Below are 109,313 nucleotides of genomic sequence, written 5' to 3'. Positions count from 1 at the left end.
TTCCGAACAGAGAAGTTAAGCCCGCCCGAGCCGATGGTATTGCCGTAACAGGTGGGAGAGTAGGTCGGTGCCTTTTTTTAAACAGAAGCCTTAGAGAAATCTAAGGCTTTTTGCGTTTATAGACTTTGTTCAACATGACAGTCTATATTTATGTTGTCATCCTGACGACAGGAAGGATCTAAACATAGGTTTCATGCTGTGTAGATGTTTCACTTTGTTCAACATGACAGTCTAAACACAAAAAAACCTTATTTGTCATCCTGATCGCAGGAAGGATCTAAACAAAGGTTTCATGCTGTTTAGATGTTTCACTACGTTCAACATGACATCTATACTTATGTTGTCATCCAGACGATAGGAAGAATCTCAAAAGATGTTGATGTTTAGCTTGTTCACTACGTTCAAAATGAGATTCTAAATACAAAAAAAACTTACTTGTCATCCTGATCGCATGAAGGATCTAAACATAGGTTTCATGCTGTATAGCTTTTTTACTGCGTTCAACATGGCATCTATACTTATGTTGTCATCCTGGTCGCAGGAAGGATCTAAACAAAGGTTTCATGCTGTTTAGATGTTTCACTACGTTCAACATGACATCTATACTTATGTTGTCATCCAGACGATAGGAAGAATCTCAAAAGATGTTGATGTTTAGCTTGTTCACTACGTTCAAAATGAGATTCTAAATACAAAAAAAACTTACTTGTCATCCTGATCGCATGAAGGATCTAAACATAGGTTTCATGCTGTATAGCTTTTTTACTGCGTTCAACATGGCATCTATACTTATGTTGTCATCCTGATCGCAGGAAGGATCTAAACTTAGGTTTCATGCTTTTTAGATGTTTCACTACGTTCAACATGACAACATAGGTTTCATGCTATTTAGCTGTTTCACTACGTTCAACATGACAGATAAAGTACACAAAAACTTACTTGTCATCCTGATCGCAGGAAGGATCTAAACATAGGTTTCATGCTATTTAGCTGTTTCACTACGTTCAACATGACAGTCTATACAAATAACCTTACTTGTCATCCTGATCGCAGGAAGAATCTCAAAAGATGTTGTTTTCAGCTGTTTCACTACATTCAACATGATATCTATGCTTATGTTGTCATCCTAATCGCAGGAAGGATCTAAACATAGGTTTCATGCTGTTTAGCTGTTTCACTACGTTCAACATGACAGTCTCTAGAAATATCCTCACTTGTCATCCTGATCGCAGGAAGGATCTAAACATAGGTTTCATGCTGTATAGATGTTTCACTACGATCAACATGACATCTATACTTATATTGTCATCCTAACATTAGGAAGGATCTAATCATAGGTTTCATGCTTTTTAGATGTTTCACTATGTTCATCATGACATGGTAGAGTTACATTGTTATCCTGACGACAGGAAGGATCTCAAAAGATGTTGTTGTTTAGCTGTTTCTGGAGTTGCTACCTTTGTTCAGATATGGCACGAGTATTTGAAGAATCTTTTAAGGTCATGGCAGTTGAGTTATCCTGAGTAAAGGGATCTGTATCTGCATCATCATTAGAATCGGGAATAGATCCAGATAGCAATAACTTACCTCTACACTTTTTACCCAGCTGACACAGCAACTTACTTATTCTTAATACACCCAATACGAACTTCTACTTTTAACCACCCCACCTAATTGAACATCAACAACTTTATTTGCTTCTACCTTTTAGCACTTAAAGATCTTATTTATTTGTGACCAGGTAGTATTGTAACGCTCCTTACTCCTTAACTACACCTAACTTTCCTTAACCCTTCCTAACTTCTGTAACATCTCTAATCCTCTAATTCCTCCTAACCGTATCTCTCACCATTAACCCTAACCATTAACCCTAACCATTTCTACTATAACGATGCTTTCACTACTAGGTGATAAATTTATTGTTATGGTATTGTAGGTTCTATTATTTACATTTTGTATTATTTGTTTAGGCTATAGTTTGTATATTGTGATAAATAAAAGGTGAACTATGAGTATTAATGAGGGATTTTTAATAGAGATCGAAAGAGAGACAGCAAATACTAGGCGTTTAATATCTAGGATTGAAGACAAAGATTTGGATTGGACACCACACGAAAAATCAATGACTGTTGGTCGTTTGGTAGGGCATATTGTAGAATTGCATAATTGGGTCAATAAAGCATTAAGAAGTATGCATTTTGATTTAGCGACCGACTATTTACCTTTTCATCCATTTTCTATTGCTGAGGCATTAGAGGCCTTGGATGGTAATTATGAACTGAACACTGAATTTGTAGATTCTATGACTGATGAAGATTGGCAAAAGGAATGGACTATTCAATTTGGGGATTATGTGATAGGTAATATGCCTAAGATAGCAGCATTACGATTTGTTATATATAATCACTTGATTCACCATAGAGGTCAGTTATCTGTTTATTTAAGGTTATTAGATATTCCTGTTCCAGGTTTATATGGTCCTTCAGCGGATGATAGACAAGGATAGAAGTAATAGAGCCGAGCAATTTAAACGTTACTCGGCTCTCTTCTTGTTATTTTAATATCTCTCTTAATTTTGTTTTAAGCGCCTCTCCGTGTAGGTTTCTAGCAACGATTATGCCGTTAGGATCTACTAATACATTCTGTGGTATGGCTTTGATTCCATAAACTCCTGCTGCGCCATTATTCCAATGTTGTAAATCGGATATGTGTTTCCATGTTAAGTTATCATCTTTAATGGCTTTTTTCCAATTCTCTAGATCCTTGTCAAATGATACGCCCAATATTTCGAAGTTTTTGTCTTTAAATTCGCTATATGCGGCAACCAAGTTTGGGTTTTCTTTACGGCATGGAGGACACCAAGACGCCCAAAAATCTACTAGTACATATTTACCTTTAAGGTCTTGTAGTGAATAGGGATTTCCCTCCACATCAAACTGTGTAATACCTGGTGCAACCTTACCAACAGATGATTTTTCTAAATTTTTTAGGTAATGTTCAAATATTTTTCCTTCTGTTGATTTTTTAACTTTTTTGTCTAATTTTTTGAATAAAACAGACATCTCTTTATAATCGGGGTCATATCCTCCGACACGTTGTATCAGGCGAATTGTTTCTTTCTCATTTAATTTACTATTTATCGTAGTTATGAGTTCTTCTTTTGTTTGAGAGAAGCCTAATATTGGTAAGGCAAACAATAGGATTAATAAGTATTTTTTCATTTTCTTCTATATTTTATTCAAATTTAAAATAATCTATTACTTTAGTATACTTAATTGATAAAAAATGACAAAACCATTTCATGATATGCCTTTTAAATCTAAGTTGCCTAATACACCTGCAAGTATTTTTTCGCGAATGTCTGCTTTAGCCCAGGAGCATCAAGCTATAAACCTTTCACAAGGTTTTCCGGATTTTGATACTGACCCTAAGCTTATTGAAGCTGTAACAAAATACATGAACGAAGGTTTTAATCAATATGCACCAATGCCCGGCCATATCAGTTTGCGTGAACAAATTTCCTTTAAGTATGATAAATTCTATGGCATTAATGTAAATCCCGCTGATGAGATTACTATTACCGCTGGGGGAACTCAGGGATTATTTACTGTGATAAGTGCTGTGGTAGAAAAGGGGGATGAAGTTATCATTTTTGAACCGGCCTATGACTCCTATAAACCTGCTATAGAGCTAATGGGGGCTGTTGTCGTTCCTGTAAGATTGATGGCGCCAGATTTTAAAATAGATTGGGAATATGTGCGTTCTTTAGTAAATAGTAAAACTAAGCTTATCATCATCAATAATCCCAATAATCCTACTGGACGTGTATTTTCTGTCGATGATATCCAGCAGTTGGAGTATATTGTTAGTGCTCATAATATTGTCGTATTGAGTGATGAGGTGTATGAACATATGGTATATGATGTGCATAAACATATTTCTGTTTTATCGTCTGAAATATTGAGGTCACGATCATTTGTTGTTTGTTCTTTTGGAAAATTACTTCATACTACAGGTTGGAAATTGGGCTATGTAATTGCACCAGCTTTTTTTACTATAGAATTCCGTAAAGTGCACCAGTTTAATGTGTTTTCGGTAAATGCACCAATGCAATTAGCTATTGCATCCTATTTGGATGATATAGATTATTACTATTCTCTGCCTAAATTTTTTCAAGAAAAGAAAGATTTCCTCCTACATGCACTGAAAGATTCACGCTTTAATGTTTTACCCACGCAAGGGACATATTTTATGTTATTAGATTATTCTAATATTTCAGAAGAGCAGGAATTGGATTTTGCGGAGCGTCTCACTATTGAACATAAACTAGCTATGATCCCTGTTTCGGCATTTTATACTCATGGTGATAATCAACAACTTCTACGAATATGTTTTGCTAAAAAGTTACAAACATTAACGGCAGCGGTTGATATTCTTAAGTTTATCTAATTACGCAAAGGGTTGTTTTATAATATCTTCAATAGTGAACGCTATTTTTTTGTTTTTTATTTAGAACAACCTTTATTTATTACTAAATTTGCTATTCACGATTATTTTATTTACCTCATAAATGGCAAGATTAAATTTATTAGAGGAAACACGTTTTGAGAAAGTACCTGTAAAAGTATATGCTGATCAAAATGTTGCTTCTATTCAAGTTGCAAATCGTATTGCTTCTATTATCAAAGAAAAACAAGCAAAGGGAGAGAATGCAGTTTTGGGCTTAGCTACTGGTGCGACGCCTATTAAAGTGTATAAAGAATTAGTACGTCTACACAAAGAAGAAGGATTAAGTTTTAAAAACGTAATCACTTTTAATTTGGATGAGTACTACCCTATGCAGCCAACAGCGGATCAAAGTTATGTTACTTTTATGAAAAAGAACTTATTTGATCATATCGATATTCCTCAACAAAATATTAATATTCCTGATGGAACATTAGCTTTGGATAAAGTTCAGGCTTTTTGTGAAGGTTATGAACAAAAGATTTCTGATTTAGGAGGTTTAGATATCCAGATTCTAGGGATTGGTCGTACTGGACATATTGGTTTCAATGAGCCAGGATCAGCGCCAAATTCGGGTACTCGTTTAGTTACTTTAGATGATTTGACACGCCGTGATGCAGCTAAAGATTTTGGGGGTAAAAATAATGTACCTACCAAAGCGATCACCATGGGTGTAGGAACGATCTTCAAAGCGCAAGAAATTATCTTGATGGCATGGGGAGAGAATAAAGCGAGTATCATTAAAAAAGCGGTAGAAGGGGAGATTTCTTCTGATATTCCTGCTACATACTTACAATTGTCTAATCAAGTAGAATTTGTGTTGGACGAGGGTGCTGCATCTTTATTGACTCGTTTTGATTTACCTTGGTTGGCAGAGGATGTGGAATGGACACCAGTATTGACCAAGAAAGCCGTTGTATGGTTGTCATTGAAATTGAATAAAGCAATTTTAAAGTTAACAGACGAAGATTATAACAATAATGGTATGGCTAAGCTAGTGACAGAACAAGGTCCTGCTTATGCTATCAATATCAAAATATTTAACGAATTACAGCATACAATTACTGGTTGGCCAGGCGGTAAGCCAGGGGTAGATGATTCACAACGTCCGGAGCGTGCTGAACCAGCTCGTAAGAATGTTATATTATTCTCTCCACATCCTGATGATGATGTTATCTCAATGGGTGGTACGTTTATTCGTTTAGCAGATCAAGGTCATAATGTACACGTAGCTTACCAGACTTCGGGTAATAATGCGGTATGGGATGATGATGCACGTCGTTTCTTGGAGTTTGCTCAAGATATAACAAAAGAATTAGGTGTTGATGAGTCTAAGATTACATCATTATATGATGAATCTAATGCTTACTTTAAAGTGAAAAAACCTAATCAGATGGATCCTGAGATCATCCGTAAGGTTAAAGCATATATTCGTAAAGGTGAAGCTATTGCGGGTGCGCGTTTAGTAGGTTTACCGGATTCAAATATTCACTTCCAAGATTTACCTTTCTACGATAGAGCTAGAATAGATAAGAATGTTTCTTATGAAGATGATATTCAACAAACAATGGAATTGATTCGTCAAGTGAAACCTCATCAGATTTTTGCGGCAGGTGATTTCTATGATCCAAATGGTACGCATAAGGTTTGTTTCGATATCATTTTAGAAGCTTTATTGCGTTTACGCGCTACAGAAGAGTGGGCCAAAGATTGTTGGTTGTGGTTATATCGTGGCGCTTGGTATGAATACCCTATTCATGAAATTGAAATGGCTGTTCCATTAGCACCACAAGAGGTTAAACGTAAGCGTCTTGCTATCTTTAAACACCAATCGCAAAAAGATTTACCGGTTTGGCCAGGTGATGATCCTCGTGAATTCTGGGTACGTGCTGAAGATCGTACGAGTGATACGGCTTCAGTATACCACAAATTAGGTCTTGCTGAGTATGAAGCGATTGAGGCTTTTGTAAAATGGAAATTTGACTAAACGTCATAATTTATTGATATAAAGGACTTTTGAGAAATCAAAAGTCCTTTTTTTTGTTAGAAATTTCTGCTTGCGTCTTTTTATGTGGCATGTTTATTTTTTTGATGCAATAGCGATTCTATTTTTGGTTAGCATGTAGAATTAGGATAAATAAATACATGAAGGGAAAGATTTTTTACGTTTTGCTTCCTACCATCACTTTAGATCGCTTGATTCCAGTAGATCCTTTTGCAACATTAAATTTCTCTTAGGGTTATTTTATTAGAAAATTAGGCCTATTGGCCACGATGTGTAATATTACGGATGCATTTAGTTATTATGTACATGAAAATTATAGTGTGAACCACATTCCGCCACGCAATTTTATAACTACATTGGGTTATAAGTTCTAAGGAATATGGATGTTTAATACTACACAAGGCTCAATTAGTCGAGACCTGTGTTGTGTTATACTATATTTATCAAATTTTCAACCTCTGCCAGTATTTGCTGTGTTCCTACGGAAGCTAATAAAAAGGTATAACGTAATGAATTAGGAATAAATCCAAAATACTTCTTGAAGGCTGTCGTGAAATGTGTAGAATGCTTGTAGCCTGTTAATCGGGCAACATCCGAAACACGATATTCGCCAGACATGATTAAGCCTTTAGCATAATTCATCTTTTGATCTGTAATGTAATTCATTACTGTTTTTCCAAAATGCTGTTTAAAGTATTTTTTTAGGTATTGCTCATTCGTACCTACTAATTTTGACAATTCGGCTATTGTATAGTTTTTGGCTAGGTCTTTATGAATAAATTCTTTAGCCAGGATTATTTTATCGTAGTGACTTTTGTTTACTATTATTTCTTGTTTATCATTCTCTACAAATAAGCTCTCAATCTGATGTACTATAGCATCTATGAGTAAGGATTGGATGCGTAGTTGATACAACGAATCTGCGTTCTTATGAAGTGTTATTATTTGCTTGCAAATCAATATGATACGGCTGTCGCTCTTTGTTAATAAGCCATTTTTGAAGCGCTGGCTTAGCCCAACAAATTTCTCCTTAAAATCTTCTACTACATGATTAGGTATGTAAATGGCGATCCCTATATTTTGGTCATTTATATTTTTCCATTTCAATTTATCTCCTCGTGTCACCGCATGGATAATATTTTCACCCCTACGAATAATATATGAATATTCATTGAGAACATAGGAATTGATACAGCTATCTATAGTTTCGGGATACAGAATATTCAAAAAACCATCAAATGGACTATCTATGATAGTGGTTTTTACTTGATCTAATATAGTGTATTGGATCGAAAAATTAATGGCTGTTAGCTTATCTGGATATATATCCTCAAGTGTTGTAGCACAATTTTCTGAATATGAAGGTTTATTTTCCGAATGCGTCATCTTGTTATTTAGAATAATTCTACATTTGTGCCACTACTTTAATTTAGACTTGTTCTAAAGAAAGATAAAGATATTATATTATTTTTAGATAATGAAAAAATTCTACCTAACAGTTTATTTACTTTGTTGCACATTGTTATTGTTTGCACAACAAACTTTTTCTATAAAAGGGAAGGTGCATGATGAAAATGGTACAGCCATATCACATGTAACTATAAAAATAGAAGGGACACCTTATACTGTTATAACGGATGAAGATGGTCGTTATAACTTTAGTGCCGTGCCCAAAGGAAAATATACACTATCTGTATCGTCGGTAGAAATTAAACCCAAGAAGCTCGCGATTGATATCAATAAAAACTATCCTGATTTACATATTCATATTGATCCAAAAGGTGATTTGGCATTAGATGAAGTACGTGTAGAGCGTAAAACTGTAAAGAAAGAATTAGAAACATCAGGATTTGCTGTGGCAGTTATAGAAACTAAAGAAGCGTCACTAAGAAACCTAACCACTAATGAATTATTAGACCGTGCTGTTGGTGTACGTGTTCGTCAAAATGGTGGTATTGGTTCTCAAATAGAATATAATCTCAATGGGATGTCGGGTAGCTCTATCGGTATATTCTTGGATGGTACGCCAATAGCTACATTTGGCTCTTCTTTCAATCTGAATAATATTCCGCCAGCTATGATCGAGCGAATAGAGGTCTACAAAGGGGTGTTGCCCTCACATTTGACAGGCGATTATGTCGGTGGTGCAATCAATGTTATTATGAAGAAAGATGCTTCCGCGAATAATTTGACTGCAGCAGTTTCATATGGGTCATTCAATACTTTTCAGACTGATTTAGGCGCTTTTTATAGAGATCAAAAGTCTGGTTTTACATCGCGAATTTCTGGTTTTTATACGTATACGGATAATAGTTACGAGATGTGGGGCAAGTTTGCGATGATTACAGATGAGTATCTTAAATTAAAAAGATATCAACGATTTAAAAGGTTCAATAATACCTATAAATCTGTCGGTGGGCGTTTCGAATTTGGTTTTACAGATGTGAAATGGGCAGATCAATTTTTCTTAGGGTATAATGTATCAGATACCTACCAAGAGATTCCGCATGGCACAACTATGGCACAGCCTTATGTTGGGAGGTTTCAAGAGTTTAATGCCAATGTTTTTACATTAAGTTATAGCAAGCGAAATCTTTTTCTAGACGGTTTGTCCTTGAATGTAAATGCTGTTTATTCGGATAGAAGTACGTACTTACAAGATACTTCTCGCGCTATGTATAATTGGGACGGTAGCCCTCTTGTATATATATTGAACAACAAACCTACCCCATTAATAAAGCCTGTAGGTCAGGGGCAACAAGGTGTGGCAACGATTACCAATGTCGATAGAAAGATTATCAGTGCACGTACGAATATATCTTATACGGTAGCAAATGGTCATCGTGTATCTTTAAACCACAACTTGAATCATACTAAAAGAGTAGATGAAGATCTGTTAAATAGCAATAATTTGTCTAATGCCAATAATCAACGTAATACGACAACCAATATTTTTGGGTTTAATTATGAAGCACAAACTTTCAATAATAAGTTGAAGACAAATTTGTTGGCTAAGTATTCGATCAATCAAAATCATTACAATAATGGTGGTGTTACCAATACGCTTACCAACGCTAATCCTGGCTATGGATTGACTGCTTCGTACAATATCATTCCTAAATTGTTTGTCATAGGATCGACCGAAAATACTTATATATCACCACGTGATGAACAGATATATGGAAGTCCTGAAACCAATATACTAGAAAATTTAGCGCTTTTGCCTGAAAAGAATGTCAATTATAATATAGGATTTAGGTATGCACCATTACAGATCAAGGATCACAAAATAGCCATATATGCAAGCGCTTTCTGGCGCAATGGTTATGATAAAATTGCTCCCCAAGCTGTAGATTCTGTAATCCCTGGGCGTGAGAGCGATGCAAATCTTGAAACAACAAAGTTTATCAATATTGGAAAAACCCAGTCTCGAGGATTTGAGGCAGAGATTACTTATGTATATAAAAACAAACTTAATGCCTTAATCAACTTTTCAAAGTTTAATACCTTGTTCAAACAAGAGCTTGACGAAAATGGTAAAAGACATTATCTATATAATTTGCAACTGCCTAATGAACCGTTCTTTATAATAAATGGATCTGTCCAGTACCGTTTTGATAATTTTATCCAAAAGAAATCTATTTTCAATGTGTACTATAATACGGGATATGTTGCACCATTTAGTACCGTTTGGGTCGATTCGGACAAGTGGTTCGAAACTCCTACTCAGTTTTACCATGACTTGGGGGGTAGTTATCGTACACCGAAAGGTAATATTGTAGTGAGCTTAGATTTAAAGAATTTTTTGAATGCCGAGATGTATGACAATTTTGGAGTACAAAAACCTGGAAGAGGAGTTTATGTAAAACTCAATTATATGTTGAATAATATTAAAAGAAAAAATAAGTGAATTTAAAATAATCTAGCAATGAAAAAACAATTATTAAAATCAGTTTTATGGAGTTCTTTAGTTGTCTTGGGAACAATGACAGCTTGCGAGAAAAATGATACGCCGAATAATGGACCTGAAGAAACAAATAATGGTGCAGATAATGAAAGTAGAAAATATATTACCTTAACGGCGGCATATCCTGATGATGCAACACCTCCAGTAGCAGGTAATGGTGGAACAATGGCCTATGCTTTAACGGAAGATGAAGCCAAAGATCCGACCAAAACTATTGATATCTATAATCAAGGGTATGCTCTGCGCTCTGCACGTACTGCACGGGTACAAGCTTCTGTAAATGGTAACTATGTGTACAATATTCAATATACAGGTACTGAGGGTGGTATTTTTAACAAGTATAAAGTAGACGGTGGCAATAAATTCGGCGATACGGGGCAACAATTAAATACAGCTTCTATTTTGGGCACTTCTCCACGCTGGGTGAAAGCTGCTGAAGGGATAGGCGTAGGGGTAAATATTTCTGGTGCTTCAGCACCAATAGATCCTGTCAAAGCAGAAGCAGGTACACAGACATATGAGTATGAAAGAGGAAAAGCTACGGTTGCTATTATAGATCTTGACGATCCTAAAGTGATCAATTCAACAAATTTTGAATTCCCTTTTTCGGATGAGGAGAAAAAAGCAGGCTATTCTGTTGGTCGTTTAGATGTGCCTGTTCTTAATGCTGCTAAAAATAAATTGTATATCGGCTGTAATATTGCTAAAGTGGATCCTACTAAAGGACCTAAAAAAACTGTTAATTCTGAAACTAATGCCGTTACATGGGCTTGGAATAATGATGCAGCAAATATCAAAGGTACGGTGACTTTAGTATTGGATTATCCTTCATTGGCTAATCCTACAGTTATCTGGTCTTCACAAAGTAAATATGGTAATAATAGTTACCGCACGATGACTCAGTATGTGGGTACTGATGGTCATGTGTATCAATCCACAGGTGCTAACACGACTAGTTACCCACATATTCTGCGTATCAATAAAAATACGAATAGCTATGATAATGACTATATATTTGATCTAGGCAAAGCATTGGGTATTACTACTGGTCGCGTTGGGATAAAAGCATGGACGTATATCAAAGACGGCAAAGCAGTAGCTATATATGACATTGATGGTAAAGGTGGTTATATTGCCCTGCTAGATTTAACAGCAAAAACGGCGACAAAAGTTGCTAATCAATATGAATCGTCATTGAGCTTGAGCCAATACCAAAATATTGTGGTAGCGGGAGATTATGCTTATATACCATTGACACCAAGTGGTTTGGACGGTACACTTTATTTAGTAAATTGGAAAAATGGTACGGTTACAGCGGGGGCGAAATTGAAAAACCAATCTGGTAGCTTCTATATCGGTTCTTATTAATTGTAATAAAATAGATTTCACATAATTATACGCTGCCCCCAAAAAGTTATACGCTTTCTGGGGGCTTTTTTATGCACTGATCTTTCCAAGGTAAATTATCTAACCTAATTGGTGTCATTATTTTTTCCTTAAATATCTTTCCGTTACCCAAATCCTTCCTATCGTACTATATATTATCTTTTTATTAATATTTAAATAGGTATTCCTATTCATTATTCCAATTTCGACGAAGTGGTTCATTCCTTAAAACAACAAATTGTATGTAGGGATATAGTTTTATTTAACCATAGGTAATGGGATTATTTCCGATTCGGTAGCTTTAATTCCCTTATGCGTAATCTTCTTATTTAGAATAATTCTACATTTGGTAAAATAGCTTAACTCAAAATTAATCTTGTATGATTGATTTATCGTTTAATCACATGTAATGAAAAAAAATATCTTAGTAATTTGTTTCTTGTTTATGACTGTTTTTTGTTTTGCTCAAACTTCTTTTTCCATTAAAGGGAGAGTGCATAACAAAGATGGAGAACCAATCTCAGAGGCTACAATAAAAATCGAAGGAACAAATTATACAGCCATCACCGGGGTAGATGGTAACTATAGTTTTAATTCAATTCCCAAAGGTAAATATAGGCTTTTGATATCTTCTTTGGAGATTCAATCTAAAGCGTTAGCTCTGGATGTAAATACTGATTATCCACATTTGAATATTCTTATCAAACCTCAAGGTGATTTGGAATTGGATGAGGTGCATGTAGTACGTAAAACCACTAAAAAACAAATAGAAACATCGGGTTTTGCTGTCGCAGTTATAGAAACGAAAGAAGCCGCTCTACGAAATGTTACGGTGAATGAATTATTAGACCGTGCAGTAGGTGTTCGTGTTCGGCAAAATGGAGGCGTAGGCGCAGCAATAGAGTATAATCTAAATGGTATGTCTGGCAGTACGGTAGGTATATTTTTGGATGGTATACCCATATCAACGTTTGGTACTTCTTTCAACTTGAATACTATTCCCCCTTCTATGATCGAGCGTATTGAGGTTTATAAAGGGGTATTACCTGCTCATCTTACGGGCGATTATGTAGGTGGAGCCATCAATGTTATCATGAAGAAAAATGCTGTCTCTGATCTGGTGACTGCTTCTATTTCTTATGGTTCATTTAATACTTTTCAAGGGGATTTAGGCATCTTTTATAACGATAAAAAATCTGGGTTTACAGCTCGAGTTTCGGGATTTACAACCTACTCGGACAATACTTATGAGATGTGGGGTAAATTTGCGGTCCTTACAGATGAATTTCTGAAGCTCAATAGATATCAGCGTTTCAAAAGGTTTAATAACACCTATAAATCTATCGGTGGCCGTTTTGAATTTGGGTTTACGGATGTAACATGGGCAGATCAATTTTTCTTGGGCTATACTGTCTCTGACAACTACCAAGATATTCCTCATGGCACCACTATGGCACAGCCCTATGTAGGGAGGTTTCAAAAATTTAACGCTAATATATTTAGTTTGAATTATGTGAAAAGCAACTTGTTATTGGACGGTTTATCTTTACATGTAAACGCTGTTTACTCCAATAGAAGTGCTTATTTGCAGGACACTGCACGCGCCATGTACAACTGGGATGGTAAGCCATTAATGTTCATTTTTCAAGGTGAACCACGCGCCAGGATTAAGCCTTTAGGACAGGGACAGCAAGGGCCTGCTACTATTCTGAATGTCGATAGAACAATTATAAATACACGGACAAATCTATCTTATATAGTCACCAATGGACATAAATTGTCTCTAAATCATAATTTAAATCGTACAAAAAGGGTTGATCAGGATTTACTAAATCATGATAACCTGTCTAACGCTAATATCGAGCGCAATACAATGACCAATATTATTGGCTTTAATTATGAAGCGCAAACTTTTGCTAATAAATTGATGACAAATGTATTAGCGAAGTATACCATCAATCAGAGTATGTATACGAATGGTGGTATTAGAAATACGATTACAAATTCTAAGCCTGGTTATGGTTTGACGGCTTCCTATAATGTCATTCCAAAATTATTCCTTATCGGCTCTACCGAGAATTCATATATCTCACCTCAAGATGAGCAAATATATGGAAATCCAGTAACCAATATTTTGGAGAATTTAGACCTCTTGCCTGAGCGAAATATTAATTATAACCTAGGCTTTAGATACGCCCCTATAGTGATCAAAGAACACAAAATCGCATTATATGCGAGTGCCTTTTGGCGTAATGGATATGATAAAATAGCTCCTCAAGCGGTAGATTCTGTAATTGTAGGACGTGAGAATGACGCTAATATAGAAACAACAAAGTTTATCAATATAGGTAGAACACAATCTAGAGGGATTGAAGCTGAGGTAACATATAGTTACAAGAATAGGCTGAATGTATTGCTTAATTTTTCGCGATTTAGTACCCTTTTCAAACAAGAGGTAGACGAAAATGGGAATCGCCACTATTTGTATAATCGCCAATTGCCTAATGAACCATTTTTTACGGTAAACGGTTCGGCGCATTATCGTCTCGATAATATCTTGCAAAAGAAGTCCGTCTTTAATATTTATTACAATATGGGTTATGTGGCACCATTTAGCACAGTATGGGTCGATTCAGACAAATGGTTTGAAACACCTACACAGTTTTTTCATGACTTAGGTGGCAGTTACCGTACACCTAAAGGGAATATAGTTGTTAGCTTGGATTTAAAGAATTTTTTGAATGCGGAGATGTACGACAATTTTGCAGTACAAAAACCTGGAAGAGGAATCTACCTCAAGTTAAACTATATGTTGGATAACATAAAAAAGAAACATTAATTAAATAAATAATATAGCCATGAATAATACAATCATAAAATCAATTTTAATAGGTTCTGCAGTAGCCATTGGTATAATGTATTCTTGTTCAAAAAATGATAATCCAACTATTGTTACAGAGCAAGAAGATGATGGTGCTGATAATCAAGAACGGAGATTTATAACTTTTACTGCAGCAATACCTAATGATGCAACGCCTCCTGTCCCAGGAGATGGAGGGACGCTTGCTTTTGCCCTAACGGAAGAGGAAGCGCGAGATCCTTCAATGACCATAGATATTTTTACGAATGGGTATAGCCTTAGGTCGCAAAGAACGGCCCGTGTTCAAGCTTCTGTAAATGGTAATTATCTGTACAATATTCAATATACAGGTGTAGATGGAGGGGTTTTCAATAAGTATACTGTCAATGGTGGTAATAAATATGAAGACACCGGCCAACAATTAAATACGTTTTCGATTTTGGGAGCATCCCCGCGTTGGGTAAAATCTGTTGAAGGTATAGGTATTGGTGTGAGCATGGCGGGAGCTATGTCGCCAATAGATCCGGATCGTGCAGAGGCTGGGACCCAAACCTATCAGTATGTAAGGGGCACAGCGAGTGTTGCAGTATTAGATCTTAATGATCCTAAATTGATTAATTCTACAGTTTTTGAATTTCCTTTTACTGAAGAGGAAAAAAATGAAGGTTATACTGTTAACCGTATAGATGTACCTGTATTGAATGCCGCAAGAAATAAAGTTTTTATTGGCTGTAATATCACAAAAGTAGATCCTGAAAAACCATTAGTAAGACGGGTGAATGCACAAACAAATGCTGTGTCATGGTCTTGGGTGTCTGACAATGAAAATATTAAAGGATCTGTTACCCTTGTTTTAGATTACCCTTCATTGGCCAATCCAACATTGATATGGTCGACACAGAGTAGGTTTGGGAACAGTAGCTATCGTACGATGACGCAGTATGTAGGGACAGATGGTAATATTTACCAAGCTACTGGCGCTAATATTACGAGTTATCCGCATATTTTGCGTATTGATAGAAATACCGATACCTACGACAATTCTTATTTGTTTGATTTAGCGGCAGCTTTAAATATAACGACAGGGCGTGTAGGTATAAAAGCATGGACTTATATACGAGATGGCCAAGCTGTTGCTATATATGATATTGATGGCAGGGGTGGCTATATAGCGTTATTAGATTTAAATGCTAAAACCGCACGAAGGATTTCCAATCAATATGAAGCTACCTTAGATTTTGTTCAGTATCAAAATATAGGTGTTGTTGGTGACTTTGCTTATATTCCATTAACACCTAGTGGAGTTGATGGTCAGATTTATGTGGTCAATTGGAAAGATGGTTCTGTTGTTTTAGGTGCTAGATTGAAGAATCAATCTGGTAGTTACTATATTGGATCGTATTAATTGGTATATAGTATAACAGACAACAAGAGGGAACCAAGCCGTGGTATCCCTCTTGTTAGTTCTCTATATTTAAGGTAGTTCGTTTAAGGAACTATATAATGCTGTAGACCTGCTTAATTCATAGTAGAAAACCAAAATTATCTTTTTTCCTCCTACTATAATCCATGAAATTGCTAATCGTTCAACGATGTGTTTACCTTATATTAATGTATAAGGAGTTTTGTTCGATGTACCTTATCACTTATTGCCAATCTGGTAGTTTTGATTCCCGCATGCGTAATCTTCTTGTTTATAATAATTCTATATTTGACCAGTAAATTAACTATAGGTTAATTTAAAATTATTTTTTTTCTGTGTATTACAATTTCTTGATTAATCTATGGACTTTATTTATGGGATTTAGTTCCAGGTTTGTGTAGTGTAATAAGAATCATATCATTCATAAAGAGATAAAATTTTATAGGCTAATAGTCAATTCAATTGGAGCGAATCTGTCGTAGAATCTTGCTGTTAGATGAACCTTAGATATGTAAGTATAAAGATGTAATCCTTAAATAAATTATAAATGAATAATAATAAAGTTATGAACAATTTTTTTTTTAGATCCGCCCTCTTCGGGAGCTTCATTGCGCTAGGTATAATGACTGCTTGTACTAGGAGTACAGATCCTACTCCTAGAGCCGAAAAGTTAGAAGATGGCGCAGACAATGAGGATAGAAAATATATTACCCTATCAGCTACTTTTCCAGATGCTCAGGGAGTACCTGGAAATGGAGGTACATTGGTATATGGTTTAACGGAAGCCGAAGCTAGAGATGATACGAAAACAATTGATATCTATAAGGATGGTTATGCTGTACGCTCTGATAGAACGGCCCGTGTGCAGGGGTCTATAAATGGCAATTATTTGTATAATATTCAGTATCGAGGTGTAAATGGTGGCGTCTTTAATAAATTTAAAGTGGAAGGAGCCGGAAATTTTATAGATACAGGTGAAGAAATAAATACAGCTGCTATTTTAGGTCAAACTCCTCGATGGGTTAAATCTGCTGAAGGAATAGGTATTGGCGTCGAAATTCAAGGGTATTCATCTCCTATTGATCCCGAGAAAGCTGAAAATGGAACGCAAGAGTATGTATTTAACAGAGGGAATATTGCTGTCGCTGTATTGGACCTCCACAATCCAAGCTTAATCAATTCTACGGATATTGTATTCCCATTGTCCGAAGAGGATAAGAAGGCTGGCTATACCGTAGATCGTGTAGATGTGCCAGTCTTAAATGAAGCGAAGACCAAAGTATTCATAGGATGTAAATTGATGAAGGTAAATCCTAATAAGCCTCCTGTAAAAATGGTGAATGCCAGAACAGGTGTAGAAGAGTGGGTATGGGAGAATGATGACGCAAATATAAGAGGTACCGTATCCTTAGTACTGGATTATCCTTCACTGGCAAATCCGACGTTGATATGGTCAACACAAAGTAAATTTGGTAATAATAGCTTAAGGACGATGTCTCAATATGTAGGTACTGATAAGCATGTATATCAGTCTACAGGGGTAAATATTATTAGCTATCCTCATATTCTACGTATAGATAGAGCTACAAATACGTATGACAATGATTATTTGTTTGATTTGGCTGTAGCGTTGAATATCACATCTGGGCGTGTAGGTATCAAGGCATGGACGTATATCCAAGATGGCAAAGCTATAGTGATCTATGATATAGATAGCAAAGGTGGATATATTGCGCTAATCGATCTTAATGCCAAGACAGCAACTAAAGTGGCCAATGATTTTGAATCACAATTGGACTTTACGCAATTTCAAAATATTGTCGTAGCAGGTGACAATGCGTTTATTCCGCTAACACCTCCGAGTTTGGATGGGCAATTGTATATCGTTAATTGGAAGACAGGGGCAACACAGAAAGGGGTGAAACTCAAAAATCAGTCCGGTAGTTATTATATTGGATCGTATTAGTTGTAATGAGTATAAAAGAAAAGGCAACTCCAAAGAGTTGCCTTTTCTTTTATACACTATTTTGTCTTTCCTTTTATACTATCAGTAATCATTTCGAGAACTGCAACAGCTATCGCAAAAAATGCAGTATTCCAAAATCCTTCTACTTCAAATTTTGAGCCTAGTATTGAGTCACTTAGCTGTATCATAAGAATGGTAATAATAAAGGATACTAAACCAAATGTCAACCAATTTAAAGGGAAGGTAAATAAACGAAGGATTCCGCCAATAATAGCATTAACGGCACCAATAACTAGTCCTGCAATAATCGCCCACCAAAAGTTCTCTACATGAGCACCTGGGATAACATATGTTGCGATAGTGACAACTAATCCGGTAAGTAACAAAGAAATAATAAATCTCATTATAAAATGTTTGTTTAAGTAGATGTTCAAATTTAATGCCAGCTATACATACCTAATGGTATGTTAAACGATAACTAAATGTTGTTATAACAAATATAATAAATTAAGTAAATATGCTCGCATAGAAAAAAATAGTATCTTGTATAATACGATTTTATAATGAAAGATAATATATGAAAACATTAATGTTCACATTGACAATGGTTATAGCTTCTATATCCTTGTTTGCGCAGTCTGGAGATATAGTTGGTAAATGGACTACCATAGATGATGATACGGGTAAAGCGAAGTCTATTGTAGAAATATATAAAAAAGCAGATGGCAAATATTATGGTAAAATATTTAAATTGTTACAGAAACCAGAGCATGAAACATGCGTAGCTTGTAAGGATGATCGCAAGAATAAGCCGCTAATAGGGCTAGAGATTATTCGTGGCTTGAAGAAGGAGGGTAAAGAGTTTACCGGTGGAACGATCACAGATCCAAAATCTGGGAAGACATATAAATGCACCATTATCCGCGATGGTGATAAATTAAATGTGCGCGGCTACATGGGGTTCTCACTCCTTGGACGCACACAGACCTGGACATTGGATAAGTAATTAATCCAAAATAAATTAAAAAGGGCAGTTTTTATACTGCCTTTTTTAATTTAAAATCAAACAATCGATTTCGTTTAAAGAGTTTCTTTTTTAATCTTATCTTTGATAAATAGAATATTTAGCATGAAATATCGTACGTGTTAAATAGCTTCTTTAAATTTAAAAAAAATCGTATGTATAAAACATTAAAGCCTGTATTAGAGCAAGAACTTGCTGCTATAAAGGAAGCTGGTTTGTATAAGCAAGAGCGTATTATTACTACTCCTCAAGGAGCAGATATAAAAGTAAGTACAGGACAGGAAGTAGTAAATTTCTGTGCTAATAATTACCTAGGATTGTCTTCTCATCCCAAAGTATTAGAGGCTGCCAAAAAGGCTATCGATACTTATGGATATGGGATGTCATCTGTTCGTTTTATCTGTGGTACTCAAGATATTCATAAAGAATTAGAAGCTAAATTGTCGAAGTTCTTAGGAACTGAGGATACTATATTGTATGCTGCAGCATTTGATGCGAATGGTGGTGTATTCGAACCTTTGTTAGGTGCTGAAGATGCGATCATCTCTGATGAATTAAATCACGCCTCTATTATTGATGGGGTCCGTCTGTGTAAAGCGCAGCGTTTCCGTTACAAAAACTGTGATATGGCAGATTTAGAAGCTCAGTTGCAAGCAGCAGCGGGTGCGCGTCACCGTATCATTGTTACAGATGGTGCATTTTCAATGGATGGTTCAGTAGCGCCGCTTGATAAAATCTGTGATTTAGCAGACAAATATGAAGCATTGGTCATGATTGACGAATCTCACTGTACAGGGTTTATTGGGCAAACAGGACGTGGAACACACGAGTTATGTAATGTAATTGATCGTGTAGATATTATTACGGGAACTTTGGGTAAAGCGCTTGGTGGTGCTTCTGGTGGTTTTACATCTGGCCGCAAAGAGATCATTGACATGTTGCGTCAGCGCTCTCGTCCATATTTATTCTCTAATACTTTAGCCCCTGCTATTGCGGGTGCTTCGGTTGCGGTATTGGATATGTTGAGCGAAACAACAGAGTTACGTGACAAATTAGAGTTTAATACTAAATACTTCCGTGAGAAGATGACTGAAGCTGGTTTTGATATCAAACCAGGTTTCCATCCGATTGTACCAGTGATGCTATATGATGCCAAATTAGCCCAAGAATTTGCCGCTAAAATGTTAGATGAAGGTATCTATGTAATTGGATTCTATTATCCTGTTGTACCACAAGGAAAAGCACGTATTCGTACACAAATATCTGCGGGTCATGATATAGCGCATTTGGATAAAGCAATCGCTGCATTTACGAAGGTAGGTAAGGAATTAGGTGTTATAAACTAGTGTTTATAGTATATCTTATAATTTAAAAAGCCTTGAATTTCAAGGCTTTTTTGTGTATTTAAGTGTTTAGAAGGTCTTGGTCTAGTCAAAATATTGTTACCTTTTAATTTTGGAGATGATTAGCTTAATGTACCTTAATAGCGTTTTTTTAGTCTAATACGCGTAGTTAATAATAAATTAATTTGATATTTTGAAAAAAAACACGGAAAAATACAAAATATGAGACACAAAATATATATCTTTGCACCTCTGTTTTTTTATAATACATTATCGCTCAATGCAAAATATTAGAAATATCGCGATTATCGCTCACGTCGATCACGGGAAAACTACATTAGTAGACAAAATCTTACATTTCACAAATCTTTTTAGAGATAATGATGGTACAGGTGATTTAATTCTAGACAATAATGATTTAGAACGTGAACGCGGTATTACAATCGTTGCTAAAAATGTTTCAGTTCAATATAAAGGCGTTAAAATTAACGTTATTGACACTCCTGGTCACGCCGATTTCGGTGGTGAGGTAGAGCGTGTCTTAAAGATGGCTGATGGTGTTGTGTTATTAGTAGATGCGTTTGAAGGGCCAATGCCTCAAACACGTTTTGTAACACAAAAAGCGTTAGCTTTAGGTTTGAAACCTCTTGTTGTGGTTAACAAAGTAGACAAAGAAAACTGTCGTCCTGATGAGGTTTATGAGAATGTATTTGACTTATTCTATAGCTTAGATGCGACAGAAGAGCAATTAGCATTCCCTGTTTTATATGGTTCATCTAAAAATGGATGGATGTCTACAGATTGGAAAGAGCCGAAAGAAGATGTATCTGAATTATTAGATGCTATCATCGATCACTTCCCACCGTCTCCTTTCGTTGAAGGTACTTTACAAATGCAAATTACATCGTTAGATTACTCTACTTTCGTAGGTCGTATTGCTATCGGTCGTGTTGCGCGTGGTACAATCAAAGAAAACCAACCTATTTCATTAATGAAACGTGATGGCAAAATCGTTAAATCACGCGTTAAAGAATTGCACACTTTTGAGGGCTTAGGCCGTCGTCGTGTAGCAGAGGTTGCTTGTGGTGATATCTGTGCGGTTGTTGGTGTTGAAGGTTTTGATATTGGTGATACTATCGCTGATTTCGAGAATCCAGAACAATTAGAGGTTATCAGCATCGATGAGCCTACAATGAACATGTTGTTTACGATTAATAACTCTCCATTCTTCGGTAAAGAAGGTAAATTAGTTACTTCTCGTCACATTCATGATCGTTTACAAAAGGAATTAGAGAAAAACTTAGCATTACGTGTTGTTCCTACAGAATCTCCTGATGCTTGGTTAGTATATGGTCGTGGTATTCTTCACTTGTCTGTATTGATCGAAACAATGCGTCGTGAAGGTTACGAATTACAAGTAGGTCAACCTCAAGTAATCTTGAAAGAAATCGATGGTAAAAAATGTGAGCCTATCGAGGTTTTAGTTGTTGACGTACCTGCTGAAGTATCTGGCAAAGTTATCGAGTTAGTAACGCAACGTAAAGGTGAGTTGTTGATTATGGAAACAAAAGGCGAGATGCAACACTTAGAGTTTGATATCCCTTCTCGTGGTATCATCGGTTTACGTAACAACGTATTGACAGCTACTGCTGGTGAGGCTGTAATGGCACACCGTCTGAAAGGTTACGAGCCGTGGAAAGGTACTATCCCTGGACGTTTGCATGGTGTATTGATCTCTTTAGATAAAGGTACTACTACTGCTTACTCTATCGATAAATTACAAGATCGTGGTAAATTCTTTGTGGATCCAGGAGCTGACATTTATGAAGGTCAAATCTTAGGTGAGCACATCCGTGACAACGATTTAACAATTAACATTGTTAAAGGAAAACAATTGACAAATATGCGTGCTTCTGGTACAGATGACAATACACGTATTGCACCTGCTATTAAATTCTCTTTAGAGGAATGTATGGAGTATATCCAAGCAGATGAGTATATTGAAGTAACTCCTCAATCTATTCGTTTACGTAAGATCTACTTAACAGAAAATGAACGTAAAGTAAATGGTAAAAAATTCCAATAAGAATTTATTATTATAATATAAAAGAAAAGCCTCTCTTAGTACTAAGAGAGGCTTTTCTTTTGTTAAAGAATGAAAATTTATTGTTTAGTTTTATTTGATTCCATATTCTTGTTGCTTTTGTGGAATGCACAATAGCCAAATATATAAGCCGATATGAATAGCGATATTGGTAATGTGATGTAATTCAATGCTATAACCTGCGTGCTTTTATCGTTTGAAATACTCGTATATATACTTATCGTAATGAGAACTATACAAATGATAAATAGTGTTAGGGCTATTTTTTTATTGAATTCAAACATCATATTATACCTAATATCTTTTCTTTCTATTTAGCTTCTGCAGCTCTATATACTTCATTTTCTGCTTTGAATATCTTGAACTGTACATCATAGCCTTCCGGTACGTAAATAACAATAGGCATACGGCCATTATAATCTACAATCTGCGGACTTGCACTAACAAATAAATGACGGCCTTTGGCATCTGGGCATCCCATTAATGTACTTCGTACTTCTCCTTTGGTCGTAAAATCCCAATAGCTATAGCCCCAACCTTGTAAGTCCTTTTGTGTATATGTACCCATTAAGTTGAATGAATTGCAACCATCTACATCCATCCATTTGCCGACATAAAATTCGATTTTCTTGTTTGCGTCATTTTCCGAATAAGGAACTTCTATAATCATTTTTTTATACCCCTTTTGTGCCTCAGGGAATATTTTAGGATCTATTTTACTAATGACCGATTGTGCATTAGAAGAATTTAATCCTATAAACAGGGTAAGGATCAATGTTACCAGCACTCTAAATGTGTTCTTTATCATATAATTAACTTTATGCTATATTGTCCAATATTTATGCCAATAATAGCTAATCCAATTCGCCTTGACGCCAGTCATAAGCCCAAAAGGTTTGATTCGGACTCAAAAATAATTGCATTAATTTTTTCATCGCTGGAAATGCAGTATCGGAATTCATAAATACCGTTAATGTTTCTTTTGTGCTCGGGTAGGTAATAAAAAAGCAACGGAAGCCGGGATTTGATCCGGTGTGCCAATAGGCTGTTCCTTTTTCATTGAGCTGCATGCGCATACCTAGCGCACAAGGAACATATTGATCGTCGCTACTTATGGTCTTTCCTTTCTTGGCCTCCGCACTACGTGTCAACATTAATTGATGGGTAGTTTTTTTTAGGCCTTCCCCCTTCATAATGGCTTTGTTTACAAACCTTAGGTAGTCTTCCGATGTCGTGTATAGTGTATAAGCAGCATTACTCTTGCGGTATGTTCCTAGTTTGCGTGGTTTGTCATAGCTATAGTGACCATATGCGGTATTGTTAGCCAAGGAGTCATTCCATACGATATTACTTTTTGTCATAGCGAGTGGTTTTAATACTTCTTGCTCGATTATTTCCTGAAAACTCTTGCCTGTTATATGCTCCATTGTTTCCTGAAGGAAATAATATCCCTCCCCAGAATACATATAATCTGTGCCTGGTTCAAATTGGAGGGTTAATGGTGTTTTACGCCAAGTATCTGTCGGTACATCACCTTCCCAGTTTAATAAGCCACTGTGGTGGGTAAGCACCATGCGTGCCGTTATTTTATCGCCCCCAGGAGTTTCTTTTAGTCTATCATAAGCATAATAATCCAATAGGGGGGTGTCAAGGTTTATAAGACCTTGATCGATCAATCTAAAGAACGCGTAAGCAGCGACTACTTTAGTTAATGAAGCGGCCTGAAAACGTGTGTCAGAAAGAATAGGTTCATCTTCACCTTGTTTTTTTAGGCCCTGTACATAATTCTTTACCTCTTTTCCTTTGCTGAAGGATATTTGTATGCCCGGTGTACCGGCCAAATGCATTATTTCCTCTATTTGGGTATTTATATCTTGACTTTGCGCTGGGCTTATACATAGCAAGGAAATGAAGAGATATAGTGTGATGTATATTTTCATACTATTGCGTCATTGCTTTAGGTAGGCTACCGTGATCTAACGCGTTATATTTTTTTAATATTTCCAACGTTTCTTTGATCGGTAGTGCTTTGATGGTTTTATTGTTGTGTCCCGTCATATCTTCTGCCGCAAACATAGAGTTTAGGATAGCTTCTTCTGTAGCTTCCCATACGGCCATAAATAAGGGTGATAATTCGTCGTTGTGGATGTCTTCCGTCTGTAAGACTATGGCTCCTTTATTGTTGTAGGGTGTTCTAGTAGCAGGGTGTGTACTAAAGGCAATTGAATAATCACCAGAACCATTGGATGAAAAACCACCCACATTTCCAAAGGCAATATATGATCGCTTGGCAAGTCTTTTCAAGTTGCGACTTGACAAGGGTGCGTCGGTAGCTATTACAATCATACATGAACCATCTGCCTTAGGTGCATTCTTCGGATTCATCATATAGTAGTTTTGTAATTCTCTACCTACTGGCGCGCCATTGATATTCAAGACACCACCAAAATTGGTCTGTACGAGTACGCCAACAGTATATCCTCCTTTTGAAGGCGGTAATACACGGGATGCGGTGCCGATTCCTCCTTTGAACCCAAGACATTCTGTGCCTACTCCGGCGCCGACATTACCTTCTTTGACAGCTCCTATGGATGCAGTTTGGATGGCTTCGAAGACATCTTCTTTTTGGACATGTCTACCACGGATGTCATTAAGGCCACCATCATTGGTTTCACCGATCACGGAGTTTACAGATTTGATATTTTCATTGCCTGGTAGGCTAATCATATAGTCGATCAAGGCATCTGCTACTTTCGGAGCATTGAGTGTATTGGTCAATAATATGGGGGTTTCTATATTTCCTAATTCTTCAATCTGTGAAATACCCATCATTTTACCAAAGCCATTGCCTACATATACTGCGGCTGCTACTTTATCTTGAAATAGATTGCCACTATGTGGAATAATAGCGGTTATACCTGTACGGACATTATTGTCTTTGATGACGGATTTTTGTCCTACTTTTACCCCAGGTACATCAGTGATCCCATTCAGCTTTCCTGTGGGCAAGATACCCGTTACGATATTAAAATCACGTGCACGTCCTCTTCCTGATTGTGAATAGGAGTGGTAACTGATAGACAATAAGGCTATGACAAGTCCTAGGACATTTTTTTTCATACAAAATAAGGTTGATCCAGTTAAAACATACAAAATACTGATACTAACCTAATTTTTATACTAAAAATGAATTTTATTTTTAATCTATTTTTTTGTTTCTCTCGTAGGCTTCCGTCATTTCATCCATTCTACGCTTGATGGCGACATCAGTGCGGTAGGGAATAAGTTGATTGAGTGCATTTTTCTCTATATCAATATCTGAAGCAGATTCAAAATTGTGAACGGTGCGTTTATTGTTTATAGCAATGTCGTAAGGATCTCTTCCGCTCATCAATTTTACTAATACAGGTAAGCACTCAAAAAATATAAATAAACACGCGATAAATAGAACAGCATATTCTGTAGATTGATTTGTCGTGCCATCCGCATTAATATGCAATTTGCTCAACGCAGCATTTCGGTCTGCAAAGCCAGCATTGTTAATAGCACTATCTAAGGACGCGTCAGAAAGGATTTTGACATCCATTAATCCTTCTTTCTCTTTTTTGGTTAAGAGTATATTTTCTTTGCGTATTACTTGTGCTCGTAATGTGTCAAGAAATATTTCTTGTTTTTTAAGGCTTTCTTCCTTCATCTTCGCGTATGGGCCATAGCCCATGACACCTGATGTTTCCGTAGTTTTAGTACCAAATATTTCATGGTTCAATTTTTGACGTTCACTCTTTATAGCACTTTCCAAAGAATCTGATTGTGTCTTTAGGCTCATTAATTGTTTGTATTCTACTTGATATTTATGCTCAAAAGTGCTGTTTAGTGTGTCAATAGTTGCTTGTTGGTTTTTAAGATATTCTACCCGTAGATGTTCGCTGATTTCTTTCTCAAAAATTTTCAATTCTAAAGGTCTAGAAATAACAATACCGATGATTATAGCCAAGATAATTCGCGGCAATGCTTGTAAGAATTGCTTCAATCCAGTTTTGGACTTATCAATACTTAGGACGATGTATCTGTCCATATTGAAAATCGCTAATCCCCAGATGACGCCAAATAATGTGGCATAAATTAGCGCAAATGCACTGCCACTAAATACAAAATACAAAGCATAACCACCTGCTACGGCAGCAAATAGACCGGTGAAAAATATTGTAGCACCAATGCTAAAATATTTATTTTGTTCTTCGGGGTATTTTTTTAGTGTGGCTTTATGGACTCCAGCGCACCACCAAAAGAACTTTTTCAAACTTTTCATTATCCTAATACAGTATGTATGTAAAAACTTGTACAAAAGTAGGTTAGTTTAAGAATGTTATTTGTTATTATTCGGTCAAATTGGGGTTTTGGTCGGTCAAATAGTGTTAAATATCTGTTTAAGGAAAATATTCTTTTGTTAATTAATGACTACCTTTGTTCCTTATAATTTCGGAAACAATAAATTGATAATATGATAAAAAGAAGCTTTTTTCCTTTTTTAGTTGTTGCAGCCATTGTAGTGGGCTGTACTAATGATAAGAAAAATGATTATTCGGATAATCCCTTGTTAGCCAAATACGAAACTCCATTTGAGGTTCCTCCTTTTGATAAAATTAAAGATGAACATTTCAGACCTGCTTTTGAAGAAGCAATACGTGTACACAATTTAGAAATTGATAGTATTGTTAATAATACAGAGGCTCCCACATTTGATAATACTATTGTAGCATTAGAAAATGCGGGTTCTTTATTAAGTAAGGTATCATCTGTATTCTCTAGCTTAAACTCCGCAAATACCAATGATACGATTCAAGCGATAGCCAAAGATTTGGCGCCTCTATTGTCTGGGCATAGAGATAATATTGCGCTTAATGGTAAGCTTTTTGAACGTGTAAAAACAGTATATAATACTAAAGAATCTTTTGGATTAGATGCGGAAGATCAAAAATTATTAGAAGAATCTTATAAAGGATTTGTACGTTCTGGCGCAAATTTGTCAGATACAGATAAAGAAAAATTGAAAAAAATAAATGCTGAATTATCAGTATTAACAACAGCATTTGGACAAAATTTGTTAGCAGAAACAAATTCTTTTGAGCTTGTTGTCGACAAAGAAGAAGATTTGGCGGGCTTGCCAGCGGGGCTAAAAGCTGCTGCTGCAGAAACGGCTAAAGCAAAAGGAAAAGAGGGCAAATGGGTATTTACATTATCGAATCCTTCGGTAATGCCTTTCTTGCAATATGCTGATAATCGTGAGCTACGTAAACAAATATGGGACGGATACCAAATGAGAAGCAATAATGGTAATGCTCAAGATAATAATGAAACATTAATCAAAATAGCTAACCTACGTTTGCAAAGGGCTAATTTATTAGGATATCCTTCGCATGCGGCCTATGTTTTAGAAGAATCCATGGCTGCAAACTCATCTAATGCATATGCTTTATTGAATAAACTGTGGAATCCTGCCTTAAATAAGGCAAAAGTTGAAGCAGCAGATATTCAAAAAGTAATGGCTGACGAAGGTTTTGATTTTGATGTAGCACCTTATGATTGGAGATACTATGCAGAAAAAATTAGATCTACTCGTTTTGCGTTGAATGAAGAAGAATTAAAACCTTATTTCTCCCTTACTGCAGTAAGAGAAGGGGCATTTGCTACAGCAAACAAATTATGGGGTATTACTTTTGTAGCCTTAAATAATGTGCCTACCTACCATCCTGAGGTTGAAGTGTATGAAGTGAAGGATAAAGATGGTTCTCACTTAGGCTTATTATATGCTGACTTCTTTCCACGTGAGTCAAAACGTGGTGGTGCTTGGATGACTTCATTCCGCGATCAGTTTACCAAAGATGGTAAGCGTATCGCTCCTGTTATTTCTATCGTATGTAACTTTACAAAACCTGTAGGAGATCAACCAGCTTTATTGACTTTTGACGAAGCGAGTACATTATTCCATGAGTTTGGTCATGCGTTACATGGTTTATTCTCTAATGTAAAATATCAATCTTTAGCAGGTACATCTGTTTCCCGTGACTTTGTAGAATTACCTTCTCAAATTATGGAAAACTGGGCTAGTGATCCTGAAGTATTGAAATCTTATGCTAAGCATTATAAAACTGGTGAAGCTATTCCTGACTCATTGATTACTAAGATGGAGAATGCGGGTACTTTTGATCAAGGCTTTGCAACCACAGAATATCTTTCTGCTTCGTTATTAGATATGGATTATCATTCTATTACAAAGCCGATCACCGTAGATGCAAAAACGTTCGAAAAGACAGCTATGGATAAAGCAGGTCTTATTGACGCTATTATTCCGCGTTATAAAAGCCCTTATTTCCAACATATATTCTCTAACCCTGTAGGTTATTCAGCAGGTTACTATGCATATATATGGGCCGAAGTATTGGATTCTGATGCTTTTGCAGCATTCAAAGAAAAAGGAATATATGACCCTGCTACCGCAGAATCTTTCCGTAAAAATATTTTAGAAAAGGGAAATACTGAAGATCCGGCTAAATTGTATAAAGCATTTAGAGGTCAAGATCCAGATCCTATTCACCTAATGAAAAAAAGAGGATTGAATTAATTCGCTTAACAATAGTATAAAGCCGCTTTTTAAAAAGAAGCGGCTTTTTTATTGCATATATTTTTGGCCTTATGATTTATTTATTTATATTTGGTCTAAATAAGAATAGATATGTGTCAATCAACTATTTTGAATACTAAAGGAAATACTATAATAAGTTATTGTCCGAGGTGCCAAAACCATTATGTTTGGCAGCGTTCATTTTTATTAACTTTTACCTTACAGCAATTTGAATGTTTTGCCTCAGAAATTCATGTCAAACAATACGATAGGGAATTTGTACGTTTTCCGGATGGCACATTCAGGACCTATTTAGAAACCCCTATGCGGGAGGTTTTACTAACCTTTACCGAGTTAGAGTGGTTCGATTTTAGTAAAGCTATTCAAGAATCTTATTATATGCGTGAGATTTATGAAATCATCAATAAAGATATTAAGTCCTAGTCTCCGACCAATACATATTAAATCATTGATCTAGGCACAAATTCAAAAACTTCATTTCACTCTCTTTAAATTTGTAATCTGAAAATTCCTCTTAGTAACGGCTAAGGGGATTTTCTTTATTAACTATAGCCTAGCATTATATCTTGGTATACCTCCAAAAAAAGCTTCAAGATTTAGAGAATCCGTGAAGCTTTTTTGAGATATTTAAGGCTATGTCTTCGTAATATATAAGAATACTGGGCTAACTATATACCGTTAGAATTGAATTGTAAATCGTATAGATTTTTATAATATCCTTCTAATCGAAGAAGCTCTTGATGGGAGCCTATTTCTTTAAGCTCCCCTTTATCTAATACGATGATTTTGTCTGCCTTTTGGATTGTAGATAGGCGATGTGCTATCACAATAGCAGTTCTACCTTGCATCATATTATCAATAGCAGATTGAATAGTTTGTTCTGTCTCTGTATCAATAGATGACGTTGCCTCATCGAGGATTAAGATCTTCGGATCATGTACCAATGCTCTGATAAAGGAGATCAGCTGACCTTGGCCAGATGATAATGTAGCGCCACGTTCTTGTACCTGATAATCAAATCCGGAGGGTAGATTATTAATGAAAGTGTAAGCACCGATTTGTTTTGACGCATCAATAATTTGATCTAAATTGATAGCTGGATTATTAAGGCTTATATTATTCTTTACGGTATCCGAAAAAAGAAATACATCTTGTAGCACTGTAGCTATATTTTCACGTAGAAATCTCAAATCGTATGCTCTGATATCGATACCATCCAATAGTATTTGGCCCTTTTGGATCTCATAGAATCGACTTAGAATATTTATTATAGAAGATTTGCCGGCGCCGGTAGCACCAACTAATGCTAATGTTTCTCCAGGTTTTACGGTGAAACTAACATCACGTAATACCCATTTCTCTTCGTTATACGCAAACCAGACGTTCTTAAACTCAATAGCACCTTTGATATTATCAGGTTTCAAGGTACCTGTATCAGGTGTAAATTCATCCGTATCTAAAACGTCAAATATACGCTCCGCAGATACCATTCCCATTTGAAGGGTATTGAACTTGTCTATTAACTCCCGGATAGGTCTAAATATAATATTGATATACATCAAAAATGCCACCACTACACCAGGGGATATTACATCTTCGATGATCTGTTTTGATCCATACCAAACTAATAAACCAGTAGAAATAGCGACGAAAATTTCTAAGACAGGAAAGAAAATTGAAAAATACCAATTCGCACGAATATGCGCATTGCGCTGTTCTTTATTGATGACTTCAAATTTCTTAAACTCTTGATCCTCGCGTGAGAAGTACTGAATGATAGCCATTCCCGAAATATGCTCCTGCAGGAATGTATTTAGATTAGCCACCCAAAGTCTTACATCTTGAAATGCCGACTTCATCGCTTCTTTAAAGATATATGTCGCCCATATCATCAAAGGCATGGGTACTAATATAATCAATGTCAGCCTCCAGTCGGTATAGAACATCACCCCAAATATTACGACCAGTTGCAATAGATCGCCTATAATCTGTATTAATCCTTCGGAGAATATATTGGCTATAGTTTCTAAATCCGATATCGTACGCGTGATTAATTTACCGATCGGGGTATTATCAAAATATTTTAACCGTAGGTTGGTAATATGGTTGAATACCTGAATACGGATGTCACGAATGACGGATTGACCCAGTGTATTCGTCATCAACGTATGAAAATAACGTATTATAGTCTGTACGACTAGCAAGAGCAGCATGAGCAACAACATCGTGTTGAGGCCATCATATTTACCAGATAAAATATATCTATCTAGTGTATGTTCTATTAATAGTGGTAGCGCTGGTGCTACTGCCGCCAACAAAAGCGTAAGAATAACAGAGATCCAGAAAATAACGCGGTAAGGGCGCATGTATTTTGCTAAGCGACCTAGTAATTTACTGTCGTATGTATTTCCCGAGATATTATCCTTTGCCAAAATATAAGTTATATATAAGTGTATGCTACTTTTGTTAAATAAAGGCCATGAGCAGGAACTGAAGTGCCCGCTTGTGAGCGACTTTTGCTCGCTAAAACATCATCAATATACGAAATAGGCTTGCCTTTGATACCTACTTCCAACAATGTCCCCACAATAGCGCGTACCATATTACGTAAGAATCTGTTTGCTGTAATATGAAAGACAATACCCTTATCATTTTTTACCCATTTTGCTTCCGTGATCGTACAAATATTCGTAAAAACTTGCGTATTTGATTTACTAAAACATTCAAAATCCTTCGTGCCGATTAATTTTTCTGCCGCTAAGTTCATTTTTTCCATATCTGGAATATCGCGTAGCAACCATGATTTGTTGATCAAGAATGGATCTTTATGAAAATGTATGTGATATTCATACGATCGCTCTGTCGCATCAAATCTAGCGTGTGCTTCTTTATCTACTTCGATCACCCGTTGAACGGAGATGTCAAAAGGTAGCAATGCATTGATCGAGTGAACACAGCGTTCAGGCTGATTTACGAGCTTTTCATGGTTACTGTCAAAATGAACAAATAACTGCTTTGCATGAACGCCTGTATCTGTACGTCCGGCGCCAACGGTTTCTACCGTTTCTCTCAAAAATGTATGTAAGGCTTTATCTAGCTTTTCCTGAACAGCGGTTGCATTGGGCTGTGTCTGCCATCCGTGATATGCACTCCCATCATAGGCTATTTCTAAGAAAAATCGTTTTCTATTTTCCACTTAACAAAGTTAGGAAAAACATTCTTTGATATATGTCATGCTTTTCAAATCTTATCTACAATTTATAGTGCTAAATCGTAGTAAAAGTATGCAAATCAATAGTAGTTAGCTATGAATTTTGATGTTGTTTATATTATATTTGTAATATCATCAATTTAAAAAGTCAATCATGTTACAACGCATTCAGACCATTTGGTTGTTTTTAGCAGCTTTAGTATTGCTAGGATTATTTGTTTTTCCTTATGTCAATTATATTGATTTGGTAGGTTTAGGGAAGAGAATATTGGTAACAGGAGAATACAGCGCTGTTAATAATGAAATAGTAAAAAATGAAGGTTTTATTCTTCAAACTATAGCAACGGTGGTATTAGCACTGATTCCGCTAGGTATTATTTTTCTTTTTAAGAATAGAAAATTACAATTGAAGTTGATCTATTTGGAGATGATCCTGATTTGTTTGTTTGGGCTATGGTTATATTTCTCGGCTTCTAATACATTATCTTTAATCAGCCAAAAGATAGGCGCACAAAGCATTGGTGTAGGTTTCTTTTTATTGCCGATATCTATTATTTTTCTGGCTATGGCTATTGGTGGTATTCGTAATGACGAAAAATTGATTAAATCAGCCGATCGTTTACGCTAGTATATGAAAAAGATCCTAGTATCGATTATGTGCTTGTGGGCTTTTGCTAATGCTTCTTTTGCACAGGTAGATTCAAACCCCTCTCTTGATATTGATGATATTGAAGTCATCGTCAAAGGGATTAATGTAGCTCCAAAAGGAGATTCTGTCACGTTAGAGCTAGTGCTACATTCTTATTTGAAGGACCCTCGTGAGCTGACAATAAATACGTTTGCATCCGGATTAATTAACCCACAAGGGAAAGTGATGTTTTATGAAAGTATGATGATGGGTAAAGTGAAAGTAGTATTCGCAGACCGTCAAAATTATTTGCATTATTTTTTGAAACGTAATGAGCCCGTTTTATATACGATAAAAACTGTTAATTGGAAAAAAGTATGGGGTAAGCCTCAGCAGTTTAGAATGACACTCGAAGATCATGCCGAACCAGGTAAGTTTCTACAAGTAGACATCCCATTATAATATTTAAGCCCTTAATTTTTAGGGCTTTTTTTGTGTGTTTGTGCATTTACTTTGTGTACAAATTGTATCTTTATGAATAGCCGAAGTTGTTTTATGAGAAGAAAAACTGTTGTTATTTTTAAGTTTCTTTTAATGGTCTTGCTCCTGATGGTCACTTTGCTACCTAGCTATGCACAGACGCCTTTGCGCGGGGTCATTGTAGACCATAAGAATAGCAAACCAATACAAGGGGCTACCGTCAAATATTTAGGCAATACGGAAGCTACCTCCTCCGATAAAGATGGTTTATTTCTCCTTCATATTGATTCGGTAGGCCAATTGCTTGAAATTAGCGCCATGGGGTATAAAGTCAAAGTAATACCTATTCTACGTATTGATTCATTATTTTCTGTGCCTTTAGAAAAAGCGAATACGGAGATTGAAACCGTAGAAATAACACAAAAAGTTAAATACAACAAAAGAAATCCTGCTACAGAGATCATTGATCTTGTGATACAGCACAAAAAATATAATAAACTAACGCGCAAGGATAGTCTATTTTATAAGCAATATGAAAAAGTGAAATTTGGCTTAGTAAATCCGCAAGAAGGATTCTCTACCAAGTTAGGGGATATGAGCTTCTTCTTTAAGAATGTCGATACCTCCGTAATTGAGGGACAAAAAACATTATCATTATTCTTGCAGGAGGATATATCCGACAATTATATTAAACAACATCCTGCACGGACAAAAAAAATAGTTGTCGCCGAGAAAAGAACGGAATTTGACCCTAGGTATATCAATAATCATAATATAGAAGCCTATCTAAATTATATTATGCAACCTGTAGATGTCTATGATGAAAGTATTTTTTTTGTTAATAAACTTTTTTTAAGCCCCATTGCCGATAATGCTAAGCTGTATTACAAATACCATATAGCAGATACCATACGCAATGAAAAAGGATTTAATATTAGAATTAAGTTTGAACCATTTAACAAGCAAAATTTGCTATTTACAGGGGAGCTTATTATTTCGATGGATGGTAGGTACGCTGTTGAACGAGCCAATATGTCTGTCGACAAACAGGCTAATCTTTCTTGGGTTACACAGCTTAATATGAATCTATCGTACTTTAAAAATATAGATGGTGTCATGTTGCAGGATTCATCTCATGTTTTGGTACAATTTGGTGGTGGTAAGAAAGATGTGTTATTTGGGGAAAGGATGTCAGTGAATACGGATTATGACTTAAATTACCCTATTTCAAAAGAAATTTTCGAAGGCCAACCTATTGAGAAGAAGTTAAATCCCAATCTTTCTCTCAATCAGATCCGTCCAGTGTTGCTCAATGTAGCGGAGCAAAATACGTATATAAATGTGGATCAAATAAATCAGTTAAAATCCTTCAAAACGCTGGCTGCAATTGGTTATTTGCTCTCTCAGGGATATTATTCATTAGGCAAATTTGAAATCGGTCCTTTAGAATATGTGTATCACCGTAATAATATCGAAGGAAATCGTGTCCGATTAGGTGGACGTACCACTCCTTCATTTTCTGAGAAAGTATACCTACAAGGATATCTAGCTTATGGTTTTGAAGATAAACAGGTGAAATATTCCTTAAAAACTGCTGTTGCTCTGAATGGTAAGTCCGTAGCTACTTTTCCAGCACATTACCTCGAAGGTATGGTGCAGCACGATGTTTTTGACCCCGGCAGAAGTTTAGGATTCTTGAAAGGGGATAGTTTCTTCCGTAGTTTTGGAGGGAATCGTCCTAATAAATGGATGGATACGGATGCTTATAGGCTAGCACATATGATCGAATTTGGAAATCACGTGAGCGTCAATACGAGTTTTACACACCAAAGAAGGACTCCAGTCGGAGATCTAAAATTTGTGTCTTCCGGAGATTCGTCCTTATTGATCAATAATATTAATACCAATGATATTCAGGTTGTATTGCGTTGGGCACCCTTTGAAAAATTCTATTATAGAAATCTTGAACGTACGACTATCCCGGAGAACTATCCTGTATTTAATATCCAATATAATAAAGGAATTAAAGGCTTTTGGGGAGCATCATATAATTATGATGCACTACGATTAGCTGTTAGTAAGCGTTTTTTTATGAATCAAATTGGCTTTGGCGACGCGACAATTACAGCAGGAAAGATATGGGGCGTTTTGCCTTACCCATTATTAGAAATCCCTAATGTTGCCGAAGTGACAGATCGTCATTCTATATCCTACGAAAGGACAAGTTCAATGGAATTTGTAGCCGATCAATTTATAAAATTCGCTTATGACCATAAGTTTAATGGTTTTATTTTAAATAAAATCCCAATTATAAAAAAACTAAAATTGAGAGAATTACTTGGCGTAAGGATGTTTTATGGCAATATTTCAGATTCTAACAATCCGTATTTGAGTGATGATGTCATTTATTTTGATCGCGGTAATGATGGTAATATCATGACCAATTTATTGTCTAATAAACCGTATTGGGAAGGGTATGTTGGTTTACAGAATATTTTCAAAATATTTGAAGTCCAGTATTATAAAAGATTGAATTATGTTTCTTATCCCTCAGCTAGGGAAGATGGCTTTTGGAGAAACTTAAGGATTTCTATTAAATTTGAATTTTAAATCTTTCTAAGTATGCGGAAATATAATACAATACTTGTGGATGTAGATACGAACACAGCACGTATTACCATCAATAGAGCGGATAAAATGAACGCCTTAAATGCAGAAACATTAGCGGAGATATCTGCTATATTCGACGAATTGGAGAATGACCATACTGTAAGAGGGGTAATATTCACTGGTGCGGGATCAAAAGCATTTATCGCCGGAGCGGATATAACTGAATTTCAAGGATTAACAGCAAGTGAAGCTTTTGCTTTAGCTGAAAGGGGGCATCTTCAGGTGATGGATAAAATAGCAAATTTCTCCAAACCCGTTATCGCTGCAGTAAATGGTTTCGCTCTAGGTGGTGGTTTGGAGTTAGCGATGGCTTGTCATATTAGGGTGGCATCTGAAGGTGCGAAACTGGGTCTTCCCGAGGTATCCTTAGGTATTATCCCGGGTTATGGTGGTACACAGCGGTTGACTCAATTAGTTGGACGGGGCAAAGCATTAGAAATGATAATGACAGCAGATATGATTGTTGCTGAGGAAGCCTTGACTTGGGGATTAGTAAATTATGTCGTTCCTGCTGATGAACTCTTAACGAAATGCTACAGCCTATTAGAAAAGATATATACGCGCTCACCGATAGCAATATCATATGCAATAGATGCCGTCAATACCAGCTTGATAAATCCTGAAAATGGCTTTAAGAAAGAAATAGAGCTCTTCGCACAGAGCTTTGATACAGTAGAATCTAAAGAAGGAATTCAGGCCTTTATTGAAAAAAGAAAACCTAATTTTTAACAGGATGCCATGTAAGCCCTAAGGCCTAAAGTTAATGTTGATTATATCAATATATTACTTCATGTATAGCATATTTACGCTGTGATTGATAGTCCTGAATTGCTGAAGTGTTAAATATGGTATATTAGATTATTATTCAACGACATAGCCTAGCATATACTCTTGAAATTGCTCATAGTATACTTGGTATGTATGGATATTTGCTCCTTTATAGAGATCTAAGGTCATGATGCCTTGTGCTTCAAAGTTGAAAGGGCGTATGGTCATGTCATGAAGAAAAGAGACACCTTTTTTGCCTTGTAGTTTATACACTGCTTCTTTGGCACACCAGCAGGCATAAAGCTGATTTATCTCTTGCTCAGCAGATATAAATTTCATTTCCGATGCTTTGAGGAATTTATTCTTTATGCGAAGGACCTTATCTTTGACGATCTCTAAATCCATGCCACATTCGCCTTTTGTGCTCAACATTACCCCAGCATAGTCATAGGAATGGGTAAGGGATATTTTGTAAGGGTAATCAGGCAAATAAGGTTTGCCATTTTCATCCGAAGGACAAGCAATATATTTATTGGTATTCAAAAGATACCGCAATAGGACGCGAGTTGCTAACCAGTGAAGTGTACGCTTCCCTTTACCAAGGGCTTGCAATTTTTTTTGCTCCGCTTCGTTGAGTTGCAACTTGTCGAGTAACTCTGACTCTGACTCTTCAATTTTCCAAATTGCAAATTTTGTCTGTGTATCTAATTCTCTTAGGTATACCAATGCCATACTCAAATGTATGAACTTATAATGTAAAAATAAGGATCCCCAAGACTTAGATTTATAATTAATCAATTAAAGTTGCTTGATTTCAAGCAATAATGTATTTTTGAGCCTTCGTTAGCCGAGCTAACATTATCCATATTAAATATGATATTATCCGATAAAAGAATTTTAGAAGAAATAGATAAAGGAACTATTATTATCGAGCCTTTTGATCTTAATTGCTTAGGTACGAACTCTTATGATGTACATTTAGGGAAATATCTTGCTACCTACAAGGATGATATTTTGGATGCCAAGAAGCATAATCAGATTCAACATTTTGAAATCCCCGAAGAGGGATTTGTGTTGCAACCAGGAACCCTATATTTGGGCGTTACTTTGGAATATACGGAGACACATGCGCATGTTCCATTCTTGGAAGGCAAATCGAGTACTGGTAGATTAGGTATTGATATTCATGCCACTGCGGGCAAAGGTGACGTAGGTTTTTGTAATACTTGGACATTGGAGATTTCTGTATCTCAACCGGTACGTGTTTATCCAGCAATGCCGATTGGTCAGCTTATATATTTTGTCGTTGAAGGTGATATACAGACGCTGTATAATACCAAAGGCAATGCCAAGTACAACAACAAAACAATCCGCCCTGTGGAGAGTATGATGTGGAAGAATTCTTTTTAAAAGGCCTTTATATTCTAGCAAAAAGGGAGCAATTTTTACGTGCTCCCTTTTTGCTAGAATAGTATATTTTTTTATCCTCCAAATTCCATTAAGTAAGATTTCAAAAACTCATCTAGATCACCATCCAATACGGATTGTGTATTTGATGTTTCCGTTCCTGTTCTTAAATCTTTAATCAATTTGTAGGGATGCAATACGTAGTTACGAATTTGTGAACCCCATTCAATTTTCTTTTTTGAGCCCTCTATTGCAGCAGATGCTTCCTCACGCTTGCGCATTTCGATCTCATACAATTGGGATTTCAATAAGCGCATTGCGTTCTCTTTATTTTGCAATTGAGAGCGTGATTCTTGGTTTTTTACGATGATCCCTGAAGGCTTATGATGTAAGCGAACCGCAGTTTCTACTTTGTTTACATTTTGTCCCCCTGCACCGCCAGCTCTAAAAGTATCCCATTCAATTTCGGAATCCTTGATGTCGATTTCTATATTGTCATCTACCAATGGGTATACATATACTGAAGCAAAAGAAGTATGTCGTTTACCGTTACTATCAAATGGAGAGATACGCACCAAACGGTGAACGCCATTTTCGCCTTTTAAATAACCATAGGCAAAGTTGCCCGAGAATTGTAGCGTTACAGATTTAATACCTGCGACATCCCCTTCTTGGTGATCTTGTTCGGTAACTTTGCAACCGTGTTTCTCGCCCCACATGATATACATACGCATCAACATAGCTGCCCAATCACAGGATTCTGTACCGCCAGCACCTGCCGTAATTTGCAAAATAGCATCCAGTTGATCTTCCTCAGCGCTCAGCATATTTTTAAACTCCAGTTCGTCTACATTGGTTAGTGCTATTTGATATTGATCTTCAACATCTTTATCACTAGCATCACCAGATTGGAAAAATTCATACATCACCGATAAGTCTTCAATAGAAGCCTCAACATTGTCGTAATCATCGGTCCAAACTTTAAGGTTTTTGATGTTGTGCAGAATCTTCTCTGCCTCTTTGGGGTAATCCCAAAAATTAGGTAATAACGTTTTTTCTGTTTCTAGCGCAATCTCTTCTTTTTTGACATCAATGTCAAAGATGCCTCCTCAGGGATATAATACGATCCCTCAAGTCTTGAATTTGTTCTTTGGTCATAAGGGCTAAAATAAAGATTAATTATGATATTACTTAAGAATGTCGTCAACTAATATTAGAATTCATCATTTAATAATCTTCTAATTGACTATATTTGAATATAAAAATACATTTACATGTTACCAACTATAGATTTTACAAAGACACAAGCTTATAAGTATTTAGCGGATCATTTTATTGCATTAAATGAGCATACCATCAAAGATATGTTCGCGCAGGATGCCCAGAGATTTGCTAAATTCTCCTTATATTTTAATGATATATTACTTGATTATTCTAAAAATAGAATCAACGAGCAGACCATAGCCCTTTTGATACAATTGGCAAAAGAATGTCAACTTAAAGAGGCTATTGAAGCCATGTTTGCTGCGGAGAAAATCAATGTTACCGAAGGGCGCCAAGTATTGCATACGGCTTTAAGGAATCGGGACAATGTACCAGTTCTAGTCGATGGAAAGGATGTAATGCCGCAGATAAATGCGGTGTTGGCACATATGAAAGAATTTACTAATCGTATCTTATCTGGTGAATGGAAAGGATATACAGGCAAAGAAATTACCGATGTCGTAAATATAGGGATCGGTGGTTCCGACTTAGGTCCTGTTATGATTACGGAAGCATTGAAAGCCTATAAAACAAGGCTCAATTTGCACTTCGTTTCTAATGTCGATGGTACGCATATCGCCGAAACCTTAAAAAAGGTAAATCCGGAAACTACTTTATTCTTGATTGCTTCAAAAACTTTTACAACACAAGAGACCATGGCAAATGCGCAGTCTGCTAAAGATTGGTTTCTACAAGCGGGTGCTTCTCAAGATGATGTAGCCAAGCATTTTGTTGCGTTGAGTACAAATGAAAAAGGCGTTTCTGCTTTCGGTATTGATACCGCTAATATGTTTGAATTTTGGGACTGGGTAGGTGGTCGTTACTCTTTATGGTCAGCGATTGGATTATCCATATCTTTAGGGATTGGTTATGACAATTTTGAAGAGTTATTAACCGGAGCACATGAAGCCGATGTACATTTCAAAAATACGGACTTCGAAGAAAATATCCCAGTCATATTAGCGCTTCTTGGGGTATGGTACAATAATTTCTTTGATGCTGAGAGCCATGCCATATTACCTTACGATCAGTATATGCACCGCTTTGCCGCTTATTTCCAACAGGGAGATATGGAGAGCAATGGTAAATATATAGACCGCAATGGCCAACGTGTAACCTACGAAACAGGCCCTGTCATATGGGGGGAGCCTGGTACGAATGGACAGCACGCTTTTTATCAGCTGATACACCAAGGTACAAAACTAATTCCTTGTGATTTTATTGCGCCAGCAATTTCACACAACCCAATCGGTAATCACCATCAGCTATTGTTGAGCAACTATTTTGCACAAACAGAGGCTTTGATGAACGGCAAATCTGAAGAGGAAGTTGTAGCTGAATTAGTAAGTGCTGGTAAATCAACGGAAGAGATTGAGGCTTTGAAGAATTATAAAGTGTTTGAAGGAAATAGACCCACAAATTCTTTCTTATTGAAGAAAATAACGCCTCGTTCTTTAGGCTCTTTAGTTGCATTTTATGAGCATAAAATATTTGTACAAGGTATAATATGGAATATCTACAGTTTTGATCAATGGGGGGTAGAGTTAGGTAAGCAGCTCGCGAATAAAATACTTCCAGAGTTGAAAGATGAAGACAAAATCGAATCCCATGATAGCTCTACCAATGGTTTAATAAATCAATATAAAGCTTGGCGATAGTATTTTTTGAAATAATAGTATAAAAAAGGCACACAATGTATTTTATTGTGTGCCTTTTTTGATTTTATAAGATTTTTTTCAATTTATTTACTCATTTTTATAAATAAACTAACATTCAATTACGCTATCATTTACCTATAAAGTACAAATTATGAAGTCAATAGTATTAAACCAAATTAAAAGTAGGCGAAAAATAATCTTTACCTTATTTTTAGGTATAGGAACACAATTTACCGTCTATGCACAAGGACCCAATTATACCGGGCGACAAGTAAATAAAAAAATAGACCCTATTGTTCAACAAATAATAGATGAAGCTAGTACCAATTCGCAATTGGAAAATTTAGCCTTTGAGTTGTTGGATGTCGTTGGTCCTCGTTTGGTAGGTACGCCAGGCATGACCAGGGCAAATGACTGGGCGGTAGAGAAATTTCAAAGCTGGGGAATCCCAGCAGAAAAGCAACAGTTTGGTGAATGGAGAGGATGGGAGAGAGGGATCTCTCATATCGATATGGTATCCCCTCGTATCAAAACATTGAATGGTACACAGCTCGCTTGGAGCCCTAGTACTAAAGGGAAGTCTGTGGTAGCTGAGGTTATTCCTTTGGGCGACTTTAAAGATAGTCTTGATTTTAAGGCTTGGCTGCCTTCTGTAAAAGGAAAGTATGTCATGATCTCTATGCCGCAGCCAACAGGACGCCCGGACCACAATTGGGAAAAATACGGTAAAGCCTCATCTATTGAGAAGATGAATAAGGATCGAGATGCGAAGTCGGCAGCTTGGAATAGCCGTATTAGAGCAACAGGGATGTCTGCAAATTCAATACCTTCGGTATTAGAAGATGCCGGAGCTGTAGGAATACTGACGAGCAATTGGTCCAAAGAGTTTGGTGCTAATAAAATTTTTGGTGCACGATCACATAAAGTCCCTACTTTGGATATCTCATTGGAAGATTATGGTGTTCTTTACCGATTGGCAGAGAATGGTATTAAACCTAAGATAGCTGTAGAAACAGCATCTAAAGATTTGGGTAATGTTCCTTCTTTTAATACCATTGCAGAAATTAAAGGAACAGAGTTTCCGGATGAATATGTAATTCTGTCGGCCCATTTGGATTCTTGGGAAGGCGGATCTGGGGCTACAGACAATGGTACAGGTACTATCGCTATGATGGAAGTGGCACGCATATTAAAGAAAATTCTCCCTAATCCCAAGAGAACAATATTAATAGGATTATGGGGTAGTGAAGAACAAGGACTTAATGGGTCGCGTTCTTTTGTATTGGATAATCCCGAAATAGTAGAGAAGACCCAAGCGGTATTCAATCTAGATAACGGAACTGGGCGTGTCGAGAAAATCAATGGATCCGGATTTGTACATGCATATGATTTTATGGGTAGATGGTTAGAGGAGGTTCCCCGTGAAATAACCAAAGATATAAAAACGGAATTTCCGGGTACGCCAGGGACTGGTGGTTCGGATCATGTTTCTTTCGTTGCAGCAGGTGTCCCTGCATTTATGTTGAGCTCCCTTTCTTGGGATTATGGTACGGCGACATGGCATACCAATATTGATACCTATGATAAGCTTGTATTTGATGACTTAAAAGATAATGTCATACTGACTGCTATCATGACCTATAAAGCAGCACAAGAACCACAGTTGGTGAATAGAGAACAACGCGTATTACCCATTAGCGCTGATGGTAAACAAGGGGTATGGCCCGCAATTAGGCAGCCTCGAAGAACAGGAGTAGGATACTAAAAATAGAAAAGGCACGCTATATGGCGTGCCTTTTCTATTATATTTACTTCTTCGATAGTGGAATTAAGTCTGCCATCACATTTAAACTTTCATCGAGGATAAAATCGAATTCAATTTTTGGTTGTGGTTGACCATCTTTCCACAAAGGCATATTGTGTAACTCTAATAATTTGTTGATTCGAGCACGATTCTTTTCTTTGTTTGCGTCTCTTTCTTTTTTTAGCTGTGCTTGATTTAAGCTAATTTGAGGAGCAGCATCTTCCTTATTAAACTCTTTGATATCGTCTAATAAGAATTTATATTGTTCTGAGCCATCCATTCTTTTTAAGTGCTTTTCTTGAAGAATTTTGTTCGTGTCCTTAAGATTTGCTACAAGATTGAATTGTGCGGTATTAATCTGATCCCACGGTAATGCAGATTTCTCTGAACTTTCGCCAAATTTTTCAGCAGAGAACTGTGTAGGGAAAGTGATATCTGCTTCAACACCTTTGTGCTGTGTACTGCTTCCGTTGACACGGTAAAATTTTGCAATAGTAACATTGATTTGGCCAAATTCTGGAGCTCCTTGCGGTGTATCAGCGTCTTTTTTCTCACCCGATGCTTTGATCAATAACTTGTTCGTCGGGCTAATAAAACGTTCCATCTCTATCGCACTTTGAACCGTACCTTTACCATACGTAGTAGATCCCAATACGATTCCACGACCGTAATCTTGGATAGCACCAGCAAATATCTCCGATGCCGAAGCTGAGAATCTATTGATAATAACACCAAATGGTCCATCCCATTTAACGCCAGCCTCTGAATCACGCTCTATATCTACTTTGTTGTTTACTTGGCGTACTTGTACAACGGGCCCTTTGTCAATAAATAAGCCTGTTAATTCAATAGCTTCTTGAAGTGAACCACCACCATTGTTGCGAAGATCTAACAATACACCATCTACGTTTTCAGCTTTCAAGGAATCTAGTATTAAACGTACATCACGTGTTGTACTTTTGTAGTTGGGGTCTCCATTTCTTGCGGCAGCAAAGTCAATATAGAATTTTGGCAAGGTAATAATTCCTATTTTATAGTCTTTGCCATCTTCACCTTTAACAATTTTAACCTTTTTCTGTGCTGACTCTTCTTCAATTACAATCTTCTCCCTTGTCAAGGAAACAATAGTTGGTTGCGCAGATATATCTTGACCCGCAGGTAATATTTTTAAACGTACTTCAGTACCTTTAGAACCTTTTATTTTTGCGACAGCAGCATCTATACGCCAGCCTACGATATCCTCAAATTCTCCTTTGCCTTGAGCGACACCAATAATGCGGTCGTCTATTTTTAAGGTTTTATCTTTAAATGCAGGGCCTCCGGCAATTATTTCTTTGATCGTAACCATCTCATTCTCCATTTGAAGACGTGCACCAATACCTTCCAACGTATTGGACATTCCTTCATTGAATGCTTGCGCAAAAGAAGGGTTGTAATAGGTAGTGTGTGGGTCGATGGCATCCGTATATGAAGTCATGATTAACTGGAAAGCATCGTTGGCATTTGTTTTCTTCGCTTGAGAAATCAAATTGTTGTATCGTTTTTTTAATGTTTCTTTATGCTTTTCGTCTTCATTTTTACCCTCTGCTGTAGCTAATTTTAAGTTTAATAAATCAAATTTAACACGTTTACGCCATTGGTCTTTCAGCTCTTCTTCAGATTTAAACCAATCAAGTTTTTCGCGGTAGCTGACATAGTTTTCATCAATGTCAAAATTATGTGCTGCATCAACTTGTGTTAACGCATATTCCAAACATTCTAAATAACGTTTAGAGTAAAGGTTGAAAATATAAAATGGAGTAGATAAATCTCCTTTTTTTAGATCTTGACTTACCGTAGGGCGAAATTTCTCTATAGCATCAATATCTTCTTGGATCAAATAGTTCTTCCCTTGATCTACGGTCTTCACCAAATTGTTGAATACGATATTCGATAGTGAATCCCCTGCTTGTACTTTTTTGTAACTATAATTCTCTAGAATATTGACAATCTCTTTAGCGATTATTTCATGTTGTAAAGTGGGTGTCAGGTTGAGTGGAGTATCTTCGATTTCTACACGTGGTTTTGATCCGCATGCTACGAAGGATATTAAGGACAAAAAGACTATTAAATTTCTAAACATAAATTGTTTGTATAAAGGCCTATTAAAATTTAAATGTAAAAATAGTTAAAACTTAACTATAGTTTTAGCTAACTGTTGTAAATGTATTGTAAAGTATGTAACTTTTATAGTGTAACCACTAATATAATAATTAAAAATATGCTTTTCTTAGTTTCCAATATGAATTTAGAAAAGTTTCTGCATCGTCGATTTTATTTTGTTTTAAAGCGATTTCTCCAAGCATTTGAGTAGCCGCTATTTCTATGTATTTGTTGCCATTCTCCTGTGCTAACTTTAAAGCTTGTGTAAGTTCCTTTTCTGACATATGAAGATTGTTTTGATAGAATTTAGCATAGCCCAGCATAAATTCTATTTGCGCGTCATATTTTGCTATATTCTTAAGCTTCGCTAATTCCTGTGCTTGGATTAGGAACCACTGAGCTTGTATGTATTTTTTATTTAACGTATATATTTTTCCTAATTTAATCCACGCATTTATTTTGTTATCATAATCTTTTGCTCTATTGAATAGTGGGATTGCTTTGCGGATGATTCTATTCTCTGCATTTGTATATTCTTGAGAATAGGCCTCCAATAGCGCTAATTTTACATGCGAATTAGCTTCATTGGTTAAGGATTTGCTTTTTTTTGCATCGAGGTACAATTCTTCTTCTAATAACTTCGCTTCAGTGTAATTGTTGTTGAAAATCAATATTGATGCTAGATTGGCTTGAAGAACAGCCTTGTCCTCAAATGTACGATCATAGGCGATTAGGTTTAATGCTCTTGTAAGCAATGTCTCTGCTTTTATATACTCTTTTTTTAGGATGTATTCCTTCGCAAAAGCATTCAGTAGTCCTGTCGCTAGCAATGTGTTGTCGGCTTCGATCTGATAGGCTACAGCTTTGTCCCAGTTTTGTAAAGATATGGAGTCCAACAGGATAATATTATCTACAATGCTATAATTACGGGTGTTTTCAAATGAATTAATCAGCTCTTCTTGTAATGCAAAACGATGAATAGAATCTGTAAACAAGGCAATGCTTTTGAAATCGTTGATAATGTCATTTTCTTTCTGTGGAGCAGGGACAAAATAAACTTCTGGACCGATACCATCAAATGTATTATCATATTTCTTTATTATTCCTGAAGCATCTACTAAAGGGTTTACACTTTGTGCATAGCTCGATAGGCATGATAAACATGATGCAAGCAAGCCCAAAAGTGTAGGTAATATATTTAATCTCATATATATTCTATTCATATAACCGTTAATGCAAATATCTAAACTTTTAGATAATTATTATCGTTCGGTGTGGGGTTATTTTTCAATTTAAATAATTTGAAACACCTCTACTAATTGTTTCGACTATTATTGTATAAATTTGTTTAATCATAAATTTAAAGATATGGCTACGCGTATACCATTAGCAGAAAGACTTCGTCCCAAATCACTTGCAACATATGTAGGTCAGCAACATCTAGTAGGTGAAGGATCCATTTTGTATAATGCTATTAAACGTAAAAATATCCCCTCTATGATTTTGTGGGGCCCTCCGGGCGTAGGGAAGACAAGTCTAGCTAATTTAATAGCCAAAGAACTGGGGCGCCCTTTTTTTAGCTTAAGTGCTATTAAATCGGGGGTAAAAGAGGTACGCGAGATTATAGAGAAGGCGGAGCAGCTGATGAATTTTACACAGGAACAGCCTGTTTTGTTTATTGATGAGATACACAGGTTTTCAAAAAGTCAACAAGATTCCTTACTTGGTGCCGTAGAAAAGGGATTGGTCACACTAATAGGTGCTACGACCGAAAACCCTTCCTTTGAAGTGATATCTGCATTATTGAGCAGATGTCAGGTATATGTTTTAGAGAATCTTACTGAAGAAGAGCTTAAGGGGATTATACATCGTGCGATTAAAGAAGATGATTTCCTTAAAAATGACACTATCGTAATCAAAGAATACGATGCGCTGATACGTCTTTCTGGCGGTGATGCCCGCAAACTATTGAATGTATTGGAGCTTGTTGTAGATGCTGCGGTCCCTTATAATAAAGCTATAACAAATGATTTTGTGTTTGCTCAGGTACAGCAAAATATGGCCCGTTATGACAAAACTGGTGAGCAGCATTATGATATTATTTCTGCTTTTATCAAATCAATCCGTGGATCTGATCCTAATGCTGCAGTATATTGGTTGGCACGTATGATTGAAGGAGGCGAAGATCCTTCTTTTATTGCACGTCGTCTCTTGATATTAGCATCTGAAGATATTGGCAATGCAAATCCTAATGCCTTGCTATTGGCAAATAATTGTTTTCAAGCGGTCAATGTAATTGGTTGGCCCGAATCTAGAATTATCCTCGCCCAGACGGTGACCTATATGGCATCGTCAGCAAAGAGTAATGCCGCCTATGAAGCGATTAATCAAGCTCAAGCGCTTGTTAAGAAGACGGGTGACCTTTCGGTGCCTTTACAGCTACGCAATGCGCCTACTAAATTGATGAAGGATCTTGATTATGGTCTTGAATACAAATATGCGCATGCCTATCCAGGTAATTTTGTGGAACAAGAATTTATGCCGCCAGGTATTGAGGGCACTTGCTTGTATAAGCCGGGTAAAAATGCAGCTGAAGATAAATTGAGGCAGGCCTTACAAAGTAAGTGGAAAAATAAATATGGCTATTGATTTATGCACATAGATTTTGTGTGTTATATAAACGAATTATAATTTGTATTTATCGCTCCTACAATGGCGAGAGAATCAAAAATATCGTAACTTTGAATGTATGCATACATTTACAGCAATAGATTTTGAATTAGCTACATCCGAATATACAAGCGTATGCGCTGTAGGTATAGTTAATGTCGTAGAGGGGCAGATCGTAAATGAATTTTATAGCTTGGTCCAACCACCAAACAACAAATTTATGTGGCAAACCACTAGAGTACATGGTATTAAAGCCAAAGATACCATAGAGGCTCCTACATTTGACCAGTTGTTCCCTAAATTAATTCCTCTTTTAGTGGATCAAAAAATGGTGGCACATAACGAGGCTTTTGATAGAGCGGTCTTAAAAAGGACACTGGATTATTATGGCTTAGCCTTTGAAGATTTGCATCTTCCTGAAAAATGGGAATGTACAAGTAAAATTTATCGTACAGCGGGTTTTTCAAAAACCAAGCTGAGTGTATGTTGTAGTTTAATGGGGATAGAGCTAGATCATCATGATGCTCTTTCTGATGCTAGAGGTAGCGCATTATTGTACCTCAAACAAGCTGATATTCCCAAAGTATTAAATGTTTAAATTGAAATAATAAAAATGTCAAAAGTAATTAATGTAGTATTGTCAGGGGGTGTAGGATCTCGTTTGTGGCCATTGTCACGTAAAGCGCGTCCAAAACAATATATTCCACTTTTTGAAGGCAAATCATTATTTGAACTGACGGTTGCTAGAAATCAAAATATAGTCGATAAGACAATTATGGTGGGTAGTGTGAAGAATGTGGACCTTGCAAAAACTTTTTTACCCGAAGCCAATAGTGAAACCATCGTTGAGGCTACACCAAGAAATACTGCTGCGGCGATTGCCTTTGCAGCATTAGCATGTGACCCTGATGATATATTGATCGTGACACCGTCGGATCATTTGATTGAAGGTGAAGCTGAGTATCAAAACACGCTTAAACAAGCCGTAGAATTAGCAAAGGATGATTACCTAGTTACCTTTGGGATTAAACCTAATAAACCTGAAACAGGCTATGGTTATATCGAATATGATGGCAATGATGTTCTTTCTTTTAGGGAAAAACCTAATTTAGAAACGGCTAAAGAATTCTTGAAAAAAGGTAATTTCCTTTGGAACTCAGGGATCTTTTGCTTTAAAGCCTCTGTATATTTAGAGGAATTGTTCCGATTTGAACCGAAAGTATATAGAGCTTCTAAGGAGGTGTCTGAAGATGCTATAAACGGAATTCTCTCTGAAGAATTGTCGTTAAAAATACCATCCAAAAGTATAGATTATGCCGTAATGGAGCGCAGTGAGCGCATCAAGGTATTGCCTTCAAATTTTGTATGGTCAGATATGGGATCCTATGATTCTCTTTATGACTACCTGAAGTTGAAAGGACATAAAGTGGATGTGGCAGGCAATATGGTCATAGGTACTGACAAATCTGTATCTTTTTTAGGGGTCAAAGATACGGTGTTAGTACATACTGATGATGCTATATTGGTTGTGCAAAAAGATTCAGCTCAAGATGTAAAACATCTTTATGAAGAGCTTGATGGTATAAATTCAGAATTGCTATAACCTTAACATAACTAGTTTGAAAGGGACAGTAGACAGAATAGCGGTAATCGGTCAAGGATATGTCGGCTTGCCTTTAGCCCTGGCTTTTGCCAAAAAAAATCCTGTTATAGGGTATGATATAAATGTTGACAGAGTGTCTCAGTTGTTATCGGGTAATGATTCTACACAGGAAGTAGATGCTGAAACGCTTATGTCAGCTTTAGAAGCGGGACAGAATACGCCTTTTAAAGCGGGCCTTAGTTTATCCTCAGATGCACAAAAATTAAAAAACTGTACTGTTTATATCGTTACTGTCCCTACGCCAATAGATGAGTTTAATGCACCAGATTTAAGTTATCTACTGCGTGCTACCAAGACTATTGCTACTGTGATGGGAAAAGGTTCAATAGTTATCTTCGAATCAACGGTTTATCCCGGTTGTACCGAAGAAGACTGTGTACCTGTACTAGAACGCTATTCTGGATTGACATTTAATGTTGATTTTTTTGTCGGCTATTCTCCCGAAAGAATTAACCCTGGCGATAAAGTAAATACCTTAGAAAATGTCATCAAAATTACCTCTGGATCTACGCCTGAAGTTGCTGAACGAATAGATCTTCTTTATAAACAGATTATAACAGCAGGCACTTATTTAGCACCTTCTATTAAAGTAGCTGAAGCAGCAAAAGCTATTGAAAATGCGCAAAGGGATGTTAATATTTCTTTCGTCAATGAGCTCGCTTTAATATTTGATAGAGTCGGAATAGATACTCATGATGTATTGGAAGCAGCGAGTACTAAATATAATTTTCTAAAATTTCAGCCTGGTTTAGTTGGTGGGCATTGTATTTCGGTAGATCCCTATTATCTTGCGCACAAAGCTTCGAAATTGGGATATCATCCAGAAGTGATCTTATCAGGTAGGCGTGTAAATGATAGAATGGCCGAGTTTGTCGCTTCCAAAGTGATAAAACTTATGCTCAAGAAGGATATGGTACTCAAAGATGCTAAAGTTTTGATTCTAGGAGTTACATTTAAGGAAAATTGCCCTGATGTACGAAATTCTAAAGTAGTCGATATTTATGATGAATTAGTAGATTTTGGTACAGCACCTGTTATATATGATCCTTGGGTGAATAACTTTGATGTAATGAAAAAATATCCTCATATTTCTATGCTAGATAATATAGTTGGACAATACGACGCTATTATATTAGCTGTCGCTCATAAGGAATTTATAGCTATGGATATTGGAAGTCTATGTAAAAAAACTTCTGTAATTTTCGATTGTAAAGCTGTTTTAGATAAAAAAATACTCGACGGAAGACTTTAGCTAATAATATTTTTAAAAGGGAGTAATTTGTTGTTATTGCAATAAAAACACGTGCTTTTTTATATTAATAATGTTTCTTTCATTAACTTTATACCATTATTGCCCAATGAAAAACAAAATTTAGATAGTATTGTACTTATCTTAAGAGTAATAGTAATTTATTACTTTGTTTTTATTTAACTAATATATTTAAATATGTCTCAAATGCTTGAAAAGAAAGAAGATTATAATCCAGGACCTCGCGTAGGTATTACATTTTCTACGTTTGACCTTTTGCATGCCGGTCATATTATGATGCTGGCTGAAGCAAAAAGACAGTGTGATTATTTGATTTGTGGCTTGCAGATGGACCCAACATTAGATCGCCCCGAAAAAAATGCACCTACACAAACCGTGGTAGAGCGCTATATTCAATTGAGAGGTTGCCAATATGTAGATGAAATTGTCCCTTACTCTACAGAACAAGATTTGGAAGATATTTTGCGTTCTTTCAAACTAGACGTAAGAATCGTCGGCGATGAATATATGGATAGAGATTTTACTGGACGTAAATACTGTGAACAAAAAGGTATAGAATTATATTTTAATACACGTGATCATCGTTTTTCTAGCTCAGGCTTACGTAAAATCGTGGCGCAAAGAGAAGCCGAAAAAAACGCTAAATAAATTTTTATGCTTAAGACAGTATTAATTACCGGTGGAGCAGGTTTCATAGGTTCTCATGTCGTACGCGAATTTGTTCTAAAATACCCTCAATATCAGATTATTAATCTTGATGCCCTTACTTATGCGGGTAATTTGGAGAATTTGAAAGATATTCAGGATAGCCCAAATTATACCTTTATAAAGGCTGATATTACTGATGCTGTACATATTCGTACTATATTTGAACAATATAAACCCGATGGTGTAATTCATCTGGCTGCCGAATCCCACGTCGACCGTTCCATCTCTAATCCATTGGAGTTTGTAATGACCAATGTTATTGGTACTGTAAATTTACTGAATGCAGCTAAAGAGATATGGGAAACCAATTATGAAGGTAAGCGTTTCCATCATATTTCTACCGATGAGGTGTACGGTACATTAGGGGAGTCTGGGTTATTTACTGAAGACACTTCTTATGACCCACATTCGCCTTATTCTGCCTCTAAGGCTTCGTCTGATCATTTTGTAAGAGCTTATTATGATACCTATGAGTTGCCTATAGTATTGACCAATTGTTCCAATAATTATGGGCCCAATCATTTTCCGGAAAAATTAATCCCTCTTTGTATTCATAATATAATACACAAAAAACCGCTTCCAATTTATGGGGATGGCAAATACACACGTGATTGGCTATATGTAATAGATCATGCTAAAGCTATTGATTTAGTATTTCATAAAGGTAAAGTAGGTGATTCTTATAATGTCGGCGGTTTTAATGAATGGAAAAATATAGACCTTGTAAAAGAGCTCTGTAAGCAAATGGATGAAAAGCTGGGTAGACAATCTGGTGAATCTGCTCAACTAATTACTTTTGTGAAAGATCGTCCTGGACATGACCTACGTTATGCTATCGATGCGACGAAGATCAATAAAGAATTGGGATATGTGCCGTCTGTTACTTTTGAAGAAGGCTTGTCTAAAACTATTGATTGGTTTTTAGAAAATGAAGATTGGCTCAATAATGTCACTTCAGGTGATTATCAGTCGTATTACAAGAAACAATATAGAGATAGTTAAGATTTAGGTAAAGAAGGAGTTAGGAAGAGGTTAAGGAGTTAGGGAGTTAGATAAGGGAGTTAGAGATTTAGGTAAAGAAGGAGTTAGGGAAGAGGTTAAGGAGTTAGGAAGAGGTTAAGGAGTTTGAGAAGGAAGTTAGGAAGTTAGGTAAAGAAGGTGTTAGAGAAGGGAGTAGTTTGTTAAATTGCCTCTCTCCATTTAAATCTAACCATTTTCTCTAATCAATAAAAAACTCTAACCATTTAAAACTCTAATCATTAAAAAACTCTAACTATTTAAAACCCTAAACAATTCGTAATATACTATAAATGAAGATTACAGAAACAAAAATAAAAGGCTGTTATATAGTAGAACCGAATAAATATGGCGATAGCCGCGGTTATTTTTTCGAAAGTTTTAATGCTAATACATTCAATAAACTGATTGGCGATAATATAACTTTTGTCCAAGATAACCAATCGTATTCTACAAAAGGTGTGCTCCGTGGATTACATGCTCAATCTGGTGAATATGCACAGGCAAAGCTCGTTCGTGTATTGGATGGGGAGGTGTTAGATATTGCTGTGGATGTACGACCAGGCTCAGCAACATACGGTGAACATGTCGCGGTGAAGTTGTCTGCAGCGAATAATCTGCAATTGTTTATCCCTCGCGGTTTTCTTCATGGATTTGTTGTCTTGAGTGAGGAAGCGACTTTCTTTTATAAATGTGATAATTATTATAATAAGGATGCCGAGTGTGGGGTAGATCCTTTAGATGCTGAATTGGCTATTGATTGGGAGATGCCTTCGGCACAATTGATACTGTCAGAGAAGGATTTAAATGCTCCCAGTTTTAAAGAGTTATTTTAGCGACGAATAGTTGGGAAGAAGGTTAAGGAATTAGTTAGGGAGTTAGGAAGAGAGTTAGGAAGGGAGTTAGAGAGTTAGGTAAAGGAGGAGTTAGGAAGAGAGTTAGGAAGGGAGTTAGGAAGAGTTAAATTTCCTCTCACCATTTCCTCTAACTAATACAAACTCTCACCAATAAAGAAAAATAAAACTATGAAAATTGTCGTTACAGGAGCCAATGGCCAGCTTGGAAGTGAGTTACGTGATATATTGTCCGAAATCCCTGCTGTAGAAGCTTTTTTTCTTGACCGCAAGCAATTGCCTTTAGATCAAACGATGATCATACAAGATATATTAGGGATGTATCAGCCCGATGTTATTATCCATGCTGCAGCATATACTGCTGTGGATAGAGCAGAGGCTGAGCCACAGTTGGCTGATGTCGTTAATCATCTTGCCTCAGAAGAAATTGCACAGTATTGCCGCTTAAATGATGCGCAATTAATCGCTATATCTACAGATTATGTCTTTGACGGCACCTCTAAGGTACCGCTAGCAGAAGATGCTCCCGTAGATCCTATCAATGTGTACGGATTAACCAAGCTCAGAGGGGAGCAAGCTATACAAAAGTGGCTTCCTGATGCTATTATTATACGTACCTCGTGGGTGTATTCTACCTATGGTAACAACTTCGTTAAGACCATGTTGCGACTTATGACAGAAAGAGAAGAAATCGCTGTTATCGCAGATCAGATTGGTTCTCCAACAGCTGCAATTGACTTGGCTGAAGCCATTTTGGCTATCATAAGCGCTGCAGACTGGGTTCCTGGCGTTTACCATTATTCGAATGAAGGGGAAATATCATGGTTTGATTTTGCATGTGCTATCAAAGAGATTAAAGGCCTTGCCTGCGTAGTAAAACCCATTACCACGGATGAATACCCTACTGCAGCTAAGCGACCACATTATTCATTATTGGATAAATCAAAAATAAAAACTATATACAAGCTAGATATTCCAAATTGGTATACGAGTCTTGAAAGAGTATTAAGCAGCCTATAAATGGTGATTGTTGAGGTGTTAAATTATTAATAATTAATATGAAAGGAATTATTTTGGCAGGCGGTTCAGGGACAAGGCTTCACCCGCTCACGCTAGCGGTTAGTAAGCAATTGATGCCTGTATATGATAAACCCATGATTTATTACCCACTGTCAACATTGATGTTGGCGGGGATCAATGAGATACTAATTATATCAACACCGCAAGATTTGCCAAATTTTAAGAAATTATTGGGTGATGGTACGCAATTGGGCTGTAAGTTTGAATACATTGAACAACCAAGCCCTGATGGATTGGCACAGGCCTTTATATTGGGTGCTGATTTTATAGGTAACGATAAGGTAGCCCTTATTTTAGGAGATAATATTTTTTATGCCTCGGGGATGTCCAAGTTATTACAGGATTCATCTGATCCTGATGGTGGTGTTGTATTTGCGTATCCTGTTTCGGATCCCGAGCGTTATGGAGTAGTTGAGTTTAACGCTAATAATGAAGTCGTTTCTATCGAAGAAAAACCAAAGTCCCCAAAATCTAATTATGCTGTACCTGGCTTATATTTCTATGATAACGATGTCGTTGAAATCGCTAAAAATATAAAACCTTCAGCACGTGGTGAATTGGAGATCACGGATATCAATGCCGAATACCTACGCCGCGGCAAACTCAAAGTAGGGGTATTTGACCGTGGTACCGCTTGGTTAGATACTGGAACCATACAATCCCTCATGCAGGCAGGTCAATTTGTGCAAGTCATAGAAGAGCGTCAAGGCATGAAAATCGGCGCTGTCGAAGAAGTAGCTTATAGAATGGGGTACATCAATAAAGAACAACTCCTCCAAATAGCTGAACCTTTGCGGAAGTCTGGATATGGTGAATACTTAATTAAAATAGCTAAATAATAGATAATATTTAAAAATACCTAGTTAATTATTTCGCCAACTATATTAATTGACTATTTTTGGCGTTTATAGTTCATTATTATAAAGATTTAACTTTAATAGGGCAATCTTTGGATTGAATGTGAAGTGTTTTCACTAGATAAATTTGAGTGAATTAAAGATTTACGCTAAAAATATAATCTTCTTATGTTAAAAATAATAGTTGGGTAAGGGTGTTTTGATGTCTTCAAATAAAGCGATCTTTAAAAATACAATGTTTCTCTATATAAGGATGTTTCTTATAATGGGGATCACTCTTTATACCTCCCGTATTGTACTAGAGCAATTGGGGGTTTCTGACTTTGGTGTCTATAATCTCGTAGCAGGTATTGTAGCGATGATGGGCTTTATGAATGCTGCCATGTCTTCTGCTACACAGCGCTATCTCGCCTTCGATATAGGAAAAAATGACCCCATAAACCTGCGCAAAACATTCAACACAAGTTTAATAATTCACGGCGGTATAGCTGTATTAATCGTTCTGTTGGCCGAGACAATTGGTCTTTGGTATATAAACTATAAGATGGTCTTGCCATTGGATAGAATATATGCTGCCAATGTCGTATTTCAGGTCTCAATATTTACCCTATTAGTCGGCGTGATACAAGTGCCATTCAATGCACTAATAATTGCTAAGGAGCGCATGAATATATATGCTTACCTCAGTATTGTAGAAGCAATATTGAAATTGGCAGTGGTATTTTTATTAGTTTACTTTAGTACAGATAAACTAATTACCTATTCTTTTCTATTATTTATCGTTACCCTACTAATAGCTTTGTTTTACCAAATCTATTGCAAGCGAAGTTTTTCTGAAAGCAGATTTATGATCCCCAAAGATGGAGATTTCTATAAAGAACTGATTAGTTATTCCGGCTGGAATTTATTTGGCAATATAGCGGGGGTTGCAAAGGGACAGGGCGTGAATCTTGTCCTCAATCTATTCTTTGGAACGGTTATTAATGCTGCCTATGCCATCACCAATCAGGTATCTAGTGCCATTAATATGTTTGTCGTCAACCTGCAAATGGCCTTCAATCCACAGATTATTAAAAACTATTCGCAAGGTAACTTACAGCAGATGCAAAGCCTGATCTTTCAAGCTTCAAAAATATCATTTATGCTTATGCTGTTGTTGGCAATGCCAATATTATTGAATACCGACTATATACTGACGCTGTGGCTAAAGGATGTACCTGATGATACTATAGTATTTGTACAGTTAGCATTAATCGGTGTTTTAATAGAAAGCTTGTCTGGACCATTGATGACAGCAGCACAGGCGACAGGCAGAATAAAATGGTACCAAATTACAATCGGTACTTTAATATTTCTAAATTTGCCGACCAGCTATGTACTGCTAAAAATAGGCTTAGCCGCACCTATGACTTTTATCGTAAGTATTGTAATATCAGTTTTATCATTAATTTTTCGCCTATTTTTTCTAAAAGAAATATTGAATTTTGATGTAAAAAAATATTGTATACTTGTTTTATTTAGAATAATATTAATATCTACTTTCGCTTGTTTCTTTTATTTTATACATGCGGAGTACATAACAAAAAATACTAATTTTATTGCCTTTATTATTGATTCTTCCTTAATAATCGGGACTCTAAGTATAGTGTATTTATTGTTAGGATTTAATAATAAAGAAAGAGAATTTTTAGTAGCATTTATAAAACACAAATTTAATGGAAAGTATTAAGAAAATTTTAAGACCAATTTATATCCCGATCTTATCTTCTAATTTTGTGAAAAATATACTTCTTTTAACAAATACGTTTGAAGATTTTCTTTTATATCGTAAGTACTCATTAACATTTACGACTAAGAATTTAAAAAATAAAGAGGCTGATTTAATCTTAAATTATCATTCGCTTGAAAAAGGGATGCTATTTAAAGAAATGAAAGCGGGATTTGCTGCAGTAAGAATTAAAAATCTTCATAAGATATTGAATGATCCCGAAATCATGGAAAACATAAATAGAAGTCAAATTAAAGTAGGCTATCAGGTGATGTGTCAATACTATGAACTGCATCAGGAAGCAAATTTTAATATTGAACATATTTATTCATTAGAGCAATATAAAAAATATAAAAATCTTTTAAAAGATCACTATGATTCGAAATTTAATGGTATTATAGATTGGAAAAAAGAGAAGTATTATAAAAATATAAATTCTAATTTCTATGACTTTGCTCATTCTCGTAAAAGTGTAAGAGAATTCACGGGTCAAAGGATTTCACATGAGCTATTAAATAAAGTTATTAAACTTGCAAATACAGCTCCTTCAGTATGTAATCGTCAATCAAATAATGTTTATTTAATTGAGGATAAGGCTAAAATAGATCGTATTCTAAAGATCCAAGGTGGGTTTACGGGGTATACAAAAGATGTAAGTCAATTATTAATTTTGACGAATGATAGAAATTATTACTATACTGTAGGCGAAAGAAATCAATTTTATGTAGATGGAGGTATTTATTTGATGAATCTCTTGTATGCATTACATTTCTATAAAATAGGTAACTGTCCTGCCAATTGGGGGAAATTGATATCCGATGAAAAGACCTTATCTATGGTTATTGACTTGCCTTCATCAGAAAAAATAATATGTATGATACCTATCGGCGAATTAAAAGAAGGTTTTAGAACCACTTTGTCAGAAAGAAGGCCTACTGTCGAAAATTTTATAGTAAAAAATTAATATGTCAAAAAAAATAGCAATACTTACACAGCCTTTAATATTTAATTATGGGGGAATTTTACAGAATTTTGCTTTACAATATGTTTTAAAAACATTGGGTTGTGAAGTGACTACAATTAATCGCATTAGAAAACCAAGCGATTTGAAAATCTTAATTGGAAAAATCAAGCAGTTGTTATTTAATCATCATCAAAATAAACTTATTTTCAATAGTCAAAAAGCTGAAATATACAAACATACCAAAGCATTTATTGACAAGAATATTCAGTATATAGATGCTGTCAATTCCACGAACGAATCCCTTAGAAATATATGTGAGAACAATTATGATGCAATTATAGTTGGTAGTGACCAAGTATGGAGGCCGCAATATGTTAATAATATATACAATGAATTCTTCGACTTCTTAGCAGATAATTCTAAGATTAAGAAATATGCCTATGCAGCATCTTTTGGCGCCGACAAATGGATGTTTACAGATGAGCAAACAGCAAGATGTAAAGAGCTAATACAAAAATTTGAAGCTGTTTCTGTACGTGAGGATTCAGGGGTGCTATTATGTGCTGATTTCTTGGATAAGGAAGCATGTGCCGTTATAGATCCTACATTGTTAGTTCCCAAAGAGGTGTATGAAGCCCTTTGTTCCCAATTTGAAAAAATTGATTATAGCAAAAAACACTTATTCACGTATGTTTTAGATCAATCTGCAGGAAAAGACAAATTAATTAATGATATTGTTGTTAACTATAATTTTGAACATACAACAAACCAAGCCAAATTTAGCTTAGAAGGAAACAAGGATAAAGAATTTGTGCTTGAAGATTTTATATACCCCGAAATTGAAGGTTGGTTGAGGGGATTTAGAGATGCTGATTTTATAATTACGGATTCTTTCCACGGTACAGTATTCTCCATTATCTTTAATAAACCATTTTTTGCTATTGTAAATGAACAAAGGGGAGCTTCTCGTTTCCAGTCGTTGCTAGCGAAGCTCCAATTAGAAGATAGGTTGATTACCAGCAATACAGAGATTTCAGACGAGCTGTTTAATAAAAAAATAGATTTTGAAAAGGTTAATTCTCTGTTGGGGGATTTGAAATCTAAGGCGCTAGATTTCCTTAATACTATAGTTAAATAATGAAATTATCCGTTATTGTACCCGTTTATAATGCGGCCAAATACTTGGAGGCTTGCATAGATAGTATTCTAATGCAATCATTCCGTGACTTTGAGCTTGTTTTGGTTAATGATGGTAGCGTCGATGATTCATTGGAGATCTGTCTTAGATACCAGCAGGAAGATGCAAGGGTCAAGGTTATAAATAAACAAAATGGGGGTGTTAGCTCTGCCCGCAATTGTGGTATCAATGTAGCGAAAGGGGAATGGCTTTATTTTGTTGATGCTGATGATAGCATCAATGAAGGGTTGTTTGATATCTTTAATGCAGATGAGCAATGTGATATTATACAATTTGGATTTAATACTATTCAATTGGATGGTACTAGTATTGTGAAAGCCCCACTTAAAGACCAATTGTTTTTATCTGCGGATGATTTTATAATTAAGTCCTCTTTTCATACATTAACCCTCTGGGTACATTTTATAAAAACTGATGTTGTCAGAAATAATAATATTAGCTTTACAGAAGGGGTTAAATATGCTGAAGACCTAGAGTTTGTGATTAAATGTTATGGCTGTGCCAAGGCGATTAAAACATGGCCTGTAGTGGGGTATAATTATTTTGTGCGTGAAAATTCCGCCATGTCTACAGCATATACTTTTGAGAATGCTAAAATTCACCTCTGTGTAGCTGAGAATATTATTTATTTTTATGATATCAATAAACTAAAGAAAGGCATATTCTTTCAGTCAAGAATTGAATATATGGTGAAATCGTATTTCTCCTATAGTGTGATGGATAATAATACAAATGTTAGTAGTTTAAAGGATTTATATAAAGAATTTCTGAAAAAGACTAATATACAGTACTTATTTACCAGCTTTTTGAAGTTATCGACGATTAGTCCTGTGCTTTATTTTTATCTTTTACGGACAGTATGTAATTTTAAAATAAGATGAGTGCGGTAAAACAAAAAAATAAACAATTTCTTTTTGATAAAATTGTTGGTATTATATTCACTTTAATTCAACCGATTTTAGGTTTTTTATTTAGTTTAAGATATGCTAATAGAAAATGGTTTCAAATTGTTGTTATAATTCTATGTACATATTTTGGCTATACAATGTATGTCGAAGATATAGTATATGATTCTTCTAGATATAGGGATTATTTTTTAGAAGTGTATCTAGTTCAAGAGGATTATTTTTCATTTTTATTTAGTAAGATAAATAGTATATATGTTCAGGATTATTATGAATCCTCTGCAGCCTTTTTTATTTCAAGATTTACTAATGATTATCAGATTTATTTTGCGTTTTTAGGTTTTGTATTTGGAATTATTTATAGTAGGAATATTTATCTTATTTCGAACTATTTTACTAAGTATAATATTTTTTCTGTTATTTTTTTCCTTTCTTTTTTATGTATTTATGGCCCTTGGGCTATTAATGGTGCTAGATTTGGTACTGCTTCGCAGTTGTTTTTATACATAATATTTAGCTATTTTTTATTTGAAAAAAAGAAATCTTTATTTCTGTTATTACTTTTACCTTTAATTCATTTTTCATTTCTTCTACCAATATTTATATTAGGACTCTACCTTTTATTTGATAAATTAATAATAAAATTTCAATTTATTTTTTTTCTGTTATTTGTCGTTTCATTTTTATTAGAGTTTTTTATTCTTGATTTTGTTTCTACTATAGTAAATTATTTCCCTCCTTTTCTAGCAGAAAAGATGGTGACTTATACAAGTGTTGATGCAATAACTGAATTTAATAGTACTAATGAAGATTTATCCATTTTGGCAAAATTTTCAGTTATTTCTTTAAAAGTATATTTTTTCTTAAGTTATATTGTTATCTATTTCTATAATAAAAAAATATCTACTACCTTATCAAAGGTTGATAAACAATTTATTTCATTCTTTCTTTTCTTTGCATCAATAATTTCAGTAGTAAATTTTTTCCCTTCATTTTCAAGGTATGTAAATTTAGCTGTAATTATTAATGTTGTAATCTTTCTGAAGTTAATAAGTATCTATCATTTCAATAATATTTTTCGGAATAGAGTACTATTGCTTGTCCTCTGTTTATTCTTATTAGTCGTTACATTAAGAAGTATACGATATGGGGTTTTATTTTTGGGTGATGATTTTTTTATGTCTTCACCACTATTTATATTCTTTAATTAATTAAGGTAAATGAACATATTATTTTTTTTGCCGAGTATTAAAAATAGAGGTGGTGTTGAGCGCGCGACTGTTTCATTGTTGAATAGTTTTGCAGCAAACAATAGTTATCAAGTATTCTTAATGGTTTTTAGTTTTAATAAGGCAGATAATGCTTTCCCTATTGATGCTAATATCACAATTATAGATTTAGGGATTAACAATTATAAGAGGCAGTTTTTTTCTTTATTTAAAAGGATAAGGCACGAGATTTCAAGACATAAGATTTCCCATTTTGTTACAGTAGAAACAATGGGAATGTTATTTACTTTTTTGCCTATTTTTACCCTTTATAAACGCCCTAAATATATTGTTTGGGAGCATTTTAATTTTAAAAATAATAACGGCAAGATATTACGAAGTTTTCTGAGGCGTCTCGCCGCTCAGTGTGCTGATTTAATCGTAACCTTGACAGCACGTGATGTCATCACGTGGAAAGAGCATTTGCATGTCAAAAAAGCCATTACCTATATCTATAATATCTCGCCCTTTGAGGAGGTAAATAGTAGCTATAATATAGCTTCGAAAAAAGTGATAAGTGTAGGAAGATATGTGCCCGTAAAAGGCTTTGATCGCCTGATTCGTATATGGAGTATCGTAGAAAATAAATATAAAATAGAAGGTTGGGAATTATCGATTGTCGGTTACGGGGAACTAAAAGCTGATCTGCAAAATTTAATAAATACTTTAAAGTGTACATCAGTACAATTGGTAGATGGCTCCTCTAATGTAATGGATCATTATAAAGATGCAGCATTGTATTGTATGACCTCCTATTATGAGGGACTGCCGATGGTTCTTATAGAAGCGCAATCTTTTGGGCTGCCAGCGATTTCTTTTGATATTTATGCTGGCCCTTCAGAGATATTTGCTGGGGGCTCTGGACTACTGGTTAAGGACAATGATCTAGCAGCTTACGCAGAAGGCCTTTATAGACTTATATCTTCAGAAAACATCAGAAAGGAACTTTCAGATAAAGCTTTGCGAAACAGAGAGATCTTTAAAGGAAAAAAAATAGCTAATCTTTGGCTAGAAAACTTACAAAAACTATAGAAATGAAAATACTACAAATTATAAATTCTTTGGATACAGGTGGCGCTGAGAAGTTATTATTAGATACTATTCCTTTATATCGTAAGGAAGGTATTGAAGTAGATATTTTGGTTTTATGGAATAATAATCATCAATTTATTAATGTATTAAAGGAGTTAAATTGCTGCAACATATATATATTAAATGAATCTAATAATTCTAGGGATATATATAAGCCATGGAATATTATCAAAATTAAAAAGATTCTTAAAGAGTATGATTTAGGACATGTGCATTTGTTTCCGGTACAATATTTTGTCCCATTAGCTAATTTGCTAAACTTTAATAAAACAAAATTAATTTTTACAGAGCATAATACGACAAATAAAAGAATTGAGAATAAATTTTTTAGAATTATAGATAAATTTTTCTATAGAACTTATAAAAAACAAATTTGTATCTCAGATCAGATTAGGGATATTTTTAGGAAAGCTTATCATTTTCCTAAATCATATTATCCAATTATTTATAATGGTGTAGATTTAAATAAAATTGATTTAGCAGTTCCTTATCAAAAATCTGACATTTCACCAATCTTTAATGAAGAGGATAAAATTATTGTTCAGATTTCTGCATTTCGACCGCAAAAAGATCAAGATACGTTAATTAAAGCATTACAATTATTACCTAGTAATTTTAAGTTATTATTAATTGGAGATGGTATACGTAGGGAGTTTTGCAAACAATTGGTGAAAGATTTGAATTTAGCAGACCGTGTTTGTTTTTTAGGTCAAAGAATAGATGTTCCTGAAATAATGAAAACAGTAGATTATATTGTTCTATCATCTAAATATGAAGGCCTTTCCTTATCTTCTATAGAAGGATTGGGCTCAGGAAAACCTTTTTTAGCCTCTGATGTACCAGGTTTAGCAGAGGTCGTAAAAGATGCGGGAGTTCTTTTTGAATTTGAAAATTATACGCAACTTTCAGAGGAAATACTTAAGCTTGATTCTGATTCTGATTATAAAAATATGGTGTTAAAAAAATCAAGGATTCGGGCGAATCAATATGGTATTAATAATATGATTATAAAGCATATAGACCTTTATAAGGAAGTTTATGCAAGCTAAAATCATAGTTTTAGGTTGTTAGTAAGTTAAGTTTGGGGCACTATTAATTATGGAAAGTAAAAATGTTTTACATATTGTTACAGTTTCTTTTGTGATAAATCATTTTTTTGGTAATCAATTTAATTATTTAAAAAAATACGGTAATGTATATTATTTAGGCTGTACACCATCTGCGGAGTTTTCGCAATTGTCGGATGTCTATGGTTATAAAAAGTTTGATGTGGAGGTTACTCGAAATATCTCTCCAATAAAGGATATAATTGCAATTTTTAATATTATTAAGTTTATTAAAAAAAATGATATTGATATTATTGTTGGACATACGCCAAAAGGAGGTATGGTAGCAATGATAACGGGCTTTCTCTGTGGTCTTCAGCAAAGGGTTTATTTTCGCCATGGCATCATATATGAAACATGTACAGGTCTTAAAAGATTTCTTTTAAAGAATATTGATCGTTTATCAGGTACTTTGGCTCAAAAGGTAGTATGTGTCAGTACTGATGTAAAGGCCTACAACGGGCAAAAGTATTCTCATTACATTCTATGATTGAGAGATTAATTGACATATATAGCTATGAAAGTAATTAGAACTGCGACGGTATCGCAATCGCTTAATATTTTGTTAAAAGGGCAATTAAAGTATTTGTCTTCTTTTTATGAGGTTATCGGTTTATCCTCTTCGGGTGCCGACTTAGAGATGGTACAAAATAGAGAAAAGATACGTACTATAGCTGTAGAAATGGAAAGGGGGATTAGCCCCCTAAAGGATATTATTTCTTTATTTCGATTGTATTGGGTATTGAAAAAAGAAAAACCTTTAATAATACATTCAATAACGCCTAAAGCAGGTCTTTTGTGTATGTTGGCCGGCAAAATGGCTGGCGTACCGATTCGTATTCATACTTTTACGGGGTTAATATTTCCTTCAAAAAAAGGAATGATGCATAAGTTGTTAATAAAAATGGACCAACTTCTTTGTTGGGCAGCGACGAATATATATCCTGAAGGAAATGGGGTCAAGAATGATTTGTTAGCGTACAATATTACTAAAAAGCCTTTAAAAGTGTTAGCTAATGGCAATATTAATGGCATAGATCTACTGTATTTTGATCGTCAAAGAATAAATCAAGAAACCTGCGATCAGTTGAAAGTGAGCTTAGGGATTTTGCCGGAAGATTTTGTTTTTATTTTTGCAGGACGATTGGTGCGTGATAAAGGTATTAATGAGCTCATTGAGGCATTTAATAAACTTACTAATTGTGCTGTTAAATTACTTTTAGTAGGTCCACTGGAATCAGAATTAGATCCCCTAAGTCCAATTACAATACATGAAATGAAGCATAATCCCAATATAATTTCTGTAGGTTTTCAGCCTGATATTCGTCCATATATGGCGATTGCACATTCTTTAGTATTTCCGAGCTATCGGGAAGGCTTTCCTAATGTGGTGATCCAAGCGGGAGCAATGGAACTGCCTAGTATTGTTTCCAATATCAGTGGATGTAATGAAATAATTGTGGAAGGTGTCAATGGTACTATTATTCCGGTGAAGGATGCTGATGCCATACGGATTTCTATGTTGAAGATGATGGAAGATAAAGATTTTTATGACCAAACTAGGGCAAATGCACGCGCTATGATTAAAAATAGATATGAACAGGATTTAGTATGGAATGCTGTTTTGAATGAGTATAATTCGTTGGTTAATACCTTAAAAGTTGACACTTATGTATCCTAAGTTTTTTAAAAGAATAATAGATTTCGTATTTGCATTTTTTGGCTTGCTGTTTTTAAGTCCCCTTCTTATTTTAGTTACAATAGGTTTATTTATAGTGAATAATGGTAAACCATTTTTCTTTCAATTAAGACCAGGACTACATGAGCGAATTTTTAAAATCGTTAAATTTAAAACAATGAACGACAAAAAAGATGCTGATGGTAAACTGTTGCCAGATGCTGATAGATTAACGCTAATCGGTGCTATTGTACGTAAAACATCGTTGGATGAAATTCCGCAGTTGATCAATGTTCTTAAAGGAGAGATGTCTTTAATTGGTCCCCGACCGCTACTGCCTCAATATTTACCTTTGTATAATCAGGAGCAACGAAAAAGACATTTGGTTCGTCCAGGGATCACTGGATGGGCACAAGTAAATGGACGTAATGCTATCTCTTGGCAACAAAAGTTTACGTATGATGTATGGTATGTTGATAATATTTCTTTTGTCTTGGATCTGAAAATACTCCTCTTAACGGTCAAAAAGGTGTTTGTGAGGGAGGGTATCTCGCAGGATGGACATGTCACAATTAGCCCTTTTATAGGAAATGATAATTAATTATGGTGGATACATTTAGAACATTTTTATATGGTGCTGGCGGTCATGCTAAGGTGGTAGCAGATATCGCGGAGCAATCTAATGTTATAATAAGTGGTGCTATTGATGAAAACAATTTTAATCATAAATTATTAGATATTTATCCTATTTATAATAGTTTTGAAAATTTAAATATAGTAGAAACTGATAGGTTTATTGTTGCTATAGGGAATAATAGGTTACGTATAAATAGCGTTGAAGACAAGTTGCCTACTGTTGAGTTCATTACATTAATACATCCATCAGCAATAATATCTCCATATACAAAAATTCTGGAAGGTACGGTGCTTATGGCTGGAGTAACGATTAATGTCGATGCGCATATTGGCAAACATTGTATTATTAATACAAATGCTACGGTTGATCATGATTGTAAAATTGGTGATTATGTTCATATTTCACCTAATGCGAGTTTAGCAGGTAGCATATCTGTGGGGGAGGGAAGCCACATAGGTATTGGTGCAATAATAATACAGGGTATCAAAATTGGAAAGTGGTGTACTATTGGTGCAGGTGCTGTAATCATTAGAGATGTACCTGATGGTGCTACTGTCGTGGGTAATCCAGGACGTATTATTAAATTTTTAAATAAATAATAGATTTTAACATGTTAGAAAAAATATGGTTGTCCTCACCACATATGGGAGGTAATGAGATTAAATATATTCACGAAGCTTTTGCGAAGAATTGGGTAGCCCCTTTAGGACCTAATGTAAATGGTTTTGAAGAAGATTTGCAAGATTATTTGGACAGTGATGTTTATGTGGCTGCATTATCATCAGGTACTGCTGCTTTGCACCTCGCCTTGATACAATGTGCTGTAGGCTACGGCGATGAAGTAATATGTCAATCCATGACATTTTCTGCTTCGGCAAATCCTATTGCATACCAAGGGGCAACCCCTATTTTTGTAGATTCCGAATTAGAAACATGGAATATGTGCCCTGTTTCTTTGCGGTTGGCTATTGAGGATCGATTGGTAAACGGAAAGAAGCCAAAAGCTATTATTGTGGTTCACCTATATGGTATGCCTGCTAAGATGGATCAGATTTTAGCGGTTGCTGATGCGTATGATATTCCTGTTATTGAAGACGCTGCCGAAGCTTTAGGTTCTACTTATAAGGGCAAGGCTTGTGGTACTTTTGGTCGTTTTGGGGTATTGAGCTTTAATGGCAATAAGATCATTACGACATCAGGTGGCGGCGCCTTAGTTTGTGTAAATCAAGGAGATAAGGAAAATACCGTTTTCTTATCTACCCAAGCTCGTGATCAGGCAGCTCATTATGAACATTCGAATATAGGTTATAATTATAGGATGTCTAATATATGTGCAGGTATTGGCCGTGGTCAGATGGAAGTGTTAAATGACCGTGTAGTCGCAAGAAGAGCTATGTCTACTTTTTATCAGGATCTTTTTAAAGATGTAAAGGGTGTTTCTGTGTTAAAAGAACCATCAACTGATTATTTCTCTAATCATTGGCTTTCTGCAATTGTGATAGATCCGATTATTGCAGGCTTTACTAGAGAAGATTTACGATTAGCTTTATTAGAGGATAATATTGAGTCTCGTCCATTGTGGAAACCAATGCATTTGCAGCCTGTTTTTGCAGGTTCACCATATTATGGAGGCAGTATTTCTGAGTCATTGTTTAATAATGGATTATGTCTGCCTTCAGGCTCTAATTTGAGTGATGATGATAGAGGACGGATTAAGCGTACAATTAGTAATATGTTAGCTGTAACAGTTCGTTAATCATACTTTTATCTTTATACTGCGTAATTATTCTTTTAAAGGAAAAGAGGGTTATAATTGTTAATCCTTTTTTCTTTTAAAATAACTCAAATGCAATTGGCTTCTTCTATAGTTTAATCTATATTACTAAGTAATTATTTTTTATTTATGAGGCAAATTCTATTTCAGCAATCGCTCAAAAACGAATTATTACATCACTATAGATAGTGTATTTTTAAATAAAGTCTTATATTTTCATCTTAAAATGATAAGTTTGCTATTTAATAGTCAGATAATGAAAAAAATCTTTTATTTTTTATTCTTGTTAACCATATTTTCTTCCTGTGCTTCCAAGAAAGATATCATTTATTTTCAACCAGATGCTGCTTCTTTAGAGGAATCGTACGCTATAAATGCCCCTAAATTGCAACCTGGAGATATATTGGCGATATCCGTTACCGCAGATGACGTAAAAGCTACACTTCCTTTTAATCAAGTGTCTTCTTATCAAGGAGTCGGAGGAGGTGTTCAATCCACAAGTCCATTTATTCCTACTTATGTGATCGGCACTAAAGGAACTATTGATTTCCCCTTGTTGGGAGAAGTAGCCTTAGCGGGCAAGACCCGTGCACAAGCGGTTGAGTATCTAAAAAATGAAGTAAGCAAATATATTGTTAATCCTGGAGTGAGTATCGAGATACGCAACTTTAGAATTACCGTATTGGGTGAGGTAAAGACGCCTGGTACTTATCCTATTACCAATGATCGCATCACTATATTGGAAGCTCTAGGTATAGCAGGTGATCTTACGATCAATGGGATTCGTAAAAATATACTCGTTATTCGGGAGCAAAATGGTATTAAAAAAGAATACCGCGTTGACTTAACACAACGTAGTGCCCTAAACTCACCAGTCTACTACTTAGCACAGAATGATGTGATCTATGTAGAACCCAATGGTGCCAAGATCCAATCGTCCAAATATACTCAAAATACAACTGTCTTTGTTTCTATTGCTGGTGTTATTATATCCGTAATATCTGTATTGACACGATAATTTATTTATGAACAACGATTCTATAAACACTAAAACCGAAGAGAAAGAGATTAATCTTCAACAATTGTTTGAACAATACACTTATTATTGGAAGTGGTTTGTCCTTTCTGTTGTCGTTTGTTTGATTGCTGCCTTTGTATATTTGCGCTATGCCGAAAAAATATATGCAGTATCATCTAAGATCCTCCTGCAAGATGATAAGCAAGCTTCTGGTGAATTGGCCGGGCTAGCGGAGCTATCGAGTCTTACAGGAGGAGGTTCTACGCCTGCTTTTGTATCAGATCAGATTGATGTCATCAAGTCCAGACGTATTTTTCGTAAGGTAATAGAGAAGAATAAATTAAATATTAGCTATTCGGTTAAAGGAAATATAAAAACAACTGAGCTGGTGAATTCACGTTCGCCTATTAGTGTAATCTTACTACAGGAGGCCTCTAATAATTTGGATTCTGTCAAGTTTAGCTTTACGATTAGCAAGTATAATAATAGTATCAAAATACAAAATGATAAGTTTATAGTAGAGAACTATAGTTTTGGAGATAAGATTAATACACCATTTGGACCAATTTTAATTACACCGCAAGGAAATAATAGTTTTGAAGGTGAATTGATTGTTAAAATAACTCCAATAAATCAAATTATTGACGATTTATTAAAGGAGGTCAACGTAACACCAAACAAAGAAAAACAATCTTTTATCGTCAATTTCTCGATGAATTCTGCAAATAAGGAAAAAGCTATTCTTATTTTGAACTCTTTGGTGGAACAATATAATGAAGATGTAACTACCGATAAAAATAGATTGACGCGTGCTACTTCTGATTTCATCAATAGCCGATTGAAGCTGATATCAGAGGATCTTACCTCTGCAGATAGTAGAGTAGCGGAGTATAAAGACAGAAATAGTTTGGTCGATATGAGCTCCGAAGCACAGCTTTATATGCAAACATCATCCGAGAACGAGAAAAAATTAGTAGAATATGAAACGCAATTGCAGTTGGCGGATATGATGACTTCTTCTATTGCCGATGATTATGTGCTTTTACCTTCTAATCTCGGTTTGAAGGATCTCTCAATCGAAGCGACTATAAAGTCATTTAATGAGCTTATACTTGAACGTGATGATTTACTAAAGTCTGCGACACCTGATAACCCTACCGTTAAGAAAATTGAAGGAAGTATAAGAGATATCAAAGGAAACTTGATGACTTCCTTGACAAATTACCGTCAGGTTTTGCAAGCGAATGTATCTGCTATTGACAACCAACGTAATAAATTTGAAGGTAAATTGTCCCAATTGCCGGGGCAAGAGCGCGATTTTAAAAGTATAGCAAGGCAACAGCAGATCGTAGAGTCCTTATACTTATTTTTGTTGCAAAAACGGGAAGAAACGGAGATTAAAGCATCTGCTACACCAGCGATTTTAAAGGTAATAGATGATGCATACGGCTCTAGTATCCCTGTAGCTCCAAGGAAAGCTATTATACTTTTGGCCGCTTTTATATTAGGGTTAATAATTCCATTTGCAGCCTTGTATCTTAAATTTTTACTGGATAATAAGGTGCATTCACGCAGGGATATTGAAGACTATTTCTCTGCTCCTATTTTAGGAGAGATTCCACGTAGTGAGCAAACTTTTATTCTTGATAATGACCGTAGTTCACTAGCGGAGGCGTTTCGAATATTGCGAACGAATATTTCCTTTATGCTTGGTGCAAAGAAAAGTTCAGCGGTTATATTTGTTACTTCTACGACTTCGGGTGAAGGTAAGTCATTTGTGTCCACTAATCTTTCACGTATTTTGTCGATGTCTGGAAAAAAGGTCTTATTGTTAGGAGCTGATATTCGTAGTCCTAAGGTACTGGACTATTTAGGATTGTCCTATTTGCAGCATACCAACATAGGAATTACACAGTATTTGATAAATCCTGAAATGGATATCGAGAATATTATTATCAAAAAGCCCGAATCGTACCAATTTGATATTATATATTCGGGTTATATTGCTCCTAATCCTGCTGAACTATTGATGAATGGCCATTTTGATAGTATTATTGATTATGGTCGTTCGCATTATGATTATGTTATTGTAGATACAGCACCAGTCAGTTTGGTGACGGATACCTTATTGATCGCTGATCAGGCAGATATGACAGTATATGTTTCTAGGGCCAATTATTTAGACAAACGTCTCTTGAATGTACCAAAAGAATTATATGAAAAAGGTAAACTAAAAAATATGGCTGTGGTGATGAATGATGTTGATTTTGCCAAAGGTTATGGTTACGGCTATGGCTATGGTTATGGATACGGCGAGGTCAAGAAGAAAACATTAGCGCAAAAGGTAAAAGATTTTTTTAAAGGGAAATAACACTTAACCAAACATGGCATAATATTTGGAACTGTAGCGATTTGTAGGGTTCTCACGTTATGCTTATACATTAATTTAAATTAGATGGGTTTTTTTTCAAAATTGTTCGGAGTTGGGGATAAGTCCGAATCTAACATAAGAGAATTGGGGAAGCTCAATTTCTTGGAAGTGGATATGCACAACCACTTATTACCAGCTATCGATGATGGAAGTAAGTCGGTTGAGGATTCTTTAACTTTGATTAATGGATTGACTCAATTGGGGCTTTCTAAATTTATTTGTACTCCCCATATTATGGAGGGTGTACATCCCAATACGAAATCAACAATTGGAAATGCGCATAGGCAGTTAGAAAGTGCCTTGAATGACAGGGGTAGCAAAGTCGAAATATATCATGCTGCAGAGCATATGATTGATGGTGGCCTTGCAGGTTTAATTGATAAAGATAATCTTTGTGTGATGCCTGGTGGATATGTCTTGATTGAGATGTCTTACCTTTCGGAGTCTAGAGCTTTATTTCAAACGATATTTGATATCCAAAAAATGGGCTATAAACCTATTTTGGCACATCCAGAGCGATACAATTATTACCATATGAACTTTGATATGTACAAGCAGATCAAAGATGCTGGATGCTTATTACAACTTAATTTATTATCTATTAGTCGCTATTATGGTGTTGAGGTAAAATCTACTGCTTTGACATTGATTAAATCGGGCATGTATGATTTTGTAGGTACAGATTTACATCATGAAAGGCATCTAAAGGCGCTACAAGATCTTGTCGCTAAGTATCCTTTACGTGATTTATTAAAGCCTTGTACCATTTTGAATCCTACCCTTTTAGATGCGGTTGCAGTGCATGGTAAAAATGAAGTAGGTTAAAATATAGTATTTTATATATAAGGGAGCTCGATATTATCGGGCTCTTTTAGGTTATATACAGTTATGTTAAATTAAATGGATATAACTGTTTTTTCTATTAATAATTTATAAATTTGAATGTAGCGTATTTTTAAATACGTAGTACTACACAATATATAGTTAATACAAATAAGTTTGATTACTAAAGAGACCGTTGATAAGGTATTAGATACTGCTCGAATTGAGGAGGTTGTAGGGGATTTTGTGGACCTTAAGAAAAGAGGAACTTCATTAATAGGGAATTGTCCTTTCCATAATGAAAAGACGCCATCTTTTTATGTCTCTGTAGCAAAAGGTATTTACAAATGTTTTGGCTGTGGTGTAGGTGGTGATGCTGTCAAGTTTGTAATGGAATTGGAAAAATATTCCTACCCTGAGGCAATTCGATTTCTGGCCAATAAATATCATATCGAAATTCAGGAGACAGAGAGAACTCCTGCGCAGATGGCTGCCCAAGATAAGCGTGAAAGTTTGTATGTGCTCAGTCAATGGGCTGGTAAATTCTTTAAAAATCACCTTTGGGAATCAGATTTAGGAAAATCAATTGGTCTTTCTTATTTCAAAGAACGGGGATATCGAGAAGATATCATTAAGAAATTTGAACTCGGATATTCACCTGATCAATGGACTGCATTGGTGGATGAAGCCAACAAAAATGGTTTTGCTGATTCCTACTTGACAGAAATAGGTCTTGCTATAGCTCGTGATGACAAAAGTTTATATGATCGTTTTAGAGGAAGAGTTATATTTCCGATTCAAAATCTGACAGGACGTATTATAGGTTTTGGTGGCCGTACCCTAAAAACAGAGAAATCTGTCCCCAAATATGTCAATTCTCCGGAGAGTGAGATATACCACAAATCAGACGTTCTTTATGGGCTAAATCATGCTAAGAAAGCAATAGCAGATCATGATCTTTGTTATCTTGTAGAGGGGTATGCCGATGTCATAGCGATGCATCAAGCCGGTGTCGAAAACGTAGTTTCGTCTTCGGGGACATCATTGACCACAGGTCAAATTAAGCTTATCTCTAGGTTTACTAAGAATGTAGTAATACTCTATGATGGTGATGCCGCAGGTATCAAGGCTTCGCTACGTGGTACCGATATGTTATTGGAGGAAGGCTTGAATGTTAAAGTTCTTCTATTTCCTGATGGCAATGATCCCGATTCTTATATCAGGGAGGTAGGTTCTACTGCATTCAAAGATTATATCGCTTTGCATCAAGAGGATTTTATCTTCTATAAAACAAATATTTTACTCAAGGATGCTAAGGATGACCCTATTAAGAGGGCAGAAGTTATTCGAGATGTAGTTGAAAGTATTGCCCTCATTCCCGATGAGATTAAGGTTTCTGTATTTATACGTCAATGTTCTTCTTTACTAGATATCGAAGAGCGCATATTATTGAGTGAATTGAATAAAATTCGGATCAATAAGGCTAAGGCTTCAGAGAAGAAGATAAATCAACAAAATAATGCAACAGGTTCTTTAGCGGTTGGACCGTATGGGGAGATGCCGCCGCCTGACTTTTTCTTAAATGAACAAGAAAGAAATGAAGCGGGGACTACTGAAGTTGTAGCACCTCAACAGATAACCGCGGAGACGCTTCAAGAGCGGGAAATCATACGTATACTGTTGAATTATGGACAGGAACTCGTCACCTGGGAAGGCGACGGGGATGTGCCAGTAGCTCCTTATTTATTGGGCTCTATAGATGATATTGATTTTGAAGATAAGCCCAGTGCTATTATTGTGGCTGAATTTAAAAAACAAGCCGAGAATTTTGAAGTGCCGGAAGCTAAGTTCTTCCTTTCGCATAAGAATCAAGATGTTGTTAATCTGGCAGTGGATAGTATAGCTTCACGTTATGAAATCAGTCCCAATTGGAATGATGATAAACGGAAAATCCATGTTACACGTGAAATAGAACACCTCAAGGTATTGATTATTCAAGCTATATATAGAATAAAAAAAAGAAAGTTTGAAAAGGAAATCCATAAAATACGGGAAGAATTGAAAACTCCGCTATCGGAGCAAGATATGGATATTGCGTTAAGTAAGTATCAAAAATTGAAAGAAGCAGAGCAAACATTAGGTCAGTTGTTGGGAAATACGGTTGTTAAATAGCGGCTATGTCTAACCAAAGGAGGGCAGGAAATAAAGGCGAGGCATTAGCATCTATTTATATACAAAATTTGGGCTATACAATTAAAACTATCAATTGGCGCTATAGGTATTGGGAAGTGGATATCATTGCCATGGATGGTGATACGCTGGTCTTTGTGGAGGTGAAAAGTAGAACCACTACCAATTATGGCCGTCCTGAGTTTTTTGTGGATGCTAAGAAACAAAAAAATCTTATCCAAGCAGCTGATGCTTATTTAGAGATGTCGGGCTATCAAGGGGATATCAGATTTGATATAGTTTCTGTATATTTAGGTACGAATAAAATCGAATTAATAAAAGATGCTTTTTGGAGCAATTAAAAAATAAATACAATGAATTGGAAACCAATTTTAGGTCTATCATTAATGGCGCTGTTTACTATGGTAGGTTGTAAGTCTCAAGAAGGGAAATTGAAATTTACAACCCCTGAAGCGGGAGAGCGTGTCGTATTGGGTAAACAAGTCAAGCTTTCCTTAAATTTTCCTGTAGCAACGATTGATTCCGTTGTTTATTCAGTGGACGGTCTGCCATTAGCAACCAAAAAAGATACCAGTAGCGTAGTATTTGATAGTACAAAATATGGTTTAGGTGATAAATCTTTGTCTGCCAAAGTATATGCCCAGGGAAAAGAAGATATTGCGTATAGTAATGTGATCATTTTACCGCCAAATCCTAAACAATATGCTTATGAGGTGGTCAATGTATTCCCTCATGATAGTACTGCTTACACACAGGGCTTACAGTTTGTAGATGGTATACTTTATGAGGGAACAGGTAATCCCTCGCATCTTCCTGATATAGTTACTTCTCTGCGTAAAGTAGATCTTACAACAGGGAAGATACTTCAAAAGGTAGAGCCCAAAGAGAATTTCTTTGGTGAAGGAATCACCGTTATTGGTGATAAGATTGTTTTTCTTACCTGGACGGAAGGAGAAGGTTATTTTTACGATAAAAAATCCATGAATCGTGTAGGGACTTTTAAATATGGGAATAGTAAAGAAGGATGGGGTTTGACCTACGATGGTCAACGATTGATAAAATCTGACGGCACTAATTCTTTATATTTCTTAGATCCGCAATCGGGTAGTGAGCTTGGCTCTGTACGTGTTTATGATGAAAATGGACCTGTAATTGAATTGAATGAATTAGAATATATCGATGGCAAGGTTTATGCTAATGTATATGGTCAAGAAATTATAGTTATTATCAATCCTGAAACCGGAGCTGTTGAAGGGCGTATTAACTTAGTTGGATTGAATACTGAAGGACGTTCTGAAGTTGATAATGAAATGAATGGTATTGCCTATGATCACGCAGCAAAGCGCTTATTTTTAACAGGAAAGCTATGGCCTCGATTATATGAAATAAAATTAGTAGAAAGATAGATATTGGATATTAAATTATTAAGCCCTGAATGATAAGTTCAGGGCTTAATTGCTTTATGGGATTAATGTTACTCCTTTTTCGATCGTGTATTTTATTTTCTCATTCAATTCGATGGTTTCTCTATTTTGTTGTTCTTCGACACGGTCGGGATACAATATACCATACAAATGATCTACTTCATGTTGGAATATAACTGCTGTGAAGCCCTCGATATTCTCCTCTATGATATTACCCTTTTCATCCCAATATTGTAGCCTGATCGTATTGTTGCGTTCTACGTTTTCTTTCTGATCAGGAATTGATAGACATCCCTCAGCGCCTGTACGTATTAGCTTTGAACGCCAGATTATTTTCGGATTAATGTAGAATTCAAATGGCTCTCCCTCCTTATCAAAACGTTGAACCCAAATTAGATTTTTGTTAATACCAACTTGAGGTGCTGCAATACCGACTCCCGGATGAGATGGATCTTGTACCGTTAGAAGCATGCGTTGCTTTAAAATTGGAATAAGTGGGTCATCACTATTTATATCTGTAGAGCTAGATTTTAATACATTAAGTTCCTTTTCATCTGTGATTTGATAAACATGAAGTTTACTTTCTTTATCTCCAGATAATATGATTTTCTTTTCTTTTTCGTTGAAATTTTTAGCCATATTTTTGTTTACTGGGCGTTCGTTCTTAGGACCTTTATATTTTTTCTCTCCCGCTAATATAGCGATTGCTAATGAATTTTCTGATGGAGGTTGTGGACAACGATAGCCTGAGCTATACGCACAATAGGGATTATATGCTTTATTGAAATCAATTTTTATTTTACCATTCATGATTTGTGTAGCATCTAACTCAATATATCTACCGCCTCCATATGTGTCTTCGCCATTTGTTTGGTCTAAAAATGGTAAAAATAAGTAATTCGCATATGCTGGATTGCCAAATAGGGAAGCCGATTGATAGGCCGTCAATTGATAATCTGTACCGCCTATTTTAAAGGTTAAAATAGCATATCGCTTGTACGGATTGCTCGTGCCATCATAGGTCGGCATTCTAAATGTTTTTTCAGCTTGTAACAGTTCTACATCTGCTTCGACGATATAGTCACTGCTAGATGGATAATAAGATAAGTATTGTACATTTTCTTTTCGTAAGGGCCCGAATTCATCTTTCAGAAAACTCTCCTTTTGTGCCGTTCTATAGGCGTTGATCTCGGTATCTATATTTTGGCCCAATAAAAACGATGGAATACTGAGCAGGAATAAGAATAGTAATTTTTGCATAGTTATTAAAATAATCTACCAAAGTTATAGATTTTTATCATCAATATGGAATTGTACCTTTGTAAAAAAATATATTTATGCGATTAATGGCATTTGACTATGGGACAAAGCGTATTGGTGTAGCTGTAACTGATCCCTTGCAAATTATTGCGACAGCTTTGACAACGGTTCATCCTACAGAAATATGGGATTTCTTAAAAACTTATCTGTTGACAGAGCAAGTTAGTACTTTTGTAGTCGGTAAACCCTTGCAAATGGATGGTACGGACTCGGAGTCTGCAATGCATGTCCTTGGCTTTGTACGTAAGCTAAAGCGCGAGTACCCAACGATTAATGTGGTCGAGGTAGATGAGCGTTTTACTTCTAAGATGGCCTCTTCGGCAATTGCACAGAGTGGCATGAAAAAAAATAAAAAGCAGAATAAAGGATTGGTTGATACCATATCAGCCACTATTATTCTACAAACATATATGGAAACAAAAGCATTTTAGAATATGGCATTGAAAGATATTTCCTTCTTTAGTGAAGATATAGCATTCACTTTGAAAGATAAAGCTAAGGTTAGAAGTTGGATTGGTGATACCATCAAGGCTGAAGGGTTTAAGCGTATTGGCGAATTGAGCTTTGTATTTTGCTCTGATGCTTACTTATTGGAAATCAATAAGCAGTATCTTGATCATGATACCTATACAGATATTGTTACTTTTGATTCTTCCGAAGAGGAGGACCTTATCGCTGGTGATATATTTATTTCGGTAGAGCGTACTCAAGAGAATGCAGCCAAATTTGGCGTTACCGAGCGTGATGAGTTACACCGCGTCATTATCCATGGGGTATTACATTTGTGTGGTTTCTTAGACAAAAAGAAAGAAGATAAAGAATTGATGACTGCCAAAGAGAACGAATACCTTACTAAGCGTTCCTTTTAATAAAAATATCGTTAGTATAAGGCAACATTACTGTTGCCTTTTTTTTGTCATATAATCTTTACCTTAAGGATGTAGTATTTTAGTGCACGGTTATTATTTTCGTAACATGCGAATTATACTACTGAACCTTTTATTTATAGCGGTAACTCTACCTTGCTTTGCACAGAATCTCCAAGGATGGCTCATTTATTTTGGTAATACTAAGATTAAAGAATCCAAATTTAGTATTCATCAAGAGATTCAACTTCGTGATTATAAAATTGTGGGTGACCACCATCAAACGCTTGTGCGTGTAGGTGCACAATATCAATTGAAGCCTTATTTGGTAACAACTTTAGGTTATGGCTTTATTTACACCGAATCGTTTGGGGAACCCAATAATCCTTTTGTCGAGCATAGGATCTATCAAGAGGCTTTGTTTAACCATAGCATGGGCAAGGCAAAATTTAGACACCGTTTACGTTTGGAGGAACGGTTTATTCAAAACCAAGAGTTTAGAGGACGTTTTAGGTATTGTTTGTTTGCGGATATTCCTTTGACAGATAAGGGATTTGCTAAGCATGGGGCGTATATCGCAGTATATGATGAGCTGTTCTTAAATATCGCTGATGATGCCAACATCACTGTTTTTGATCGCAATAGGGCATATGCTGGGATCGGCTATAAGTTTAGAGATAACCTTGGTGTACAGCTCGGTTATATGTTTCAAAATGTAGGTGTGCAGCAGGGCACAAATAATGTTTTACTATCTTTTCACCACAACCTAAAGATAAAATAACCAACCACATAAAAGAGAAACAAAAAAGGAGCTTTTTGTAGAAGCTCCTTTTTGTATTATAATTGAAAGGCTGTTTTTATTTGGTCTACGTAGTCTAGTTTTTCCCACGTAAATAAATCAACATCCATAGAGATACTTTCTCCCATTGTATTTTCAAATGTCTTTGTAATTGTTTTTGGTGTTCTACCCATATGACCATAAGCTGCCGTCTCCGCATAGATTGGCTTGCGTAAACCTAATCTACTTTCGATACCATAAGGTGTCATGTCAAATAATTCCGTAATCTTATTGGCAATTTCACCATCCGAATAATCGACTTTACTTGTGCCGTATGTGTTTACATAGATGCCCATCGGATCTTTAACGCCTATTGCATAAGATATCTGTACTAATATCTCGTCTGCAACGCCTGCAGCTACCAAGTTCTTAGCGATATGTCGTGTAGCATAAGCTGCCGAACGGTCTACTTTGGAAGGGTCTTTTCCTGAGAATGCACCACCACCATGTGCACCTTTACCACCGTATGTATCTACAATAATCTTACGTCCTGTCAAGCCTGTATCTCCATGAGGACCTCCGATCACAAATTTACCGGTAGGGTTGATATGGTATTTGATGTCTTCATTGAATAATGCCTGTAACTCTGGCTTCAGTTGTGCTTTGACACGTGGGATTAGTATATTTTTGATGTCTTCTTTGATCTTCGCTAGCATAACCGGCTCTTCATCAAAATCATCGTGTTGTGTAGATATAACGATCGTATCTATGCGTTGTGGTTTATGATCATCACTATATTCCAATGTTACTTGGGATTTAGCATCTGGACGCAAGTACGTGATATCTTTATCCTCACGACGCAATTCTGCTAGTTCGTATAGCAAACGATGCGATAGATCCAATGCTAATGGCATATAGTTCTCCGTCTCATTATTAGCATAGCCAAACATGATTCCTTGATCACCAGCACCTTGTTCTTGCTTTGTCGTTCTGTCAACTCCTTGGTTTATATCTGCTGATTGCTCATGTATAGCAGATAATACACCACATGAATTCGCCTCAAACATATACTCGGATTTTGTATATCCTATTTTTTCAATTACCGAACGGGTGATCTTTTGAACATCAAGATAAATTTTTGACTTTACCTCTCCAGCTAAAATTACTTGGCCAGTAGTTACTAATGTTTCAATCGCTACACGTGAGTCTTCATCCCAAGCAAGAAAATTATCGATTAAAGCATCTGAAATCTGATCTGCTATTTTGTCTGGATGGCCTTCTGAAACAGACTCAGAAGTAAATAAATATGCCATGTTAATTATTTTAGTTTTAAAAATATGGAGATGCTATCGTTAGATAGAAGCGAAAAACTGAAAAGAAAACGGTTTTAGCACTTTTTTTCCGTGGTTGCAATCTCCTTTTACACTGCTAGCTGTAAAATGTAAATCAATCCACATTTTTGTTGCCGCAAAATTACAACTCTTTTATAATTATTACAATGAGAAAATGGTATTTATTAAATATTAGATTGATAGTAGTTATCAATTCTTATCTTTACACCTATAGTAAATGTATTTATGCAAGAGCAGAAAAAAATACTTTTTGTAATTAATCCGATTTCTGGTGGCAAGAAGAAGACTGCATTCAATAAGAAAGTCCTTGAAACATTAGACCTTCAGTTGTTTAATCCTACTTTTAAACAGACTACAGGTCCTAATCATGCTTATGAATTGGGATTGGAAGCAATAAAAGAAGGGTACGACGCAGTAGTAGCTGTGGGAGGCGATGGTACGATTAATGAACTTGGATCAGCTCTCGTTAATTCGGGAATCCCTTTGGGTATTATTCCAGAAGGATCTGGCAATGGTTTAGCCTTATATTTAGGAATTCCAATGAATGAGGCTGCTGCAATTAGAAGGCTTAATCGCTTTGAAACCTTTGAAGTAGATTCTGGAACGATCAATAACCGTTCTTTTTTTAATATTGCGGGGTTAGGATTTGATGCAACTGTTAGCGACCGGTTTGCTAATGATTCTATGCGTGGTCCTATTGGTTATCTAAGGTCTATTATCAATGTGTTTAGCAATTATAAACCAGGTCGATATAAATTGAATATTGATGGGGTACATTATGTCAGGGAAGCATTTATGATTTCTGTCGCTAATTCACCACAATATGGTAATAATGCTTATATAGCGCCTAATGCTTCTGTCAATGATGGTTGGTTAGATGTATGTATAGTGCACAAATTTCCACTTTATATTCTTCCAATGATGGTGTTTCATCTTTTTAATCGTTCGGCACATCATTCTGATTATGTGGAAATAATACGGGGCAAAAAAATAAGTATAGATCGTGACGTGAATGGTCCGGTTCATGTGGATGGTGAACCAATAAATATGGATGGGGAATTGGAGATATTAGTTAAACCAAATTCATTAAAAATAATTTGTTAATTTAGGGTATGGCAAAGCAAAAGTTACAACGATTCGAAGGTGTCGTCTATTCAACGGATTCAGATTTTTCTTATTCCGGTGATACGAAAGAAGAAATTGAAACGTTACCTATTAATAAGCAACAGCTGAAGGTGCTATTAGATCGCAAAGCCCGCAAAGGAAAAATCGTGACTATCATTGAAGGATTTGTTGGTCAAGATGACGATTTGCAAGCTTTAGCTAAGCTACTGAAGCAGAAATGTGGCGTCGGAGGAAGTGCCAAAGATGGTGAAATTTTGATACAAGGTGATTTTAAACAAAAAATCTTCGATATTTTATTTGCTTTAGGGTATAAAGTAAAACAAATAGGTTAGTGGTTTTGTAAATGTATAATTATAAGTAGTTTAACACTGTCAAATCACGAGTCAACAAAATGAAGAACTGAACATTGTAAGTGTTTACTTACTTATTTTCGAGACTTAACGGTTTATTAATTTGCATATCAAAGAAAAATTAGTTTTCATTGTATAATTATTCTCCTATTGAGTCTGTGACTCTTTAGTAAATAAATTAGAATAGGAGGACTGCTTATTCTAATTCACGGTATTTTAGTGGATTAGAATAAAAATAATGCAAAAAAATATAAGTTTTGTTTCAAAATGCTATATTTGTTTTGGTAATAGTGTAAATATTACTAATGTTATTGCTCAAAAATTGAATAAAATATAATAATTAAACAACAGTAAAAATCTAAAATTTAGTAAAAAAATGGCAAACGCACCAAAAACTACTAGCCCAGCTAAACAAGAAAGTGGCAATTCAAGTAATTTATTTGCGAGCTTAGCAATCGTAATTTGCTTCGTGGTCGGATATATTGTTTGGAAATTTGTAATGGGTAACCCTTCTAACTTCGTAGATGGAGATCCAGCGAATCAACCTTTACCAGGTAATTATGGAGGTATGGTTTATCACGCTGGTGTTATCGTACCGGTCCTTTTAGGATTATTTTTAATGGTATTCGTTTTCTCTATTGAGCGTTTCATTGTTATTGGTAAAGCTTCTGGAACTGGAAACGTAGGTATCTTCGTTAGAAAAGTACAATCATTATTAAGAACAGGTAACATTGATTCTGCTATCGCAGAGTGTGACAAACAACAAGGTTCTGTTGCAAATGTAATCAAAGCAGGTTTATTAAAATATAAAGATGTTGAAGCTAACCCAGGTTTAGATTCAGAAAAATCAGCTTTAGCAATTCAAAAAGAAATCGAAGAAACTACAGCATTAGAAATGCCTATGTTAGAGAAAAACTTAAACGTATTAGCTACGTTAGTTTCTATCGGTACTTTATCTGGTTTATTAGGTACTGTAACAGGTATGATCAAGGCCTTCTCTGCATTAGCAACAGGTGGTGCTCCAGATTCAGCTAAATTAGCAAATGGTATCTCTGAGGCCCTAATCAATACAGCTACAGGTATCGCATGTTCTACTTTTGCAATTATTTTCTATAATATCTTAACTGCAAAAATCGATAAATTGACGTACTCAATCGACGAAGCTGGTTTCTCAATCGTACAAACTTACGCTGCGAACCACAAGTAAGATGTTTTTGAAAGTATTTTAACTTTTTTTATGGAAAGTGAAATACTTAAGCATCATATAGCAAAGAAGATTAGAGTTGTTAATTTAAAAGATTAAAGAAATGGGTAAAGCAAAAGTAAAAAGAGCCAGTACATCCATCGACATGACGGCGATGTGTGACGTATCTTTCCTGCTACTTACGTTCTTCGTTCTTACAGCTACTGCTAGACAACCAGAGACATTGACCGTTGATACGGCACCTTCTTACTCACAAGCAAAATTACCGGATGGTAATACAGCTATTATTACAGTAGGAGATGAAGGTAAAGTATTCTTTCAAATGAGTGATCCAAATGTACGTGTACAGACCTTACAACAGATGAGTGCTTTATACGGTGTTGATTTCACGCCTGAAGAATATGCTAAATTCAAAAGTCTTGATGATTTTGGTGTCTCAATTAAAACAATGAAAGCATTGTTAGCAGCAGACGCTTCGGATAGAACAGCAGAGAAGCAAAAAGGTATTCCAGTGGATTCTACTATGAATGTGTCTAACGAGTTGTTTTCATGGGTAAAACAAGCTCGTATAGCTTCAGCAAAAATATTGAAAGATAAAGCGTTAGCGGATAATAAAAATCCGGACGATATCGAGTTATTAACAATAGCAATTAAAGCGGATGCAGATGAAAAGTTTCCTAGTTTGAATTTGATTATTGAAACATTACGTAACCAAAAACAAAATAAATTTAGTTTTGTTACAGGCCTTAAAGCTGGGGAGTAATAATATAAGAAACAAATGGCAGAATTAAATCAAGACTCCGGTAAAAAGAGTAAAGGCGGAAAAGTAAGGTCCAAAAAAAGTGGTGGTAAGGTAGATCTTACAGCCATGGTTGATTTGGCATTCTTACTGATTACGTTCTTCATGTTGACTACGTCTTTGAACAAACCTCAAGCTATGGATGTAGCGATGCCTGATAAAAACGTGGAGACAGACAAACCAACTGACGTAGACGTTGATGAGCATCGTAGTATTACATTAGTATTAGGATCAGATGATAAATTAGTATGGTATCAAGGGGATGTTAACAAACCTTTGCAAGGACCTACAGTTATCGACTACAGTACTGAAGGGATACGTTCTGTTTTATTAAAAATGAAACAGGTAGTTCCACAGCAAACTGGAGGTAAGGACATGATCGTAGTTATTCGTCCAAGTGAAATGTCAGTAACTAGAAATATTATTGACGCATTAGACGAAATGAAAATCGCAGACATTAAGCGTTATATGATATCTAATCGTATCATGAACGAAGAAATTGAGCTATTGAAAAAAGAGAATCTTTACAACGACTAATCTTCTTTAGTATCTTAAAGTAAGGATAATCATTAAAAACAAAATAATATGTTTGGAAAATTAAATATATTTAAAAAAGAGTGGCTTGATGTTGTCTTCGAAAACAGGAACAAAGCTTATGGAGCTTATCAGCTTCGTAAGTTAGGTCCGAAAGCAACAAATACTGCAGTACTAATTGTAACAGCAGTAGTTGCGGCTTTTAGTATTCCTCAAGTATTCAACCTAAAGTTGTTTTCAGGTAATGAAGCTCCGAAAGAGGAGATTGCATTTACGGAAGAGGTGACTTTAGAAGATCTTGCAGAACAACTTCCTGAAGAAGAAGAAAAGCCACCTGTACAAGAAGAAGCTCCGAAGATTGCAGAATCAAAGCCAGCATTAGATGTTGTTGCTTTACCTGAAATTAAACCCGTACCTAAAGAAAAAGCTGTAGAAACAGAAGTAGCGACTGTAGAAGAAGCTACTGATAAGAAAAAACTTATCGGTCCTGTAGCTATGAAAGGTATGAAGGGTGGATCAGTAACTACAGAAGGTAAATGGGGTAGCAAAGATGTTGCGGGTTCAGCTACTGGTAGTACTAAAGGTGTTGAAGGTGGTACTGGTTCAGCAGATCAAATCTTCGAATCAGTAGAGATTCAACCTGAGCCACCGGGTGGTATGGGTGCGTTTCGTACATGGATTGGTAATAATTACCAATACCCTCAAGGAGCAATCGATCAAGGTGTTAAAGGAACAGTTCAAGTTTCTTTCGTAGTAGAGAAAGACGGTTCTTTGACAGATATTAAAGTGTTACGTGATTTATCATATGGTACTGGACAAGCTGCTATTACTTTGTTAAAGAAAGCTAAAAAGTGGAGTCCTGGTATTCAGAATGGTAGACCAGTACGTGTAGCGTATACTTTACCTATCAAGTTAGACTTAACACAAATGTAATTTATGAGTTCTTCAACAAACTCAAATAATAATTTTAGACAGAAATCGCCTACACAGCGATTTCTGTCTATTTTAGGGCTATTCATGTTTTTGTTTTATTTCGTGATAGGTTTACTTATTATTTTTTGGAAAGATTTTCCAATAGAAATAGATAAAACATATAAGAACATGTTTGGAATCTTGCTGATTGTATACTCCTTTATGCGATTTGCTCGTTTATGGCAAAATAATTTTTTGCGTTAAAATATGTTAAAGATTAATCCATTGTCTTAAAATATACTCTATATATCTATGAAAGCATTATTGTATGTTTTAGTTGTTTTCTCTAGTTTAGCGTTAGGGAGTTGTACAGGAAGTAAGAAGGAAGCCAAAGAAGATATTCTTGTTGGCGAACTTAAAGTTGCTGTAGATGAATCTGTATTGCCAATTTTATTAGAGCAAAAACAAGTCTTTGAAAGTTCGTATAGTAATGCTAAGATAGTGCCGCAATCGTTACCTGAAGTAGCAGCAATAAATAATTTGCTAGCAGGAAATAGTGCAATAGCTGTTTTGACTAGACATTTGACTGAGGAGGAAAACAAAGATTTTAAGCAACGTTCTATAACTCCTCGAATCTATGAAGTAGGCTACGATGCTATCGTATTAATAGGTAATGTTGATAGCCAAGATACAAGTGTAACAATAGATCAAGTAGTCAACCTTTTGAAAGGTGAGAAATCAACCAATTTTACTTTGGTGTTTGATAACCTTAATTCTAGTATTTTGCGTTACTTTAGAGATATGGGACATTTGGCTAAAGTAGCCAATACTTATGTAGAGGCAGTAAATAATTCAGAAGAAGTATTGGAAGTGGTTTCTTCTAATAATAATAAGGTAGGATTGATTAGTTATAATCAGTATTTATCTTTAAAAACTTCTTTTCCAAACATGGATAAAATTCGTATATTGAGCGTATTGAACAATTCGTTGGCAACACCGAAATATGTGAAGCCTTCACAGGCGACGTTATCAACAGATGAGTATCCTTTGAAAAGAACAATTTACGTGTTGAATTATCAACCGAATTTAGGCCTAGGAATTGGGTTCTCTTCTTTCTTGACTGGTGATAGGGGACAACGTATTTTATTGAAATCAGGTTTGCTTCCGGCTACTATGCCAGGAAGGGAAATAATAATAAGGGATAGAATTAATTAAGTGAAAAACTAAGATCAAAAATAGAATTATGACAAAAAGTAAATTATTCTTGAGTTTATTGGCTGCTGGCTCTTTAATTGGTTCAGCTAACGCTCAAAGTTTAAAAGACGCTCAGGTTGCTATTAATGCTGAACAGTATGACAAGGCTAAAGGTATGTTGCAAAATTTGGTGCAAAAAAAGGCATCTGATGGAAAAAATTACTTTTACTTAGGGCAAATTTATTTAATAAATGAAAAAGTAGATTCTGCTGCTATTATTTTTAATCAAGGTTTAACAAACGCGCCCAAAGAGAAATTAAATAATGTAGGTTTAGGGGTTGTTGATCTTCAAAAAAATAATGTAAGCGCTGCAGAACAAAAATTTTCAGCTGCAGTTACTGGTTTAGGTAAAAAAGACTATTTGCCATTGTATTATATTGGCCGTGGATATATTGATGCTCCAAAGCCTGATTATGCTAAAGCGGTAGATTATTTAACGCAAGCTAAAGCAAGTAATCCTAAAGATGCTAATATTGCAGTTGCATTAGGTGATGCTTATTTAGGATTGAAAGATAATAGCCAAGCATATATCAGCTATCGTGATGCTTTAAATATTGATCCGAATTTAGTGAAGGCCAAAGTTCAACAAGCGTTAATTACACGCCGTGCATTCGCTTTTGATGAGGCGCTTGAGCAATATAACAATATTGTTGCCGAGTACCCGTCATATGGTCCAGTTTTCCGTGAAATCGCTGAAACACAATTGCAAGTAGCTAGACGTCTTCCTAATAATAACGAAGAAGATGAGAAAGCATACGAAGCACAAGTAGCTAAGGCTGTTGATAGCTATAAGAAATATTTGGAAGTAACAGGTGATATGTCTCCGGAGGCACAAGTTCGTTATGCGGATTTCTTGGTATTCGGTCAAAAATATGATGAGTTAAAAACTGTTGCTCAGAAATTAGAAAACGTACCGGGTATTGATGCTAAAGTATATCGTTACTTAGGTTTGATCGCTGTCAATCAAGATAAAGATCATGCTAAAGGTGTGCAATATTTCGATAAATTATTCGCAGAAGCTGATGCTGAACGTTTAATTGCAATTGATTATTTATTCTCTGGTTTGGCTAATATTGAAACTGGGAATGTTGATAAAGGTGTTGCTAACTTAACTAAAGCATTAGAGAAGGATAGCTTAATGATGCCAGAAATTGGTTCTGCAGGTATGATGGCTTATGGTCAAGGTAAATATGATGTAGCAGCAGCTATTTTTAATATCCCTGCACAACAAAAAGGAACTGACTTCTATTATGAAGCTAATTATTTCTTAGGAGATGCCAACTTTAGATCTGGTGCAGCAAAGAAAGAAAAAGGTGAAGATGCTACAAAAGAGTTAAATGCAGCATTGCAAGCTTTATCAATATTGACGTCAAGTAATGATCAAAAAGTAATGGACGAATATTTGGTTAAAGCGCTTTATTTAACGGCTTTTGCAAATGTAAATCTTGATACAGTAGATCCTGAGCAACCAGAATTAGTAAAAGGATTATATGTTCCTGCATTTGATCAATTAATTAAAATATTAAATGATAAAAATGCTGGTGGCTATGTATATACTGAGGATGATATTTCTAAATTAACGGATGCGTATAACCAAGTTGGTTATTACTATATTCTTAAAGAAGATTATCCTAAAGCAACGGAATACTTTAAAAATACATTGAAAGTAAATCCTGCTGATGAAACAGCACAACAAATGATCGAAGCTTTACAAGGCTAGATTTTAGTAATATTTATGCATAAGGGGGAACTGTTTACAGTTTCCCCTTTTTTTATTTGCCATAATTTTATTAAATTTGGTCATAACTGATACTTAAATTATTATGGGAAGTAACGAAGTGGCTAATATGCCTATCGACTATGTGCCAATTTTAATACAATTGGCTGTTGCAATAGGTTTTGGTATTGTAGCAATTGTCAGTACCCATCTATTGGGACCTAAAGTAAAGACAGCAAATAAACTTTCAGCCTTTGAATCTGGTGTTGAAGTCATCGGTAATGCAAGGCAGCCTTTTTCTATAAAATATTTCCTTGTAGCTATTTTGTTCGTCATCTTTGATGTTGAGGTTATCTTTATGTATCCTTGGGCTGTCAATTTTAGAGAATTTGGGTTTGAGGGACTTATACAGATGTTAATTTTTATGGGTATGCTTCTTCTGGGCTTCATTTATGTCATTAAAAAGAAGGCTTTAAATTGGGATTAGAATTGTTCTAAATAGCAATCTATTAGTCTGTTTTATTTCTTAAAATTGTATATTGACCTTATTATAAACGAGGTAAGAACATCTTTTAAATTATGAGCAAAGTTACTTTAGCTGAAGCTCCTCCGGGAGTTGAAGGCGCAGGATTTTTTGCAACTTCTCTAGATAAAGCCATTGGTTTGGCTCGAGCGAATTCTTTATGGCCTTTACCTTTTGCTACATCTTGTTGTGGTATAGAATTTATGGCTACAATGGGGTCTACCTATGATTTGGCGCGCTTTGGTGCCGAAAGACCTAGTTTCTCGCCACGTCAAGCGGATATGTTGTTAGTAATGGGAACAATTGCCAAAAAGATGGCCCCGGTATTAAAACAAGTATACATCCAAATGGCAGAACCTCGATGGGTGATTGCGGTGGGAGCCTGTGCTTCTAGTGGAGGGATATTTGATACGTATTCGGTTTTGCAAGGGATTGATGAGATTATTCCTGTTGACGTATACGTCCCGGGATGCCCTCCTCGTCCTGAAGCAATATTAGATGGTGTCTTAAAGTTGCAAGAGATTGTAAAAAATGAATCCCTTAATAGACGCAATACTCCAGCGTATAAAGAATTATTAGAAAAATACGGAATAGTGACTGACAATGGATAAATTGACTAATGATCGTATTTTTGGTCGCCTGCAGCAGCAGTTTGGCGATCAGGTTCAATTCATAGGTGAGCCTTATGGATTAATGACTATCGCTGCCTCTAAAGAAGTGATTATCGATCTTTTATTCTTCTTAAAGTTGGATGAAGAGCTCCGATTTAATTTTTTAACAGATATTACAGCTGCGCATTATCCTACGCAGGAGCATCCTTTTGATGTCGTTTATCATGTGCATAATATGGTGCAGCGTATACGTCTGCGTATTAAAGTGTCTATAGGTGGCGAGATTCCAACTATACCTACCGCAACGGTAGTGTGGAAAGGGGCCAATTGGATGGAAAGAGAAACCTATGATTTCTATGGTATACATTTTGAGGGACACCCCGATCTACGGAGAATATTGAATATGGATGATCTCGATGTATTTCCTATGCGCAAGGAGTATCCTTTGGAAGATCCAAACCGTGTAGATAAAAAAGACTTTTATTTTGGCCGTTAACTTCAATTATAGACTTAGATGAGCACTCCAATAACCAAAATAACACCTAACCAACCTGTATTTTTTGATAATGACCCCCAAGAAGAGCTAATCACACTCAATATTGGACCTACACATCCTGCAACACATGGTGTATTTCAGAATGTCGTTCAAATTGATGGTGAGCGTATTGTATCAGGTGTATCTACGATTGGGTATATACATCGTGCTTTCGAAAAAATAGCGGAGCATCGTGCTTTTTATCAGATAACACCGCTGACAGATCGTCTCAATTACTGCTCATCGCCCATTAATAATATGGGCTGGCATATGACCGTAGAAAAATTATTGAATATCGAAATACCGAAGCGCGTACAATATATGCGTGTTATCGTTATGGAATTGGCGCGCATTGCTGACCATATTATATGTAATGGGATATTAGGGGTAGATACAGGGGCTTTCTCAGGCTTTTTATATTTGATGCAAGAGCGTGAATTTATATACGAGATATATGAAGAGATATGTGGGGCGCGTTTGACCACTAATATTGGTCGAATTGGTGGATTTGAAAGAGATTTTAATGATATCGCTTTTGCGAAAATAAATGAATTTGTAAATCGCTTTCCTGCTGTTTTAGATGAGTTTGAGGAGTTATTTGTACGCAATAGAATTTTTATAGAGCGTACATCAGGAGTCGCTGCTGTGACGCCTGAGCAAGCGCTTGAATATAGTTGGTCGGGACCTATTTTGAGAGCAACGGGGGTGGATTATGATGTCCGTATCTCTGATCCTTATTGTTCTTATGAGGAGTTTGATTTTGAAGTGCCTGTAGGTACGACAGGGGATGTGTATGATCGTTTTATGGTGCGTAATGATGAAATGAGGCAATCTATGCGTATCATTCGTCAAGCATTGGACAAAATAGATAAAGAGCCTAAAAATATATTTCATGCTGATGTTCCTGAATTTTATTTGCCCCCAAAAGAGCAAGTATATAACAATATGGAAGCCTTGATCTATCATTTTAAAATTGTAATGGGAGAGTGGGAAACCCCAAAATCCGAAGTATACCATGCGGTAGAAGGTGCAAATGGTGAATTGGGATTCTACTTAATTAATGATGGTGGAAGGACGCCTTATCGTCTGCATTTTCGTAGACCTTCCTTTGTCAATTATCAAATGTTTGCGTCCATGAGTGCAGGAATGCTACTTTCTGACGCTATTATCAATATGAGTAGTTTAAATGTTATTGCAGGAGAATTAGATGCTTAGTGTACAAGAGAATCAACCCGTAGAGTTTTCAGCAACACTTTTAGAAAAGTTTGCTGAGATCGTGAGTCGTTATCCTCAGGGGAAGCAAAAGTCGGCCCTACTCCCCATATTGCATCTAGTACAAGCGGACTACGGTTGGTTGAGTTCGGATGCGATGGATAAAGTAGCGACATATTTAGATATTCAGCCGATTGAAGTATATGAGGTAGCTACCTTTTATACCATGTTTTTTTTGAAACCTCAGGGTAAATATAACCTCGAGGTATGCCGAACAGGCCCTTGTTGTTTGGTCGGTGCCGAGAAAATAATGAAACATATAGAAAGTCGCCTAGGTGTGAAAGAAGGAGAAGTGACGGCGGATGGCTTATTCTCCTGGCGAGGAGTAGAATGTTTGGCCGCATGTGGTTTTGGTCCCGTATTACAAATCGGTCCGGAATACACTTTTTATGAGAATTTGACAGAAGATGCTGTTGATCTATTGATCGATACATTGAAAAATAATACTACACAGCAAGCTTAAATTGTATGGGACGTAAATTATTATTACAGCATATTAATGAGCCTGGCATTCATACTTTCGATGTATATCGTCAAAAAGGAGGATACCGTGCTGTAGAAAAGGCTTTGAAAACAATGTCTACGGATGAGGTGGTCGAAGAAGTGAAAAAATCGGGCTTAAGAGGACGTGGTGGCGCTGGATTCCCTACGGGGATGAAATGGAGCTTTTTAGCAAAGCCTGAAGGGGTAGCCCGCTATCTCGTGTGCAATGGTGATGAATCGGAACCTGGGACCTTCAAAGACCGTTTCCTGATGACACATATTCCTCATGCATTGATTGAGGGGATGATTGTTTCTAGTTATGCGCTGGGGGCATCGGTTTCTTATATCTATGTAAGAGGGGAGATGATGCCTCAAATTCGAATTCTCGAACGTGCTATTCAAGAGGCTAAGGCTGCAGGTTTCCTAGGTACGAATATTTTGGGAACTGGCTATAACTTGGAGCTTTATGTACAACCTGGTGGTGGCGCTTATATCTGTGGTGAAGAAACAGCTTTATTAGAATCCTTAGAAGGGAAGCGTGGCAACCCAAGGATAAAACCGCCCTTTCCTGCAATAGCTGGATTGTATGGCTGTCCTACAGTAGTCAATAATGTGGAAACTATAGCTTCTGTAGTCCCTATCATAAACGATGGTGGTGACGAATATGCTAAAATAGGAATTGAACGTAGTACAGGCACAAAATTGATATCTGCCTCTGGCAATATCAATAAACCTGGTGTATATGAAATCGAATTAGGTGTACCTGTCGAGGAGTTTATCTATTCAGATGAGTATTGTGGCGGTATCGCGAATGGCAAAACATTGAAAGCTCTGGTAGCTGGGGGGTCGTCTGTACCTATTCTACCTAATAATTTAATCTGTAAAACCATATCGGGTAACCCACGGTTGATGACGTATGAATCATTAGCAGATGGTGGTTTTGCAACTGGCTCGATGATGGGCTCTGGTGGTTTTATTGTTTTTGATGAGGACCAATGTATCGTCCGCAATACATGGAATTTTACCCGCTTTTATCATCATGAAAGTTGTGGACAATGTTCGCCTTGTAGAGAAGGAACGGGTTGGATGGAGAAAGTATTACACAAGATTGAACATGGGCAAGGAACCGTCGAAGATATCGACCTATTATGGGATATTCAACGTAAGATTGAAGGCAATACAATATGTCCGCTTGGTGATGCTGCAGCTTGGCCTGTGGCCGCAGCAATTCGTCACTTTAGAGATGAATTCGAATGGCATGTGTTGAATCCAAAGGAATCACAATCACGTAATTATGGGTTGGCACATTATGCAGACCCGATTACAGCAGTAACGCAATAGAACAGTAATTTATTATATAAGCTGATACGATGGCTGAGGAAGTAGTAAATTTTAAAGTAACGATAGACGGTATTCCAGTGGAAGTAGCCCCTGGAACCAGTATTCTGAATGCCGCACGTCAAATTGGAGGTGATATAGTGCCGCCGGCGATGTGTTATTATTCCAAATTGGAAGGCTCAGGAGGGAAGTGCCGTACCTGTTTAGTAAAGGTCTCTAAAGGGTCTGAAAAGGATCCCCGACCAATGCCTAAGTTGGTAGCTTCTTGCCGTACAACAGTAATGGATGGTATGGAAGTCCAAAATATTACCTCCCCAGAGGTTGTAGAAGCACGAAAAGGCGTCGTAGAGATGCTCCTGATCAATCATCCTTTAGATTGTCCTGTTTGTGATCAGGCAGGTGAATGTAAGCTGCAGGATTTGGGCTATGAGCACGGGTCCGAAGGAACACGCTACGAGTTTGAGCGACGTACATTTGAGCGCATAGATATTGGTGACAAGATTCAGCTCCATATGAATCGCTGTATTCTTTGTTATCGCTGTGTGTATGTTGCTAATCAATTGACCAATAGTAGAGAACATGGTATACTCAATAGAGGGGATCATTCGGAGATATCAACCTATATCCATAAAGCATTGGATAATGATTTTATAGGTAATGTCATCGATGTATGTCCTGTAGGGGCCTTGACCGATAAAACATTTCGCTTCAAAAGTAGGGTATGGTTTACTAAGCCTATCAATGCGCACCGTGAATGTACCTGTTGCTCCGGCAAAGTGACGCTGTGGTACAAGGGTGAAGAGGTACTCCGCGTGACGGGGCGTAAAGATGAATTTGGCGAAGTGGAGGATTTTATCTGCAATACCTGTCGTTTTGATACTAAGAAAACAGCAGATTGGATTCTAGAGGCTCCTGCCCTGCTGGATGAAGACTCGGTAATCATGGTTAATCAGTATGCGCAGTTCAACCCGCCTACAGTTATTAAAGAAGATGACAAATTGCAATTGGCTAATGAGGAGCAGTTAGCGCGTACTGAACGATTGAAATAGTAGACAAGATGGAAGCAGCTTTTATTTTAGAAAAATTAATATTGGTAGTGATTGTTTTCACCGTTACTTTGGTGATAGCGATGTATTCTACGTTAGCCGAACGAAAGATTGCTGGGTTTATGCAAGATCGTTATGGCCCTGATAGAGCCGGAATTTTCGGCTTATTACAGCCTTTATGTGATGGGGGTAAATTCTTCTTCAAGGAAGAAATCATTCCGGCAGGTGCACATAAACAATTGTTTATACTAGGTCCTGTTATCGCTATCGTGACCGCTTGTATTAGTTCGGCTGTCATTCCTTGGGGGCAACAACTGACTATAGGAGATCGTGTGATCAACTTGCAGGTAGCATCAGGTATTAATATCGGCGTATTGTACATCTTTGGTGTCATTGCTTTAGGGGTATATGGAATCATGCTTGGTGGATGGGCTTCAAACAATAAGTTTTCCCTCATGGGAGCTATTCGTGCCGCTTCGCAAAGTATTTCCTATGAAATAGGAATGGGCTTGTCATTAATTGCTTTATTGATGGTAACCGGTACTTTGCAGTTGGAAGATATTGTCGCGCAGCAATCGGGTTTTGTGAATTGGAACATATGGGTGCAGCCTTTAGGTTTTTTAATCTTTATAACCTGTGCATTTGCCGAATGTAATCGTGTGCCTTTTGACTTGCCAGAATGTGAAACGGAGCTTATAGGTGGATACCACACCGAATATTCATCTATGAAATTGGGCTTATATATGTTTTCGGAATACATTAATATGTTCGTTTCATCTGCATTGATGGCAGCATTGTATTTCGGTGGTTACAATTTCCCTTTCATGTATGATTTGGGTCTTTCCGAAAACTGGATTACCATCATCGGGACATTAGTATTTTTCTTAAAAATATTTGGTTTTATCTTCTTCTTTATGTGGATTCGTTGGACGTTACCACGTTTTAGATATGATCAATTGATGAATTTAGGATGGAAAATATTAATTCCACTTGCGATTGCCAATATTGTATTGACAGGCGTAATAACATTAGTTAAGGATACTTATTTTCAATAGGAGCTATTATGCAATCATTAAGCAATAGAAAGAAAGTATTAGAGCAAAAGCCAATGAATTTTTGGGAGCGTATGTATTTACCTGCCATCGCCAAAGGTTTATCTATTACTATAAAACATTTTTTTAAGAAAATACCTACGGTGAAATATCCCGAGCAGGTAAGGCCGTACTCGAAAAATTTTAGAGGACAACATTCGCTAAAAAGAGATGAAGAAGGTAGAGAACGTTGTACGGCTTGTGGCTTATGTGCCTTGTCGTGCCCTGCCGAAGCAATAACAATGACTGCTGCTGAACGTACAAAAGAGGAAAAACACTTGTACCGCGAGGAGAAATATGCTGCGGTTTATGAAATCAATATGCTGCGTTGTATTTTTTGTGGTATCTGTGAAGAAGCTTGCCCCAAAGAGGCGATCTATCTCGATGGACCACATGTGACAGCGGAGTATTTACGTAAAGATTTTATATATGGCAAAGACAAGTTAGTGGAGCCAAAGTTTGATATTACCAAGTTAAACCAAATTAACGGATAAGCCGATGAGTATATTTTATTTTGTTGCTTTCTTATCTATATTCTTTGCATTGATGACCATCTTCACAAAGAATCCCGTACATAGTGTACTCTATTTGGTGATTACATTTTTCACCTTTACGATACATTATATTTTATTAAATGCACAGTTTCTGGCCGTCGTAAACTTTATTGTTTATATGGGTGCTATTATGGTGCTATTCTTATTTGTATTGATGCTACTGAACCTCAATAAAGATACTGAACCGATGAAATCCCATCTTATAAAGTTTATGGGCGCCATCGCTGGGATGTGTTTGTTAGCAACTTTATTAGGTGCTTTTCATGTGATAGAAGCGAATAATGAATTTGTAACAGGCAATACAGATGTTGGTTTGGTAAAGAACCTCGGCAAAGTATTGTTTGATGAGTTTTTATTGCCTTTCGAATTGTCATCTATTTTACTGTTGACAGCGATGGTTGGAGCGATTTTATTGGCTAAAAAAGAAACGAAGGAAGTAAATGGATAATATTGTTCAAAATTTACAAGGGATACCTTTAAATCATTATTTGATTTTTTGTAGTGTCATATTTTCAATTGGGGTCATAGGGGTGTTGATCCGTCGTAATGTTATCATCATTATGATGTCGATAGAGCTGATGTTGAATTCCGTCAATTTGTTGTTAGCCGCATTTTCTGCCTATCGTGGAGATGCCAGTGGGCAGGTGTTTGTATTTTTTGTAATGGCCTTGGCAGCAGCAGAAGTGGCTGTGGGCTTGGCTATTGTAATTATGGTATACAGAAATACAAAATCTGTCGATATTGAGTCGTTAAGTAAATTACGTTGGTAAAAATATAAATAGATCCTAAATATGATTGAGCTTATTTGGTTGATACCTTTAATACCCTTAATTGGATTTCTTATCAATGGACTAGGACAAAAGGTTTTGTCAAAGACATTAATAGGAATTATAGGTAGTGGTGTAGTATTAGCTTCTTTTTTGTTGAGTTGCGTACTTTTTGGAATGGTAATGGATGCACGCGATGCTGGTGGAGATGGGGTATTTACCTACCAATTGTTTGAATGGATTGCTGTAGGGGATTTTAAATTGAATTTCTCTTTCTTATTAGATCCGTTGAGTTCTTTAATGCTATTGATAATTACCGGAATTGGTTTCTTGATACATCTGTATTCAATTAGTTATATGTCTCATGAAACTGGTTTTGGTAAGTTTTTCGCTTATTTGAATCTCTTTATTTTCTTCATGTTGCTGTTGGTATTAGGATCTAATTACCTGATCATGTTTATTGGTTGGGAAGGTGTAGGCTTGTGCTCTTACCTATTGATTGGATTTTGGTACAAAAATAGTAATTATGCATCTGCTGCTAAGAAAGCTTTTGTCATGAATAGGATTGGTGATCTTGGTTTCTTGATCGCTGTATTTGCAATTATTGCAGCATTCGGTTCTTTGGAATATGCTACTGTTTTTCAATCGGCATCGACGTTGCCTCTTGGAGATACCACGCTATTGCTTATAACACTGTTGCTGTTTGTGGCAGCGACGGGTAAATCCGCACAAATACCTTTATTCACTTGGCTACCTGATGCTATGGCTGGGCCTACTCCGGTATCCGCATTGATACATGCTGCGACGATGGTGACCGCAGGGATTTATATGATCGTACGTTCTAATATCTTGTTTACTTTGTCGCCTATTACCATGCAAATCATTGCTATCATCGGTGTACTAACGGCGTTGGTGGCTGCATTTATAGCATTGACGCAAAACGATATTAAAAAGGTATTAGCCTATTCCACAGTTTCACAGCTTGGTTATATGTTTTTGGCTTTAGGTGTAGGTGCATTTACGGGTGCATTCTTTCATGTCATTACGCATGCCTTTTTTAAAGCATTATTGTTCTTAGGGGCAGGCTCTGTAATTCACGGAATGAGTGATGAACAAGATATGCGTAAAATGGGGGGCTTGAAAAGTAAAATGCCTATCACCTTTGTAACGATGCTGATTGGTACTATTGCGATATCTGGTATTCCTCCATTGTCGGGATTTTTCTCGAAAGACGAAATCTTGGCTTTTGCTTTTGTCTCCAATCCATTACTCTGGGGATTAGGTTTCTTGACCGCATTATGTACTTCATTTTATATGTTTAGGCTTTTATTTTTGACATTCTATGGAAAATTTAGAGGTACTGAAGATCAAAAACATCATGTACATGAATCTCCTTGGCACATGACATTCCCACTCATTGTATTAGCAATTTTGGCTACAATAGGTGGTGCTTTGAATATTCCTGAAGCCTTGCATGGAGGCCATTGGCTAGCTAATTTTTTAAGTCCAATTTATACCTATAGCAATGCTATTGTTGAACCGACCCTTGTGGATCATAGTACTGAATATATTTTGATGGGTATATCAGCCGTTGCTGCTGTTATTATGGCCGTTGCCGCTTATATAAAGTATGTTCAAAAACAACGTATTCCTGGAGATGATAAAGTACAGCATGGTTTATTGCACAAGTTGTCTTACCACAAGCTTTATATAGATGAGATATACAATGCCTTGATCGTAAAACCATTGAATGGTCTTTCTAGATTATTGTATACATTTTTGGATAGAGCAGTGATTGATGGCTTTGTAAATGGGGTAGGTTCGTTTATAGAAAGTTCGGGTAGAGGAATTCGTCAACTGCAAAGTGGGTATGTTGGCTTTTATATTTTTATGATGGTAATTGGGGTTATTGCTATCTTGTTATATGGTTTTTTGAATATATAGTATTTTGTAATTGAATAATCAATGAATAACCTATTTATACTGCTGTTACTTCCGCTCATTGGCGCGATTTTACTAGCATTTGTGAAATCTAATACAACTGCTAAATGGGGCTCTTTGGTACTATCTATAGTACAATTGCTGCTAACGGTTCCTTTTGTATATGAATTTGTGCATGATGCAAGTATACAGTTTACACAATCATTTGATTGGATTAGTGCCTTGGGTGTTAGCTTCCAAATTGGTGTGGATGGTATTAGCTTACCATTGGTGCTACTGACAAATGGTTTAATACCGTTGATCGTATTATCTACTTTTGGAAAATCATTTAAAGGAAATTTTTATGCCTTGATATCTTTTATGCAAGCAGGATTATTGCTTGTATTTATGGCATTGGATGCTTTTTCTTTTTATGTTGGTTGGGAAGCAGCACTAATACCGATTTATTTTATCTGTGGAATCTGGGGAAGTGGAGACAGAGCTCGCATCAATATGAAATTCTTTGTTTACACATTTTTCGGGTCTTTATTGATGTTGATAGCTATCATCTATTTATACCAACAAACACCTAATAAAGATTTTCTTTGGTCTTCTTTTGCAGCTTTGGATTTAGCTGATAATACCCAGCGATGGATTTTCTGGGCATTTTTTATTGCCTTTGCGATTAAGATTCCTATTTTTCCGTTTCATACATGGCAACCAGATACCTATACGCATGCCCCTAGTGCAGGGACAATGTTGTTAGCGGGTATAATGTTGAAAATGGGAACATATGGTTTGATACGTTGGTTAATACCTATTGCGCCTTTTGGTGTCCAAACATATGGATGCTTAGCATTGATATTGTGTATTATAGGCGTAGTATATGCTTCTATTATTGCTTTTCAACAAAGGGATATAAAACGCGTAATTGCTTACTCGTCTATTGCTCATGTTGGATTGATTGCTGCCGGTATATTTGCCTGGAATCAAGAAGGTCTTCAGGGGGCAATGATGCAGATGGTCAATCATGGTATATCTGTAGTAGGACTGTTCTTTATATTGGATTGTATAGAAACGAGATCTGGCACACGAAATATTAGTGACCTTGGTGGTTTTGCAGATAAAATGCCAAAGCTTTCTGTTTTCTTTTTGATTATTTTAATGGGAGCGATAGGTTTACCGCTTACCAATGGTTTTATTGGAGAATTTTTATTGCTCAAAGGAGTATATTCTATAGGGATATGGTATGCTGCATTCGCAGGATTAACGTTAATTTTTGGGGCGGTCTATATGTTGAGACTTTATCAAAAGACAATGTTAGGACCTATCGATGCGCGCTATTTTGAATTGACGGATATAAAAGGATATGAACTAATCATTTTAGTGATTGTTTCGTGCTTAGTTATCTATTTAGGGGTATTCCCAAATAGCTTATTGAAGCTTTCTGAAGCTTCAGTAGCGCAATTATTACAACAGGTTAAGTTTTAAGTATTATTTAGAAGATATTATGGCTGCGATTATTACGCTATCACTATTAGGAATATTGGTTTTATATTTAGGGTTATATAAGGCTAAGTCTGCTTTATTACCGGTTACTCTTCTAGGTTTGCTTTTGGCATTAGGCTTTGAGGTTTCTAAATGGAATAATATTGATGGACCTATTTATAATGGAATGGTTGTCTTTGACAATTATGCATTGGCATTTTCAATTTTATGTATTGTTACAACAGGGTTGATACTTCTACTTTCTAAAGAATATTTTAGTAGTATAAGTAATAATGTTGCTGAGTATTATTGTTTGATCCTGTTTTCGTTGACAGGAGCATTATTAGTCTGCTCATATCACAATTTCGCTATGCTTTTTATCGGAATTGAAGTGATGTCCGTTGCGTTGTATATCTTGGTTGGAATCCGCAAAAAGGATTATAATTCTAACGAAGCAGCGCTTAAATATTTCTTAATGGGAGCTTTTTCTACAGGTTTTCTGTTATTTGGTATTACCTTGATATATGGTGCTACAGGAACATTTGATATATCTGGAGTAAAGGATTATCTAGTTCTTAATCCACAGTCAGTATCTCCACTATTTTACAGCGGTATATTATTGATTTTGGTAGGTCTCTGTTTTAAAGTCGGTGCTGCACCTTTTCATTTTTGGACACCTGATGTTTATGAGGGCGCACCAATATTGATCACTAGTTATATGAGTACTGTCGTAAAAGTAGCCTCTTTTGCTGCATTTTTACGCTTATTTTATTTTGTCTTCATACCGTTACATGACTTTTGGACACCTGTATTATTGGTTATAATTATTATTACATTATTTGTAGGTAATATATCAGCTTTGATGCAGTCTAGCTTCAAACGAATGCTGGCTTATTCGAGTATATCTCATGCAGGATATATGCTATTTGCAATTGTAGCTGTTGGTTCCTCTTCAAGCGCTGGTATTCTGACGTATGCTACGGCTTATTCTTTAGCGTCTGTTGCTGCGTTTGCAGGATTGATATTAGTAAAAAAATCCGAAGGATCTGAACAGTATTTTGCGTTCAATGGATTAGGTAAGCGCAGTCCGTTATTGGCATTTATTATTACTGTATCTATGTTGTCATTAGCTGGTATTCCCTTGACTGCAGGTTTTATAGGAAAGTTTATGATGTTTAGTACTGCTATGCAGGATTATCATATAATTTTGCTCTTATTGGCTGTAGCAAATGCTGCGATTGGTATTTTCTATTATTTGAGAGTTGTTGTACATATGTATTTCAAAAATGAGGAACCTGATACTGCTGAGATTGTATTCCCGCTGAACTTTAAAATTGTAATGGTATTTACGGCAGTTTTAACGATTTTGATAGGAGTTTATCCCGACTGCATAATTAGTTTATTATAAAGGATTCAATTTTTAGTATATTATATAAGGTATTCAATCAAATTGGGTACCTTTTTTTATGTACTCTGTTTATTGTTTAATTAGTACATATCTTATTATAAAATCCAAATTTCTCTTTTGTCACTCTTGGGGATTACGGGGATGAATAGTCTTTTTACAGCGAGATTATATAGATTATAACTAAAATCTATATCCATCAATAAGGAGTTGCTTGTCGAGTTATGCTGTTTGTTTTTTATGGAATGAATGTTGATTATCCTAAGATTAACGAATAAATTAACGGTATTATGATCCTATGTAGTGGGGTACTTTTTATACTGTTATTATGTGTTGAGGATTTTGGTAAATGGTAGAAGACATCTTTACCAGTGCATAAAAATGGTCTTGAATCATTATTTGAAAAGGATAATGAACATTTAGATTTTATATAAAACTGTATTTAATGTAAATAAAAAAGGCATCCATTTTGGGATGCCTTTCGTTTTATCTTGAATATCTAAATTGCTGTTTGTCCATCATTGCCATTTGATCTTTCATCATTTTGATTTGATCAGCCAATAATTTATTTTTATCAGCACGTTTTGCTTCTTGCAAATATTTTTCTGCTTCACGTTTATTACGCTTAGCCATCATTACGCCAGCAAGGCTTAATTTTGCCATCGCCACATTATGCTCCATATGTAAGCCTAGTGCCAATGCTTTTTTAAAGAATTTTTCCGATTGCATTGGAGAACGTTGCGACTCTATCAATCCTAATAAAAGGTGGTAGTATCCATGTTGTGCTACAATAAGTTGGTTTTCATAGTTTTTAATATTGCCTAACCATTTTTCTGCAGCAGGGATATTCTGTTTGCGGAAATACCATTGTGCGATAAGCATATTTTCATTAAAAAATACCGTTACCCAGGCTAATATGGTAATAAAAATACCCAAAATTCCCCAACCCCAGTGACCAAACCAGAACAACACAACGGTTCCGATAAGTAAAAGACTACTGATTATTATACGAACTAAATTTGACATCTCTTCTAAATCTTATTAGGTACAAATATCCATTAATTTAAGAAGTTATACAACTTGTTGTATGATAAAATTGTAAAATTGTACTTTTGATTATGGAGAAGTTGTACGATTATAGCTGGGATTCTGTATTAGAGCCTTTATTTAAAGAAAAATATTGGAGAGATTTACAAGTGTTTATTGAAAATGAACGCCGTTGTTTTACTGTTTATCCTTCGGAAGATCTGGTATTTAATGCCATGAAGCTTACTGCATTTTCCGATATTAAGGTCGTGATATTGGGTCAAGATCCGTATCATAATATAGGACAGGCTCATGGATTATCTTTTTCTGTACCTAACGGGGTCAAAATACCACCTTCTTTAAAAAATATATTTACAGAATTAGCCTCAGATGTTGAAGGCTTCAAAACGCCAAAAAGTGGGGACTTGACTTATTGGGCACAGCAAGGGGTGTTATTATTGAACACAATATTTACGGTTCGTGCACATGAGGCGGGTTCTCATCAAAAGAAAGGTTGGGAGCAATTCACGGATCAGCTTATTCGTAAAATTGATGCAGATCTAGAAGGTGTTGTTTTTATTCTGTGGGGCTCCTATGCGCAAAAGAAAAGAAATCTTATCAATACTAACAAGCATTTAGTAATAGAATCTGCACATCCATCACCATTGTCTGTTTATAGAGGTTTTTGGGGCTCAAAACCATTTTCTCAAGCCAATACTTATTTAGTAAGTAGAGGCAAGAATCCTATAGACTGGAAATTAGTTTAAGCATATTCTTGCTCTTTACCGACTGTTATGTGCTTATTGTCTGCATCATCATTTTTAATATGATTGATTCGGATTTTTTTGCCGTTAACTAAGATATGTGTGAACAAACGATGACTGTCATAAGTTATTTTGAAGGTTTGCATAGCAGGAATTGGTATTTCTGATTCACCGATAACAGTATACTCTACTTCACCTGTGCTTGACATACGTTTAATAGTAAATCTTCGTTCATCATTCCTGCGCTCGATATCATACCATGCGCCATCACCTACACCACCTAGATATGTTGCGTTTTTTGGCACGGAGGTAGGTTTGTGTCGATATTTCATAGCACCGATTAATTGGTCCGGAGGTAATAGGTCCGCTCTTTTTTGATATACATTGTCGCCTAGTTGTTTAACTAAAAACCATAATGATTGAAACCTATTCATCCGGAAATGTTTTATTCCTTCTTTGGGATCGTATGAATAGATCATACGATTGGGTGCTGTATTTACTAAGTTGCTTATCGGGCTAGCTTTAATTGTTTCAGGGAAGTTTATGGGATGCCAAAAGTGATAAATGGGTGATGATTTCATCAACATTCTGGTGATAAAACGGGAACAATTATTATTATTCTTTGCTATAGCACCATACGGATATGTTCCTTCAAGTACACATTGGTCTCCATAGGCTTTTGCTAATTTGAAGTCTATCCTGTCCACTATAGAAAAGTATAATTTACCTTCTCCATACATTGCAGGTTTTAATATTTCTAGATAATCTACTATTTCTGCAATATTGCTTATTTTATTATCTATAATCTTTGCCTTTAAATCTATGTGGATTAAAGGGTCAGATTGAGAGGAGCGTGCTCTGCCATATCCGCGAGGTGTGATATACCGGCCGAAATCATAAAATAGCATCTCACCGTTTTTATGATTTATTATGATTATGCCGGTATGCCCAACTTTGAAATTTAAATTTTTAACTAAGCCAATTTTTTTAAAAAACATCATCCATCTTTCATCTCCACGTATGGTGGCGTCAGGCCATGTCAATATAATTGCAAAATCTTTACTATTATGTTCCATTAAAATTGGTTTCTTTAATTCGTTAGATTAATACTCTAATGGTACAATAGGCTCTTTTTTTGAAGTAGACATGATCATCATCGTTTGGAAGGTTTTAACGAATGGGATCTTTGATATTTTCTCCATTATTACAGCTTCGTAAGCCTTGATATCTTTGACATATACTTTCAACATAAAGTCACAGTTTCCCGTAACATGGTGACATTCTGTAACCTCAGGGATAGCTTTTACAGCTTCTACAAATTCAGGGATAGCATTGTGCGTGTGAAAATCCAACGATATTTGAATAAAAGATTTTATGCCTAAGCCCAACTTCTCCTCATCCACAAAGGCGTGATAGCTTTTAATAAATCCTGAATTCTCTAATTTACGAACGCGCTCTAGCGTTGGGGCAGGAGATAGTCCAATGTTTGTGGCTAACTGTAGGTTGGTTATACGACCATTTTCCTGTAAAAGACGTAATATTTTTAAATCGAGTTTATCCAATTGATGCGACATAAGGAATGCTGATTATAGATTAAATTATACAATAATACGAAATTTAATTTGGTCATTCTGTTATTCCATGTTAATTATTGTAGTCCACTTGTTTTTAGCACATCTTTATTTTTTTTAATAGAAAGGTGTCTTCTCATGGATTAAGCATTCAGCTGTGCTTGAATTGTTGTCTTTTAGGATAACTAAGCGCCTCTTAGGTATAAAACAGAAATTACGTTATAGTTTTTGACGATATCAATTTTGATTAATTATAGCGTATAGCTATGCGAAATCATTTTTTTGTCATAAATGCTTTTTAAAAGTGCATTTAACATGTTTTAAAGTGATGTTTATCACAAAAAATAAGATTTTATCCCTTTAATCGGTCAAAAAATGGTATTTATATCGTAACTTTGTAGTCCTCCCAAGGTCATGTATAAAAGCCTGACTTCTAAAAGAGGAAGTATGAAATATGAGTACCAAAGACGACGAATTACTGAAAGAGCTGGAGCAAGAAGAATATAAATACGGTTTTACAACCGATATTGAGATGGATATTGCGCCCAAAGGATTGAATGAAGATACTGTTCGCCTTATATCATCTAAGAAAAATGAACCAGAATGGTTGTTAGAATGGAGGCTTAAGGCTTTCCGTCACTTCCTTTCTATGGATATGCCTAAATGGCAAAATTTTGACTATCCTGAAGTAGATTTTCAAGAGCTATCGTATTATGCTGCACCAAAGCCTAAAAAACTATTGGAAAGTATGGACGAAGTGGATCCTGAGTTATTGGCTACTTTCGCCAAATTGGGTATTCCGCTGGATGAACAAAAAATATTAGCAGGTGTAGTGGCTGTTGATGCTGTGTTTGACTCGGTCTCAGTGAAAACAACATTTCGCGAAAAATTAAAAGAAAAAGGGGTAATCTTTTGTTCTTTTGGAGAAGCTGTGCAAGAGCATCCAGATTTGATAAAAAAATATTTAGGAACTGTAGTGCCGCAAACAGATAATATTTATGCCGCTTTAAATTCGGCTGTATTCTCTGATGGTTCATTTGTTTATATTCCTAAAGGGGTACATTGCCCAATGGAATTGTCGACGTACTTCCGTATCAACGCACAGAATACAGGTCAATTTGAGCGTACCTTAATTATTGCTGATGAAGGCTCTTACGTTTCTTACTTAGAGGGATGTACTGCTCCAATGCGTGATGAAAATCAATTACATGCTGCGGTAGTGGAATTAATTGCCATGAAAGATGCTGAAATAAAATACTCTACTGTTCAAAACTGGTACCCTGGTGATAAAGACGGTAAAGGTGGTATCTTCAACTTTGTAACTAAACGTGGTATTTGTAAAGGCGATAATTCTAAAATCTCTTGGACACAAGTAGAAACAGGTTCTGCTATTACATGGAAATATCCTGGTGTCATCTTGATGGGGGACAATTCTGTCGGTGAATTCTATTCTGTAGCTATGACACGTAACAAGCAATTGGCGGATACAGGTACTAAGATGATTCACTTAGGGAAAAATACAAAATCAAAAATCGTTTCTAAAGGTATATCTGCTGGAAATAGCCACAATAGTTATAGAGGATTAGTGAAAATTGGCCCTAAAGCGGACAACGCACGTAACTTTACCCAGTGTGATTCTTTATTGATTGGTGATCGTTGTGGTGCACATACATTCCCGTATATAGAGAACAAAAATAAAACTGCTAAGTTAGAACACGAAGCTACAACTTCTAAGATCGGTGAAGATCAAGTTTTCTACTTAAATCAACGTGGTATTGACTCCGAGAAAGCTGTAGGTTTGATTGTTAATGGCTATGCCAAAGAAGTGTTGAACCAATTGCCAATGGAATTTGCTGTAGAAGCACAGAAACTATTAGCAATATCATTAGAAGGTTCCGTAGGTTAATAAAATATAGGATATGAAAATATGAGTCGCGAAATATCGTTGTACTTATATCTCAATACGCAATACTAAAAAGAAATGTTATCAATAAAGAATTTGCAAGCGTCTGTTGAAGACAAACAAATATTAAAAGGATTAAATTTAGAAGTAAAAGCAGGTGAAGTTCACGCGATTATGGGACCTAATGGTGCTGGTAAAAGTACTTTAGGTAACGTATTAGCAGGTCGCGATTCTTATGAAGTGAATGGCGGTGAAGCAATATTGGATGGTGTAGATCTATTGGATTTATCTCCTGAAGATCGTGCGCGTGAAGGTCTATTCTTAGCTTTTCAATATCCTGTTGAGATTCCCGGAGTATCTAACATCAACTTCTTACGAACTGCTGTCAATGATATTCGTGAATATAAAGGTCTTCCTCCTATGGAAGCCAAAGAATTCTTAGCTACCGTTAAAGAAAAACAAAAATTAGTAGAGTTCTCTGCTAATTTAGCTAACCGCTCATTAAATGAAGGTTTCTCTGGTGGGGAAAAGAAACGTAACGAAGTATTCCAATTGGCGATGTTGAATCCTAAATTATCTATTTTGGATGAGACAGATTCAGGTCTTGATATTGATGCATTACGTATTGTTGCAAATGGTGTAAACCAATTACGCTCTAAAGACAATGCATTTATTGTGATCACACACTACCAACGTTTATTGGATTACATCGTGCCTGATTTTGTTCACGTATTATATAATGGTCGTATTGTAAAAAGTGGAACTAAGGAACTAGCTTTAGAGTTAGAGGAAAAAGGTTATGATTGGTTAAAAGACTTAGATACGCAAGATGCCTAATCGGTCAAGAGTCGATAATATATTAAGGTAATAAGCGCATTGATAACAAATAACATGAGTACATTAGTAGCAAACTCTTTATTCGAGCAATTGACTTCTACTTTCCAAGAGTTAGAGTCAACGAATGAACCTTCTTCATTGAAAGAATTGCGCAAAGCAGCTTTCGTAAAATTTGAAAAAGAGGGATTTCCAACAGTTAAGAATGAAGAATGGAAATATACAAACATCCAACCTTTAGTAAACAAGACTTACTTGTTGAATGAGGATGTTGATGTTGCAAATTTGGATTTAAGTAAAGCTGATATTCCTGATTTGGATGCACATCGTATTGTATTGATCAATGGTCAATATGTAGTGGCATTCTCTTCTTTGGAAGATGAAGTTGGATTGACAATTAAGTCTATCGAAGAGGCTGTAGATGAAGCTAATTTTGAAAAACATTTTGCACAGTACGCTGACAAAACAGATAATGTATTAGTAGCATTGAATACCGCTTTATATACTTCTGGTATCTATCTATCAGTAGCAAAGAATAAAGTTATTTCTAAGCCTATACATATTGTGCATGTAGCAACGGGGGGACAAGAGTTCTTCGCCCAAACAAGAAATCTTTTTGTTGTAGAAGCTAATGCTGAAGTTGAGATCGTAGAATCTTTTATCACATTGGATAATACAGCCAAAAATTTACACAATAAGGTGACTGAAATTGTAGTAGATGAGAATGCTAAGATTCAACACTATTACCTGCAAGTGGCGGATGCTGTAAGTAACTATATCAACCATACGGAAGTATATCAAGCGAAATACAGTTTATATAATAATTATAATTGTACTTTCCCTGGAGCGACTTTCGTACGTAATAATATCAATGTACGTTTGGATGCTGAAAACGTTGAATCACACCTTTACGGTATCAATTTATTAGCCGATAAGCAATTGGTAGATAACCATACGATTGTAGATCACTTGAAGCCACATTGTGAATCATACGAATGGTACAAAAATATCCCTCAAGATGAATCTACTGCCGTATTTAACGGTAAGATATTCGTTCGTGAGGATGCACAAAAAACAAATGCCTTTCAACAGAATAACAATATGTTGATCGGTGATAAAGCCACGGTATATACAAAGCCGCAATTAGAGATATTTGCTGATGATGTAAAATGTTCTCATGGTTGTACTATGGGGCAGTTTGATGAGGAAGCATTATTCTACTTAAGAGCTAGGGGTATTGGTGAAGAGTCTGCGCGTATTCTATTGGTACATGCATTTGCATATGATGTCACTTCACGCTTCAATAATGCTGCTGTTAGGACATATGTAGAAGATTTAGTAGCTAAAGGTCTAGAACGCAATTAATATTATATTGTAGTTTAGTTTCTATATAAATCGGTCTGGGGAGAAATTTCTAGACCGATTTTTTGTTCTTAATTTAGTTCGATAGATCTAGGTTAATAGGCATAACATAAGATACCCGTACAGGAATACCTCTTTTTAGTCCAGGTATCCATTTTTTTGATCTTCCAATAACATTTACACCTTCTGTTCCTGTTCCGTATCCTAAGTCATTCTCGACTTTTATATGTGATAATGAACCGTCCTTTTCCACGACAAATGACAGCCGTACCTGACCTTTTATTTTTGCTTGTATTGCTTCTTTAGGATATTGATAATTGTGGGCGATATATCTTCTGAACTCTTGTATTCCTTTAGGATAACTAGGCTGCACCATAAAAGTAGTTTGGTCATATGACGTTTTATTATGCAATGAATCTGTGCTAATTCCAGATAATAATTGGCCACCATTATATTGCTCTGCAAAGGTGTATTTGCCGCCCAAAAATGTTCCTGTCCATTCTCCTGTACGTTTATGGTTCTTGAAATGCCCTTTTTCTATTTCTGTAGGCTTAATATTTGCTGAATTATCCTCTATGTATAGCTCCGCATACCCTTCTCCATTGACAAGGTGGTTGTTGCCCAAAGAATCTTTGAAAAGTAAAATTAATGTGTCTGTAACAATTGTTTTTTCGTTCTCGATAGTATGTAGATATTCGTAGGCGATTTTTAATTTGCCATTGGGGTGATAATATAAAGCTGTATCAATCTTTACACCATCAAAAGAGTATTTTTCTTGGGCTTTTATTTTTCCATTTTCATAGCCCTGCAATTTTTGGCCTACAAATTTCTTTTCTATACTATTATTATAGGTGCCTAATAGCTTTGTTTTGTTGTTCAAGCTGTATTTTTCTAAGACAAGTACTGGATCTATGAGTGTAGTGTTATTCCTTAGTTCTCTATAGTAGTATGCTTGTG

95 protein-coding genes (1 of these 95 only partly in view) are annotated in these 109,313 nt (G+C 35.9%); 76 read left to right on the top strand and 19 right to left on the bottom strand.

Annotation, left to right across the window (positions count from 1 at the left end):
- The first annotated feature begins 2,008 nt into the window (after positions 1-2,008).
- Entirely contained in the window at positions 2,009-2,506 is a 498-nt protein-coding gene (locus tag IP023_RS04845; RefSeq protein WP_241789124.1) for a DinB family protein, read from the top strand.
- 46 nt (positions 2,507-2,552) lie between these two features.
- Here the strand turns inward: IP023_RS04845 and IP023_RS04840 are convergent, their stop codons facing one another.
- Positions 2,553-3,221, bottom strand: coding sequence for a TlpA family protein disulfide reductase (locus IP023_RS04840; RefSeq protein ID WP_241789123.1), 669 nt, complete (start codon positions 3,219-3,221; stop codon positions 2,553-2,555).
- Positions 3,222-3,285: 64 nt separating this feature from the next.
- Between IP023_RS04840 and IP023_RS04835 the strand changes: the two genes are divergently transcribed.
- Both IP023_RS04835 and nagB read left to right on the top strand, forming a co-directional pair.
- Complete coding sequence (locus IP023_RS04835; RefSeq protein ID WP_241789122.1) at positions 3,286-4,449, top strand: methionine aminotransferase; 1,164 nt, start codon at positions 3,286-3,288, stop codon at positions 4,447-4,449.
- A gap of 121 nt (positions 4,450-4,570) precedes the next feature.
- Positions 4,571-6,493 carry a glucosamine-6-phosphate deaminase gene (gene nagB / locus IP023_RS04830; RefSeq protein WP_241789121.1) on the top strand — a complete coding sequence of 641 codons (1,923 nt, stop codon included), beginning with the start codon at positions 4,571-4,573 and terminating at the stop codon, positions 6,491-6,493.
- A gap of 447 nt (positions 6,494-6,940) precedes the next feature.
- On the opposite strand, the gene IP023_RS04825 is transcribed toward nagB, so the two are convergent.
- On the bottom strand, positions 6,941-7,897 hold the full coding sequence (locus tag IP023_RS04825; RefSeq protein WP_241789120.1) for a helix-turn-helix domain-containing protein: 957 nt from the start codon (positions 7,895-7,897) through the stop codon (positions 6,941-6,943).
- 91 nt (positions 7,898-7,988) lie between these two features.
- On the opposite strand from IP023_RS04825, the gene IP023_RS04820 reads away from it, so the two are divergent.
- The 5 genes from IP023_RS04820 (at position 7,989) to IP023_RS04800 (ending at position 18,113) form a co-directional block, all read left to right on the top strand.
- Positions 7,989-10,421, top strand: a complete 2,433-nt coding sequence (locus tag IP023_RS04820) for a TonB-dependent receptor (protein WP_241789119.1) — start codon at positions 7,989-7,991, stop codon at positions 10,419-10,421.
- An 18-nt stretch (positions 10,422-10,439) separates the two neighbouring features.
- Positions 10,440-11,846, top strand: coding sequence for a hypothetical protein (locus tag IP023_RS04815; protein WP_241789118.1), 1,407 nt, complete (start codon positions 10,440-10,442; stop codon positions 11,844-11,846).
- Between the two features lie 427 nt (positions 11,847-12,273).
- Positions 12,274-14,703: a TonB-dependent receptor gene (locus tag IP023_RS04810; RefSeq protein ID WP_241789117.1), complete on the top strand. Its 2,430-nt coding sequence runs from the start codon at positions 12,274-12,276 to the stop codon at positions 14,701-14,703.
- 19 nt (positions 14,704-14,722) lie between these two features.
- A complete protein-coding gene (locus IP023_RS04805; protein WP_241789116.1) occupies positions 14,723-16,129 on the top strand; it encodes a hypothetical protein in 1,407 nt (468 codons plus the stop codon).
- A gap of 583 nt (positions 16,130-16,712) precedes the next feature.
- Positions 16,713-18,113, top strand: coding sequence for a hypothetical protein (locus IP023_RS04800; protein WP_241789115.1), 1,401 nt, complete (start codon positions 16,713-16,715; stop codon positions 18,111-18,113).
- 56 nt (positions 18,114-18,169) lie between these two features.
- Here IP023_RS04800 and IP023_RS04795 read toward each other — a convergent pair whose 3' ends face one another.
- Positions 18,170-18,517: a phage holin family protein gene (locus tag IP023_RS04795; protein WP_241789114.1), complete on the bottom strand. Its 348-nt coding sequence runs from the start codon at positions 18,515-18,517 to the stop codon at positions 18,170-18,172.
- Between the two features lie 173 nt (positions 18,518-18,690).
- On the opposite strand from IP023_RS04795, the gene IP023_RS04790 reads away from it, so the two are divergent.
- The 3 genes from IP023_RS04790 (at position 18,691) to typA (ending at position 22,566) form a co-directional block, all read left to right on the top strand.
- Positions 18,691-19,119, top strand: coding sequence for a DUF2147 domain-containing protein (locus tag IP023_RS04790; RefSeq protein WP_241789113.1), 429 nt, complete (start codon positions 18,691-18,693; stop codon positions 19,117-19,119).
- Between the two features lie 173 nt (positions 19,120-19,292).
- Positions 19,293-20,483 carry a glycine C-acetyltransferase gene (gene kbl, locus IP023_RS04785; RefSeq protein ID WP_241789112.1) on the top strand — a complete coding sequence of 397 codons (1,191 nt, stop codon included), beginning with the start codon at positions 19,293-19,295 and terminating at the stop codon, positions 20,481-20,483.
- A 277-nt stretch (positions 20,484-20,760) separates the two neighbouring features.
- Positions 20,761-22,566 carry a translational GTPase TypA gene (gene typA, locus IP023_RS04780; protein WP_241789111.1) on the top strand — a complete coding sequence of 602 codons (1,806 nt, stop codon included), beginning with the start codon at positions 20,761-20,763 and terminating at the stop codon, positions 22,564-22,566.
- A gap of 328 nt (positions 22,567-22,894) precedes the next feature.
- Here typA and IP023_RS04775 read toward each other — a convergent pair whose 3' ends face one another.
- The 4 genes from IP023_RS04775 to IP023_RS04760 all read right to left on the bottom strand — a co-directional run bounded on the left by IP023_RS04775 (position 22,895) and on the right by IP023_RS04760 (position 26,893).
- Positions 22,895-23,392: an ecotin family protein gene (locus tag IP023_RS04775; protein ID WP_241789110.1), complete on the bottom strand. Its 498-nt coding sequence runs from the start codon at positions 23,390-23,392 to the stop codon at positions 22,895-22,897.
- Positions 23,393-23,438: 46 nt separating this feature from the next.
- Positions 23,439-24,524, bottom strand: a complete 1,086-nt coding sequence (locus IP023_RS04770; RefSeq protein WP_241789109.1) for a serine hydrolase domain-containing protein — start codon at positions 24,522-24,524, stop codon at positions 23,439-23,441.
- A 1-nt stretch (position 24,525) separates the two neighbouring features.
- Positions 24,526-25,704, bottom strand: coding sequence for a DmpA family aminopeptidase (locus tag IP023_RS04765; RefSeq protein ID WP_241789108.1), 1,179 nt, complete (start codon positions 25,702-25,704; stop codon positions 24,526-24,528).
- A gap of 79 nt (positions 25,705-25,783) precedes the next feature.
- Complete coding sequence (locus tag IP023_RS04760; protein WP_241789107.1) at positions 25,784-26,893, bottom strand: DUF4407 domain-containing protein; 1,110 nt, start codon at positions 26,891-26,893, stop codon at positions 25,784-25,786.
- Positions 26,894-27,085: 192 nt separating this feature from the next.
- Here IP023_RS04760 and IP023_RS04755 point away from each other — a divergent pair, with 192 nt between their 5' ends.
- Complete coding sequence (locus tag IP023_RS04755; RefSeq protein ID WP_241789106.1) at positions 27,086-29,206, top strand: M3 family metallopeptidase; 2,121 nt, start codon at positions 27,086-27,088, stop codon at positions 29,204-29,206.
- A gap of 111 nt (positions 29,207-29,317) precedes the next feature.
- Positions 29,318-29,650, top strand: a complete 333-nt coding sequence (locus IP023_RS04750; protein WP_241789105.1) for a hypothetical protein — start codon at positions 29,318-29,320, stop codon at positions 29,648-29,650.
- 245 nt (positions 29,651-29,895) lie between these two features.
- Here IP023_RS04750 and IP023_RS04745 read toward each other — a convergent pair whose 3' ends face one another.
- Positions 29,896-31,593 (bottom strand): ABC transporter ATP-binding protein, encoded by a 1,698-nt coding sequence (locus IP023_RS04745; RefSeq protein ID WP_394801845.1) that lies wholly within the window; start codon positions 31,591-31,593, stop codon positions 29,896-29,898.
- Between the two features lie 74 nt (positions 31,594-31,667).
- Positions 31,668-32,423, bottom strand: a complete 756-nt coding sequence (gene truA, locus IP023_RS04740) for a tRNA pseudouridine(38-40) synthase TruA (protein ID WP_241789103.1) — start codon at positions 32,421-32,423, stop codon at positions 31,668-31,670.
- Positions 32,424-32,592: 169 nt separating this feature from the next.
- Here truA and IP023_RS04735 point away from each other — a divergent pair, with 169 nt between their 5' ends.
- The 4 genes from IP023_RS04735 to IP023_RS04720 all read left to right on the top strand — a co-directional run bounded on the left by IP023_RS04735 (position 32,593) and on the right by IP023_RS04720 (position 36,945).
- Complete coding sequence (locus IP023_RS04735; protein WP_241789102.1) at positions 32,593-33,066, top strand: DUF4293 domain-containing protein; 474 nt, start codon at positions 32,593-32,595, stop codon at positions 33,064-33,066.
- 3 nt (positions 33,067-33,069) lie between these two features.
- Positions 33,070-33,528, top strand: coding sequence for a hypothetical protein (locus IP023_RS04730; RefSeq protein ID WP_241789101.1), 459 nt, complete (start codon positions 33,070-33,072; stop codon positions 33,526-33,528).
- 93 nt (positions 33,529-33,621) lie between these two features.
- Entirely contained in the window at positions 33,622-36,156 is a 2,535-nt protein-coding gene (locus tag IP023_RS04725) for a DUF5686 family protein (RefSeq protein ID WP_241789100.1), read from the top strand.
- A gap of 12 nt (positions 36,157-36,168) precedes the next feature.
- Positions 36,169-36,945, top strand: a complete 777-nt coding sequence (locus IP023_RS04720; RefSeq protein ID WP_262914371.1) for an enoyl-CoA hydratase-related protein — start codon at positions 36,169-36,171, stop codon at positions 36,943-36,945.
- 132 nt (positions 36,946-37,077) lie between these two features.
- On the opposite strand, the gene IP023_RS04715 is transcribed toward IP023_RS04720, so the two are convergent.
- Entirely contained in the window at positions 37,078-37,716 is a 639-nt protein-coding gene (locus IP023_RS04715; RefSeq protein ID WP_241789099.1) for a 4'-phosphopantetheinyl transferase family protein, read from the bottom strand.
- 141 nt (positions 37,717-37,857) lie between these two features.
- Between IP023_RS04715 and dcd the strand changes: the two genes are divergently transcribed.
- On the top strand, positions 37,858-38,394 hold the full coding sequence (gene dcd / locus IP023_RS04710) for a dCTP deaminase (protein ID WP_241789098.1): 537 nt from the start codon (positions 37,858-37,860) through the stop codon (positions 38,392-38,394).
- A 71-nt stretch (positions 38,395-38,465) separates the two neighbouring features.
- On the opposite strand, the gene prfB is transcribed toward dcd, so the two are convergent.
- Positions 38,466-39,549 (bottom strand): peptide chain release factor 2 gene (gene prfB, locus IP023_RS04705; protein ID WP_241789097.1). Its coding sequence is split into 2 segments (ribosomal slippage): positions 38,466-39,488 and positions 39,490-39,549, totalling 1,083 coding nucleotides; the frame shifts between segments, so codons are not numbered across the junction.
- A gap of 116 nt (positions 39,550-39,665) precedes the next feature.
- Here prfB and pgi point away from each other — a divergent pair.
- Both pgi and IP023_RS04695 read left to right on the top strand, forming a co-directional pair.
- Positions 39,666-41,312, top strand: coding sequence for a glucose-6-phosphate isomerase (pgi, locus tag IP023_RS04700; protein WP_241789096.1), 1,647 nt, complete (start codon positions 39,666-39,668; stop codon positions 41,310-41,312).
- 151 nt (positions 41,313-41,463) lie between these two features.
- The gene (locus IP023_RS04695) at positions 41,464-43,077 is read left to right on the top strand and encodes a M20/M25/M40 family metallo-hydrolase (protein WP_241789095.1); all 1,614 of its coding nucleotides are present in this window, start codon (positions 41,464-41,466) and stop codon (positions 43,075-43,077) included.
- 43 nt (positions 43,078-43,120) lie between these two features.
- Here IP023_RS04695 and IP023_RS04690 read toward each other — a convergent pair whose 3' ends face one another.
- A complete protein-coding gene (locus IP023_RS04690; RefSeq protein ID WP_241789094.1) occupies positions 43,121-45,238 on the bottom strand; it encodes a carboxy terminal-processing peptidase in 2,118 nt (705 codons plus the stop codon).
- A gap of 130 nt (positions 45,239-45,368) precedes the next feature.
- Positions 45,369-46,466, bottom strand: coding sequence for a tetratricopeptide repeat protein (locus IP023_RS04685; RefSeq protein WP_241789093.1), 1,098 nt, complete (start codon positions 46,464-46,466; stop codon positions 45,369-45,371).
- 160 nt (positions 46,467-46,626) lie between these two features.
- Between IP023_RS04685 and IP023_RS04680 the strand changes: the two genes are divergently transcribed.
- From IP023_RS04680 to IP023_RS04550, 27 genes are all read left to right on the top strand, one after another.
- Positions 46,627-47,907, top strand: a complete 1,281-nt coding sequence (locus tag IP023_RS04680) for a replication-associated recombination protein A (protein WP_241789092.1) — start codon at positions 46,627-46,629, stop codon at positions 47,905-47,907.
- 100 nt (positions 47,908-48,007) lie between these two features.
- Positions 48,008-48,526 (top strand): 3'-5' exonuclease, encoded by a 519-nt coding sequence (locus tag IP023_RS04675; protein WP_241789091.1) that lies wholly within the window; start codon positions 48,008-48,010, stop codon positions 48,524-48,526.
- A gap of 15 nt (positions 48,527-48,541) precedes the next feature.
- Entirely contained in the window at positions 48,542-49,531 is a 990-nt protein-coding gene (locus IP023_RS04670) for a mannose-1-phosphate guanylyltransferase (protein WP_241789090.1), read from the top strand.
- Between the two features lie 16 nt (positions 49,532-49,547).
- A complete protein-coding gene (locus tag IP023_RS04665; RefSeq protein ID WP_241789089.1) occupies positions 49,548-50,843 on the top strand; it encodes a nucleotide sugar dehydrogenase in 1,296 nt (431 codons plus the stop codon).
- 195 nt (positions 50,844-51,038) lie between these two features.
- Complete coding sequence (locus IP023_RS04660) at positions 51,039-51,509, top strand: adenylyltransferase/cytidyltransferase family protein (RefSeq protein ID WP_241789088.1); 471 nt, start codon at positions 51,039-51,041, stop codon at positions 51,507-51,509.
- Positions 51,510-51,515: 6 nt separating this feature from the next.
- Positions 51,516-52,571: a dTDP-glucose 4,6-dehydratase gene (gene rfbB, locus IP023_RS04655; RefSeq protein WP_241789087.1), complete on the top strand. Its 1,056-nt coding sequence runs from the start codon at positions 51,516-51,518 to the stop codon at positions 52,569-52,571.
- Between the two features lie 308 nt (positions 52,572-52,879).
- Positions 52,880-53,422 carry a dTDP-4-dehydrorhamnose 3,5-epimerase gene (rfbC, locus tag IP023_RS04650; protein ID WP_241789086.1) on the top strand — a complete coding sequence of 181 codons (543 nt, stop codon included), beginning with the start codon at positions 52,880-52,882 and terminating at the stop codon, positions 53,420-53,422.
- A 189-nt stretch (positions 53,423-53,611) separates the two neighbouring features.
- A complete protein-coding gene (gene rfbD, locus IP023_RS04645) occupies positions 53,612-54,460 on the top strand; it encodes a dTDP-4-dehydrorhamnose reductase (protein WP_241789085.1) in 849 nt (282 codons plus the stop codon).
- 38 nt (positions 54,461-54,498) lie between these two features.
- Complete coding sequence (gene rfbA / locus IP023_RS04640; RefSeq protein ID WP_241789084.1) at positions 54,499-55,359, top strand: glucose-1-phosphate thymidylyltransferase RfbA; 861 nt, start codon at positions 54,499-54,501, stop codon at positions 55,357-55,359.
- Positions 55,360-55,612: 253 nt separating this feature from the next.
- Positions 55,613-57,106, top strand: a complete 1,494-nt coding sequence (locus tag IP023_RS04635) for an MATE family efflux transporter (protein WP_241789083.1) — start codon at positions 55,613-55,615, stop codon at positions 57,104-57,106.
- Complete coding sequence (locus IP023_RS04630; protein WP_241789082.1) at positions 57,093-58,109, top strand: nitroreductase family protein; 1,017 nt, start codon at positions 57,093-57,095, stop codon at positions 58,107-58,109. Before IP023_RS04635 ends, IP023_RS04630 begins: the two co-directional genes overlap by 14 nt.
- Position 58,110: 1 nt before the next feature.
- Entirely contained in the window at positions 58,111-59,247 is a 1,137-nt protein-coding gene (locus tag IP023_RS04625) for a polysaccharide pyruvyl transferase family protein (RefSeq protein ID WP_241789081.1), read from the top strand.
- Positions 59,247-60,188 carry a glycosyltransferase family 2 protein gene (locus IP023_RS04620; RefSeq protein WP_241789080.1) on the top strand — a complete coding sequence of 314 codons (942 nt, stop codon included), beginning with the start codon at positions 59,247-59,249 and terminating at the stop codon, positions 60,186-60,188. Before IP023_RS04625 ends, IP023_RS04620 begins: the two co-directional genes overlap by 1 nt.
- The gene (locus IP023_RS04615) at positions 60,185-61,423 is read left to right on the top strand and encodes a hypothetical protein (protein ID WP_241789079.1); all 1,239 of its coding nucleotides are present in this window, start codon (positions 60,185-60,187) and stop codon (positions 61,421-61,423) included. The genes IP023_RS04620 and IP023_RS04615 overlap by 4 nt, the downstream gene beginning before the upstream one ends.
- Positions 61,424-61,432: 9 nt before the next feature.
- Complete coding sequence (locus tag IP023_RS04610) at positions 61,433-62,512, top strand: glycosyltransferase family 4 protein (RefSeq protein ID WP_241789078.1); 1,080 nt, start codon at positions 61,433-61,435, stop codon at positions 62,510-62,512.
- Positions 62,513-62,514: 2 nt separating this feature from the next.
- Positions 62,515-63,621 carry a glycosyltransferase gene (locus IP023_RS04605; RefSeq protein ID WP_241789077.1) on the top strand — a complete coding sequence of 369 codons (1,107 nt, stop codon included), beginning with the start codon at positions 62,515-62,517 and terminating at the stop codon, positions 63,619-63,621.
- A gap of 49 nt (positions 63,622-63,670) precedes the next feature.
- Entirely contained in the window at positions 63,671-64,168 is a 498-nt protein-coding gene (locus IP023_RS04600) for a glycosyltransferase (protein ID WP_241789076.1), read from the top strand.
- 27 nt (positions 64,169-64,195) lie between these two features.
- Positions 64,196-65,359, top strand: coding sequence for a glycosyltransferase family 4 protein (locus IP023_RS04595; protein WP_241789075.1), 1,164 nt, complete (start codon positions 64,196-64,198; stop codon positions 65,357-65,359).
- Positions 65,349-65,957 (top strand): sugar transferase, encoded by a 609-nt coding sequence (locus IP023_RS04590; protein ID WP_241789074.1) that lies wholly within the window; start codon positions 65,349-65,351, stop codon positions 65,955-65,957. Before IP023_RS04595 ends, IP023_RS04590 begins: the two co-directional genes overlap by 11 nt.
- A gap of 2 nt (positions 65,958-65,959) precedes the next feature.
- Positions 65,960-66,592 (top strand): acetyltransferase, encoded by a 633-nt coding sequence (locus tag IP023_RS04585; RefSeq protein WP_241789073.1) that lies wholly within the window; start codon positions 65,960-65,962, stop codon positions 66,590-66,592.
- A gap of 11 nt (positions 66,593-66,603) precedes the next feature.
- Positions 66,604-67,749: a DegT/DnrJ/EryC1/StrS family aminotransferase gene (locus IP023_RS04580; RefSeq protein ID WP_241789072.1), complete on the top strand. Its 1,146-nt coding sequence runs from the start codon at positions 66,604-66,606 to the stop codon at positions 67,747-67,749.
- Positions 67,750-68,023: 274 nt separating this feature from the next.
- A complete protein-coding gene (locus IP023_RS04575; RefSeq protein WP_241789071.1) occupies positions 68,024-68,785 on the top strand; it encodes a polysaccharide biosynthesis/export family protein in 762 nt (253 codons plus the stop codon).
- A 7-nt stretch (positions 68,786-68,792) separates the two neighbouring features.
- Complete coding sequence (locus IP023_RS04570; protein ID WP_241789070.1) at positions 68,793-71,156, top strand: GumC family protein; 2,364 nt, start codon at positions 68,793-68,795, stop codon at positions 71,154-71,156.
- Between the two features lie 84 nt (positions 71,157-71,240).
- A complete protein-coding gene (locus IP023_RS04565; protein WP_241789069.1) occupies positions 71,241-72,041 on the top strand; it encodes a tyrosine-protein phosphatase in 801 nt (266 codons plus the stop codon).
- A gap of 174 nt (positions 72,042-72,215) precedes the next feature.
- On the top strand, positions 72,216-74,210 hold the full coding sequence (dnaG, locus tag IP023_RS04560) for a DNA primase (RefSeq protein ID WP_241789068.1): 1,995 nt from the start codon (positions 72,216-72,218) through the stop codon (positions 74,208-74,210).
- Positions 74,211-74,215: 5 nt separating this feature from the next.
- Positions 74,216-74,569, top strand: a complete 354-nt coding sequence (locus IP023_RS04555) for a YraN family protein (RefSeq protein ID WP_241789067.1) — start codon at positions 74,216-74,218, stop codon at positions 74,567-74,569.
- A 12-nt stretch (positions 74,570-74,581) separates the two neighbouring features.
- Complete coding sequence (locus tag IP023_RS04550) at positions 74,582-75,634, top strand: glutaminyl-peptide cyclotransferase (protein ID WP_241789066.1); 1,053 nt, start codon at positions 74,582-74,584, stop codon at positions 75,632-75,634.
- Between the two features lie 54 nt (positions 75,635-75,688).
- Here the strand turns inward: IP023_RS04550 and def are convergent, their stop codons facing one another.
- Positions 75,689-76,912, bottom strand: a complete 1,224-nt coding sequence (def, locus tag IP023_RS04545) for a peptide deformylase (RefSeq protein ID WP_241789065.1) — start codon at positions 76,910-76,912, stop codon at positions 75,689-75,691.
- Positions 76,913-76,989: 77 nt separating this feature from the next.
- On the opposite strand from def, the gene ruvX reads away from it, so the two are divergent.
- The 3 genes from ruvX (at position 76,990) to IP023_RS04530 (ending at position 78,619) form a co-directional block, all read left to right on the top strand.
- Positions 76,990-77,403, top strand: a complete 414-nt coding sequence (ruvX, locus tag IP023_RS04540; RefSeq protein WP_241789064.1) for a Holliday junction resolvase RuvX — start codon at positions 76,990-76,992, stop codon at positions 77,401-77,403.
- 3 nt (positions 77,404-77,406) lie between these two features.
- Positions 77,407-77,841: an rRNA maturation RNase YbeY gene (ybeY, locus tag IP023_RS04535; protein ID WP_241789063.1), complete on the top strand. Its 435-nt coding sequence runs from the start codon at positions 77,407-77,409 to the stop codon at positions 77,839-77,841.
- Positions 77,842-77,947: 106 nt separating this feature from the next.
- A complete protein-coding gene (locus IP023_RS04530) occupies positions 77,948-78,619 on the top strand; it encodes a DUF2490 domain-containing protein (protein WP_241789062.1) in 672 nt (223 codons plus the stop codon).
- Between the two features lie 56 nt (positions 78,620-78,675).
- On the opposite strand, the gene metK is transcribed toward IP023_RS04530, so the two are convergent.
- Positions 78,676-79,929, bottom strand: a complete 1,254-nt coding sequence (metK, locus tag IP023_RS04525; RefSeq protein WP_241789061.1) for a methionine adenosyltransferase — start codon at positions 79,927-79,929, stop codon at positions 78,676-78,678.
- A 264-nt stretch (positions 79,930-80,193) separates the two neighbouring features.
- Between metK and IP023_RS04520 the strand changes: the two genes are divergently transcribed.
- From IP023_RS04520 to IP023_RS04415, 22 genes are all read left to right on the top strand, one after another.
- A complete protein-coding gene (locus IP023_RS04520) occupies positions 80,194-81,072 on the top strand; it encodes a diacylglycerol/lipid kinase family protein (RefSeq protein WP_241789060.1) in 879 nt (292 codons plus the stop codon).
- Between the two features lie 8 nt (positions 81,073-81,080).
- Positions 81,081-81,425: a translation initiation factor gene (locus tag IP023_RS04515; protein WP_241789059.1), complete on the top strand. Its 345-nt coding sequence runs from the start codon at positions 81,081-81,083 to the stop codon at positions 81,423-81,425.
- A 394-nt stretch (positions 81,426-81,819) separates the two neighbouring features.
- Positions 81,820-82,650, top strand: a complete 831-nt coding sequence (locus tag IP023_RS04510; RefSeq protein WP_241789058.1) for a MotA/TolQ/ExbB proton channel family protein — start codon at positions 81,820-81,822, stop codon at positions 82,648-82,650.
- Positions 82,651-82,750: 100 nt separating this feature from the next.
- Positions 82,751-83,410, top strand: a complete 660-nt coding sequence (locus IP023_RS04505; protein ID WP_241789057.1) for an ExbD/TolR family protein — start codon at positions 82,751-82,753, stop codon at positions 83,408-83,410.
- A 15-nt stretch (positions 83,411-83,425) separates the two neighbouring features.
- Positions 83,426-83,983 (top strand): ExbD/TolR family protein, encoded by a 558-nt coding sequence (locus IP023_RS04500; RefSeq protein ID WP_241789056.1) that lies wholly within the window; start codon positions 83,426-83,428, stop codon positions 83,981-83,983.
- A 48-nt stretch (positions 83,984-84,031) separates the two neighbouring features.
- Positions 84,032-84,913 (top strand): energy transducer TonB, encoded by an 882-nt coding sequence (locus tag IP023_RS04495; protein WP_241789055.1) that lies wholly within the window; start codon positions 84,032-84,034, stop codon positions 84,911-84,913.
- Between the two features lie 291 nt (positions 84,914-85,204).
- The gene (locus tag IP023_RS04490; protein WP_241789054.1) at positions 85,205-86,107 is read left to right on the top strand and encodes a PstS family phosphate ABC transporter substrate-binding protein; all 903 of its coding nucleotides are present in this window, start codon (positions 85,205-85,207) and stop codon (positions 86,105-86,107) included.
- A 28-nt stretch (positions 86,108-86,135) separates the two neighbouring features.
- Positions 86,136-87,866 carry a tetratricopeptide repeat protein gene (locus IP023_RS04485; RefSeq protein ID WP_241789053.1) on the top strand — a complete coding sequence of 577 codons (1,731 nt, stop codon included), beginning with the start codon at positions 86,136-86,138 and terminating at the stop codon, positions 87,864-87,866.
- 103 nt (positions 87,867-87,969) lie between these two features.
- Positions 87,970-88,350: an NADH-quinone oxidoreductase subunit A gene (locus tag IP023_RS04480; RefSeq protein WP_241789052.1), complete on the top strand. Its 381-nt coding sequence runs from the start codon at positions 87,970-87,972 to the stop codon at positions 88,348-88,350.
- A gap of 92 nt (positions 88,351-88,442) precedes the next feature.
- Positions 88,443-88,997, top strand: coding sequence for an NADH-quinone oxidoreductase subunit B (locus tag IP023_RS04475; protein ID WP_241789051.1), 555 nt, complete (start codon positions 88,443-88,445; stop codon positions 88,995-88,997).
- Positions 88,990-89,493, top strand: a complete 504-nt coding sequence (locus IP023_RS04470; protein WP_241789050.1) for an NADH-quinone oxidoreductase subunit C — start codon at positions 88,990-88,992, stop codon at positions 89,491-89,493. Before IP023_RS04475 ends, IP023_RS04470 begins: the two co-directional genes overlap by 8 nt.
- Positions 89,494-89,511: 18 nt before the next feature.
- A complete protein-coding gene (locus IP023_RS04465) occupies positions 89,512-90,747 on the top strand; it encodes an NADH-quinone oxidoreductase subunit D (RefSeq protein WP_241789049.1) in 1,236 nt (411 codons plus the stop codon).
- A complete protein-coding gene (locus IP023_RS04460; RefSeq protein WP_241789048.1) occupies positions 90,740-91,267 on the top strand; it encodes an NADH-quinone oxidoreductase subunit NuoE family protein in 528 nt (175 codons plus the stop codon). Before IP023_RS04465 ends, IP023_RS04460 begins: the two co-directional genes overlap by 8 nt.
- 5 nt (positions 91,268-91,272) lie before the next feature.
- Positions 91,273-92,628, top strand: coding sequence for an NADH-quinone oxidoreductase subunit NuoF (nuoF, locus tag IP023_RS04455; protein ID WP_241789047.1), 1,356 nt, complete (start codon positions 91,273-91,275; stop codon positions 92,626-92,628).
- Positions 92,629-92,657: 29 nt separating this feature from the next.
- On the top strand, positions 92,658-93,674 hold the full coding sequence (locus IP023_RS04450; RefSeq protein ID WP_241789046.1) for a 2Fe-2S iron-sulfur cluster-binding protein: 1,017 nt from the start codon (positions 92,658-92,660) through the stop codon (positions 93,672-93,674).
- An 8-nt stretch (positions 93,675-93,682) separates the two neighbouring features.
- Positions 93,683-94,726, top strand: a complete 1,044-nt coding sequence (nuoH, locus tag IP023_RS04445) for an NADH-quinone oxidoreductase subunit NuoH (protein WP_241789045.1) — start codon at positions 93,683-93,685, stop codon at positions 94,724-94,726.
- A gap of 8 nt (positions 94,727-94,734) precedes the next feature.
- Complete coding sequence (locus tag IP023_RS04440; RefSeq protein ID WP_241789044.1) at positions 94,735-95,256, top strand: NuoI/complex I 23 kDa subunit family protein; 522 nt, start codon at positions 94,735-94,737, stop codon at positions 95,254-95,256.
- Positions 95,257-95,260: 4 nt separating this feature from the next.
- Positions 95,261-95,764, top strand: a complete 504-nt coding sequence (locus IP023_RS04435) for an NADH-quinone oxidoreductase subunit J family protein (RefSeq protein ID WP_241789043.1) — start codon at positions 95,261-95,263, stop codon at positions 95,762-95,764.
- Positions 95,757-96,086, top strand: coding sequence for an NADH-quinone oxidoreductase subunit NuoK (nuoK, locus tag IP023_RS04430; protein WP_241789042.1), 330 nt, complete (start codon positions 95,757-95,759; stop codon positions 96,084-96,086). Before IP023_RS04435 ends, nuoK begins: the two co-directional genes overlap by 8 nt.
- A gap of 21 nt (positions 96,087-96,107) precedes the next feature.
- Positions 96,108-98,027, top strand: coding sequence for an NADH-quinone oxidoreductase subunit L (nuoL, locus tag IP023_RS04425; protein WP_241789041.1), 1,920 nt, complete (start codon positions 96,108-96,110; stop codon positions 98,025-98,027).
- Positions 98,028-98,048: 21 nt separating this feature from the next.
- Complete coding sequence (locus IP023_RS04420; protein ID WP_241789040.1) at positions 98,049-99,494, top strand: complex I subunit 4 family protein; 1,446 nt, start codon at positions 98,049-98,051, stop codon at positions 99,492-99,494.
- A gap of 19 nt (positions 99,495-99,513) precedes the next feature.
- Positions 99,514-100,899 carry an NADH-quinone oxidoreductase subunit N gene (locus tag IP023_RS04415; protein ID WP_241789039.1) on the top strand — a complete coding sequence of 462 codons (1,386 nt, stop codon included), beginning with the start codon at positions 99,514-99,516 and terminating at the stop codon, positions 100,897-100,899.
- 483 nt (positions 100,900-101,382) lie between these two features.
- Here IP023_RS04415 and IP023_RS04410 read toward each other — a convergent pair whose 3' ends face one another.
- A complete protein-coding gene (locus IP023_RS04410; protein ID WP_241789038.1) occupies positions 101,383-101,922 on the bottom strand; it encodes a DUF2892 domain-containing protein in 540 nt (179 codons plus the stop codon).
- A 92-nt stretch (positions 101,923-102,014) separates the two neighbouring features.
- On the opposite strand from IP023_RS04410, the gene ung reads away from it, so the two are divergent.
- Positions 102,015-102,689: a uracil-DNA glycosylase gene (ung, locus tag IP023_RS04405; protein WP_241789037.1), complete on the top strand. Its 675-nt coding sequence runs from the start codon at positions 102,015-102,017 to the stop codon at positions 102,687-102,689.
- On the opposite strand, the gene IP023_RS04400 is transcribed toward ung, so the two are convergent.
- Positions 102,686-103,762, bottom strand: coding sequence for a DUF6695 family protein (locus IP023_RS04400; RefSeq protein ID WP_241789036.1), 1,077 nt, complete (start codon positions 103,760-103,762; stop codon positions 102,686-102,688). The genes ung and IP023_RS04400 overlap by 4 nt on opposite strands.
- Before the next feature lie 27 nt (positions 103,763-103,789).
- Entirely contained in the window at positions 103,790-104,260 is a 471-nt protein-coding gene (locus IP023_RS04395; protein ID WP_241789035.1) for an Lrp/AsnC family transcriptional regulator, read from the bottom strand.
- Between the two features lie 451 nt (positions 104,261-104,711).
- On the opposite strand from IP023_RS04395, the gene sufB reads away from it, so the two are divergent.
- The 3 genes from sufB (at position 104,712) to sufD (ending at position 108,359) form a co-directional block, all read left to right on the top strand.
- A complete protein-coding gene (sufB, locus tag IP023_RS04390) occupies positions 104,712-106,163 on the top strand; it encodes a Fe-S cluster assembly protein SufB (RefSeq protein WP_241789034.1) in 1,452 nt (483 codons plus the stop codon).
- A 75-nt stretch (positions 106,164-106,238) separates the two neighbouring features.
- On the top strand, positions 106,239-106,997 hold the full coding sequence (sufC, locus tag IP023_RS04385) for a Fe-S cluster assembly ATPase SufC (protein ID WP_241789033.1): 759 nt from the start codon (positions 106,239-106,241) through the stop codon (positions 106,995-106,997).
- 54 nt (positions 106,998-107,051) lie between these two features.
- Positions 107,052-108,359 (top strand): Fe-S cluster assembly protein SufD, encoded by a 1,308-nt coding sequence (gene sufD / locus IP023_RS04380; protein WP_241789032.1) that lies wholly within the window; start codon positions 107,052-107,054, stop codon positions 108,357-108,359.
- Positions 108,360-108,432: 73 nt separating this feature from the next.
- Here the strand turns inward: sufD and IP023_RS04375 are convergent, their stop codons facing one another.
- A protein-coding gene (locus tag IP023_RS04375) for an energy transducer TonB (protein WP_241789031.1) crosses the window boundary here: on the bottom strand, positions 108,433-109,313 show its 3' portion. It continues 118 nt past the right edge of the window; only the last 881 of its 999 coding nucleotides appear in the window; its start codon lies beyond the right edge, outside the window; it ends in the stop codon at positions 108,433-108,435.

Origin of the sequence: Sphingobacterium rhinopitheci (genome assembly GCF_022627575.1) — a bacterium.
Taxonomy (GTDB): Bacteria; Bacteroidota; Bacteroidia; order Sphingobacteriales; family Sphingobacteriaceae; genus Sphingobacterium; species Sphingobacterium rhinopitheci.
Note: the sequence above shows the minus strand (reverse complement) of the source record. Positions and strands in the feature narration are given on the sequence as shown.

Excerpts from the sequence above, each read along its gene's own strand:
- IP023_RS04845 (WP_241789124.1), top strand. The coding sequence starts at position 2,009 with ATGAGTATTAATGAGGGATTTTTAATAGAGATCGAAAGAGAGACAGCA.
- IP023_RS04840 (WP_241789123.1), bottom strand. The coding sequence starts at position 3,221 with ATGAAAAAATACTTATTAATCCTATTGTTTGCCTTACCAATATTAGGC.
- IP023_RS04835 (WP_241789122.1), top strand. The coding sequence starts at position 3,286 with ATGACAAAACCATTTCATGATATGCCTTTTAAATCTAAGTTGCCTAAT.
- nagB (WP_241789121.1), top strand. The coding sequence starts at position 4,571 with ATGGCAAGATTAAATTTATTAGAGGAAACACGTTTTGAGAAAGTACCT.
- IP023_RS04825 (WP_241789120.1), bottom strand. The coding sequence starts at position 7,897 with ATGACGCATTCGGAAAATAAACCTTCATATTCAGAAAATTGTGCTACA.
- IP023_RS04820 (WP_241789119.1), top strand. The coding sequence starts at position 7,989 with ATGAAAAAATTCTACCTAACAGTTTATTTACTTTGTTGCACATTGTTA.
- IP023_RS04815 (WP_241789118.1), top strand. The coding sequence starts at position 10,440 with ATGAAAAAACAATTATTAAAATCAGTTTTATGGAGTTCTTTAGTTGTC.
- IP023_RS04810 (WP_241789117.1), top strand. The coding sequence starts at position 12,274 with ATGAAAAAAAATATCTTAGTAATTTGTTTCTTGTTTATGACTGTTTTT.
- IP023_RS04805 (WP_241789116.1), top strand. The coding sequence starts at position 14,723 with ATGAATAATACAATCATAAAATCAATTTTAATAGGTTCTGCAGTAGCC.
- IP023_RS04800 (WP_241789115.1), top strand. The coding sequence starts at position 16,713 with ATGAACAATTTTTTTTTTAGATCCGCCCTCTTCGGGAGCTTCATTGCG.
- IP023_RS04795 (WP_241789114.1), bottom strand. The coding sequence starts at position 18,517 with ATGAGATTTATTATTTCTTTGTTACTTACCGGATTAGTTGTCACTATC.
- IP023_RS04790 (WP_241789113.1), top strand. The coding sequence starts at position 18,691 with ATGAAAACATTAATGTTCACATTGACAATGGTTATAGCTTCTATATCC.
- kbl (WP_241789112.1), top strand. The coding sequence starts at position 19,293 with ATGTATAAAACATTAAAGCCTGTATTAGAGCAAGAACTTGCTGCTATA.
- typA (WP_241789111.1), top strand. The coding sequence starts at position 20,761 with ATGCAAAATATTAGAAATATCGCGATTATCGCTCACGTCGATCACGGG.
- IP023_RS04775 (WP_241789110.1), bottom strand. The coding sequence starts at position 23,392 with ATGATAAAGAACACATTTAGAGTGCTGGTAACATTGATCCTTACCCTG.
- IP023_RS04770 (WP_241789109.1), bottom strand. The coding sequence starts at position 24,524 with ATGAAAATATACATCACACTATATCTCTTCATTTCCTTGCTATGTATA.
- IP023_RS04765 (WP_241789108.1), bottom strand. The coding sequence starts at position 25,704 with ATGAAAAAAAATGTCCTAGGACTTGTCATAGCCTTATTGTCTATCAGT.
- IP023_RS04760 (WP_241789107.1), bottom strand. The coding sequence starts at position 26,893 with ATGAAAAGTTTGAAAAAGTTCTTTTGGTGGTGCGCTGGAGTCCATAAA.
- IP023_RS04755 (WP_241789106.1), top strand. The coding sequence starts at position 27,086 with ATGATAAAAAGAAGCTTTTTTCCTTTTTTAGTTGTTGCAGCCATTGTA.
- IP023_RS04750 (WP_241789105.1), top strand. The coding sequence starts at position 29,318 with ATGTGTCAATCAACTATTTTGAATACTAAAGGAAATACTATAATAAGT.
- IP023_RS04745 (WP_394801845.1), bottom strand. The coding sequence starts at position 31,593 with ATGCGCCCTTACCGCGTTATTTTCTGGATCTCTGTTATTCTTACGCTT.
- IP023_RS04735 (WP_241789102.1), top strand. The coding sequence starts at position 32,593 with ATGTTACAACGCATTCAGACCATTTGGTTGTTTTTAGCAGCTTTAGTA.
- IP023_RS04730 (WP_241789101.1), top strand. The coding sequence starts at position 33,070 with ATGAAAAAGATCCTAGTATCGATTATGTGCTTGTGGGCTTTTGCTAAT.
- IP023_RS04725 (WP_241789100.1), top strand. The coding sequence starts at position 33,622 with ATGAGAAGAAAAACTGTTGTTATTTTTAAGTTTCTTTTAATGGTCTTG.
- IP023_RS04720 (WP_262914371.1), top strand. The coding sequence starts at position 36,169 with ATGCGGAAATATAATACAATACTTGTGGATGTAGATACGAACACAGCA.
- IP023_RS04715 (WP_241789099.1), bottom strand. The coding sequence starts at position 37,716 with ATGGCATTGGTATACCTAAGAGAATTAGATACACAGACAAAATTTGCA.
- dcd (WP_241789098.1), top strand. The coding sequence starts at position 37,858 with ATGATATTATCCGATAAAAGAATTTTAGAAGAAATAGATAAAGGAACT.
- pgi (WP_241789096.1), top strand. The coding sequence starts at position 39,666 with ATGTTACCAACTATAGATTTTACAAAGACACAAGCTTATAAGTATTTA.
- IP023_RS04695 (WP_241789095.1), top strand. The coding sequence starts at position 41,464 with ATGAAGTCAATAGTATTAAACCAAATTAAAAGTAGGCGAAAAATAATC.
- IP023_RS04690 (WP_241789094.1), bottom strand. The coding sequence starts at position 45,238 with ATGTTTAGAAATTTAATAGTCTTTTTGTCCTTAATATCCTTCGTAGCA.
- IP023_RS04685 (WP_241789093.1), bottom strand. The coding sequence starts at position 46,466 with ATGAGATTAAATATATTACCTACACTTTTGGGCTTGCTTGCATCATGT.
- IP023_RS04680 (WP_241789092.1), top strand. The coding sequence starts at position 46,627 with ATGGCTACGCGTATACCATTAGCAGAAAGACTTCGTCCCAAATCACTT.
- IP023_RS04675 (WP_241789091.1), top strand. The coding sequence starts at position 48,008 with ATGCATACATTTACAGCAATAGATTTTGAATTAGCTACATCCGAATAT.
- IP023_RS04670 (WP_241789090.1), top strand. The coding sequence starts at position 48,542 with ATGTCAAAAGTAATTAATGTAGTATTGTCAGGGGGTGTAGGATCTCGT.
- IP023_RS04660 (WP_241789088.1), top strand. The coding sequence starts at position 51,039 with ATGTCTCAAATGCTTGAAAAGAAAGAAGATTATAATCCAGGACCTCGC.
- rfbB (WP_241789087.1), top strand. The coding sequence starts at position 51,516 with ATGCTTAAGACAGTATTAATTACCGGTGGAGCAGGTTTCATAGGTTCT.
- rfbC (WP_241789086.1), top strand. The coding sequence starts at position 52,880 with ATGAAGATTACAGAAACAAAAATAAAAGGCTGTTATATAGTAGAACCG.
- rfbD (WP_241789085.1), top strand. The coding sequence starts at position 53,612 with ATGAAAATTGTCGTTACAGGAGCCAATGGCCAGCTTGGAAGTGAGTTA.
- rfbA (WP_241789084.1), top strand. The coding sequence starts at position 54,499 with ATGAAAGGAATTATTTTGGCAGGCGGTTCAGGGACAAGGCTTCACCCG.
- IP023_RS04635 (WP_241789083.1), top strand. The coding sequence starts at position 55,613 with ATGTTTCTCTATATAAGGATGTTTCTTATAATGGGGATCACTCTTTAT.
- IP023_RS04630 (WP_241789082.1), top strand. The coding sequence starts at position 57,093 with ATGGAAAGTATTAAGAAAATTTTAAGACCAATTTATATCCCGATCTTA.
- IP023_RS04625 (WP_241789081.1), top strand. The coding sequence starts at position 58,111 with ATGTCAAAAAAAATAGCAATACTTACACAGCCTTTAATATTTAATTAT.
- IP023_RS04620 (WP_241789080.1), top strand. The coding sequence starts at position 59,247 with ATGAAATTATCCGTTATTGTACCCGTTTATAATGCGGCCAAATACTTG.
- IP023_RS04615 (WP_241789079.1), top strand. The coding sequence starts at position 60,185 with ATGAGTGCGGTAAAACAAAAAAATAAACAATTTCTTTTTGATAAAATT.
- IP023_RS04610 (WP_241789078.1), top strand. The coding sequence starts at position 61,433 with ATGAACATATTATTTTTTTTGCCGAGTATTAAAAATAGAGGTGGTGTT.
- IP023_RS04605 (WP_241789077.1), top strand. The coding sequence starts at position 62,515 with ATGAAAATACTACAAATTATAAATTCTTTGGATACAGGTGGCGCTGAG.
- IP023_RS04600 (WP_241789076.1), top strand. The coding sequence starts at position 63,671 with ATGGAAAGTAAAAATGTTTTACATATTGTTACAGTTTCTTTTGTGATA.
- IP023_RS04595 (WP_241789075.1), top strand. The coding sequence starts at position 64,196 with ATGAAAGTAATTAGAACTGCGACGGTATCGCAATCGCTTAATATTTTG.
- IP023_RS04590 (WP_241789074.1), top strand. The coding sequence starts at position 65,349 with ATGTATCCTAAGTTTTTTAAAAGAATAATAGATTTCGTATTTGCATTT.
- IP023_RS04585 (WP_241789073.1), top strand. The coding sequence starts at position 65,960 with ATGGTGGATACATTTAGAACATTTTTATATGGTGCTGGCGGTCATGCT.
- IP023_RS04580 (WP_241789072.1), top strand. The coding sequence starts at position 66,604 with ATGTTAGAAAAAATATGGTTGTCCTCACCACATATGGGAGGTAATGAG.
- IP023_RS04575 (WP_241789071.1), top strand. The coding sequence starts at position 68,024 with ATGAAAAAAATCTTTTATTTTTTATTCTTGTTAACCATATTTTCTTCC.
- IP023_RS04570 (WP_241789070.1), top strand. The coding sequence starts at position 68,793 with ATGAACAACGATTCTATAAACACTAAAACCGAAGAGAAAGAGATTAAT.
- IP023_RS04565 (WP_241789069.1), top strand. The coding sequence starts at position 71,241 with ATGGGTTTTTTTTCAAAATTGTTCGGAGTTGGGGATAAGTCCGAATCT.
- IP023_RS04555 (WP_241789067.1), top strand. The coding sequence starts at position 74,216 with ATGTCTAACCAAAGGAGGGCAGGAAATAAAGGCGAGGCATTAGCATCT.
- IP023_RS04550 (WP_241789066.1), top strand. The coding sequence starts at position 74,582 with ATGAATTGGAAACCAATTTTAGGTCTATCATTAATGGCGCTGTTTACT.
- def (WP_241789065.1), bottom strand. The coding sequence starts at position 76,912 with ATGCAAAAATTACTATTCTTATTCCTGCTCAGTATTCCATCGTTTTTA.
- ruvX (WP_241789064.1), top strand. The coding sequence starts at position 76,990 with ATGCGATTAATGGCATTTGACTATGGGACAAAGCGTATTGGTGTAGCT.
- ybeY (WP_241789063.1), top strand. The coding sequence starts at position 77,407 with ATGGCATTGAAAGATATTTCCTTCTTTAGTGAAGATATAGCATTCACT.
- IP023_RS04530 (WP_241789062.1), top strand. The coding sequence starts at position 77,948 with ATGCGAATTATACTACTGAACCTTTTATTTATAGCGGTAACTCTACCT.
- metK (WP_241789061.1), bottom strand. The coding sequence starts at position 79,929 with ATGGCATATTTATTTACTTCTGAGTCTGTTTCAGAAGGCCATCCAGAC.
- IP023_RS04520 (WP_241789060.1), top strand. The coding sequence starts at position 80,194 with ATGCAAGAGCAGAAAAAAATACTTTTTGTAATTAATCCGATTTCTGGT.
- IP023_RS04515 (WP_241789059.1), top strand. The coding sequence starts at position 81,081 with ATGGCAAAGCAAAAGTTACAACGATTCGAAGGTGTCGTCTATTCAACG.
- IP023_RS04510 (WP_241789058.1), top strand. The coding sequence starts at position 81,820 with ATGGCAAACGCACCAAAAACTACTAGCCCAGCTAAACAAGAAAGTGGC.
- IP023_RS04505 (WP_241789057.1), top strand. The coding sequence starts at position 82,751 with ATGGGTAAAGCAAAAGTAAAAAGAGCCAGTACATCCATCGACATGACG.
- IP023_RS04500 (WP_241789056.1), top strand. The coding sequence starts at position 83,426 with ATGGCAGAATTAAATCAAGACTCCGGTAAAAAGAGTAAAGGCGGAAAA.
- IP023_RS04495 (WP_241789055.1), top strand. The coding sequence starts at position 84,032 with ATGTTTGGAAAATTAAATATATTTAAAAAAGAGTGGCTTGATGTTGTC.
- IP023_RS04490 (WP_241789054.1), top strand. The coding sequence starts at position 85,205 with ATGAAAGCATTATTGTATGTTTTAGTTGTTTTCTCTAGTTTAGCGTTA.
- IP023_RS04485 (WP_241789053.1), top strand. The coding sequence starts at position 86,136 with ATGACAAAAAGTAAATTATTCTTGAGTTTATTGGCTGCTGGCTCTTTA.
- IP023_RS04480 (WP_241789052.1), top strand. The coding sequence starts at position 87,970 with ATGGGAAGTAACGAAGTGGCTAATATGCCTATCGACTATGTGCCAATT.
- IP023_RS04475 (WP_241789051.1), top strand. The coding sequence starts at position 88,443 with ATGAGCAAAGTTACTTTAGCTGAAGCTCCTCCGGGAGTTGAAGGCGCA.
- IP023_RS04470 (WP_241789050.1), top strand. The coding sequence starts at position 88,990 with ATGGATAAATTGACTAATGATCGTATTTTTGGTCGCCTGCAGCAGCAG.
- IP023_RS04465 (WP_241789049.1), top strand. The coding sequence starts at position 89,512 with ATGAGCACTCCAATAACCAAAATAACACCTAACCAACCTGTATTTTTT.
- IP023_RS04460 (WP_241789048.1), top strand. The coding sequence starts at position 90,740 with ATGCTTAGTGTACAAGAGAATCAACCCGTAGAGTTTTCAGCAACACTT.
- nuoF (WP_241789047.1), top strand. The coding sequence starts at position 91,273 with ATGGGACGTAAATTATTATTACAGCATATTAATGAGCCTGGCATTCAT.
- IP023_RS04450 (WP_241789046.1), top strand. The coding sequence starts at position 92,658 with ATGGCTGAGGAAGTAGTAAATTTTAAAGTAACGATAGACGGTATTCCA.
- nuoH (WP_241789045.1), top strand. The coding sequence starts at position 93,683 with ATGGAAGCAGCTTTTATTTTAGAAAAATTAATATTGGTAGTGATTGTT.
- IP023_RS04440 (WP_241789044.1), top strand. The coding sequence starts at position 94,735 with ATGCAATCATTAAGCAATAGAAAGAAAGTATTAGAGCAAAAGCCAATG.
- IP023_RS04435 (WP_241789043.1), top strand. The coding sequence starts at position 95,261 with ATGAGTATATTTTATTTTGTTGCTTTCTTATCTATATTCTTTGCATTG.
- nuoK (WP_241789042.1), top strand. The coding sequence starts at position 95,757 with ATGGATAATATTGTTCAAAATTTACAAGGGATACCTTTAAATCATTAT.
- nuoL (WP_241789041.1), top strand. The coding sequence starts at position 96,108 with ATGATTGAGCTTATTTGGTTGATACCTTTAATACCCTTAATTGGATTT.
- IP023_RS04420 (WP_241789040.1), top strand. The coding sequence starts at position 98,049 with ATGAATAACCTATTTATACTGCTGTTACTTCCGCTCATTGGCGCGATT.
- IP023_RS04415 (WP_241789039.1), top strand. The coding sequence starts at position 99,514 with ATGGCTGCGATTATTACGCTATCACTATTAGGAATATTGGTTTTATAT.
- IP023_RS04410 (WP_241789038.1), bottom strand. The coding sequence starts at position 101,922 with ATGTCAAATTTAGTTCGTATAATAATCAGTAGTCTTTTACTTATCGGA.
- ung (WP_241789037.1), top strand. The coding sequence starts at position 102,015 with ATGGAGAAGTTGTACGATTATAGCTGGGATTCTGTATTAGAGCCTTTA.
- IP023_RS04400 (WP_241789036.1), bottom strand. The coding sequence starts at position 103,762 with ATGGAACATAATAGTAAAGATTTTGCAATTATATTGACATGGCCTGAC.
- IP023_RS04395 (WP_241789035.1), bottom strand. The coding sequence starts at position 104,260 with ATGTCGCATCAATTGGATAAACTCGATTTAAAAATATTACGTCTTTTA.
- sufB (WP_241789034.1), top strand. The coding sequence starts at position 104,712 with ATGAGTACCAAAGACGACGAATTACTGAAAGAGCTGGAGCAAGAAGAA.
- sufC (WP_241789033.1), top strand. The coding sequence starts at position 106,239 with ATGTTATCAATAAAGAATTTGCAAGCGTCTGTTGAAGACAAACAAATA.
- sufD (WP_241789032.1), top strand. The coding sequence starts at position 107,052 with ATGAGTACATTAGTAGCAAACTCTTTATTCGAGCAATTGACTTCTACT.